Below are 114,576 nucleotides of genomic sequence, written 5' to 3'. Positions count from 1 at the left end.
AATAGACCCATATTCCAAATAAATGCAAAGGTACAGAAAAACCCCATTGCAACTAATAATGTTGGTGTATCAGTTCTTTCAAAAATACCAATTTGGAAAAACGTTACAATAAGCATTGCAACCGTTCCACCCATTAGAAATCCTGCTGGCTTAAGCGCATACGGTACTTGTGGCGAGTCCAGACGAAGATCTATTGCAAACTTTTTTGAGTTAAAAGTTAGTTGAAAGGCAAAAAAACCACCAAACAATATTAAAAAAATGTGACAAATAGTTTGAATATCCATATTAATTCCCCTTAAAGTTAATTGAACGCTTGAGTAATTTCAAGCCTCATAATAAGTATACTTATTTTTTTTATTATTTTAATTACTAATCAATCGAGTGAAAATATGGATATATCTAAAATACAAAACCAGCTTAAAAAATTTGCAATTGAAAGGGATTGGGAGCAGTTTCATACCCCCAAAAATTTATCTATGGCTCTTAGTGTTGAGGCTTCAGAGCTTGTTGAGATTTTTCAATGGCTAAAGCCAGAAGAATCTAATTCTCCTAATCAAAAGCAGATTCAAGAAATTAATAGTGAGGTGGCAGATATTGCGATGTATCTTCTGCGTTTTTGCAGTATCTTAGAAATTGATATTGAAGAAGCAATTAAGAATAAATTAGAGAAAAATGCTGAAAAATATCCAGTTAATTTATCAAAGGGCAATGCTCAGAAATACAATCAACGAGAAGATTAGTTATATTTCAACCTTATAACATTCGTATGGCTTGCCAGTTGAAGGCTGAAGATTAATATAATCATTAGACAGGACAATAATCTCTTCAGATCTTTTATCGTTAAGAGTAAATTGTTCTTCCATATTAAAATACTCATCAAGCCATGGATGGTTCCTATTAACAACTTTAATAGAATCAATCATACTGACTAAGCTTTGATCATTAATTTCCCATACTCCAGTTCCAAGGGCACTATAATTCACTTTAACTGTATTCTCTTCGATTGGAAAGTCAACAATTAGTTGACCAAAACTATTCCAGGTACCATCTTTCTTGTATCTTATAAATTCTAAAGCGGTATACCCAGGCCAAGTATCTTTACAAATCCAGTTACCAAGAATTTCAGTTTCATAAAAACGAGGAGACATTGCTGCTGAAGCAGAGGTGTTTAAAACTAGAGCTGCAAGAATGGTCAGTAAGTATTTCATAATGCGCAGTTTAGATTAGTTTTTGACAAGCCTATGTGAATTATTGATGAATTTTAGAAGAATTTATCATTTTATTTTTATGTTCATCAGCCATCTTTGCAATTTTATTGCTAACAGTTTCTTGAAAAATAAATGGCAAAATAGAGTGAATGAGCGCAATAATTAAAAGCCCTAAAAGTGTAAGACAATATTTCCATGCCCCCCAGAGATGTTGAAAGTAGTTATATCCAAACTCATTGGGGTGTTTAGTAAAAATATTATTCATATAAGTATTATCGAAGTTTATTTAATTTATTAAGTATAAAGAATTGGAGTAACAAGGTTAAATTTTTTAAATATTTGTAATAAAATAAAATTTTTTGAATAAATTACTATTCACATATAGGATAAGAATAATGCCTAAAGTTTTAACAAAAAAACAGATTGAGCAGTATCATGATGAAGGTTTTATATCTCCAATAAGAGTTATTTCTGAAAAAGATGCCTTATCTATTAAAATTCAACTTGAAGAAGTAGAGGCGCAATACCCTGAAGAAATTAATTCAGAGAGTCGCAATAATTTACATCTCTCATTTGCTTTTTTAGATGCGCTCGCCCATAACACAACCATAGTAGACGCAATAGAAGATCTTATTGGCCCTGATATTGCTCTTTGGGCGTCGGTTATGTTTATTAAAGAGCCCTCCTCTAAACAGTATGTTAGTTGGCATCAAGATGCAACTTATATGGGCCTTGATAGCTTTGATTTTCCAACACCATGGATTGCGCTAAGTCCTAGCAACATAGAGACAGGCTGTATGTCGATGATCTCAGGTAGCCATAAATCAGCAATACAAAAACATGAGGATACTTATGCAGATAACAATATTCTAACAAGGGGCCAAGCTATTAAAAATGTGGATCAAAGTAAGACCGTTGATCTAATATTGAAGCCTGGTGAAATGTCGATTCACAATGGAGCTATCATCCATGGATCACAGCCTAATAATAGCAATCAAAGAAGGATTGGTTTTTCACTTCAATCGTATGTACCGCCATCAATAAAGCAGGTAGTTGGAAGGAATATATGGACTCATATTAGAGGACGAAAGAGGCAAGATATGAATAGTATTGAGCTAGATCGCCCAAGATACAATATGGATCCTTTAACAGTCAGTCAGCGAAGAGTTGCTGAAGAAAACTTATCTGAAATACTTTATAAGGGCGCGAAGATTAAGCGTAACTACTAAATATAGTTTTCTAGCCAGCTAAGAATTTTTTTAACTCCACTATTCGTCTGAGACGAGCTCAAAATATCTCCAAGAACGCCATGCTGTGATGAGTCATCAGTATTTGTAAGTATTGGATTGTGAATAGAGACATTATTACCCATTTTAGAAATTATTTTACGAGTTACTTTTGCTGATACGACTTGATCATCATCTGAAAAATAAAATAATACTGGTTGTTTAATCTTAATATGCTTAACTTTATAGGCTGCAACAACTGAGTCCTTTACTGCAAATAATGCTTTTATAGGATAGCTTGTCGTCCAACATCTTGCATGATCTGCATTTCTTGGGACGAAGGAGTATTCTTTTCCAAAAATGAAGGGGATAAACCACTCAGCTCCAGGAATTCTAAGAAGTTGTCCAAAAAAAGATTTTGGTCCAAAATTAGGGGATACATAAATAATTGCTAAAGCATTTTCTGTATATTGAAGATTGGCATGGATTAATGAACAGCCTGTAGAACAACCAATTAAGATAAGGCTATCCCCAATTGCATTACCAATATCAATAGCTTCTTTTGTATCTATCATCCAATTATCAAAGGTAGCCTCAGCTAAGGCTTCACCATCTAGACCATGCCCTCTAAGCCTTGTAAAAAAAATATTCGCATTGAGCTCTTTGCCAAGCATTTCAATAACTGGATCAAGCTCTGCTCTGGTTGCTGAAAAGCCATGAATAAATATAAGACTAATTTTTGTCTTCACTTTATTTTGATTTGCCCAAATAATCTTTTTTTCAGTATCTGGACGGATATTTAGAATCTCATTTTCACTATCTTCGATGAGCTTATCTAAAGAATTAATATTGATCATTTACTTAACTTACTTTTTTAGATGAATGAATTATATCTCGAAATATATAAAAATCTTGCAATTAATTTTGTATACATAAAGATTACTTTAATTAATACATAAAGTATACAAAAAGTGTATACTTCATATTAGTTAGTAAATTAATAAATCTTTAGATGGGTAAATACGTAACAAAAAATCAAAAAGAGGATGAAAAGAGAGTGGTTAGCGTAAGAATTCGTAGACCTATTTTTGAGGCGTTTAAAGGAGCTGCAACTGCTGCAGAACAGTTTGGATATAGCATGACTCTTTCAGGCGTATTTGAAACAGCTATGGAAGATGCAATTTCTGAGTTTAAAGATATTAGTGGTGTTGATTATCAAGATCTCACTTCATCAAAGCTAAGTAAGAAATGGGATAGCAAGTTCAAGGCTTCCTTAAAAAATTCTAAAGGAACGCTCAAAAAGCGCGATAAGTAAATTAACTTTAATAAGGAGTGATAGTCAATGTCAAAAAATAGTGTGATTGATAAATTAAAAGATTTAAGAAAAGATTTAGATAAAGAATCTAAATTTCTTCAAGAGCAAATGGAGCTTCCATTAAATGGAGATGAGATGAAAAATTCTCGGTCAGATAATAATTCTATGCAGCTTAATAAGGGAGTTATGTTCTCTAAATGGGTCAGAAAATTAACAACACAATTTGAGTCAGTTGATCCATTTTATAAATAAATTATAGTTACAAGTTAATTTGTTTCCTTGGCCAGTTCCAACTAATAAGTGTGCTGGCAACCCCAGACATAATTAACAAACCTCCCAGTATCATTGAGGAAGTTAATTTTTCATCAAGCAGAACTATTCCCGCAATAATTGAGGTAATCGGAAGTAGCATTAAAAAAGGCGATACTTTACTTACATCCACACTGCTCAATAAGTGATACCAAACGCTATAACCTAATACAGTCATAATCAATGCTAAGTATAGAATAATTGACCAGTCAATGAAGCTAGCAGTTGTTATTGCAAGCCACTGTCCATCTTCAATTAGTAAAGATGCTACAAACATTTGTGGGGTAGCCATGATTGCAACCCAGGCTAATATGGTAATTCCTGAGAGGCCTTTAAGTCGGCTAATCATTATCTGTGCAACCGCCCATACAGCGGAGCCTGCAATTAATAATATAACGCTGTCAAGGTGACCGTCTAGTCTGGGTTCTCCTGTAATTATCAGGACACCAATAAAAGCAAGCCCCATTCCTAATGCCCTAGTAATACCAAGCTTTTCCTTTAATAGAAATGCCCCCATAATTGCTAAAATTGGACCTTCAAGCTGAACTAGGATTGCTGCAGTAGAGGCATCAATACCCTTGAGACCATTGTAGGTAAGACCATATTGAATCGTTGAGCCAATAAGTGCAACAACAAAAATTTCACGCATGTGACCCCATGGTGGCTTTGTAAACCAAACAAGAATTAAACCTGCAATACCAAAGCGAATTGTCATGATAAGGAGAGCTGGAAACTGCTCCATTCCAATTTTCGCTAGAGTAAACCCTAAGCCCCAAGTAATAGGAACAATAAGAGCTAATAAGATTTGCTTAGAGTTCATTTTGATTTATACAAAAAAAGGAGGTCAATTATGACCTCCTTTTAATAACTAAAAGATTTTATTTTATTTATCTAGATTTCATAAAAAAGCCAATTGCAAAAAGAGCCGTTATCACAGTGCTAATCCAGTCCATAGCTGCCCCAGGAGCTGATTGAGAAATCAGTATTTGATACAATTGAAGGAGTGTAAATAAAACCGCTATAAGAGCTAAAGATTTTGCAGCAGTTTTAAGCTGTCCTTCACTTGTCCAATTTGGTAAGCCAAAAGAAAGAATGGCAATTCCTGTCATTGCAGTTCCAGCAGCTTGGGCTAATGCAATAAGACCAACAGACGGCGCCCATCCATACATTGCAAACATCATGTTTGGCAGAAAAATTAATTGTATACCCCAAAGCAGACCAAAAGCTGCATTAAGCCTAAAAATTAAAGATAAACTCATATTTATTTCCCCTTTATTTAAAAAATAACGCTAAAACTTATTTGTAAAGCTCTGATAACGCTAGATAAAATTCTACCAGAAAGATACGTATGCATTAAAAAGATATAATTCAAATAGGTTTATGTTATTCTTCCAAAGGATATGGTTTTTGTAAGAGTTGGAGTAGGACCAAATTAGTGGAATGAGCAGTTACTTTTTAGCGCTATTTTAAATGCAATTAACTAACAATTGATTTGCCATTACTTGCCTCAGGAGTAAAGTCATAAAAGTCCTGAAATGGGTATGTCTTTTTATTTCTTTGCTTATTAGAAATTGAGCTTAAGTCTTGATTTACAGCGCCATCAGACAAAACCATAAATGAAGGCACTGAAAGATTTTCAAGGTCTGGTGAAAGATACCCAGATTTAACAATGAGTAACTGGAAGCTACGTAGATTTATTTTTAAATCATTAAAATCTTTAAGCTTATGAAATGGCCTTCTCAGTTTGGTTACCACAATTGTTGTTTTATTTACTTTGACTATTGCACATTGATTTTGAAAATAGACGCTATCAGCAGTTAGTATTAATGAAGGTCCACCCCCACCAAATGTCCCGCCAATAGTAAATTCATTGCCTTTTTTTAGTTCATCATAGGCTGATTTTGATGCAATACCTGCAATCAAAGTTTCTTTTGAATTAGCTTCTAAGATTACTTTTAGAATATCAGCCCTATCCCCAACTCCGCCTGCAGTAGGATTATCACCACTATCTGCGATTATTGAAAAATCATCCTGACAAAACTCAAGGGCGCTATGAATATCTTCTGACTTCATGCCATATTTTAGTTTTTTTCGATTGTCCCAGTAGAGATTAGCAATACTTTTACAGATGATAGCGCCAGATTTCTCATTAGTGCAAGTCACAATAGAAGAAGCTGTGGCTCTTTTAGTGTCTGCCCAAACGTAACCAATCATTAGATTACAATCGAGGATATTAGATTCTTGATTGTAAAGGTCAAGACTTTCATAGATTGATTGGCAGGGCTCTACAAGTGTTGAAGACATTTCTCCCGAGACTAAAACAGGTATTGCTGACCAGAGAACATAGGGCCTATAGTTTTCATTAAGAGCCTTACAAAGCATCACTGATGACCGCTGATAAGTTTCTTTAACATCAATATGAGGAGCAGTCTTAAAAGCTGCAAAAGCGTCTATATTACTAATAATTTGATTGGTCATCTGACCATGCAGATCGAAGCTTACTGAAATGATGCATTTTGGCCCAACTTCTTTGCGAACTGACGCAATCCACTCTCCTTCTGGGTCCTCAATACCATCAACATACATTGCACCATGCATTAATAGGAGAACCCCTTCTAGTTCTCCTAGAGAGTGAATATCCTCAATGAATTGATATTTCATTTGAGTAAAGTATTCTCTATCAATTGGGCCGCCAGGAACTGACTTGTTAAAGAATAGTGGATAAGGCTTTATGTCAAATTCACTAAAGGGAAAATCAACAAGGTCAAGCAAAGCTTGACCTTGGATACTTTGAAAGTCGTCTTTCTTTTGATATAGGGGTGAATAACTACTGCACTCTGTGCTAATTCCACCAATGGCAATTTTTTTTAAAGCCATTCAAGATCAAGCTATCTAATTAACTCCAGCCAGTAACTACTTTGACTTCAATGAACTCTTTAAGTCCAAGAGAGCCACCTTCACGCCCAATACCTGAGTGCTTATAGCCGCCAAATGGTGCACCACTTGCAGAGCTTTTTCCGTTAACTTCTACGATCCCAGAAAGTAATTTTTTAGACACTCTTTTTGCTTTTTCTTGATCTTGAGTTTGAACGTAATTGGTAAGGCCATATGGTGTGTCATTTGCAATTTTAATTGCCTCTTCTTCAGTATCAAATGGAATCATGGAGAGGACGGGTCCAAAAATTTCAGTTCTTGCAACCGTCATTTGGTTATTAACATCAGCAAAGATAGTTGGCTTTACAAAATAACCTGTCTCTAATCCTTCAGGCTTGCCAGTTCCTCCAGCGACCAAGGTTGCATTCTCATCAATTCCTGCCTGTATTAACACTTGAATTTTATCAAATTGAAGTTGAGATACAACAGGACCTAGATGCTTTCCAGACTTTGAAGCAATATCAGTATTTGTAGAGATTGCAGTTTCTTTAGCAATCGCAACTGCTTGATCATAAACTGAGCGCTCAACGAGCATTCTAGTAGGAGCATTACAAGATTGACCCGTGTTATTGAAGCAGTGTCTTACGCCTCTCTTAACAGCTTTTTCGTCTGCATCTGCAAAAATAATATTGGCTCCTTTACCTCCAAGCTCTAATCCAACTCTCTTAAAGTCGTCAGCAGCGTTATGAGAAATTAGTGCGCCAGCTCTTGTTGAGCCTGTGAAAGAAACCATATCAACATCAGGGTGAGAGGTCAGCTGACTTCCAACACCAATGCCATCTCCATTAACAAGGTTAAATACTCCAGCAGGACATCCTGCTTCTTCAAGCATTTCAGCAAAAATCATTGAATCTAAAGGAGCAAGCTCTGAAGGCTTTAAAACCATAGTACATCCAGCAGCAATTGCGGGTATAACTTTAAGAGCTACTTGGCTTATTGGCCAGTTCCATGGCGTAATTAGTGCGCAAACACCTTTTGGCTCATAAATTAATTGATTGTCTGAGTCATCAAGTTGTTCTTCAAACTCAAACTTTCTAAGTTGGTTAAGAAAATCTTCAATAGCACTTGTTCCTGAAGGTGCCTGTGACGCTTTAGAAAAGTCAATAGGTGCTCCCATTTCAATCGAAATGACTTCAGCCATGTCATCCATTCTTCTTTCATAGATTGTATAAAGTCTTTCAAGTAGTGCTATTCTGTCTGCTTTTGTTGAGGCAGACCACATTGGTAGTGCTGCTCTTGCAGCTGCAATTGCAGCTTCGGTATCACTTTGAGAGCCGAGAGAAATCACTGCACAAACTGTTTCATCAGAAGGGTTGATGACGTCAAAGTCATTCTTAGTTGATGGCTCAACCCATTGTCCATTGATATAGAATTTTCTTTTATCTAGCATAATGTATCTCCAATTAATATTAGTAGAGGTTATCTTAAGAAATTTTTGATGTCAAGCAAAAATATGTAAGCAATTGTATGTTTAGATGCTTGCTAATTTCTCAACCGATAATTTAATGTTATCCATGCTGGTTGCAAAAGATAGCCTAACGTAACCTGGTGCTCCAAAGGCAGAACCTGGAACTACAGCCAAGCTTAGTTTTTCAAGACAATAAGTTGAAAACTCAACGTCATCTTTAAGACCAATTCTTTCAATTAATCCTTGGACTTTAGGAAAAGAATAGAAGGCTCCACCAGATCTTGGGCACTCAATTCCATCTATAGCATTCAAACTATCAACAAGAAACTCATGGCGACGCTCAAAAGCCTCAACCATCATTGATATGAATGACTGATCGCCTGTAATTGCTTCAAGAGCGGCAGCTTGAGAAATTGAGCTTGGATTAGAGGTTGACTGCCCTTGAATTTTTTTCATGGCTTTAATTACTGTTTCAGGTCCAGCAGCATAACCAATTCTCCACCCAGTCATTGCATAGGCTTTAGATACACCATTAAGAATTACAACCCTATCTTTAAGCTCTGGACACGCCATTGCAATATTTACGAAATTATCATCACCCCACCTTATATGCTCGTATATATCATCGCTTATAGTAAGAACTTGAGGGTATTTTTTCAAAACCTCACCAAGGGCTTTAATTTCTGATTCACTATAAACTGAGCCTGTTGGGTTAGAGGGGCTATTAAGAACAAAAAGTTTGGATTTATCCGTGATGCTAGCTTCTAGTTGATCTGGAGTTATTTTAAAGTCTTGCTCTAAGCCAGCCTCAATAAAGATAGGAGTCGCATCAGCAAGAATAGCCATGTCAGGATATGAAACCCAGTAAGGAGTTGGTATGATTACTTCATCACCTTCGTTAAGGATTGCTTGGCAGAGGTTATAAAAAACTTGTTTACCACCACAAGAAACCATTACTTCATTTAAGGAATAATCTAATCCATTCTCTCTTTTAAATTTTTCACAGACTGCTTTTTTTAGTTCTGCAGTTCCATCAGCTGGGGTATATCTTGTATCTCCAGAGCCAATTGCAGTAATAGCCGCTTTTTGAATATTTACGGGAGTATCAAAGTCTGGCTCACCCGATCCCATTGAAATTATTTGTATTCCTTGTGACTTTAATTTTTTGGCTTTATCGCTGACAGCCATAGTTGCAGAAGGTTTAACTTTTTGTACACGATTTGATAGGATAGTTGACATTTACTGTGCTCTTTAAATGGTTTAAAATTAAGGGTTTTATTTTAATCAAAAACTGCCAATAATGGCTAGAAAATTTCAACTGAAATCAAATTTTTCACCTAAGGGTGATCAGCCAAAAGCTATTCAAACGTTACTAGACGGAATTGAGGCTGGAGAGAAGTATCAAACGCTCGTTGGTGTCACGGGCTCAGGCAAAACATTTACTCTTGCAAATGTTATAGAGAAGAGTCAAAAACCGAGTCTGATTATGGCTCCAAATAAAACTTTAGCTGCTCAGCTTTATAGTGAAATGAAAGAATTCTTTCCTAACAATGCTGTTGAGTACTTTGTGTCTTATTATGATTATTACCAGCCAGAGGCATATGTTCCTGCTTCAGACACATTTATTGAGAAAGATGCATCAATAAATGAACAGATAGAACAGATGAGACTTTCTGCTACCAAATCACTTCTTGAGCGCAAAGACGTAATAATTATTGCAAGTGTTTCCGCTATCTATGGTCTTGGGGATCCTGAAAGCTATATGAAAATGCTACTTCATTTAACTGTTGGGGAGGTTGCAAAGCAAAGAGAAATTCTTGCGACATTATCCAAGATGCAATATTCAAGAAATGACATTACATTAATCCGAGGTCATTTTAGAGTTAAGGGTGAGGTAATTGATATATTTCCAGCAGACTCTGAAGAGCGAGCAATTCGAATAGAGATGTTTGATGATGAGGTGGAAAGCCTTTCATGGTTTGATCCATTAACAGGAGAAAAACTAAAGTCTCTTCAAAGGGTTACTATTTATCCAAAGACACATTACGTTACCCCTAAATCAACCATATTAAATATCCTTGATGATATTAAGGTTGAGCTTGGCTTAAGGAAAAAAGAACTACTCTCTCAAAATAAATTAGTTGAAGATCAAAGACTTTCTCAAAGAGTAGCGCAGGATATGGAGATGATGAGAGAGCTAGGTTATTGCTCAGGCATTGAGAATTATTCCCGCTATTTATCTGGAAGAAAACCTGGAGAACCGCCACCAACCCTGTTTGATTATATGCCCGAAGATTCATTAATTATCTTAGATGAGTCCCACGTTACAGTGAGCCAAATAGGGGCAATGTACAATGGTGATAGGGCTAGAAAAACAACGCTTGTAGACTTTGGTTTTCGCCTGCCATCAGCTCTAGACAATAGACCACTTAGATTTGAAGAATTTTCTGAAAGGCTGAACCAGTGTATTTTGGTTTCAGCAACTCCAGCAAAATTTGAATTAGAGATGTCAACTGTTATTGCTGAGCAAGTTGTCAGGCCAACTGGATTATTAGATCCAGGCATTGTTATTAAGCCCGTTGAAACGCAGGTTGATGATTTACTATCTGAAATTCATAAAAGGGTTGCTGTAAAAGAAAGGGTCTTAGTGACAACACTGACTAAGAAGATGTCAGAGCAGCTCAGTGACTACTTAAATGATCATAATGTAAAAGTAAGGTATCTTCATTCTGATATTGATACTGTTGAAAGGGTAGAAATTATTCGAGACTTACGTCTTGGTGTTTTTGATGTTTTGGTTGGGATAAATCTTTTAAGAGAAGGATTAGATATTCCAGAGGTATCTTTAGTTGCAATTTTAGATGCAGATAAAGAAGGTTTCCTTCGCTCAGAGCGATCTTTAATACAAACGATGGGAAGGGCTGCTCGAAATATTAATGGAAGCGTTATCTTATATGCTGACAGGATTACTAACTCAATACAAAGAGCAATGGATGTTACATCTGCAAGAAGAGACAAGCAGGAGGCCTATAACAAAAAACATGGAATAATACCCATGGGCGTTGTGAAGCCGATTGTTGATATTTTAGATACAGACCTTTCAGCGTCTGATATTGATGATTTAATATCTGAAACTATTCAAGTAAAATTATCTCCTGTTCAGCTCTCCAAAGAACTAAAGCGACTTGAAAAAGAGATGTATAAGTTTGCTGAGGATTTAAAATTTGAGCAGGCAGCAGACACTAGAAATCAAATAAAACGATTAAGAGATGGGCAATTTAAATAATATGACATTAAATATTACTGAGATCTTCTACTCGCTTCAAGGAGAGGCAAGAGAGGTTGGAATTCCAACTGTATTTGTTCGACTTACAGGGTGCCCATTAAGATGTAATTATTGTGATACTGCGTATGCATTCAAAGGCAACAATCCTTTATCAATTGAGCAAATATTAGCTGAGATTTCAAAATATAAATCTCACTATGTATGTGTTACGGGCGGAGAGCCAATGGCGCAAAGTAATTGCCTTGGTTTGTTGGATACTTTGATAGAGAAGGGATACAAGGTGTCAATGGAAACAAGTGGCAGTATTGATATTTCAAGGGTAAATAAAAATGTATCTATTGTGATGGATCTTAAAACCCCTTCATCAACAGAGCAACACCAAAATAGATATGAAAATATTGCGCTTTTAGAAAACAAAGATCAGCTCAAGTTTGTTATCGCTTCAAGGTTAGATTTTGATTGGTGTTGTAGTATTTTAAAAGACCATGAAATTTTATCAGATGTCCTGTTTTCACCCGTTTATGAAAGCTTAAAGCCAGCACAATTAGCAGATTGGATCTTAGAGAAACAACTTAATGTTCGACTTCAGGTGCAACTTCATAAGATACTTTGGGGTGACGAAAAAGGAAAATAGTTAACCTTTAAAATCTCTAGTCTGGAAGTATAAATTAGTAAGCTTCTAAGTAGAGAGGGTTCCTTCAATTCTAGCCTTTGCTTTATCAATTGCGACATGATAGTGAGGGTCTTCAAGGACGTTGACCTCGACTAAATGTTTTGCTGTTTTTAGAAGTAATCTGCACTCTTCACTAAGATGAACTAAATGTAGGGTTTTCCCTGCTTTTTGGTAACGATCAGCAAGCTTATCAATTGCTTCAATTGCAGAGTGATCTATCACTCTTGAGTCCTCAAAATCTATGTAAACATTTTCAGGGTCTTCTTTGGGGCTAAAAATCGCATGAAAAGTATTGATTGATGCAAAAAATATTGCGCCATGGAGTCTGTATGTCTTTTTCCCATCTGACTCAACTTCTTCAACAGACTGTATTTTTCCAGCAGACTCCCAGGCATATGAAAGCGCGGACATAATAACGCCAGTTATGACTGCAAGTGCTAAGTTATCTGTTAATACAGTTATTACTGCAACTGATATTCCAACAATAATATCGGGCATTGGAACCTTGCCAAATAATCGAAATGAGCCCCACTCAAAAGTGCCAATTACGACCATCATCATGACGCCAATTAGAACCGCAACTGGAATCATTTCTATGTATTTAGAAAGATAGAGTATAAAAAATAGTAGTACCACAGATGCAACTATTCCAGAGAGTCTTCCCCTTCCTCCAGACTTAATATTAATCAGACTTTGCCCGACCATTGCGCAGCCACCCATTCCGCCAAAAAGACCTGTAACCGTATTGGCAACGCCTTGTCCAATACATTCACGATTTGGCTGACCTGTAGTTTCTGTTAAATCATCAATTAAGTTAAGTGTTAATAAGCTTTCAATAAGCCCAACTAAAGCCATAATCATTGCGTAAGGAAAAATAATTTTAAGCATCTCAAAATCAATTGGCACATCGGGTAAATGAAATGGAGGAAATACACCACCAATAGGCGCAATATCTCCAACTGTCCTAGTATCAAGCCCTAAAAATAATACAGCCACTGTTCCAATTACAATTGCAACTAGAGTTGATGGTACTGCGCGAGTTAATCTTGGTAAAAAATGAATAATAGCCATTGTTATTGCAACAATTACTAGCATTAACATTAGAGGGGTTCCAGTAATCCACTCGCCGCCAACTTTAAATTGTTTAACCTGCGCTAGAAAAATGACAATTGCTAGGCCATTTACAAAGCCTAAAAAAACTGGGTGAGGAACAAGTCTTATAAATTTACCCATCTTAAATAGACCAAATACAATTTGAATGAGCCCAGTTAACACGACAGCTGCAAATAGGTACTCCACCCCATGAATGGCAACTAAGGTTCCAATGACAACTGCAATAGCACCTGTAGCGCCAGAGATCATTCCGGGCCTTCCACCTATGATTGATGTAATGAGCCCAATAGTAAAGGCGGCATAGAGCCCAACTAGTGGGTTTAATCCTGCCAAAAGGGCAAATGCAACAGCTTCAGGGACCAATGCTAATGCTACTGTCAGTCCTGATAAGATATCGTTTTTTGCGTTACTGGGAACGCGCTTATGAATGAGCTTAAACATTATTTCCTTTTAGGTTGGGTTGTAACTAAGGCTTTTCAGCAGGGACAGGCGGTGTAGTTGATGAGACATCAGCATTTTGAGCGCGATGTCTAAGTGCGTGATCCATTAATGTAATTGCTAGCATTGCTTCTGCAATTGGGGTTGCCCTAATACCGACGCAAGGGTCATGTCTGCCAGTGGTGCTAATTTCTGTTGCTTTACCCTTTTTATCAATACTATCTGCAGTAAGTCTTATGCTGGAAGTTGGCTTGAGGGCAATAGAAACTAGAAGGTCTTGACCAGAGCTGATACCACCAAGTATCCCTCCAGAGTTATTTGATGTAAATCCTTCAGGAGTAATTGGATCTCTATGAAGCGAGCCTTTTTGATTAACAACATCAAATCCAGCACCAATTTCAATACCTTTTACAGCGTTAATGCTCATCATTGCGTGCGCAATATCAGCATCAAGTCTATCAAAAATCGGTTCACCAAGTCCTGTAATCATTTTGCTAGCAACGATGTTGATTCTTGCGCCAATTGAATCACCTGACTTTCTAAGGTTATCCATATAGTCTTCTAGTTCATTTACTTTGCTGGTATCAGGACAAAAGAAAGGATTGTTATGAACCTCCTTCCAGTCAAAATTTTCAAAAGAAATTGGTCCTAGTTGGGCTAAGTACCCACGAATTTCAATACCATATTTTTCTTTTAGATATTTTTTAGCAATGCCGCCAGCTGCTACTCTTATTGCAGTTTCTCTAGCAGAAGAGCGGCCACCACCACGGTAATCTCTAATTCCATATTTCTGTTGATACGTGAAATCTGCATGACCAGGCCTAAAAGAGTTTGCAATTTTTGTGTAGTCTCTTGGTCTTTGATCGGTATTTTCAATCAAAAGGGCAATAGGGGTTCCAGTAGTTACACCCTCAAAAGTTCCAGAAACTATTTTGATGGTATCTGACTCTCTTCTTTGCGTGGTGTGTCTTGAGCTTCCTGGCTTTCTAAGATCTAAGTCACCTTGAAGATCCTCTTCTTTAAGCTTCATACCTGGAGGGCATCCATCTACAATACCTACAAGAGCATCTCCATGACTTTCGCCAGCGGTTGTTAGTGTGAATAGTTTTCCAAATGAATTGCCAGACATTGCCTATTGATGTACGTTACTTAGATGGCGGATATTATACCAGTGACAGCTTATATTTCGAATAAGATTAATTCAGTGGATAGTTAAAGCGCTTCTTGTAAAAAGTATTGGTAACTTTTAAATAGAGTTATTTAAGAAAGTCATCAAAATAGAAGTAATTAATTCCAGGCTTAACATCAGCTTTTAAAACCATAGTCTTAGCAAGAGACTCTGCCTTAACGCTTCTGTATTTACTTGCAGTTCCAATTAAAAAAAGATCCATTATCTTTGCAAGATTTATTGCTATTTTTTCAGCTAGTCTTTTTTCAGAGCGCTCTCCAACTAAAAAACTAGGCCTAAATATATTTACTGTTGAAAAGCCAAGGCTTTGAATGGACTCTTCAAGTTCACCCTTTGTCCTTAGATAGAAATTTTTTGAAGAACTGTTTGCACCTATGGAAGAAATAAGACTCAATGTTTCAGCGCCCGATTCTTTGGCTTTTCTAGCAATACTAAGGCAATAATCTATATCAACTTTTCTAAAATTCTCTTTACTTCCAGCAGTTTTAATTGTTGTTCCAAGACAAATAAATACATTATTACAAGAGGGTAGAGAGCCATTTTTTTCAAAAGCATCAAAATCAATAACCATTTCTGTAATGTTGGGTGGAAGGTTGGGAATTGCTCTTCGAGTTAGAGCAATAGCGCCCTGTTTTTTACTAGACAGAACTTTAATCACATTTCCGCCTATAAGGCCCGTAGAACCAGCAATAATTGAAGTAGTCACTGTCAGAAGTATTTAAACACTAGTTTGAATATATTATGGTAAAGCTATTTCAATGCTGTCCATGTCTTTATCAACATCAATTTTCATTTTGTCAAACTTAGGAGCGCCCATTCCACTAAATTGATAAAAGCCTGCTGGCTCCTTAGGGATAAAGAAAAAGAAATCCAACTTACCATTACCATTTTCATCTTCAAATGAAGCAAGTGCGTATGGACCCGAAGGAACTTCCATACTCCAAGAAACATCACAAGTACCGCTTTTACTTGGCTCATAAATTTTTTCTTGACTATGATTCATGCCCTTCCATCCTGACTCTTCATAAATAAGAACATGGACCGCATTCTTAGTTGAACATCCAGTAACTGTTCCGCTAACAGTATGCATATGACTATCAGCCATAGCCTGGATTGCAAAAAGGGCTAAAAATATAGTAAATAACTTAAAATTTATATTCATGATTGATTGTAAATAAATAAAATAATAGATTAACAGTGTAGGCAACACTGTTGAGATTTTAGTGAATTTTTCATGAGTTTTATATGAAAATTTATATTTAATTAAGATTAAATATTTTGTTATTAGTTTGATTAATAACCATCTTCTTCAAAAAAATCAATCACAGAGTCGAGACCACCATAGTTGATAATTACATCACAATTTTTTTGCAATAAGGGTTTGGCATGGTAGGCAACAGAAATGCCAGAAATTTTCATCATTTCTAAATCATTAGCACCATCACCAATAGCAATGACTTGCGCTCTTTTTAGTTGGTAAAGCGCACATAGCTCATTAATATAATTTGCTTTTTCATTGGCATCAATAACTTTTCCTAAGACTGCTCCAGTGAGGCAGCTATCAATCACCTCTACATTGTTGGCTCTAAAGGTATCCACTCCTAAACTTTTATGAAGGCGATCAGCAAAATAACTCAGGCCACCTGAGATAATAGCTGACTTTACACTTATTGATTTAAAGAAATTGATTAGCTCTTTGGCTCCAGGGCTTAATTTTAAAGAGTTAGTATAAACAGACTCAAATGCTGAAGTGTTGACTCCTTTAAGTATTGATACCCTTTTTTTAAAGGACTCAGTAAAATCCAGATTACCCTGCATTGCTTGTTCAGTAATTAAAGCAACTTCACCGGACATTCCTGACTCTTTAGCAATCTCATCAATCGTCTCAATTGTTATTAAGGTTGAGTCCATATCACTAACCACTAATTTAATATCTGAAAAATTAAACTTCTTATGATGTAAATTTATGTCAACTGTATTTTCAAGTCTTAGTTTTTCAATAGTAAAATTAAAGTTAGTGTGGATTCTAAAGTGATTTTTTCGCTTTTCCAAGTCGCCTTTAAGGCTCCTTGTAAGCTTTTCAGCAATAATTAAATCTTGAGTATGGATTATGAGTGTTTCCATTAATAAATGAATGATTTGTTAAGGATGTTGGCATCAATATTTTACAGGATCTGATTTTTTTTTATTTCATATTTAGTCACTTTGTCTTGAATTCATAATTTAAAAAATGTAACAAATTGACATAAAAGGTAAATTTCAGTTCATTTTGGCTTAGGTATAATCAATCACAATTTATAACCAACGAAGGTTATTTTTGCTAAAACATTGACGTTTGGATGGGCTTATCAAGATTGAGCACAGCTGAGCGTTTTTTTTTATTTTTTTAAAAAAAAGGTTGAAACCATTTAACTATTATGACACAAACATATAATTTTAGTGCTGGGCCAGCAATGCTGCCTACTTTAGTACTTAAACAAATTCAGCAAGAGCTTATTGAGTATGGAAACTCGAAAGCCTCAGTAATGGAAATTTCGCATAGAGGAGTTGACTTTATGGAGGCCGCTCAAAAATCTGAAAAGGATTTGAGAGATCTTTTAAATATTCCAAGTAATTACAAGGTTTTGTTTCTTCAGGGTGGCGCCTCTGCTCAGTTTTCAATGGTTCCAATTAATCTGTTAAGAGGAAAGTCTAAAGCTTGCTATTCAAATACAGGGCACTGGTCAGTAAAAGCAATTGCTGAAGCACAGCGTTATTGTAAAGTTAATGTTTGTACAGATAGCTCAGAGAATAATTTTACTGATATTGATGATTTTAAAAATTGGAATATTGATCAAGATTCTGCTTATCTTCATTACACCCCAAATGAAACAATTGCTGGACTAGAGTTTGATTATATTCCTGAAGTTGATATCCCATTAGTTGCTGATATGTCCTCAACAATTCTTTCTCGAGAAATTGATGTTTCTAAATATGGTGTTATTTATGCAGGCGCTCAAAAAAATATTGGACCTGCTGGCTTAACAATTATTATTGTAAGAGAGGACTTAATTGGTAACGTAGTTAAAGGACAACCAAAACTCTTTGACTATTCAACTCAAGCTAACAATGAGTCTATGTTTAATACTCCAGCTACTTTTCCATGGTATGTCGCTGGGCGCGTTTTTGAATGGCTTAAAGAGCAGGGAGGCTTGAGTGTGATTCAAAAAATAAATCATACGAAAGCAAAAACACTTTATAAGGTAATTGATAACTCTGATTTTTATTCAAATCCAGTTTCAATTAAATATCGCTCTTGGATGAATGTTCCATTTTTATTAGCAGATGACAGTCTAAATGGCTTATTTTTAGAACGCTCAAAAGAAGCAGGATTACTTGCACTCAAGGGTCATCGAAGTGTTGGAGGAATGAGAGCTAGCATTTATAACGCAATGCCTCAAGAGGGCGTTGATGCCTTAGTTAATTTTATGATTGATTTTGAAAAGGATTATGGGTAATGCATAAAGTACAAGTTTTAAATAACATTTCATCTCTAGGTTTAGATAAATTTTCTAGTGATATTTATGATGTTTCAGTAAAAGATAATAACCCAGATGCCATACTTGTGCGAAGCGCCAAGATGCATGAATTAGAAATTGGGGAAAACCTTAAAGCTATTGGCCGCGCTGGAGCAGGAGTGAACAATATCCCACTTGAAAAAATGAGTAACAAAGGAGTGGTAGTATTTAACACTCCAGGCGCAAATGCTAATGCAGTTAAGGAACTTGTTATTTCTTCAATGCTTCTTGCTAGTCGTAATATTTGCCAGGCATGGAACTATGTAAATAATTTACCCCTTGAGAACCTTAAGTTAACCGTAGAGGATGGAAAAAAACAATATTCAGGCTCGGAATTACCAGGCAAAACACTAGGAATTGTTGGTCTTGGTGCTATTGGTGTTGAAATTGCAAATGCAGCTTATACGTTGGGTATGGATGTTATTGGTTTTGACCCATCAATCACTAAGAAGAATGCTTGGAAAATTTCTTCTGAAGTTGAAGATGCGACTACTTTAGAAGAATTATTTTCTAAGAGTGATTTTGTTTCTTTTCACGTTCCCTTAATTGATGAAACTAAAAACTTATTAAATGCAAAACGTATTGCCTTGTTACCTGAGGGCTCAGTAATAATTAACATGTCAAGAGATGGGATTGTTGATGAAGACGCATTAATGAAAGCACTCGACTCTGGCAAAGTTAAGTATTACGTCACTGATTTCCCAGTCAATGACAAAAAAAATCATGAAAGAGTCATTGCACTTCCCCATCTTGGGGCCTCTACATCCGAGGCAGAAGATAATTGCGCAGTTATGATTGTTAAGCAAATCAAAGATTATCTTGAAAATGGAAATATTGTGAATTCTGTTAACTTTCCTGATGCAAGGATGCCTAGAGATGGCAAAGAGCGATTAGCTATTACCCATAGAAATATTCCAAATATGGTTCGTCAAATAACAAAAGCCATAGCTGAGGAAGAGGCCAATATTCTTGATATGATAAATAAGTCTAGAGGAGATTTTGCCTATACACTTATTGATCTTGAAAATGAAATTTCAAATACCGCCATTGAAAATATACAACGAGTTGAGGGAATTTTAACTGTAAGAGCTCTTTAAGTTTGGTGCCCTGGACAAGATTCGAACTTGTGACCCCTCGCTTAGGAGGCGAGCGCTCTATCCAGCTGAGCTACCAAGGCAAGCGGTATATTATTGCCACTTATGAGTAATTATTCAAGTGATTATTTGATTAATAATATAATTAGAGTTTAAGTAGTCAATTTTTACCTTTTTAAGATTGTTCTCTTTAACTAAAACTAATGATGGGAAACCGCTTATTGGCATGGTTTTTGTTGTGTGAATCTGATCAAGAAGAAGGTCATTAACTTCACTTGATTTTAGATCCTCCTCAAATGATTCTTTACTTAACCCTATTTCCTGAGCAATGTTAATTAATGTATCTTCATTTGAGGGGTTTAAGGCATTTAGATAGTAAGCCTTTTGGATTCCTTCAGTCATTAAAACTTCAAAATCAGGGCCCTGTCTTTTTGCAGCAATAACCGCCCTACAGGAGATATATGTTGAGCGCTTCGGCTCATTTAGAGTCCAAAAATCGTAATTAAATTCTGTACCAGGGACAACTTTTTGAATTTTTATCCAATTGTCTTTAACGTATTTTTGAGTTTCTAAAGGCATTGGTAAATCGCTATCAGGAGCAAGTCCACCCAATAGATAGTAAACATTTATATGACTCGGTAATTCTTTTAACACTTTATGCCATATTGGACGAAATGCCCAGCACCAGGAGCACATTGGGTCATGAATATAATATAAATTATTGCTAACTAATTCCAAAAATATTTCCAAAAAAGTATATAATTTACATTATAGGGGTTAAACATTATTGGAGCATACTTATGCAAGCTATCTTAAAAATTTCACTAATTTCTTTATTTATCTTTTCATCTCAATTGACTTTTGCAGGAAGCTTTGTAGATTCTGCTACTGTAACGTCAGTTGAAAAAGTCTATAAAAACTATAGAGTCGATGAGCCTTATCAAGATTGTTATATTCAAGAGACAGTTCAAAGTGGTGATGGGAGTGCAACCAATGAACTTATGGGGGCTGTTATAGGAGGTGCTATTGGTAACAAACTTGGAAAAGGTGATGGTAACGATGCTATGACTCTTTTTGGAGCGCTTATGGGCGCTTCAATTGCTAATGATGCTGAAAAACTTGCTAACACAAGTGGTAAAAAAGTAATTAGGCAAGAAGTTTGTGAAACTAAAACTAGACAAGTCATTGAAAAAAGATTAAGTCATTATTTGGTTACAGTTGACTATGCTGGTCGTGATGTTAGCTTTAAAAGTAACAGAAGACCTTCTAGCGATGTTATAAAAATTGAGGTAACTGTTGACGGTCTTGGTAATTAATTTGCCCTAGCTGAGCTTTAATTCTTAGTGCTTCTATTCGCCTTATATTTACTAATAGCAACTGTAATTTTAATTATAGTTGCTTTTTTCTATGTTTCCTCCATAGCAGCAACCCCCCCTAAAGGAAGGGCTGATGATCTATCTAAGAAGCTATCTTTAAAATCTGGTCGAGTTATAGCCTGTATTGGAGACTCATTAACACATGGAAATATTGGAGAATGCTGGGTTGAAAGCCTTCGTAATAAGTATCCAGAAGATACAGTCCTTAATGAAGGCATTAATGGAGATGTAGTATGGCAAGTAAATAACAGAATTCAGTCAATTATAAATTGTAGTCCTGACATAATCATCCTGATGATTGGATCTAATGATGCAATGGCCTCTTTCAATAAGAAGTCAGGTGAGCGGTACAAGTCGAGTAATAAATTGCCAGAAATTCCAACTTTTGAAAGCTATCAGAAATTATTACCCAAACTTCTTGATAAACTAGATGGGACATCGAAAATTGCCTTATGTACACTTCCACCTATTGGTGAGAATAAAGATTCTGCAATTAATGAACATGTAAGAAAATTTAATGACTTCATAGAGTTAACAGCAAAAAATAAAAACATTAACCTTATTCCAGTCTCAAACCTTTTATGGAATGAATTATCTAAAAGAACTTACCCAGTTAAAAGTGATTATGATCCAAGCTCAATTCCAATTATTAGAAGAATTTATGGTGGAATGATGCATCACTATATTTTTAAAAAGTCATGGGACGAAGTGGCTAAGTCAAAAGGGCAATGGCTTCTATTTGATCACATTCATTTAGGTGAGCGTGCTGCAAAAATCTTATTTAATGCGACTAAAAAATATATTTCTTCAGTCTAGTTATTGCCCTTATCTATATAATAAAGCTAGTCATAAATTTACTGTAATAGCCTTTTTAAATTATTAAAAACTCATGAAAGATATAAGAATTGAAGATCGTTTAATCTTTGCATTAGATGTTCCTGAAGTTTCAGAAGCCAAAAAAATTGTCACAGAGTTAGGTGACAGTGTTAACTTTTATAAAATTGGTATGGAACTTTTAATGACAGGCCAATATTTTGAGTTACTAGATTGGTTAATAGCAAAAGACAAAAAAGTCTTTGTTGATTTAAAATTTTTTGATGTGCCAGAGACAGTTGGTAGGACAATTGCAAGGCTAAGTGATTACGGCGCAACTTTTGCAACTATCCATGGCAATCAAGCTTTAATGGAAAAAGCAGCTGAAAATAAAAAGAATTTGAAAATTCTCGCTGTTACGGCTTTAACTAGCCTTGATAGGGCTGATTTGGATGATCTTGGGTTTGACTGTAATGTGAAAGACTTAGTTATTTCGAGAGCTAAAAGAGCTTTTGAAGCTGGATGTGATGGTATTGTCTCTTCTGGTTTAGAGGTTCCATATATTCGTGAATATGTTGATAATAAACTTATTGCAGTGACTCCAGGTATTCGTCCAGTAGCTAATGATGATGATCAGAAACGAATAGTAGATGTTGCAACTGCGTTTAAAAGCGGTTCTGACTATATAGTAGTGGGTAGGCCAATTAAAAATGCTGAAAACCGATACGAAGCCGCTATAAGAATACAAAAAATTATACGTTCTGTATTCGAAACAGTATAATTCTGTATTTTATAGTCGCGTAACTCAGTTGGTTAGAGTGCCACCATGACATGGTGGAAGTCGTCAGTTCAAATCTGACCGTGACTACCAATTTAAATAAATTTGAATTTTGTATACTTTATAATAAAAACATGAAAAAATTACTACTAATCTCATTACTATCTTTTGGTCTGATTGGCTGCTCTTCAATAGAGCTCGAGCCTGTCTCCTCATCTGCAGATGAAACACAAAGGATTCTTTCTTTAGGTTTGACTCATGAGGAGAATTTAATTGAGGCAGCTAAGCTCAAAAGCTTTCACACAATTTCAGTAGTAACTGGACAATTGAACAAGGTCAGGGATGAGAAAATTCAAGCTGAGGTTGAATTAGCAGAATCGAAAATTTTTGCAGATATGGTAATTGTTTCAGACTACAATTCTAATTTTATAGGACCTAAAATATCTGAATCTATAAAAAAAGGCATTCTTATTGGTGATATTGAGTTGCAAGACTATTATTTAAGTGGACTAAAGGATCAGAATGGTGGTTTTTTAAAACATCAACTTAATTTATCAATTACATATACTTCTGACTCCAGAAGAAATTACTTTTCAGCTAATTTATGTGATGCATGGAATAGCTGTGACTTAGATCAAAGTGATATTATTTTAGGTTCAGAAATTGTCTCAGGATGTACTGCAACAAGTTGTAAATATAAGCAAATAATGACATTAGATTTGCATGATGATTTCTTGAAAAATAATATGGAAAATGGCTTTACAATGCGTTTTAATTCAAAAAAAGCAACCAACAAAGTTACTATTTCATCTGCATACATAAAAGGCTATTTAAAGATTGCCAAGTAATTTTTCTCAGTGCAGTAATTTTATCTCTAACCGCTCAATTTACTCATGATAATGAGACTATATAGATTAATTCTTTTTTAATTTACAAAATTATTACCTCTTTTTAAATTCTTTATTCTTCACATATTAAACACTTTCTATTCATCTACCAAGTGTAGAATTTATTTTTTTTATCAATTAGAATTAAAAGGATGTAATTGTGATTTTAGAAATCTTTTTTGCTGCTGGCTGTTTTTGGGGTGTTGAAAAAAACTTTGAAAATATTGAAGGTGTTGTTGACGTTGTTTCTGGTTACTCTGGTGGAAGCTATGATAATCCAACCTATCAAGATGTTCTTAATAATAGAAGAATTCAAAGCGAAAGTTTTCTTTCTGTTCTTAAAAATATTGGGTTATCTGACGAGGAAAAATCAACCAAAAAGAATGCTTTAATTAATCATACAGAGACAGTTAAAGTTATTTATGACACGGATAGAGTTTCTACTGAAACGCTTCTTAAAAATTTTTGGGAGATTCATGATCCAACCCAACTGAATAGACAAGGTAATGATGTTGGGAATAACTATCGATCTGCAATTTATTGGACTAATGATGATCAAAAAGAAATTGCAAATCGGACAGGCCAACTATACCAAAAGTTATTAACAGCAAAAGGTTATGGTGAAATTATGACTGAGATGGCAGCTTTAGAAAAATTTTGGCCAGCTGAAGATTACCATCAAGATTACTTACTCAGAAATCCGAATGGTTACTGCCCTGATCATTCCACGGGCGTTACTTTTATTGAGCAAGCTCCAAAAGAATCATTGGTTGCAGATATATCACCCTTAGGTGGAAAAGAAATTATTGTTATAGGTCCTGAAGTTGAAGGTACATGCTTATTTTGTCTTGAGTTCGAAAAACTAGTAACGTCAAAATATAAGGGAACTATTCCTTTAAGGTCAGTGCCAGCATCTTCATTGAAGGGTTTTGAGCTAGTTACAGAGACATGGGCTACACCTACTATTTTTCTAATAGAGAATGGAAAAGAGGTATGGGCGCATCAAGGAATAATGTCTTCTGATGATTTTTATAAAGCTTTGGGTGAATTTAAATTAGGTAAAGATTCTGAGGCTTTCAATGTTGCATTTAATGAAGGCACAGATAGAAGGTTCTGCGAACAGTACGAAATTTTTAAGAATACACCTGACGGTATTTTTATAGATAAGCTATCTGGAAGGCCTCTTTTTGATACCGCAGACCGATTTGATTCAAAGTCTGGCTGGTTGTCCTTTACAAGGCCTGTGCGAAACGAGGTTTATGAAGTGATTGATCTTAGTTATGGTATGACTCGGACAGAAATTAGATCTCTAAGTTCTGATATTCATTTGGGTCATGTATTTAATGATGGTCCTGATGGAATGCCAAGATACTGTATTAATGCAACTGTTTTAGAGTTTGTCGCAAGAGGTGATGTTTAGAATCTAAAAAAAACTGTAAAATAATTATAATATTTCAAAAACAATATTATTTAAATCCAAAATGAACAATACAGCTAATTTATTCAATATCTCTCTAACTAAAGTCTTATTACTAATATCTTTTTCTATTTTATTACTTCCTCAAGCAATTGCTGAAGATGGTTTGTATGAAAGAGGGATTGAATTAATAGAGCAAAAAAATTATGAAAAGGCACTTAAAGCATTTGAATTAGGTTCTAAAACAGGCGACTTAAATGCAATGACTGCTCTTGGAATAATGTATATCACTGGTGTAGGTGTTATTCAGGATGACACAAAAGGCTTTAAATATGTCCAAGAGGCTGCAAACAAATCTCATCCAAAAGCGCAATATACTTTGGGGGCTATTTATTATCTTGGTGCCGGGGTAAATATTGACTTTAATAAAGCATTCAGCTGGATTAGTTTGTCTGCGAACCAAGGTTATTCAGATGCTCAGCATAATTTGGCACAAATGTATGAAGCTGGAGAAGGGGTGTCACAGAATTTTGAGCAAGCCTATGAATACTATCTTAAAGCTGCAAGGAATGATAATTTAGACTCTCAAATTAAAGTTACACAGATGTATCAAGAAGGTATTGGAACTGAGAAAAATCTTGAAAAAAGTGCCTATTGGCTTAAAAAAATTGAAGAGTCTAAAGTAGAAAAATAATACACTCAGTTCGCTCACTTAAATACTATGAAAAATAATAATTCTAACAATATTTATGATGTGATAATTATTGGTGCAGGGCCAGCAGGCCTTAGTTTTGCTTGTTCATTAGCAAATCAGGATCAAAAAATACTTGTGGTTGAAAAATCTTCTCATATTTCGATTTCAGACCCTAAGCCAGATGGAAGGGAGACTGCTCTAACTCATAATTCATTAAAGATACTACAAAAACTTGGTGTTTGGAGTCTCATTGATCAGGCCAAAGTCAGCCCACTTAGAGAGGCAAAAGTTTTTGATGGTGATTCAGAGTCATTATTAAATTTTGAAGCAAATAAAACGTCAATTGATGCTCTTGGATATCTTGTTCCAAATAATTTAATCAGGCTTGCTTTATATCAAAAAGCATCAAGCGCTGATAACATAACTATTATTAATGACTTAACAGTTGACTCTCTTAGTACAAGTTCTTCTAATGCTGAGATTACTCTTTCAAATGGTAAAACTATAAATTCAAAGCTTATAGTTGCTGCAGATAGTCGGTTTTCTGAAATACGGAGAAAGATGGGCATATCATCAACGATGAAAGACTTCTCTAAGGTAATGATAATTACAAGAGTCTCTCATGAAAAATCTCATAATCAAACTGCTCTTGAGTGCTTTAATTATGGCCATACCTTAGCGCTTCTCCCCTTAAATGGCAATATATCATCTGTTGTTCTTACGGTCCCAACTGACGAGGCAGATGAAATGTTAAATATGGACGAGACGAAGTTTTGTGCACAGGCTAGTGATGGCTTTAATGGGATTCTAGGTGAAATGAAACAAATTGGTAAAAGGCACTCTTATCCATTAGTTGGTGTTTATGCTCAAAAATTCAGAGCTACTCGTTTTGCTTTAATTGGTGATGCTGCAGTTGGAATGCATCCCGTTACAGCACATGGTTTTAATTTAGGGTTAAGAGGGCAAGACATTCTCTCACTCGCAGTTATTAAAGCCTCTCAAAATGGTAATGATATTGGTTCAGACTCAGTTTTAAAGGAATTTGAAAATAAACAAATACATTTATCTAGATTGATGTACTTTGGTACAAATGGAGTTGTTTCTTTGTTTACTAATGATGATGCCATAGCTAAAAAAGTTAGAAAGTTAGTCTTAAAGTTTGCAGATCGATTTCCTCCAGTCAAATCTCTCATCACAAAGCATCTTACAGAATCAAAAAAAAGTAATTTAATCCCTTTTTGAAGGAAATTATATGACAGGTGATTTAAGTAATCTAAGAAAGGAGTATCTCAAAAGTGGTATCGTAAAAGATGACCTTAAAAGTAATCCAATCGAACAGTTTTCATTATGGTTTGACCAGGCTATTGAAGCTAATATTATCGAGCCTAGTGCAATGAGTCTTGCTACGTCAGATGACTATATAGGAATTAGAACCGTCCTTCTTAAATTTTTTGACGATAAGGGCTTTGTATTTTTCACAAACTACGAGTCTAAAAAATCAAAACAACTTCAAAACAATCCCCAAGCCGCTCTTTTATTTCCCTGGCTTGCCTTAGAAAGGCAAGTCAAAATTATTGGAAGTGTTGAGAAGATTACAAAGTTAGAATCTTTAAAATATTTCTCTTCGAGGCCAAAAGACTCTCAAATTGGTGCATGGGCATCTCAACAATCATCAAAAATATCCTCCAGAGCAATTTTGGTTGATCAGTTTGCAGTAATGAAAAAGAAATTTGCTAATGGGCAGATTCCTCTTCCTGAATTTTGGGGTGGCTATAGAGTAGTTCCTCAAAGTATTGAGTTTTGGCAAGGAAGAGAAAGCAGGCTTCATGATCGCCTCATATATGAGCGTAAAGATAATGGGTGGAATATTAGTCGCCTTTCGCCCTGACTAATTCGATTACTGGTTTAGTCTGTGGGTTTTTCTCTAGCCAAAAAGAAAATGAGAGTGCTGCTTGCTCTACGAGCATTCCAAGTCCATCACTAACTTTTCTAGCAGAGTTTTCATTTGCCCACTTCATGAAGGGGGTTTCTCTGCCATACATTAAGTCGTAGCATAGGGCTCCCTCGACAACACCATTTGGAATATTAGGGATATTCCCATCAATAGATGCACTGGTCGCATTAATAACTATATCAACTGGTTTGGCTTTAATTTGGTCCAACCCAAAGCCACAAACTTTTCCATACTTTAGAAACTTGCTAGCAAGCTTTAAAGATTTTTCTTTGGTACGGTTTGCTAATAATATTTTTTCGGGATTACAATCAAGAATTGGCTTAAGAATTCCTTGTGTTGCACCTCCTGCGCCAATAATTAGAATTTCTTTTCCTTTCAAGGATTGATTTAAATTATTTGTAAAATCATTCACTAATCCATTCCCATCAGTATTTTCACCAATCAAAGTGTTGTCTTTTATTTTTATAGCATTTACCGCCCCAGCAGCCTTTGCATTTGGTGTTAAGCTTTTTGATAGATTGTGTGCCTGAATTTTAAATGGCAGGGTAATGTTAAAACCCTGACCATTAGAATCAATAAATTTCTTTACTGTGTCTTGAAATCCATTAATTGGTGAAAGTATTTTTTCATATGAAATTTCAAGCCCAAACTCCTTAGAGAATTGGCCATGAATCATTGGAGATATGCTGTGATGAACTGGATTACCAATTACTGCATATTTATTCATAAACTTTTAAGAAGCTTTTTCATCAGAATTTTCAGACTTTTTTAAATCAGAATTAAGTGGAGCTTTTTCATCAGAATTTGCAGACTTTTTTAAATCAGACTTAATTGAAGCTTTTTCATCAGAATTTTCAGATTTTTTAATTGATGCTTTTGTAGGGGCCTTTTTGACTGGTTTGCGAGTTGGTTTTTTAGTTGGCTTCGCTACAACATTCTCAGTTGGCTTCGCTACAACATTCTCAGTTGGCTTCGCTACAACATTCTCAGTTGGCTTCGCTACAACATTCTCAGTTGGCTTCGCTACAACATTCTCAGTTGGCTTCGCTACAACATTCTCAGTTGGCTTCGCTATAACATTCTCAGTTGGCTTTTGATTAGAATTTGCAACATTTTTTTGGTTTCTATTTCTATTTTGATTTTTATTTCTATTTTGGTTTGGATTGTTCTGATTAGCCTTAATATTATTAGCTTCATTAGAGCTATTTTTTTGAGATTCACCAGTTCCACTTTTTTGATTTTCTTGTGTATTTTGATTTTGGTTTCTATTTCTATTTTGGTTTCTATTTCTATTTTGGTTTCTGTTTCTATTTTGATTCCTGTTCTGTGGTCTACTAGTTTTCGACTCAGTAGCTGTTTTTTTATCTGAAGAGAATATTTCGGATAATTTACTCATAAATGAGACCTTCTTTTCAGGCATCTTTGTTGATGGGTGATTAGAAGAAACAGCAGGAATATCAGGCTTATCAATATAATTTATTATATTTGGATTTTCTTGGGGTTTAGAAACGCCTTGAAAGCTCTTGTGATGAGAGTTTTTATCACCCTTTTGTTTGTTCATCGTGAAGTGAGGAAAGTGCATGTATTGGTTTGGAAGAAGAGTAATCTTAATATTGTGTTTATCTTCCATTTCAATTATGTTTTGTCTCTTTTCATTTAGCAAATAGGTTATTACTTCAACACTAGATTGAATCGTTATGTCGTCACCATTTTTATTTGAATTTAAGTTGTCTTCTAGCTGACGAATAATCCTTAATGATAGTGAAGGAATAGTTGGATTTGTTCCACTTCCATTACAAATTGAGCAGGTTTTTCCTGTCGATTCAGCAACAGAGTTCATAAGTCTTTGGCGTGATAGCTCTAAAAGACCAAATCTTGATATTGAGCCTATTTGAACACGAGCCCTATCATTTGCTGTAGCTTTTTCCATTAATTTCTCAATAGCTGTTCTATTGGATTCTGAGGTCATATCAATAAAGTCGATTACTACTAGGCCACCAATATCTCTTAATTGAAGTTGTAACGCAATTTCTGATGCAGCGTCTAAGTTTGCTTTATAGGCAGTATCCTCAATACTTGTTCCCTTTGTTGCTCTAGCAGAGTTGATGTCTATTGCTGTTAATGCTTCTGTAGGATCAAATACAATAGTTGCTCCAGATCTCAAGGCGACTTCTCTATTAAAAACGCTCTTAACTTGAGACTCTATACTCATGTGAGCAAAAAGAGAGTGCTCTGAAACATCAAAGAATTTAATCTTGTCTAAGTAATGCGGCATTACAAAGCTAATAAAGTCTCTTGCCTTTTGATAGGTCTCCAAGTCATCAATTATGACACTATCAGTATCTTCTCTTAAAAAGTCACGCAACGCCCTAACAGTTATGTCACTTTCTTGATAGATTAAAAAAGGATCATCTTGCTTTTTAGTTGCAGTTTTAATAGATTTCCAGAGTTGAGTTAGGTGGTCAATTTCCCATTGCAGTTCACTAACACCTCTTCCAGCTCCCTCAGTACGAATTATAAGCCCAGAGTGCTTAGGAACATTAAGACTTGGCAACAAGTTTTTTAAATCTTGACGATCTGAAGCCCCAATTTGTCTTGAGATTCCTGAGCTTTTAGGGTTGTTTGGAGTGAGTATCATATAAGCACCAGCTAAATTAATGTAGGTACTAAGGGCAGCGCCTTTGTTACCGCGCTCCTCTTTTTCAACTTGTATGATGATGTCTTGCCCTTCTTTAAGGACATCGCTAATAGTTAATTTGTCGCCTTTGGGCTTAATGCCATCAGAAAAGAAAGGAGAGATCTCCTTAAAGGGTAAAAAACCATGCTTGTCTTTACCATAGTTAACAAAAGCAGCTTCTAAAGATTGCTCTACTCGAGAAATCTTTGCTTTGTATATGTTGCCCTTAGTTTTTCTATTGAGGCTTGTCTCGATATCAAGACCAGTAAGCTTTTGGTCCTTGACGATTGCAACTCGAATTTCTTCTTTGTGGGTTGCGTTGATTAAAATGTGATTCATTATGAAGTCCTATAATATCTGGACTATTGAGCACGTACAAAGCTTCAATACTTACGTATTGAATGGGAATAAAGGTTTGATTAATAAAATTCATCAATTACTAAATAAGGTTTTGTATGTAGCTTCAATTAGCCCATAAAAAAATTAGTTCGTTACAATAGTTCTATTTTTTAGTTTGAAACAATTGTAAAAAAATTCTTGTTAGTCGAAAAAAAATGATCGACAAACAAATTATACCACATTAAGACTAAGGGGATTTGTTTACTGATTGAGTGTACGACCACCATCGACATTAATTATTTGGCCCGTTAGGTAATTAGAGTTTGCTAAAAAAAGTACTGTATTTGCAATATCTTGAGGTGATCCTTGTCTTTTAAGGGCTATTCTTTCAAGCATAATGCTTTTGTCTGATTCAGAAATTTCTGCTCCTTCTTGTGGCCATAAGATCGAGCCAGGTGACACTCCATTTACCCTTATAGAAGGAGCAAGTTCTTTAGCAAGGGTTAGTGTCAGCATTTTTAGGCCTGCTTTTGAAATGTTGTAGACCGAATGTTTTTTGAGTGGTCGGTCTGCATGAATATCAATGATATTTATTATTGATCCCTCACTAGAGTTGAGCTTTTGATTTAGTCCTTTTGATAGAAAGAAGGGCGCTTTAAGATTAACATCTAATATATTATCCCAATTTTCAGAGTCGCTATCGTCTACTGATAAAGGATAAAAGACAGATGCATTGTTAACTAATAAGTCTATCGATTCTATCGATTCAACAATTGTGTTTATAGAGTCAATATTATTAAGATTGCCCACTACTACCTTGGCTGATTTTTCTTTTAAAAGGTTAAGCTCATCACAAAGTAATTGAGCTTTGTCTTTTGATTGATTGCAATGAATAATTATATTAAAGTCATTTTTGTGAAGTGTTTTTGCTATTTGAGCTCCAATTCGAGCTGCTCCACCAGTAATTAAGGCTGTTTTCATAGGTTTTATTAGTTAATTAAATTGATTAAGTAAAATTTGTTTTTGAGGGAATAAGGTTGATTCACAGTATAAAATAATTTCTAATATGAACCTTCAAGATATTATATCTAAAACCATTAAAGATAATAACAAACCCATTGGTTTTGATGAGTTTATGAATCTTGCCCTATACCATTCTGAGTTTGGCTATTATCGATCCAATAAAACACTATTTGGTCGTCATGGTGACTTTATAACAGCCCCCGAAACTTCTGACTTATTTGGTTATACACTTGCGAGGCAGTGCAAGCAGGTTCTTAATAGTGGTGATATTATAGAGTTTGGTGCTGGAAGTGGAGTGCTTGCCGCTCAAATTCTTTTTGAATTAGGCAGGTTAAGCTCACTTCCTGGTAAATATTATATTATTGAATTAAGTGCTCAGCTTAAAAACAAACAGATGCAGAATATTAAAAAAGTTTTGCCTGAAATCTTTAATCGGGTTGAGTGGCTAACTGAGCTGCCAAAAGATTTTAAAGGCGTTGTTATTGCTAATGAAGTCCTTGATGCTATTCCTGCAAAAAGAATAACTTTCTCTGAAGGCTGTTTTGTAGAATTAGGAGTTGATTTTCAAAATGAGAATTTTCAATGGAAAAAGTTTACTCAACCTTATGTGAGCACTGGAACATCTCTTCCAGATCTTATAGAAGAGGGATATACTACTGAAATAAATGTTCAGTCTATCGCTTGGATTAAGTCGCTTTATGACTTTATTTCTGAGGGAACAGTTCTATTAATTGATTATGGTATGGATAAATCTGAATATTTTCACTCTCAGCGAAATGACGGAACTCTTAAGTGTTTTTTTAATCATGAGTCAAGTGATGATCCTTTTTGTAATATTGGTTATCAAGACATAACAATATCGGTTAATTTTTCAGATATTGCTGAAAGTGCAGTTGATGCTGGTTTTGAAATTTCTGGATATTGCACTCAAGCGATGTTTTTAATTTCTTTAGGTATTGAAAAGTATCTGCTGGATGAAAAGGATAATGAAATTAGAAGCAAACTAGCTCAAGAGGTTAAGCAACTAGTTTTACCGGGGGCAATGGGTGAGGTTTTTAAAGTGATGGCTTTATCTAAAAAACAATCAGTAAAATTAGATGGTTTCAAAGAGCAAGATCTTATCAATAAGCTTTAAAATCAAGATATGGATATTACTCAAACAATTACTCTAGCTTTAATACAAGGGTTTACTGAATTTCTGCCCGTATCTTCATCAGCGCATCTAGTAATACTTCCAAAATTCTTAGATTGGCCAGATCAAGGACTAGCTTTTGATGTTGCTCTTCATTTTGCTACTTTATGTGCAATTATTTTTTACTATCGCTCTTCATTGGTGTCTTTAACTAAGGACTTTTATGACTCAATTGCAACCAGAAAAACGCAAGGAGAGTCAATGCTTGCCTGGGGTATTATTTTAGGAACAATACCAGTTGGCATTGTGGGTTTATTATTTAGAGAGTCGATCGAGTTAAATTTAAGAAGTTACCATGTAGTAGCCTTTGCAACTATGTTCTTTGGACTTCTGTTAGGTTTCTCAGACTGGCTACATCGAAAATTTCAAAAAAGTAGAGAGTATATTCGTGGCTCTGATATTCTAATTGTGGGCTGCTTTCAAGCCCTAGCTTTAATTCCTGGAACGTCTCGCTCAGGCATAACTATTACTGCGGCTTTACTAATTGGTCTTTCAAGAACTCTATCAATAAAGTATGCATTTCTTTTATCTATTCCTGTTATTGCACTTGCAACTTTATTAAAAACTTTTGACTTGATAAAAGACAAAAGTCAAGTCGATTTGAGCCTTCTTTTTATTGGATTTGTAGTTACTTTGATTACTTCGTATTTCACAATTGTCTTTTTTATTCGACTGGTTGAAAGAATTGGTTTTTTACCATTCGTCATTTATAGAATTCTTTTAGGAGCATTATTATTTCTACTTTAACGCCACAGCCTATTTACCGCAAAGATTATGAACCAAGCTCTCACCTCATAAGAACAACAGAGCTTGATTTTGACCTTGGTGATAATGAAACAATTATTTCATCGCGCATTTCTTTTTATAAAAATCCTGATAGTAATAAAAAAATTGATAAACTTTTTTTAAATGGTGAGTCTCTCGAGTTAATATCAATAAAAATTGAAGGCTTAAGTCTTAACTATGAGCAAAAAGATGATGGCTTATTTCTAATAAATCCGCCCGATAACTTTATTTTAGAGGTGAAAGTTCGAATTCATCCTGAAAGCAAAACGGATCTGAATGGCTTGTACCAATCCAGTGGAAATTTCTGCACACAATGTGAGGCTATGGGCTTTAGGCAGATAACATACTATCTTGATAGGCCAGATGTATTGAGCGTATTTACCACTAAGATAACAGCTAACAGAGACCATTATCCAGTACTTCTTAGTAATGGAAACTTGGTCAATGAGAGTACTTCACAAGTTATTTGGCATGATCCAACGCCAAAACCTTGTTATCTGTTTGCTTTAGTTGCAGGTAAATTAGATTTCCTTCAAGATAGCTTTGTAACTTCAGCAGGGAGGATGGTTGACTTAAGGCTATATGTTGAGCCTCATAATATGCATAAAACTTCCTTTGCAATGGAGTCCCTTAAAAAATCATTTAAATGGGAAGAGGAGAGGTTTAACCTTTCTTACGACTTGGATATTTACATGATTGTCGCAGTCGATGATTTTAATATGGGCGCTATGGAGAATAAGGGTCTTAATATTTTTAATTCAGACTGTGTTCTTGCCAATCAAGAAACTTCAACAGATGCTAGTTTTATAAGAATTGAGTCTATTATTGGCCACGAGTATTTTCATAATTGGACTGGAAATAGAGTAACTTGCAGGGACTGGTTTCAGCTAAGTCTAAAAGAAGGACTAACTGTTTTTAGAGATCAAGAGTTTTCTTCTGATCTTCGTTCTAGGGCAATTCAAAGAATTACTGACGTTAATGAGCTTAAAACAAGGCAATTTGCTGAAGACTCTGGGCCAATGGCTCATCCAGTAAGGCCAGAGTCGTATATTGCAATGGATAATTTTTATACTGCAACGGTTTATGAGAAAGGTGCAGAAGTTATTCGAATGATTCATACAATTTTGGGAGAAGAGGGCTTTCAAAAAGGGATGACTCTCTATTTTGATCGTCATGATGGCGCCGCAGTTACGATAGATGATTTTGTTGCAAGTATGGCTGATGCTAATCATTTTAATTTTGATAATTTTATGTCTTGGTATAGTCAGTCAGGAACACCTGAAGTAAGTGTCGATGATGAGTACAACTCCGAGCTAAATATTTATAGTGCTACTTTTACTCAAAAAAATCAAACAACACCTTTTCTAATTCCAAATAAATTTGGATTATTAGCAGATGATGGTAAAGAGATTGAGTCAGGAATGATTTTGATTGATGAGATTGTAAAAACTATTTCATTTGAAAATATTAAGAGTAAGCCAACGCCTTCTTGGTTTAGAGGTTTTTCAGCACCTATTAAGTTTGATTCTAATCTTTCAGTCAGCGAGAAAATTTTTCTTTCATCAAATGATAGTGATCCATTTAATCGTTGGGATAACGCTCAAAGCTTATGGCTTGAATATATCCTCAACCCAGAGCATGTTGAAGAAAAAGAATTGTTTAGTATGGTTAAAAATCTTTTCAATAAGGATTCAGACTTCGCACTCCTTTCTGAAATGATAAGTCTGCCTTCTGAGCAAATCATTCATCAACATGTTGGTCAAATTGACGTACAAGAGGTAAGCCATAAACGTAAAAAATCTAGCCTCTCTATTGCTAATAACTTTAAAGCACTTTTTCTAGAAACATATAAAAAATTAAACTATATAAAAGTCTTTGATTTATCTTCTAAGTCAGTTGGTGAGAGGGCCTTAAAAAACAAATGTTTAAGTTATTTGTCTCAGCTAGGTGAGTATGATTTAGCATATTCACAATATAATAATTCAGGTTGTATGACAGATCAATTTAGCGCTTTTCAGTGTTTATTAGACTCTTCAAATCCTTATCGTGATGAGGTTATTTCTAGATTTTATAAGCAGCATAAGTCGGATGCACAGGTAATGGATAAGTGGTTTAGCGCTCAATGTGCCTCATCTATTGCTTCTGTTGCAGATATTAGAAAACTTATGAAGCATGAATTATTTTCAATGACTAATCCAAATAGAGTCCGATCCGTAATTGGATCTTTTAGCCTAAATAGTATTCAGTTTCATTGTAAAGATGGTTACCAGTTATTAAGTGAAGTAATTATTAAGTTGGACAGTATGAACCCTCAAATTGCAGCAAGATTTGTGGGTATTTTTAATCACTGGAGGCGATTTACAAATAAGTATTCTGCACTTCAAAAGAGTGAGCTGAACTCAATTATAAGCCAAAAAAAGTTGTCAGACGATGTCTATGAAATTGTTCATATTGCACTAAAGGAGGACGGTTAATGTCTTACTTAAAGGCAAAATACTTATCTGAACTTCTTGTTTCAAAGGGCTTAACAATTTCTGTTGCCGAGTCTTGTACTGGAGGCTCATTATCAAGCTCTTTGACTTCAATTTCAGGGGCATCTTCATATTTTAATTGCGGCTTTATTACTTATAGTAATCAATCAAAAATTGATATGCTTGGAGTTAATCCAGAATCTATTGAAATGTATGGCGCCGTAAGTGAAAAAGTTGCTCATGAAATGGTTTCAGGGGCTGGTCAAAGATCACATAGTAATTTAGCTGTCTCAATAACTGGTATTGCTGGCCCTTCTGGGGGCTCTGCATCAAAACCTGTTGGTATGGTTTGTATTGGTTTTTTCTTCGATGGAGACGTAACAACAACTACTCAATTTTTTTCAGGCTCTCGATCAGATATTGTTTCACAGAGTGTTACTTTTGCTTTGGTTGAACTGTCTTCAAAAATCTCATGAACTCTTCTTTAGTTTCTATAGCGCCAATGATGGACTGGACTGATAGACATTGCAGATATTTTTATCGATTGCTAAGTAAAAACACTCAGCTCTACACAGAAATGATAACTGCAAAAGCAATTTTGAATGGCGATAAAAACCGTTTGCTTGACTTTAATGCACAAGAAAATCCCCTGACACTTCAGCTTGGAGGAAGTGACCCCTCAGAAATGGCGAAGTGTGCTCTCATAGCTCAAGAGTGGGGTTATAGCGAAGTTAATATAAATGTTGGATGCCCATCAGATAGAGTCCTTTCAGGTAGTTTTGGTGCTTGCCTAATGAAAGAGCCAGATTTGGTTGCCTCATGCGTTGAGAGTATGATTGATAATTGTGATATTCCTGTGACAGTTAAAAGCCGAATTGGAATTGATGATATGGAGAGTTATGAGCAGCTTTCAGATTTTATAATGCGCATTCATAACAAGGGCTGTCAGCACTTTATAATCCATGCTCGTAAGGCATGGCTTCAAGGTTTAAGTCCAAAAGAAAACCGAACTATACCGCCTTTAAATTACCCTTGGGTTTACCAGTTAAAGAAAGATTTTCCCCAACTAAAAATAACTATAAATGGTGGCATTGAAAATTGCAGAGAAGTTAAAAATCATCTTGATTATGTAGATGGAGTAATGCTTGGCAGGTCTGTCTACCATAATCCATTTTTATTAAGAGAGATAGACATGACAATTTTTGGCAACAAAAAAAACCTCCTTGATCGAGAGCAAATTTTAAAAAAATATATGCTTTATATAAAACAACAAATTAAAATTGGAGTCCCAATTAGGTCAATGACTCGACATATATTGGGCCTTTATCATGGGGAAAGTAATGCTAAGTTGTTTAGAAGATTGTTGAGTGGTAAGACGGTAGATTTAGAGCATTTAAATGATTGGTTACAATTTAAAAAAAATAGCTCAAGTGAGGTTAAAAGTGTTGAATAGTTTGGTAAAATTTTTTTTAATAATAACTCTTTATATAATCCAATATGGCAGGTAATCACTACGTAGCAAGTATCGACATAGGATCAGAGAAGATTGCTTTGTTAGTTGCTGAAAAAGAAGATGATGGTGCTCACCTCAGAATTATTGCGCATAATGTGTGTCCTTCTGATGGAGTAAAAAATGGTACATTGCGTTCCATTGATTCTCTTTCTAGAGTGATAAATAAATTAATTGACCAAACTTTTGAAAGCTTTAATTTAGATTTTGATCGTATACGTGTAAATATTTCTGATACTCACCTAACTTGTACAGATGGTATGGGGAAAGTTTCAATAAATGAAGCTGTTACTTCAAAAGATTTAGATTCAGTGCTTGAGTCCGCCATGGCAATGTCCACCCCTACCAATAAAGAAAAATTACATATTATTAAAAAGAAATTTACAATTAATGAAACTGTGGCGGTTGATAATCCAATAGACATGGAGGCTGAAGTATTAGAGTCTAAAGTGCATATTGTGACCGTTTCTAGTTCTAGTATAAGAAATATCGTGCGTTGCCTCGAGCAGTGTGACATGGAGCTTGATAAAATTATTCTTAATCCTATTGCTAAATCGCAGGCAATACTGACACAAGAAGATAGTGATAATGGAGTTTGTCTGGTGGATATAGGTGCTGGAGTAACGAGTTATTCCGTTTTTCATGAAGAAGGGATAGTTCGAAGTGGGGTAATTGCAATGGGTGGTGATGAAGTTACACAAGAAATTGCTTTTGCATTTGATACTTCATTAGAAGAGGCACAAAGACTTAAAGAAAACTATGGCGCTGCTAAGTCATCTTCACTTAATGAAGAGAAATTTATTGATTTTATGCAGTCAGAAAATAAGGATGAACATCAACTTTCTAGTTTTGAGTTGTCAGAGGTTATAGAAGGGGCTTATCGTGATATTTTTGTTCTGTTAAGAAATGAGCTAAAACATCATAACTTAGAGAATATTATTAAATCTGGCTTTGTTCTTTGTGGTGGCGCTGCAAAAATTAATTCCATTGAAGAACTTGTTCGTGATTTTTTCTCTAAAAGAGTTAAAATGGGAAAAATTCAACGTGCAAGACTCTCTGGCTTAGAGGCAATTCTTACTGATTATAGGTATGAAGGAGCTATAGGACTATTATTACATGAGGGGGACTTAAGTAAGACTGAATATGTTGAGGCTAATAACCGTAATGGTGTTATTGGAAAATTAAAAAAAGCTATTGAATGGAATTTTTGACTTATGGTAAAGCAAAGAACAATTAAAAAAACAGTTAAAGCTCGTGGAGTTGGTATTCATAGTGGGAAGCTCGTTAATCTAACCTTAATTCCAGCTGCCCCAGATCATGGAGTAGTTTTCAAAAGATTAGATGCTGGAGGCAGACAAGTTCATGCTCATAGTGCTTTCGTTAATGAAGTTGTTTTATCAACTGGACTAGAAAGTCAAGGAGTTAAGGTTTCAACTATAGAGCATTTAATGTCAGCACTTTCTGCACTTGGTATAGATAATTTACTAGTTGAATTAGATTCATTTGAAGTTCCAATTATGGATGGATCATCAGCACCATTTATATTTCTAGTGCAATCAGCTGGAATTGAAGAGCAGAATTCTGATAAAAGATTTATCGTGATTAAAGATACTGTCAGAGTTGAAAATGGACAATCATGGGCACAAGTTTCTCCTCATGATGGCTTTAAAGTAACCCTAGAAATTGATTTTGAGCATAAGAAAATAAAAGAAAGTGGCCAGAAGTTAACTATAGATTTTGCTGAACAATCCTACCTTAAAGAAATATCACGAGCAAGAACATTTGGATATGAGCGAGATGTTGAAATGCTTCAAAAGCAAAATCTTGCATTAGGAGCAAGTATTGATAATGCAATAGCTCTCTCCGATGATGATATTTTAAATGAAGATGGTATGCGCTATCATAATGAGTTTGTCAAACATAAAATTCTGGATATTGTTGGGGATCTTTTTTTATTGGGTGGTAACTTCATTGGGCATTATGAAGGTTATAAGACTGGACATATGCTTAATGATCAGTTGCTTTCTGCAATCCTTTCTCAAAAAAATGCGTTTAAAATTGAAACTTTTGAAGAGAATAGTTCACCAATACATTATTACTCAGAAGATTGGCAAAATGATATGTAGATTGTAACTTCTATTGTCACTATTTCTTTGAATAATTAATCCCATTTTTCAGTGCTTTAAAAGCAAAAACTGCTCACAACGAAGTCTTTTTGCTTTTGATTCTTTGGGTATAATCAAAAACTTTTAAATTACAGTTATTAGTAATGAAATTGAACGGTGCTGAAATTCTTATAGATTGTTTGCAGAAAGAAGAGGTGGAGTATGTTTTTGGCTACCCCGGCGGAGCTGTACTTCATATATATGATGCCTTAGAGGCGCAAAACAAAATTAGTCATATATTAGTTAGGCATGAGCAAGGCGCTGCTCATGGAGCTGATGGTTATGCGAGATCTAATGGTAAGCCCGGCGTTGTTCTGGTAACCTCAGGCCCTGGAATTACTAATGCTGTCACAGGTATTGCTACGGCTCATATGGACTCTATACCAATGGTTGTTATTTCTGGTCAAGTCCCTTCACCATTAATTGGTATGGATGCTTTCCAAGAAGTTGACGCAACTGGAATTACACGCTCATGTGTTAAACATAATTTTCTTATTAGAGACATTAGTGAAATTGCTTCTACTGTTAAGAAAGCTTTTCATATTGCCACTACAGGAAGACCTGGCCCTGTTGTAATTGATATTCCTAAAGACATAACAATTGCTAAGATGGAAGTTGAAGAATATCCTGCAACTATTGAGATGCGTTCATATAAGCCAACTGTTAAAGCTAGTGATCGCCAAATCAAAAAAGCCGCAGAAATGCTAGCTAACTCGAATAGGCCTATTCTTTACGCTGGTGGTGGGTGCATTATTGGAAATGCCTCTAAAGAACTTCGTGAATTTACGCGTATGGTTGGATTCCCAATTACTCAAACTCTTATGGGCTTAGGTACTTATCCAATGACTGATAAGCAGTCCCTTGGAATGCTCGGGATGCATGGCACTTATGAGGCTAATATGGCAATGCATGGCTCTGACTGCGTTGTTGCTATTGGCTCTCGATTCGATGACAGAATTACAGGAAATTTAGAAAAATTTTGTCCTACTGCAAAATTTATTCATATTGATATTGATCCATCACAAATTTCAAAGAATGTCGTAGCTGATATTCCAATTGTTGGGCAAACGAAGCAAGTTCTTCAGGCTCTAATTGACCAGATGAAAGATAAAAAACTTGAGGATATTTCTAATTGGTGGTCTCAGATTGAAGAATGGAGAAAGGTTGACTCCTTAGCTTATAAAAAATCTCCTGGAGTTATTAAACCTCAGACAGTAATTGAAATGCTCTATGAGGTTACCAAAGGAAAGGCAATCGTTACTTCAGATGTTGGACAACATCAGATGTGGGCTGCACAATATTATTTATTTGATGAGCCTAGGCAGTGGATTAACTCGGGTGGTTTAGGAACAATGGGTTTTGGGCTTCCAGCTGCTATGGGAGCTAAACTTGCAATGCCTGATAAAGACGTAGCATGCGTTACAGGTGATGGAAGTATTCAGATGATGCTTCAAGAGCTTTCAACAATGCTTCAATATTCGACGCCAGTAAAAATAATTAACCTTAATAATGGCTATCTCGGAATGGTGAGACAGTGGCAAGAGTTTTTTTATGAAAAGCGTTATGCAATGTCTTATATGGACGCTTTACCTGACTTTGTAAAGCTTGCAGAAAGTTATGGCCATATGGGAATAAGGGTTGAAAAAGAAGAAGATTTGAAACCTGCACTTATTGAGGCATTTAATCAAAAAGAACGAACAGTTTTTCTTGATATTGTGACTGACCCATCTGAGAATGTATTCCCAATGATTCCTGCTGGTGGAGGGCATAGTGATATGTTGCTTGCAGGAAGAGATGAAATGGTTTCAAAAGATGAAACTGACTTTAACGCGGTATAGTTTATGAGACATATTATTTCAGTGATACTAGAAAATGAGGCTGGAGCGCTTTCAAGAGTTGCTGGTCTTTTTACTCAGCGAGGCTTTAATATTGAGTCTCTTACTGTGGCAATAACAAATGACCCAAGTTTATCTAGAATGACCATTGTTTCTTCAGGAAGTGATAGAGTTTTAGAACAAATTGTTAAACAACTTAATAAATTAATCGAAGTCGTTAAGGTTAGCGATTTAACTAGTCAAGATCATGTGGAACGAGAATTACTATTGGCTAAGATTTCTTCAAGCTCAAAAGAGGGGGCTAATATAAAAGAATTGGTAGAAATTTTTGGCTGTAAAGTTGTTGATGTTTCAGATAAAGTCTACACCATAGAGGTTTCAGGAAAGACAAAGAAAATTAATGCATTTTTGGATGCTTTTGATCCTTCAAGCATTATTGAAATTTCAAGGACTGGGGTCACCGGGATTTCCAGAGGAAAAAATTAATTTAAATTTAAGGACAAAAAATGAATAGATATTACGATAAAGATGCAGACCTTTCAATCATTCAAGGCAAAAAAGTTGCAGTTATTGGCTATGGGTCTCAAGGTCATGCTCAAGCAAATAATCTAAAGGATTCTGGCGTAGAAGTTGTTGTTGGTCTTAGAGAAGGCTCATCTTCGGCTACTAAAGCTAAAGAGGCGGGATTAGGCGTTATGACTGTTGAAAAGGCGAGTGCTTGGGCAGATGTTATTATGTTATTGGCTCCGGATGAGTTTCAAGCTAGTATTTATTCAAAAAATATTGAGCCTAATTTGAGACAGGGAGTTGCTTTAGCTTTTTCACACGGCCTTAATATTCATTTTGATATGATCGTCCCAAGACAAGACTTAGATGTAATTATGATTGCTCCAAAAGCACCTGGACATACTGTTCGCTCTGAGTTTGTTAAAGGCGGAGGCATACCAGATCTAATAGCAATTGAGCAGGATGCAACAGGTAATGCTAAGCAAATTGCTCTTTCATATGCTTCAGCAATTGGTGGTGGAAGAACTGGAATACTCGAAACGAGTTTTAGAGAAGAAACTGAAACAGATTTATTTGGTGAACAAGTCGTTTTATGTGGAGGAACTACTGCTCTTGTCCAAGCTGGATTCGAGACACTTGTAGAAGCTGGATATGAGCCAGAAATGGCATATTTTGAGTGCCTTCATGAATTAAAGCTTATTGTTGATCTATTGTATGAGGGCGGCATTGCAAATATGCGCTACTCAATTTCAAATACTGCTGAATATGGTGATGTTACTAGAGGACCAAGAATAGTAACTGATGAAACTAAAGCTGAAATGAAGAAAATCTTAAGTGAAATACAAAGTGGTGATTTTGCTAAAGAGTTTATTAAAAATGTTGGTGATTTACCTGGTCGACGAGATGTTCAGCGCAAACACCAAATTGAAACTGTTGGTGAGAGCTTGCGCTCAATGATGCCATGGATTGCAAAAAATAAATTAGTAGATCAGACTAAAAACTAATTAATTTTTGATATTGTCAGCTTTATTTTAATTAGCAATGACAGAAAAAAAACCAAGAAATAGAGGAATCTACATATTGCCAAGCGTGTTAACAACGTTTGGCATGTTTGCTGGATTTTATTCTATTATTGCATCTATTAATGGTGACTTTACATTGGCGGCAATTTCAATAATGGTTGCCATGTTATGGGACACGTTAGATGGGCGAGTAGCTCGGTTAACAAATACTCAAAGTGCTTTTGGCGCGGAGTATGATTCTTTAGCTGACCTAGTTTCATTTGGCTTAGCTCCAGCTCTTCTGGTTTATTTATGGGGTTTTTCTGGTTTAGGAAGATTTGGCTGGCTTGCAGCCTTTGTTTATTTAGCTTGTGCTGCTTTACGTCTCGCTAGGTTTAATACGCAAGTAGGCTCTGCCGATAAGCGCTATTTTCAAGGGCTGCCTTCACCAGCTGCTGCGGGCGTAATAGCTACAATGATATGGCTTAAAATTTGGGTATTTGCCTTCTTTGATTCTGACGTAATTTCAATAGGTTACATAGGGTACTATCTTGGTGCTGTAATAACAATTATTTGCGGCCTTCTTATGGTTAGTAATATTCGGTATTACAGTTTTAAAGAATTGGATTCAAAGAAAGCTTCATTTCGTTTTCTTTTGGCTCTTGTTCTCAGTTTAATTGTGCTCCTTTATAAGCCTAATATTGTTTTATTTACAGGATTTTTTCTATACTTGCTCTCAGGCCCATTTATTACTATTATTGGCATTAATAAAAGGCGCATTGAGAAAAAAAAGATTAAGACAACTTAAGTTGCTTTATAATCTCCACTTATGATTAAGGACTTTAATTCAATCACTTTACTTTCACTAAGCAAGCTCTTTGCTTTGTTGCGATTATTGCCGTAAGGCAATAATAATCATAATAGACGAAAGTCTATCACTAAAATTTAAGATAAAATTCGTAAAATAAAAAGGAGCAATTAATGTCCGAAAAACTAATAATATTTGATACAACACTTAGAGATGGAGAGCAATCACCTGGTGCATCTATGACTAAGGATGAAAAAGTTCGTATCGCTAAAAGTTTAGAAAAAATGAGAGTTGATGTTATTGAAGCTGGTTTTGCAATTGCATCTCAAGGTGACTTTGAAGCTGTTCAAGCAGTTGCCAAAGCCGTTAAAGATTCAACAGTGTGTTCATTAGCAAGAGCTCTTGATAAAGACATTGATCGAGCAGGAGAGTCAATTAAAGGTGCAAATTCTGCTCGAATTCATACTTTTATAGCAACTTCTGATATTCATATGAAGATGAAGCTAAGAATGACACCTGATGAAGTTGTCACTCAAGCAATTCGCTCTGTTAAAAGAGCAACAAAGTTTACTGATAATATTGAGTTTAGCCCGGAAGATGCTGGTCGTTCAGATATTGATTTTCTCTGCCGAATAATTGAGTTATCTATTAATGCTGGAGCAACAACAATTAATATTCCAGATACAGTTGGATACAATATACCTCATCAATTTGGTGAAACAATGAGAGAGTTAATTGAGAGAATTCCAAATTCTGATAAGGCAATTTTTTCTGCACACTGTCATAATGATTTAGGTCTTGCAGTTTCTAACTCACTTTCAGCGGTTTTAAATGGCGCAAGACAAATTGAATGCACTATTAATGGGCTTGGAGAAAGAGCTGGGAATACCTCTTTAGAAGAAGTTGTAATGGCTGTTCGAACTCGGCAGGATGTATTTGGGATAGATACAAATATTGATGCTACTGGTATTCTTGCTGCCTCTAGATTAGTATCTTCCATTACTGGATTTGTTGTTCAACCAAACAAAGCTATTGTTGGAGCTAATGCTTTTGCGCATGAAGCTGGAATTCATCAAGATGGAGTCCTTAAGCATAGAGAAACCTATGAAATCATGAGGGCAGAGGATGTTGGGTGGAATCAGAATTCATTAGTTCTTGGTAAACATTCTGGCAGGAATGCTTTTAAAGCTAGACTTACAGAATTAGGTATTGATTTTGATTCCGATGAGGAGCTAAATGATGCTTTTTCTAGATTTAAAACTTTAGCTGATAAAAAGCATGATATTTTTGATGAAGATCTTCAGGCTTTGGTTTCAGATGCCCAAACTGAGTCATCTGAAGCAATTCACTTAGTTTCACTCAAAGTATCTGCTGAATCTGGGAAAGAGAATACTGCAGATGTAACGCTTTTAATAAATGGTAATGAGCAAAGCGCTTCAGCCAAAACATCTGGTGCAGTTGATGCTACGTTTAACGCAATACTTTCGTTAGTTGATATTGATCCAAAGCTTCAATTGTATTCTGTAACAAATGTAACTCAAGGAACTGACTCTCTTGGAGAGGTCAATGTTCGCTTGGAGTATGAAGGAAAAATTGTAAATGGACAGGGGGTTGATACTGATATTATTACTTCATCCGCTAAAGCATATGTCAATGCCCTTAATAAAGTAATGACAAATGTTGAGAGAGCTCATCCGCAGATTTGACTATGCAGTTAAGAAATAAATATCTTGAAGCTTTAGGAATTCCAGATTTTCTCTATTCAAAAATTGAGTTAAACAAATCTCCTGAGGAACCTATAAAGCTTTTAATTATTGAAGTAGGAGATCAAGACTCATTTTGTTTAAAAGGTGAAAGTCAAAACCTGTTAATAAAAATGCTTGAATCTATCGGTTTTAGTATTAAGAATGCTCAGCTTGTGTCACTTGAAAAAAATCTTATTGATGAGTATATAAAAAATAATCCATCAGAGGTTGTAATGGTAATGGGCTCTTCTAATGAGTCAAATAAATCAGCCCTTTTTTTAATGCATCACCCAAGAGATATTTTAAAGAATCCAACTCTTAAGCGTGAATCTTGGGAAATTTTAAAAAAGGTTAAACAATGTCTCAAATAGACTATTCGCTTAACTCATATAAGAGACCCAAGTTAGAGACTCCTAATGGTGAAAAAAGATTATTAATGCACTCATGCTGCGCCCCTTGTGCTGGAGAAATTATGGAGGCTTTGGCCGCATCAGAAATTGAGACAACAATTTTTTTCTATAATCCAAATATTCATCCTTTTGAGGAGTATGAGCTTAGAAAAGAAGAAAATATTCGCTTTGCAAAAAAACTTGGGATGCCAATTATTGATGCAGATTATGATCGTGATGAGTGGTTTTCGAGAACAAAAGGCCAAGAGAACGAGCCAGAAAGAGGAGAGAGGTGTTCTACTTGTTTTGATATGAGGTTTCAAAAAACAGCTAAATATGCCTCTGAAAATAATTTTGATATTATTTCTTCGACACTTGGAATTTCTCGCTGGAAAGACATGAAGCAAATTAATGACTCAGGTGCCAGATCTTCTGAGCCACACGATGTTCCCTATTGGGATTTTAATTGGCGCAAACAAGGAGGATCTTCGAGGATGCTTGAGTTATCCAAAAAAGAAAACTTCTATCAGCAGGAGTATTGTGGATGCGTTTATTCCCTCAGAGATACTAATAATTGGAGAATCTCAAAGGGTAGAGAAAGGATTGAAAGAGGTGTTAAGTTTTATCAAGAAGCTAAATTAAAACTATCTCAACTAGATTAGTCTTTAATCAGATACAGTAATAGTGATTTCTGAACATGTAGTCGATTTTCAGCTTCACTCCATACAACACTCTGTTCTCCATCAATCACCTCTGCACTTACCTCTTTGCCTCTATAGGCTGGAAGGCAGTGCATAAATATTGCATCATCTTTAGCCAGACTCATCAATTTTTGATTAACTTGAAAGCCCTTAAACGCTGCTTCTCTCTGTTTTATTTCTAATTCTTGTCCCATACTAGTCCAAACATCAGTAACAACAATGTCGGCACCTCTGCAAGCATCATTAGGATTTGTAAAATAACTGATATTTGTTTTATATTTTTCAATAAAATTATCAGATGGCCCATAACCAAATGGAGTTGCAATCGAAAGGTCAAAGTCAAATATTGCTGCAGCTTGCATATATGTTTGACAAACATTGCAGCCGTCTCCAATCCATGCTATTTTTTTACCTTTGATTGCGCCTCTATGTTCTTGATAAGTCATCAAGTCAGCAAGTATTTGGCAAGGATGAGATTCGTCTGAAAGAGCGTTTATAACTGGCTTACTAGAATGCATTGAAAACTCAACTATATCTTCATGTGAAGACATTCTTAGCATTATTGCATCAACCATAGAACTAATAACTATAGCGCTGTCAGTAATTGGCTCACCTCTTCCTAGTTGTATATCTTTTTCAGAGAGAAAAAGTGACTGACCACCAAGCTGAGTCATTCCTGCTTCAAATGAAACTCTAGTTCGGGTAGAGGATTTATCAAAAATCATGGCTAAAGTTTTGTTTTTAAGGGTTTCATTTATAAGTCCAGACTTGTGCTCTTTTTTAAGTGAGATAGCTCGATCTATAATTTCTTGTAAATCATTTTGAGAGAATTGGTCAAAGTCGATGAAATTATTTGGCATAGTTATTCCTAAATAGTAATTAGTTTTATAATCTTTTTAATCAAGATATCAATTTCTTTTTTAGATATTATTAGCGGCGGCAACATTCTAATAGAATTACCAGTGATGTTTATTAATAGCTTGTCTTCTAAAGCCTTTTGAGTAAGCTTGCTACAATCAATAATATTTTCATCAAGTCCAATACCAATCATCAGTCCTTTGATCCTTAGCTCCCTTACCACACTAGAACTCATTATTTTCGACTTAAATTCTGACTCAAAATATTGACTCATTTTCATTACGTTATCAAGAATTAAGTCATTCTCAAAGACATCAAGAACACTTGAAGCTACGCCCGTTACTAGTGGGTTACCTCCAAAGGTTGAGCCATGAGTTCCTGGAGTTAACATCTCAGCGGCTTTACCTTTGGCTAGGCAAGCTCCAATTGGAACGCCGTTACCTAGGCCTTTAGCAAGGCAGAGAATATCAGGAGTAATTTTGTTGTGCTGATGAGCAAAAAGCCTTCCTGTTCTTCCCATTCCTGCCTGAACTTCATCAAGAATATAGAGCCATTCATTTTGTTCGCAAAGTATTTGGACTCTATTTAAGTAATCTGATTGAGGAATTATAACTCCAGCCTCTCCTTGCACAGGTTCAAGCATGACAGCAACCACATCTTTATTTTTACTGTATTTATTAATAGCATCAATGTCATCAAAGTCAACATGAACAAACTCACTCATTAGTGGAGCAAAACCCTCTTGAACTTTGCTTTGACCTGTTGCAGAAAGAGTTGCCATTGTTCTACCATGAAAACCTTTATTTGCAGTTAAAACAATTGGATTATGAATATTTTTAGAGCGTGCATACAGCCTAGCAATTTTAATGGCAGCTTCATTCGCTTCAGCTCCAGAGTTTGAGAAGAATGCTTTGTCCATATTAGCTAGGTTACATAGACGTGTTGCTAGCTTTTCTTGGTTTGCAATACGGTAAACATTTGAAGTATGGAGTAGTTCTTTTGACTGATCAACTATACTCTTTGTAATTGCTGGATGAGAGTGACCAAGATTCACTACGCCAATACCTGAAAGTGCATCAAGGTACTCAATTCCAGATGTATCAGTTAACCAACAGCCCCGACCTTTTACAAAGGTAACCTCGAGTGGGTAGTAGTTAGACATTAAGTTTGACATAAAAATTCCAGTTAATAAATGAAAAAAGCCCCATAATGGGGCTTTTAAATCTAAGTTAATTGCCAGATTAAGGCAAATTAGCCACCATTAATAAATATACTTGAAGACAAAATCTTCGTGAAACGTAACGTCTTAAATGGTTTGATTCAGGTGACATTTTGGTTTTAAATACAAAATAAAGGATTAATTATATACTAATTTTTGTACTCATGTTTTCTGTAATTTACGCAATATAAATGATAAAAAAGTTAAATATTGTGATGGATTTATGACACAATATAATTGCAAGAAACATAATTTTATTTCATTAATCTAAGGAGTAAAAATGCAACTAAACCTTTCTGGTCATCACCTTGATATTACATCTTCTATCAGGCAACATACAAGTGATAAGCTCACAAAAATAAAGCACCACTTTGGCAATATCATGAATGTTAACATGATTTTAGAAGTGCAAAAAGATCTTCAAAAAGCCGAAGCAACGATTCATGTTAGTGGCGCTGATTTATTTGCAAAAGCTGAGAGCAATGATATGTATGCTTCCATTGACCAACTAATCAACAAGCTTGATTCCCAAATAATTAAGCATAAAGAAAAATTACATAACCACAGAGCTTAGCTTATATAAATTATAATACGATGTAATAACTGCATAACAAGTTAAGCTTGTTATGCAGTCTAAACCATTGGATTATAAATATGTCTGAAGTTGAACTTACTAATTTCGAAGTAAGCCTTCAAAATTTAATGATTTCACTAGAAGCATCAAATCATGATGAGGCAAAACATCAAATCAAAGAACTTCATCCTGGAGAAATAGCAAGGCTTTTAGAAGCCATTCAACCAAAAGATCGGGCAGTTATTTGGCCTGGGATTGAAGTTTCAATCCAAGGTGAAGTTTTAAAAGAGGTTAATGAAGATGTCCAGTCTCAGTTAATTGGAGAAATGTCGGTAGATGATCTTGTTAAGGCTACTGAAAAATTAGATACTGACGACTTGGCTGATATTGTCCCAAACCTACCAGAATCAGCCGTTCATAGCCTTTTATTAACTCTTGATTTTAAACATCGAGAGCGCCTTAACAAAATTCTGAGCTACCCTGAAGACTCTGCTGGTGGATTAATGAATACTGACTTTATAACTGTCAGACCTGATGTCACAATAAGAGCTGTAATAAGATATTTAAGGCTATTAAAAGAGATGCCAGTTGACACAGATCAAATTTTTATTGTTGATAGAGACTTTAATTATTTAGGCTCCTTACTTATTACCACCTTGCTAACTAAAGAGCCACAGCAAATGGTCTCTTCATTGATCAATAGTGAGGCTTCAAAATCAATTAATGCTGATACTGATGAGTCTGAAGTAGCCTTACTATTTGAGCAAAGAAATTTGATTTCAGCTCCCGTAATTGACGAAAATAATCAACTAGTTGGAAGAATTACAATTGATGATGTGGTTGATGTAATTCGAGACCAGGCTGAACATTCTGTAATGTCCATGGTGGGTTTGGATGAGGATGAGGACGTATTTGCTCCAATTTTTCAAAGCTCAAAGAGGCGAAGTGTTTGGCTAGGAGTTAATCTAATTACGGCATTTATTGCGGTCTACTTTATTGGTCTTTTTGAAGCCACCTTGCAGCAAAAAATTGCTTTAGCAATATTAATGCCAGTAGTGGCTAGTATGGGCGGTATTGCAGGTACTCAAACGCTAATAATAGTTACTCGAGGAATTGCAACGGGAAGGGTGACCTCAGCTAACATAAAAACCTTAATAAACAAAGAAGTAGCAGTAAGTGGCCTCAATGGCATAATTTGGTCTGTCGTTATTGGGCTAATTACTTACTACTGGTTTTCTGACTTACTGCTGAGCTTAGTTATAGCGCTTGCAATAATTACCAATTTACTTGTTGCTGCTTTTTCTGGTGCATTTTTACCTTTGGCTCTTACTAAGTTAAAGATAGATCCTGCTTTGGCTGGAGGAGTTATTCTCACAACTATTACTGATGTCATTGGGTTTGTAGCCTTCCTTGGGTTGGCAGCTTTATTTATTTGATTTTTGCACTCAAATGAAACTCTTGTATACGAATGAAAATCGAATAATGGTGATGAATGTTAAAAACGTTTTAATTAATAACGGTTATGAGGTCGTTCTTAATAATGAGTTTGCATCGAGTGCATCTGGTGGTTTAGCCCCCTTTGATACTTGGCCGGAGGTCTGGCTTTTAAAAGATAGTGAACTAGAAGAGGCTAAAAAAGTTATTGAGTCAATTGACACTGAAATATGTTTAATTACTTGGAAGTGTGGAGATTGTAATGAGATCAATGATCAAACTTTTGATTTTTGCTGGAAGTGTGGCAGAGATAACTTCCAATAAACTATTCTTATGAAAAAACTTATCTTACTTTCATTAATTGTAATAATTGTTGGTTTTTTTTCTAAGGATATCTATTTAGTTATAAAACTAATTATTTACTTTACTTTTTTCTGGTCCATTGTTAGATTTGGAAGGTTTTTATCTATAGACTTTAATGATGGTAGAGATAACGATTATTTTGGGGAGTAATATTAAAGTTTGAAGTTAATTACCTTCTTCTTCAGTTAACCTTAAGACAGTATAATAAAAATACATCCCAATTTATTCTTTGTATATGAAAAAAATATTACTAATTTTAATGACTGGACTTATAAGTCCGGCTAATGCCGATTTAGCTTTAGATTTTTCATCAAGTTACTTTTGTGATGAATCTCCTAACGTCGAAGTTAGAGATAACCTTTTATATGTTAAAGGGCAGGAAAAGCCATATTCTGGAGAAAATTTATGTATTTATTTGAATAATAAATATCATAGTTTTGGTAAGATTGAGAAAGGAGTTAGACAAGGTGAGTGGAATAAATGGTATGACAATGGACAGAATAAATGGCTAAGAAATTTTAAAGATAATAAATTAGATGGTTATTGGGCTAAGTGGCATAAAAATGGTCAGATTTTTTGGACTGGTAATTATAAAAATGGTAAGAAGGTTGGTAAGTTTACCGAGTGGGATCAGAATGGTCAGATTGATGAGATAAGATCTTTCAAGGATGACCTAAATGATGGTAAATGGATTAAATGGCACAATAATGGGTTGGTTGCTTATGAGCATTACTACAAAGAAGATGTCGCAGTTGGAAAGTGGACTGAATGGAATGTGGGTAGAAATATTACTTCGGAGAGTACCTTTGAAAATGGCGAGTTGTTTACTAAAAGAGAGTTATTGTATTATGATAATGATCAAATTAAACATGAGAAAAATTTTAAAGATAATAAATTAGATGGTTATTGGGCTAAGTGGCATAAAAATGGTCAGATTTTTTGGACTGGTAATTATAAAAATGGTAAGAAGGTTGGTAAGTTTACCGAGTGGGATCAGAATGGTCAGATTGATGAGATAAGATCTTTCAAGGATGACCTAAATGATGGTAAATGGATTAAATGGCACAATAATGGGTTGGTTGCTTATGAGCATTACTACAAAGAAGATGTCGCAGTTGGAAAGTGGACTGAATGGAATGTGGGTAGAAATATTACTTCGGAGAGTACCTTTGAAAATGGCGAGTTGTTTACTAAAAGAGAGTTATTGTATTATGATAATGATCAAATTTATCATGAGAAAAATTTTAAAGATAATAAATTAGATGGTTATTGGGCTAAGTGGCATAAAAATGGTCAGATTTTTTGGACTGGTAATTATAAAAATGGTAAGAAGGTTGGTAAGTTTACCGAGTGGGATCAGAATGGTCAGATTGATGAGATAAGATCTTTCAAGGATGACCTAAATGATGGTAAATGGATTAAATGGCACAATAATGGGTTGGTTGCTTATGAGCATTACTACAAAGAAGATGTCGCAGTTGGAAAGTGGACTGAATGGAATGTGGGTAGAAATATTACTTCGGAGAGTACCTTTGAAAATGGCGAGTTGTTTACTAAAAGAGAGTTATTGTATTATGATAATGATCAAATTTATCATGAGAAAAATTTTAAAGATAATAAATTAGATGGTTATTGGGCTAAGTGGCATAAAAATGGTCAGATTTTTTGGACTGGTAATTATAAAAATGGTAAGAAGGTTGGTAAGTTTACCGAGTGGGATCAGAATGGTAAGATTGATGAGATAAGATCTTTCAAGGATGACCTATATGATGGTAAATGGATTAAATGGCACAATAATGGGTTGGTTGCTTATGAGCATTACTACAAAGAAGATGTCGCAGTTGGAAAGTGGACTGAATGGAATGTGAGTGGGATTAAAACTCAAAATTTAATTTTCAAAAATGGTGAATTGGATACATCTATTTCTTTTTTCAATGATGGTCAAAAAGAATCAAGCTCTGCGTATTCACCAAGGCTAAAGATTAACATTTCTTTAATGGGTGTAGATTCAATCTTTGCAGTAAATTTTGAAGATAACAAATTAAATGGTAAATATACTTCTTGGTATAAAGACAATATTAAGAAGATTGAAAAATATTATAAAAAAGGTAAATTAGACGGTGTTTACAACTCCTGGTATAAAAATTCTAAAAAAGAATCTAACTATTTTTATAAACAGGGTTTGGCTCATGGTCTATGGACTGAATGGAATATGAGTGAAAAAATTATTTCAGAGACTACCTTTGAAGATGGAGAGTTGCTTAGTAATAGTGAGAATTCTTATTATGATAATGGACAAATTTTCTATTCTGCTGACTATAAAAATAGTAAATTAGATGGAAATTTAATTTTTTGGAAAAAGAATGGTCTCAAAGATGAGCATAGAAAGTACAAAGATGGTATTTTAATTTATGAAACTTTATTTAAATATGGCCTTATAACTGGACACACATCTAAAAGAACTTATAAAGATGGAAAAAAGAATGGATACTGGGTTAAATGGAATAAAAAAGGCGAGGTGATGAGTGCGAAAACATATAAAGATGGAAAATGTATTAAGGGTGATTGCTAGGTTTAATATAACTTCAAATTAATTCTTTCTTAATTGAATTATTAATATTTTTTACTCATTTAAAGTTTTCTTGTCATTTTTATATGATCAATGCCGGCCTCTTCATACTTGTCACCAGTGCAACTAAAATTAAGATCAATATAAAACCCTCGAGCATGCCACTGAGAGGAAAGCCACAATGTTTTTAATTGATTTTCCTTGGCCCACTCAATGAGCATTTTCATAATTAATTTACCAACACCCTTGCCTCGAAATTTTTTTAAAACCGCTACCCTTCCTATATGCCCATCAGACAAAATTCTTCCTGTTCCTATTGCTTTGTCACCTAATAATATGAGTATGTGAGTAGCCTCATCATCAAGCCCATCTATTTCAAGCTCTTCAGGGACGTTTTGCTCATCAACAAAAACTTTAAATCTGACTTCGCATATTTTTTTAAGATTAGATTTATAGCTAGTTGTAATTGCAGAAATATTTTTCATAATTACCTATAAGTGAACAAAAAAAAGATTAACCGCCAGAGCAATATATATTAAAGCTGCAATAAGGTTAAGATTTTTATTTATAGTTTTTGATTTTTTTAAAGTTCCTTCAAGAAAGCTGGATAAATAGGCAATTGATGTGAAAACAAAAAATGCACTAAAAATGAATAGTAATCCAAGTAGAAATATCTGGGACGAAATATTATTATTGGAATTTACAAACTGAGGTAAAAAGACCAAAAAAAAGATTGCTACCTTTGGGTTGGTTAGGTTCATAACAACGCCAGTAAAATAGTATGATTTATTTGTAATATCCTGGGGAGCTTTACCTAGGTTTAACTCTTTATTTTGAATCGATAGCCATGCAAGATACACAAGGTAGAAAGCACCAACAATTTTCAGTCCATTGAAGGCAATTGCACTTGTTTGAAAAATAACACTTACACCAATCGCAACTAAGATTGTGTGTCCTATGAGCCCTGTGCAAAGACCAAGTGTAGTATAGAGTCCAATCCTCCATCCCCTTAAAGCTGAATTACTCATAACAAATAGATTGTCAGGCCCAGGAACTAGGCTTAGAACTACAGATGCAGTAATAAAAGTTATTATTGTTTCAATACTCAATACTTCTAACATTTATAAACCTTTGGCGTAGTTATTTGCTAAACACTTCTGTTAAATTTTTGTAGGCTTTGAGTTCGATAGAGTTACCTGAATAGTCCTCAAAAAACATTGTTGCCTGCTCACCAGGTCGGCCTAAAAACCTCACATTAGGAGTAATAATAAATTTAACAGATTTTGATTGCAGTTTATGGGCTAAATCATAAAAGGTATCCCAATCTAGTACACAACCAAAGTGAGGCATAGGAACTGAAACACCTTCCACGCTTGAGCTAGAATTACTACTTTTTATTACCTCACCAACATGAAGCGAGAGTTGGTTTCCAAAAAAATTGAAATCTACCCAGGTTTCTGAGCTTCTTCCCTCAAGACACCCTAAAAGACTCCCATAGAATCTTCTTGTAGACTCTAGATCAGTCACTGTATATGCTAAATGAAAGACACTCATAAAAATCTAGTTAAGACGTACCCATTATTAAACCAATAAGAATTAATGTGGAACCAGTAACTCTATTTTGCCATAATATTTTTTTTGGGTCCGACAGAAATGATTTTGATATTTCAGCAAGCATGACGTAGCCAATCATTACAATTAAATCAACACTAATTAATGTTGCAGTTAAAATTAAACAAGTAGAAATTTTAAGGGCAGTTAAATCGACAAAAAGTGGTATTAATGCAAGAAAAAAAACGGTGCCTTTGATGTTTGTTATGTTCACAAAAAAACCCTTTAGAAGAGAACTCAAAGGGTTAAAAGCTTTCTCTAGGTAGGCTTTAGAAGTAGATATCTGTTTAATTTTTTTAAGCCATTGCATAATTCCTAGCGCAATTAAGTAAAGCATTCCCAGTATTTTAATTATTGAAAAAATACTTGGAAACTGATCAATTAATACTCCTAGTCCTAGCAGGAGAAATATAATTTGACTCATTAATCCAAGTTGCAGGCCAATTACTGAAATTATAGATCTCTTCAAGCCATATTGCGTGCCCTGACTTATTGAAAAAATTGCTCCAGGGCCAGGGGATATACTAATAAAAAGTGCAGATGCTAATAGCCCAAGCCAGACAGTTAATTCCATAAGTTCATTTAGTTAAAGGGAATTGGTGAAACCTTCCCTAGTCTTTTGCCCCAAGGCGTTTCTACTTCTACTTCTGAGTCTATATCATTGAAGCCTTTGTCAAGAGTGGCCATAGCCATATTAATTTTTAGTCTTGGTGAATATGCAGCGCTAGTAACCTTTCCACATATTTTGTTGCCACTTTTAACTTGCCATGGGCTAGCACAGCCACCAATAAATGCATCACCCTCAATAACAAGGCCAACTAGTTTTTTAGTAATGCCTTCAGAGCGTATTTTATGGAGTGCATTTCTACTTAAGTAATCAGCCTCCTTATCGAGTTGACAAAAATTAGCTAAAGGAAGTTCTAGGGGGTTGCTATTTATATCCATGTCATTACCCCATGAAAAAAGACCCGACTCAACTCTTTCAATATTATTTGGTGTTCCAGGTTTGATGTCATACTTTTTTCCAGCATTAGCAATAATGTCCCAAAGTTTTTGACCTTTAGAGCCATCACGAAGATAGAGCTCAAATCCACCTTGCTTACTCCAGCCTGAACGCTGAACAATTAAAGGAATACCTTCTAATTCGCATTCTCTAAAAAAGAAGTACTTAAGGTCTTTAACCCAGTCATCAAAGAGATCAAGCATTAATGGTAGGTTATTAGGGCCTTGAATTGCTAAAGGAGATACATCTGGCTCACTAATCTGAACATCCCAGCCAAGTCCACAGGCAAGTCCACGAGTCCATAGTAAAACATCACTATCAGCAATCGAAAGCCAAAAATGATTTTCAGCCAATCTTAATATTATTGGATCATTTATAATTCCACCATTTTCATCAGTAATAAGGGCATATTTTCCTTGACCAATTTGGAGTTTTGATAGATCTCTAGAAGTAATATATTCAACAAACTTATACGCATCACCACCAATTATTTCAACTTGCCTCTCAGCAGCAACATCCCACATCGTGACGTTATTGATTAAATTCCAGTAGTCAGCCTCTGCACCTTCATAAGAAGTGGGCATAATCATATGATTGTATAACGTAAAAGTTTTAGCTCCTGCTTTAAGGGTAGCATCGTAATATGGGGATTTTCTTAAACGGTCTGAAAGGGTAAAGTTGACATGTCCATCCATTGGGGTTACTCCAAATTTTAAATATTATTACTCTTTAAAAGAATGTTGTCTTGCAAAGATAAAAAAGTGTATTTTATACCTTATTTTTTAAATTTTTCAACTATAAAGAGTCTGTAGAAATACCATTTGATTTAAGCCATTCAGCAAACTTTGTCTTTATTTCATTTAGCGATTTATTGTTATTAGCTTCAAAACGTAAAACTAAGCAAGGAGTTGTATTAGAAGCCCTGACAAGCCCCCAAGAATTTTCGTAGTCGACTCTAACACCATCAATAGTAATAATAGTGGCATTGGGAAAATTAATATCTGCTGATAATTTATTCATTGCTTCAAACTGTTGGCCATGCTTCTCAAAATTAATATTAATTTCAGGGGTACTTAGGTTTTCTGGCATTTCATCAAAAATTTCAAAACATGACTTATTGCTCTTAGAGATAATTTCTAATAGCCTTGCTCCAGTATAAAGAGCATCATCAAAGCCATACCAGCGTTCCTTAAAGAATATATGTCCTGACATTTCTCCTGCTAACTCAGCTTTAGTTTCCTTAAGTTTTTGTTTAATAAAGCTGTGACCAGTTCTAGACATAATTGGTTCACCCCCATTTTCAGAAATAAATTTAGGTAGAAGTGAAGAGCACTTCACATCAAAAATAATTTTTGCACCTTTATTTCTACTTAATACATCCTTAGAGTAAAGCATCATTTGCTGATCAGCCCAAATGATTTGACCTTTGTTATCAACCAATCCTAGCCTATCTCCATCTCCATCAAAAGCAAGGCCTAAGTCAGAATTAGTATCTTTAACTTCTTGGATTAAATCTTGTAAATTTTCGGGTTTAGAGGGATCTGGGTGGTGGTTTGGAAACCTGCCATCAACTAAACAAAAGAGTTTGGTTACTTTAACGCCTAATGCTTCAAACAATTGGGGAGCAATGTTACCTGCTACGCCATTGCCACAATCAATTACAATTTTGAGATCTTTCTCAATTTTGATATCTGACTTAATCGTGTCGATATAGTTTTGATCGATATTTATAGAAGTTGAGGTTCCAGAACCAGAAGAAAAATTGTTCTCATTAATTCTTTTAAGTAGGTCTTGAATTCTTTCAGCTGAAAGAGTTTCGCCTGCGACCATAATTTTTAATCCATTATATTCTGCAGGGTTGTGCGACCCAGTAATCATAACGCCTGATGTTGCTCCTTTGGTGTAAGTTGCAAAATAAACAACTGGAGATGGGACCATACCTATATTCACCACGTGACAGCCACTCTCAAGAAGGCCTGAAATCAATGCATCTGATAATTCTGGTCCCGTTAAGCGTCCATCTCTTCCTACAACAACACCTCTTTCACCTTTTTCAATAGATTCGCTACCAACAGCCTTGCCTATCAATTTGACAATTTCTGGTGTTAGTTCAGTTTCAACAATACCTCTTATATCGTAGGCTTTGAAGATTGAAGTTGGAATATTCATTAAAATATTTGTAAAGATTAAAGTTGCAGTCATTTTAACAAATTTTTATTTTAGAAATCGATAGAAGACTTCTAAGGGAACAAAATAAAAAGATTTATTGATAATGCTAGCTAATCGCTTTTTTTCTCAATATCTATAAAGACTTTTCTTTAAGCTTAAACTGCACTTTATTAAGGTGATTTTGAGTTAACTTTTTAGGGATAATATCCACAAAAGTTGAATTTCAAACCTTTTCTGTTGAATTAAATTAAATCAAATTTTATGTCTCAAAAAGATATTGATCCGCAAGAAACTATTGAATGGCTAGAAGCTTTTAGATCTGTTGCCAGGGTTGAAGGGCAAGATAGAGCTAAGTATATCCTGCAAAAATTAATGGATATGGCCCATGAAGATGGGATGAATTTACCGCAAGGTGTTAATACAGCTTATTTAAATTCAATTCCAGTAGAAAAAGAAACTGAACTTGTTGTTAAGCATGATATTGAGCATCGAATTAAATCGATCATACGATGGAATGCAATGATCATGGTCGTTAAAGCAAATCAAGTCTCTTCTGAGCTTGGTGGCCATATTGCATCATTTGCATCTAGCGCCACACTGTATGAAGTTGGTTTCAATCATTTCTATAGAGGTGGGAATTTAGACCAGGGAGCAGACCTAATATTTTTCCAAGGCCATATTGCACCTGGTATATATTCAAGAGCCTTTCTAGAAGGTAGAATTACTGAAAAGCAAATGCTTAACTTTAGGCAGGAAGCTAATCAAGAAGGATTATCATCCTATCCTCATCCATGGTTAATGCCAAATTTTTGGCAGTTTCCAACAGTATCTATGGGACTAGGGCCAATAATGGCGATATTTCAAGCGCGTTTTATGAAATACCTTCAGCATCGAGAAATTATTAAAACGGATAAAAGAACCGTTTGGGCCTATATAGGAGATGGTGAAACAGATGAGCCTGAGTCTCTTGGTGCCATATCTTTAGCAGGTAGAGAAAAGCTGGATAATCTTATTTTTGTTATTAATTGTAATCTTCAGCGTTTAGATGGACCTGTCCGAGGCAATGGTAAGATCATTCAAGAGCTTGAAGGAATGTTTCGAGGCGCTGGCTGGAATGTAATTAAAGTTATTTGGGGTAGGGGTTGGGATAAATTAATCGCCAATGATACTTCGGGCCTTTTGAGGCAAAGAATGGAAGAAGTTGTAGATGGGGAATATCAGGCCTATAAAGCAAAAGATGGCGCTTATGTTCGTAAGCATTTTTTTGGAAAGTATCCTGAAACTCTTAAACTTGTTGAGGATATGTCTGATGATGAAATTTTTGGGCTTACTCGAGGTGGTCACGATCCAAATAAGGTTTTTCAAGCTTATAAATCAGCTAAAGAGCATAAGGGCCAGCCTACAGTTATTTTGGCAAAAACAGTCAAAGGATACGGAATGGGAGAGGCTGGTGAAGGACAAAACACTACCCACAGCCAGAAGAAATTAGGTGTTGATGCACTAGTTCGTGTTGCTCAGAGATTTGATATCCCTGTTACTAAAAAAGATGCAGAAGAGCTCAATTTTTATAAGCCTGCTGAAGATAGTGAGGAACTAAAATATCTTAGAGAGAGGCGTGAAGCTTTGGGCGGATATCTACCCCTTAGAAGTTTTGAGCTGGAGACCTTTAAAATACCAAAATTAAACGTTTTTGATCCTCTACTAAAATCTACTGATGAAAAGGAAATATCAAGCACAATGGCATTTGTGCGCTTCCTATCACTATTAATACGAGATAAAGAGATTGGTCCAAGAGTTGTTCCCATTGTTCCTGATGAGGCGAGAACTTTTGGAATGGAGGGTCTTTTTAGGCAAATGGGCATTTATTCTTCCTCTGGTCAGCTCTATGAGCCAGAAGACTCTGATAAGGTTATGTGGTATAAAGAAGATATTAAAGGCCAGGTGCTTCAAGAAGGCATCAATGAAGCTGGAGCAATTTCTGACTGGATTGCTGCTGCAACATCTTATGCTTCTCATAATGTCACAATGATTCCTTTTTATATTTATTATTCAAAGTTTGGCTTTCAAAGGGTTGGTGATCTTGCTTGGGCTGCTGGAGATATGCAAGCCAAGGGTTTTTTGATGGGTGGTACTGCTGGAAGAACGACGCTTGCTGGTGAAGGTCTTCAGCATCAAGATGGGGATTCATTGATTGTTGCCAATACTATTCCAAATTGTGTTTCCTACGATCCAACTTATGCGTATGAATTAGCAGTTATTCTGCGTGAAGGCATGCGCCGAATGTATGAGAATATGGAAAGTGTTTTTTATTACATAACACTTATGAATGAGAACTATATTCATCCTGCTATTCCTAAAGGTGCTGAAGAAGGAATTATTAAGGGAATGTATCCATTAAAAGTAGTAGGAAAATCCAAAATTGAAGTTCAATTATTAGGAAGTGGCGCTATTCTTAGAGAAGTTGAAAAAGCAGCTGATATGCTCTCAAAAGACTGGGGTGTTATGTCGCATGTTTGGAGTGTTACTAGTTTTAATGAGATTACAAGAGAGGCTCAAAAAATTGATCGTGAAAATTTATTTAGTACAAGTAAAAATAAGAAGGTTCCATACATAACTCAGTGCTTAAGCAAATCTTCTGGCCCAGTAATTGCTGCTACAGACTATATGAGAAATTATGCAGAGCAGGTTCGTAAGCATATACCTCTTCATTATGAGGTATTAGGTACAGATGGATTTGGTAGGTCAGATTCTCGTAAAGAGCTTAGATATTTTTTTGAGGTGAATGCAAATTATATTGTTTTTGTAACATTAAAGGCGCTTGTTGATGATGGCTTGCTGGATTCAAAAATAATTAAAAGTGCTATTAAAAAACTTAATATTGATGTTAATAAGTCAAACCCAATGTATACATAAAAAACGATGAATACCAAAGAGTATCTCGAGCAACTTAGGTCAGGAGTTAAGATGAATTTTTCTGATTTTACTAATCTCATTGATCAAGAATATGAGTTTCTAAATGTCGCTTTTACAAATAGTGATCTTGTTAACTCCAAAGAAGAAAATCAAAGCTCTGCAAAGGTTTTCTGTTTTGCCTTGATGCACTCTCTTTCTGAATCAGATACGTTAAAATGTTTTGGTGAACATTATCAATCTGTTATTGATGAGCCAGAAAATCATAATTCCCATTTAAACATTCGCAGATTTGTTAGTAATGGCTGGAAGGGGGTTTTAATCAATCAAAGTGCACTTAAGCCTAAGAAGGAATTAGAGTGATGATATGACTGAGAGTGCTAAATATAATAATGGTATTTATACTGTCTTTCTTAGCGCCTTCTTAGTACTCTTTCAGATTGGATTATATTTTGTTTATATTCCTTGGAACGCTGAAAGGCTTCAAATAACTGAGGCGGAAATTGGTATTGGCCTTCTGGTTTTTGGTATTGCAAATTTAATAGGTAACCAAACATCAGGGAGATTAATTGTTCCAAAAATTGGAACTAAAAATGCCATTATGATTGGTTTACTTGGTATTTCGTACCTTCCATTACTATTAATACTATCACCAAATTACTTCTGGTTTTTATTGGCTTTTGTACCATTTGGTTTTTTTGTAGGTTTTTTTAGTCCTTCTGCACAGTCACAAATATCAATGATTGAAGAAAAGACTTCTAGAGTCATTACGCCTTTATACCACGCAGCATTTAGCTTTGGCTCATTAGTGGGAGCTATTACTGCATTCTTTACAATCAAGTACATTGAAAGTGTAAGTTTAATTTTTTCTATATCTGGATCAATGCTTGTTTTAGGAGCATTAATAGTATTTAAGTTTGGCCTCTCAAAAACATTTGAAGATTTAAAGAAAACTCCAAGATTTAAATTTCCAAAAAAATCAATACTAATTTTTGGCTTTTTAATGATGATGAATTATGCAACCATGGGCATAATTCTTGATTGGTCTGCTTTATGGTTAACAAAAGATTTATTAGTACCTCTTTTCTTAGGAGGAGCCGTTATAGTGACCTTTAATGTTGGTGAGATTTCTGCAAGACTAATCGCCTCAAAAATGATTAATAAATATAGCGAAAAATTAGTTGGTGGTTATTTTAGTATTATTGCAGGCATAATACTTTTCCTATCAATATTGACGTCAAATTTTTATGTAATTATTTTCGGAATGATACTATTCGGTTTTGGAACAGCTAACTTTATAGCAATTATTCTTAGGCAAGCTATCAGGCTGACAGATGAGCCTATATCTTTAACTGTTGCTAATCTTATAACTATGGGATTTGCTGGCTTTATTTTTGGACCAGCATTGGTTGGTTATTTAGCTGAATATATTGGATTGACCTTTAATATGTATCTCTTAAGCTTAGTATGGGGGCTTAATGGTTTAGCCCTTATAATTATGATGAGGCGAAATCAGGCCATTGTTTAGTAGCTAGAAAACTCATTGCTTTCATATTCTCCCTTAATAAGCTCTAAAATTCTCTCTTTTAAGGCAATTTAATCTAAGTTAATAATGTGGTGGCTTATCATCAGTCACTTCAGATTGTTCAGGCTGTGATTCAGATTGATTAATTATCTTTTCATTAGTTTCTTTAATTTGATTAGTGAGTTTTTCAATTTTTTCACCTTGACGGAAAATAACCATATTAAGTTCATCGAGCATATTTTGAAGATATGATATTTTTTCTTCTAGTTCTACGAGTTTATTATCTGACATAATTTATTATATTCAATAAAAAAGCCACCTTTCGGTGGCTTTATTTAATTACTTATCAATTAAAGCCTTTCTCGAAAGTTTAATTCTTCCTCGATCTATCCCAAGAACTTTAACTTCAATTTCTTGACCTTCCTTAAGGTGATCCTCAACTTTTTCGACTCTTTCATGTGCAATTTCAGATACATGAAGAAGCCCATCCTGATTTGGCATGATTGTAACAAAAGCACCAAATTCGACTATTTTTGCTACCTTACCCATATACACTTTGTTTAATTCAGGAACTGCAGTGACATCTTTAACCATCTGAACTGCCTTTTCAAAGCTTTCAGTATCATTTGCAAAAACATTAACATTTCCTTCATCATCAACATCAACGCTAGCACCTGATTGGGCAACTATGCCTCTAATAGTCTCGCCACCTTTACCAATTACATCACGAATCTTATCAGTAGGGATTTTGATAACTTTAGTTTTAGGAGCATTTTTTGATGCAGCATTAGGCTCAGAAATAACATGGTTCATTTGTCCAAGAATATTAAGTCTTGCCTCTTTGGCTTGCTTAAGTGCAATTGACATAATATCTTCAGTGATGCCATCAATTTTGATATCCATTTGAAGTGCATTTATTCCTTTTGCTGTTCCAGCAACTTTAAAGTCCATATCACCAAGGTGATCTTCATCACCAAGAATGTCAGTCAAGACTGTAAAACGATCTTCATCCTTAACAAGACCCATAGCAATTCCAGCAACTGGCGCTTTAATTGGAACACCTGCATCCATAAGTGAAAGTGAAGAGCCACAGACACTTGCCATTGAACTAGAACCATTAGATTCAGTTATTTCTGAAACAATGCGGATAGTGTATGGAAATTCTTCAATACTTGGAAGGCAGGCTGCAATTCCTCTGCGTGCCAATCGACCATGACCAATTTCACGACGTTTAACGCCCATTACACGACCTGTCTCACCAACACAGTAAGGAGGGAAGTTGTAATGAAGCATGAAGTGATCTTCAATACGATCATTAGATTCAAGCTTTTCAATAAGTTGTCCATCTCTTTTTGATCCAAGAGTTGTAACAACAAGGGCTTGAGTTTCACCACGCGTAAACAGTGCTGAACCATGAGTATTTTCTAATACACCTGTTTCAATTGCTAGCTCGCGAACCGTTGAACTATCTCTTCCATCGATCCTTGGCTCACCTTTTAAAATACGCTCTCTAACAGTTGATTTTTCAATTTTTTTAATATAGTTTTTAACGTCATCAGAGCTTGGTGAATCATCAGCATCACTAATAAATTCTTCAAGGGCAGCGTCTTTAATCTCACCCATTTTTTCATAACGCTCCATCTTGTCAACAGTTTGATAAGCCTCAGAAATTTTACTTTCGAATTTAGATTTAATAGAAGACATTAGAGATTCATCCTCAGCTGGTGCTTCCCATTCGCGAGGAGAAGCTCCTACCTCTTTTGCAAATTCAGCAACACTATCAATAACTACTTGAAATTGCTCATGTGCAAACATAACAGCTGCAAGCATTACGTCCTCTGAAAGTTCACTTGCCTCAGATTCAACCATTAATACAGCATCTTTGGTTCCAGCAACAACCATATCAAGTTCTGAAGTTTTAAGTTCAGAGTATGTTGGGTTAATAATGTAGCTTCCATCTTTGTAACCAACGCGAGCTGCACCAATGGGCCCTTTAAAAGGAACCCCAGCAATTGCCAATGCTGCAGAAGTGCCAAGCATTGCTAAAATATCAGGATCTACATTTTTATTTGCAGAAATAACTTGAATCATAACTTGAACTTCATTCATGTAGCCATTTGGAAATAATGGACGAATAGGGCGGTCGATTAAGCGAGAAGTTAATGTTTCTTTTTCACTTGGACGCCCTTCTCTTTTAAGAAAGCCACCGGGGATTTTTCCTGCCGCATAAGTCTTTTCAATATAATCTACTGATAATGGAAAAAAAGATTGGCCTGGTTTGGCTTCTTTTGCTCCCACAACACTAACTAGTACTTGTGTATCATCCATGCTAGCTAAAACAGCTCCATGAGATTGTCGTGCGATTCTTCCTGTTTCAAATGTGATTTGACTATTGCCAAACGTAAAACTTTTTTGAACTATATTCATGTCCATTGCGTTACTCCAATAAAATAAAAAATGTTTTATGGTTTAACGTAATAAGCTTTATTTAAAACATACCCAAAAGGTACGCTTGAGATAAAACTTACCAAAATCCATAAAACAGTTGAATTATCCCCTAATTTTTTTTCTCAAATGTACTAAATTTGCCTGTTCTCATTGAGTATTAATGCTATGGAAGCTTTTAATAATGAAAACTAAATTTAAAATTTTTGATTAGTTTTATGTAGATTTTTTGATGAAAGATAATGATACTAATCGCTCTGCTAGAACCCTATTTTTATTGCTTAATTGAAGTTTTCTTGTATTGGAAAAACTAACGACTAAGTCTTCATCTATATCGCTACAATTAAAGACTTCACCATTAATGAATACTCTCAATTCTTGATTGATAAATCGGTATGCTATTCTGCATATTGGATGTAGCTGATACAAACCTAGCTCTTCTATCTCTTCTTGAGCATGGTAAGCTCTGATTTCATTAAATTTTCTTTCATCTTCAGGATCAAGCTTGGTTACAAAGCACCCAAAGAAGTCTTCAGGTAGCATATTAATTTTTAAAAATTTTCTCGATTGCTCAATTACTGATTGAGTAATTTCAGCTGGATTCATATTCACTTCCCATTCTGGGTCTTTAAGATAGGCATCAATCTTATTTTTAGGCAATTCAAGTGAACTCAGCATTTCATTATTTAAGTATGATCTGTAGCCAATCGAGAGCGTTATACATTCATCATCAAGACTTACACCATGATGAGCCACTTTAGGAGGTATGTAGACGATGTCTCCAGGTTCAGCCTCCCAAGTTGTTTCTTTAATAAAATTTTTCATTATTCGAAGTGGGGTATCTTTTAAGTAATTTTCAAGATTGCAATCAGTTGTACTCGTTGTCCATTGCCGCCTACCAAGCCCTTGAAGTAAAAATACATCATAATGATCGTAATGAGGTCCAACGCTTCCACCTAATGTTGCAAAAGATATCATTACGTCATCAAAGCGCCACCTTGGAATAAAATCAAACTCACCAATAATCTGATGAACTTCACTTATGTATCTGTCTACACCTTGAACTAAAAGAGTCCACTTGTTATTTGGAAGTTGCTTAAAGATTTTTTCATCAAACGGCCCTTCTTCTACGTCCCATTTATTCATTGAAATTGATCCAGTCACAATTCTAGATTCAAATTCTTCTTCACAAGAAAGGCCTGCAATTTCATCAGGAGATAGAGGGCTTATATAGTTTGGAAGGGCGTTTTTAATTAGAAGTGGTTTTTTTTGCCAATACTCTTCTAGAAACTGTTTTTTAGAAATTTGGCCGAAATGAATCATTATGTTCCTTTTAAATTATTGATTAATTATCTATTAACATAAAGCTTAAATACAACAAATTATCTTTATTGGTTGTATATATAATTATTTTTATAATGAAAATTAAATACTTAGTTTGTGATGATAAATAAAAATAAATTATCAGCTATTATCAATATGGATAAGCATCCAATTAATAGCTCTGATTATAGGACTGAGTGTAAAAGAAAATTAGATAATGAAGGGCTGCTTGTTCTTACAGATTTTCTTTTAAAGGATACAATTAAAAGAATTCTTAAAGAGGCCAATAAACAGGAAGATTTGGCTTATTACTGTGTCAACAAACATAATGTTTATTTAGAGCCTTCAGATCCTAGTTTTCAAGACAGTCATCCAAGAAACAAAACCGTGATATCTTCGAAAGGATGTATCACAGATAATCAAGTTCCAAGTGACTCTTATTTGAGGTTTCTTTATAATTCAAAAAGTTTTAAAGAGTTTCTTTGCGAGGTTTTAAGCGAAGAAGCATTGTATAAATATGATGACGAATTATCTTCAATAAATATTCATTATGCTAAAGAAGGACAGGAGTTAGGTTGGCACTTTGATAACTCTTCTTTTGCAATTACATTGTTAATACAAAAGCCTATATCTGGAGGGAGATTTGAGTATATTCGTGATTTTAGAAACTCTTCTAATAATGAAAAGAATTATGATCAAGTTTCGCAATTATTAAATAACAGATGCTCTCCTAAAAAATTAAAAATGGAAAATGGTTCACTCGTTTTATTTCGAGGTAAAAATGCTATTCATCGTGTAACTCCAACAGAGGGTGACTTGACAAGAGTTTTGTCGGTTTTAGCTTACAATTCTGAGCCTGATGTGAGGCTTTCAGAGTCTGCAAGAATGACATTTTTTGGAAAATTATATTAAGTATTATGATTAATAATCAAAAAGGATTGAAGTATTATGATAATTTAGATCTTTCTAAAAGTAAAAATGAAGACGAGCTTTTAGGCGTCTATAAAGATTGGGCTCTTTTATATGATAAGGATAACGATGATTTGTTAGGTACAGTATCACAACCTAATACTGTCCAAATTTTTCATGAGCATATCAAAGATTGTAAACTTAAGATAATAGATGTCGGTTGCGGTACTGGGCTAGTTGGGCTAGAGCTTCAAAACCTTGGTTTTTCAAATTTTGATGGAATTGATATTTCTCAAGAGATGATTGATATTGCTCAAGGCAGGGGGTACAACTCTCTTTTTATCGGTAATTTAAATAAATTACTCCCTATTGATTCTAATAGTTATGATGCAGCTCTTTGTGTTGGAGTCTTTACTCATGGACATGTTGGTCCAGATAGGTTTTCTGAGTTGGTACGAATTGTTAAGTCAGAAGGTATAATTTGTTTTACAATTAATGAAGATGTTTATGAGTCATATGGCTTTGATATTGCCATTAAGCGTTTAGAAACTGAAAATGTTTGGGAAGTTTTAGACATAAAGAAGCATGATTATATGGTTAAAAAAAACGTTAAAGGTATTTACTGTGTTGTTAAAGTAACTTAACTACTATGCGCTTATTTAATTAAAATAGACTCTTTTTAAACATTTCTAGTAATTCAATAATGAAAAAGACATTTGAATTGATTCATCCTAAAATTAAACCAGCTAGACTTATTGAGGCTGCTAGGCGTGACGTTAAAAAATATTTAAAGAGAGAGAATAAAAAATCAATTCCTGATGATTTTGATTGTTGGAATTTTGATTGCAAGTTTGGCCCTTCACAAGAAGAGGCTGAGGTTATTTTATCTTCTGAAATAAGTAAGTGCATCAGTGAGGCAGAAGCAGAGAGCTTGAAATCATTTTATTTAGAGATTCTTGCTAAACCAGGCTACAAGAAAAGTTTTGCTAAGCTTAAGGCTTTAGACGAAGAATAAAAACCTTACTCTATTGATGGTAGTTTGGCGCTTCCTTAGTAATTGAAACATCATGAACATGAGATTCTGTCATTCCAGCTGCAGTAACTTGAACGAATTGAACCTTTGTTCTCATGGCTTCAAGGTTTTTACAACCAGTATAACCCATAGACGATCTTATGCCTCCAACCATCTGATGAATAATAGGCCGTATAGACCCTTTGAAAGGGACTCTTCCTTCTATCCCTTCGGGAACTAGTTTTTCAGCTGCAAGTTCAGCTTGAAAGTATCGATCTGACGAGCCATGAGCTTGACCCATTGCGCCCATTGAGCCCATGCCCCTATAAGCTTTATAAGATCTTCCTTGAAATAGTTCAACCTCTCCAGGTGACTCTTCGGTTCCAGCAAGCATAGAGCCAAGCATAACGCAATGTGCTCCAGCTGCAAAGGCTTTAGCTGCATCACCAGAGAAGCGAACGCCTCCATCAGCAATTACTGTGACATTGGTTCCTTTAAGGGCATCAGCAATATCAGAAATTGCACTAATTTGAGGTACCCCAACGCCTGCAACAATTCTAGTTGTGCATATGCTTCCTGGCCCAATTCCAACTTTAACACTGTCAGCGCCGGCTTTAACAAGATCTAAAGCGGCTTCTGCGGTTGCAATATTTCCAGCAATAATTTCTAAATCAGGAAAGTCTTTTTTTGTTTTGATGACGCGATCAAGTACGCCTTGGGAATGACCATGTGCAGTGTCAATAACTATAACATCGACGCCAGCCTTTACCAGAGCGCTAATACGATCTCCTGTTCCTTTTCCAACACCAACTGCAGCTGCAACAATAAGTCTCTCTAAATCATCCTTTGCGGCTTTAGGAAAGTCACTGGTTTTCTTAATGTCACTAACGGTAATCATTCCACCAAGTTTAAATTTTTCATCAGTAACTAAAACCCTTTCAATACGGTGCTTTTGCAGAAGTTTGCGAACAGTTTCCATTGAAGCACCTTCTTTAACTGTAATTAGTGATTCTTGAGGAGTCATTACATTTTCAACTATCTCATCAAGGCGCGTTTCAAATAAAACATCACGACTGGTAATAAGGCCAACTAAGATGTTATTTGAGACAACTGGTAATGCTGAAATACCGTGCTGAGCTTGAAGAGCAAACACATCCTTAATGCTAGCAGATGGATCAACACTAATTGGATCTCTAATGATTCCAGATTCGAAACGTTTTACTTTTCTTACTTCTCTAGCTTGCGCTTCAATAGACATATTTTTATGAATCACTCCCATGCCGCCTTCTTGAGCAATTGCAATAGCAAGCTTACCTTCAGTAACTGTATCCATTGCAGCAGAGATGATAGGTGTATTTAACGTTATTTGATTGGTAAGCTTTGATGTTAAGTCAACTTCTTTTGGAAGCACTTCAGAGTGAGCAGGGACTAGTAATATGTCATCAAAGGTGAGTGCTTTTTTTAATTCTTTCATTTAGTTCTCCTAATTTTTTAGTACCGTCTTCTATTAAGAAGCCCAGGGATGATAAAACCAATTACCATTCCAAAGAAAAGTACTATTGCACCAACTATGAACCAATTTCTAGAGCTAGTACCTTTTTGAATTTGAATATTATTTTCTGATAATTGGAGCTCTGCCTTTAGCTGAAGTTTTTCTTGAATATGTTTTTCATTTTCGTGTTCTAGTTTTAAGGCATCTTGATAAATTTTTTCAATATGCTCCTTTTCAGCCTTTGATTTTGAGCTTTGAATGACTAAATCTGTATTTTCTTGCTTTAAGGTTAAAAGTTTGGTCTCTAAGACTTCCTTTTCACTAGTAAGTTTGGATAATAATAGTTTGTTAGCGTTATACGTTCTTGTGAGCTTTTTAAGCTCTTCACGCGCAGGAGGCTCATTTGATATATAAAACGATTTAATCCATCCAATAGTATCATCAAACTGAACTTGAGCCCATCCATCTTCAGTACTTTGTAATAAAGAAAGTTTGGTTCCAGATGGAAGTAGACGAATTATATTTTGTCCAAAGCTTTGATCAGATCTAATAGGGATATCTAGTTGGTCAGTAATGTAGACAAATGATTCTGCACTAACTTTAAAAGTTAGGAGAACGAGAGTCAATATTATTACTTTATATTTATTCATATTTGATTTTATCAGCATTCTATCTTGTTGAAATTCCTAAAAATGTTTTTTCAATGATTTTTCAATGAATTACACTGTATTTCATAGTAAAGAAATTTTTTCAAGTTGCGACTCCATGTCTTTTAATGCCTTTTTAACAGTAGCAAGTTTATCTTGTTCTTTTTTAACAACAGCCTCAGGAGCACCGCTTATAAATTTCTTGTTATTTAGTTTTCCTGAGAATTGAGCTCTAAGTTTTATTAATTTATCAATTTCTTTATTAAGTCTATCTTTTTCAGCATCTTTGTCGATAAGACCAGCTAAAGGAATTAAAATTTTCATTTCTCCAACTAGTGCAATTGCAGACTCAGGCTCTTCTTTATCTGCCACTATTAGTTCAATACTGTCTAATTTAGCTAGGGTAAAGATGATTGATTTATTATTTTCAATATAATCTTTGTCTTTGGAATTAAAGCTCTTGATAAAGCATTGCAAAGGTTTTCCAGGAGAAATATTCATTTCGCCTCTGATTTTTCTAATTCCTAAAATAAATTCTTTCAGCCATTCGATCTCAGATTCCGCTTCATTATTAAAAAGAGCCTTCTCAGGCTCAGGAAAGGCCTGAGAAATAAGCTTTTCATCAGAGCTACTATGAAGCTTTTGAGATTGTTCAAAAATTTCTTCTGTGATAAAAGGGATAATTGGGTGCAGTAAGACTAAAGTTTCTGAGAGAACTTTCAAAAGAGTCGCTTCACAGCCTTGTTTTGTCTTATTATTTTCTAGCAGTGGTTTTGAGAGCTCTAAGTACCAATCACAATAATCATGCCAAACAAATTCATATAGAGTTTGACTCATCAAATCTAATCGATAATCAGCCAAATGTTTTTCAACTTCAATTTTTGTGTGCTGAAGCCTAGAAAGTATCCATTTATCTTGGTTCGATAACACAGCATTAACATTAATTGATTTAGATTCAAGGTTTATCAGGACAAAGCGTGAAGCATTCCAAAGTTTATTACAAAAATTTCGATAGCCTTCAACCCTTTTTAGATCAAATTTAATATCTCGACCAAATGATGCTAGAGCAGCAAAGGTAAAACGTATTGCATCAGTTCCAAAAGCAGGAATCCCATCAGGAAACTCTTTTTTAGTTTGTTTTTGAATTTTTTCAGCTAATTTTGGTTGCATCATTCCTTGAGTTCTTTTCTCAAGAAGATCGTTAAGTGAGATGCCATCAATCAAGTCAATAGGATCTAATACATTGCCCTTAGATTTACTCATTTTTTGGCCATTGCCGTCCTTAATAAGACCGGTAATATAAATATCTTTAAAGGGTACATCTTTAGCAAATTTTAGCCCAAACATAATCATTCGAGCTACCCAGAAAAATATAATATCAAAGCCAGTAACAAGAACGCTAGTTGGATAGAAGCGAGATAATTCTGGGGTTTTTTCTGGCCATCCTAGAGTAGAAAAAGGCCATAATGCAGAGGAGAACCAAGTATCTAAAACATCTTCATCTTGCTCTAAACTAACTCCAAAACCAGCCTGAGCCTGAGCTTCTTCTAGGTTATTTGCTACATAGAATTTACCTTCTTTGTCATACCACGCTGGTATTCGATGTCCCCACCAAATTTGACGGGAAATACACCAATCTTCGATATTGTCCATCCAATTGAAATAAGTCTTATTCCAGTTTTCAGGAACAAATCGAATGTCACCGTTTTTTACAGCATCTATAGCAGGCCCTGCTAAAGGCTTAACTTTTACAAACCATTGGTCTGTCATGTAGGGCTCAATAATGCTATTAGTTCTGTCACCCCTTGGCACCATAAGAGTGTGCGGATCAATCTTTTCAATTAAATTTTGATTTTCAAGGTCTTTAACAACCTCTTTGCGTGCATCAAAACGGTCAAGCCCTTGATATTTATCAGGAGCGTTAATGTTTATGCTGGCATCATCGGTTAATATATTGATAATTTCAAGGCTATGTCTTTGTCCAATTTCATAGTCATTAAAATCATGGGCAGGAGTAATTTTTACGCACCCTGTTCCAAATTCCATATCCACATAGTCGTCTGCAATAATTGGGATTTTTCTGTCAGAAAGAGGAAGGCTTATAAATTTTCCAATAAGATGCTGGTATCGAGTATCTTCGGGATGAATTGCAACAGCTGTGTCTCCAAGCACGGTTTCTGGTCTTGTTGTAGCAACAACCAATGCTTCATCAGATTCTGCAACTTGATATCTGATATGCCATAAAAAGCCTTGCTCCTCAGTACTGATGACTTCCAAGTCAGATACTGCAGTTAAAAGAACAGGATCCCAGTTAACTAGTCTTTTCCCTCGGTAGATTAAGCCTTCATTATAAAGGTCAATAAACACTTTTTGAACTGCCTTAGATAGAGGTTCGTCCATTGTAAAACGTTCTCGCTCCCAGTCAACTGAAGCACCTAAACGCCTCATTTGGGAAGTTATAGTGCCGCCAGATTTAGACTTCCAATCCCAGATTTTTTCTGTAAATTTCTCACGACCTAAGTCATGCCTGGAAATATTCTCAAGTCCAAGCTGTCTTTCGACTACCATTTGAGTTGCAATGCCCGCATGATCTGTGCCAGGCTGCCACAAGGTTTGTTTACCTTTGCTTCGATTATATCGAGTGTATACATCCATAATTGTGTGCTGAAAAGCATGGCCCATATGAAGGCTACCAGTTACATTTGGAGGGGGGAGGACGATGCTGTATGAATCTTTACTAGCTGAATTTGCTTTTGAAGAGAAGAGGTCGCCTTGTTCCCATAAATCGCGATATTTTTGTTCGATTAGCTCTGGGTTGTATGTTTTTTCCATGAAGGCGATGTGTCAGATATAACTTACATATTATACAATAATTACTCGAGTCAAGATAAGGCTTTAAGGGCTAGTTAATCGTAATCTTTCCGGCCTGAAAGAGCATGTGCAATTGTATTAATATCTGTGTATTCAAGCTCACCTCCAAGTGGTATTCCATGAGCAATTCTAGTTGTCTTTACTTGATATTTTTTAGCTAAATTATGAATATAATGAGCAGTTACTTCGCCTTCAATTGTCGCATTAGTTGCTAAAATTATTTCACTAACATCACTTTTACTAAGAAGTTCCTCTAATTCATTTAAACCTAGTTCAGCTGCGCCAATGCCATCGATTGGAGAAAGATAGCCACTAAGCACAAAATACTTCCCAGTATAGACACCACTCTGCTCGATAACATGAATATCTGATGGGGTTTCAACAACACATAGCTGAGAATTATCTCGTGAAATATTAGAGCAGATTTCACAAATATTTTTTTCAGTCAAAGTTCGGCATTTTTCACAGTTTTTAACATTTTCCATTGCGTCTGTTAGGGCTTTAGCTATTTCTAAACCTCCTGGCCTATCTCTTTCTAAAAGATGGTATATAAATCTTTGAGCAGTCTTTGATCCAACACCTGGTAATTTACTGAAGGCTTTGTTAAGTTTTTCAATCATAGTTATTATTCAGTAGAAAGCTAGAAGGGAAGATTTAAACCACCAGTCACATTTTTCATTTTATCTTTAGATGCGCTATTGACTTTTGAAGATGCATCATTAAAGGCGATCATAATTAAGTCTTCAAGTATTTCTTTATCTGTTAATAGCGAATTATCTATATTAATGCTAGTAATTTTATATTCTCCATTTAATATAATTTTAATGGAGCCAGATGCTGAAATGCCCTCACAAGTCATTAATTTAATTTCTTCTTGTACACTCTCCATATCTTCTTGCATTTGCTTTGCTTTTTGCATCATTCCTGCCATTCCACCTTTAAACATTATCAGACTCCTTTATGGATTTAATAGACTTTATATCTACTTGAGAATTAAATACCTCTTGAAGCTCTTTAAGTCCATCATCATTTAAAAATTGACTTTCTGTTTGTTTGCGTTTTTCTTCACTTTTAACAGATTCTTTTTGAGATAAGGAGTCTCCATTAGTTGAACCTAGATTAATAACCAGTGTTATTCCAGGATAGGCTACATTTAAAGTTTTTTCAATTGAGCTTTGTGTATTTTGCGTAAGTAAATTAACAAAGCCATCACTTAAGGTGAGTGAAAGGCATTGATTTTCATGAGAATTAAATACTGTATTTTTAACAAGCATTTTTGCAGCACCAGCGAAGCCTAACTCATTAATTATTTTTTCCCAGTCAGCTTGAGATTTTACGTTTAGATGGTTTTCTATTGTTTGAATACTTTCTTCCCACACTTTAATTGGTGACTTGTCTTTAGTCAGCAGTCTGCCTTGAGTTTTTTCTTTAGGATGGTCTTTATTAACGGCTTTAGTACTTTGAGCTGATTTTAGAGTTTTTTTTTCAGCCTCAGTATCAGGATGAAATGCAATCATTCTTAATAAAGTCATCTCAAGTCCAATTTGTTCACTTGGAGAGTGGCGCATATCTTTTTGGCCATTAATTGCAATCTGATAATAAAGCTGCAAATCTTGTGCTGAAATAATACTTGCAAGTTCATTTATTTCTGAAGAGACTTGTTTCGCATCATCAACTATTTGAGTTGTTGCAATTTTATGAAACAGCGAGGTTAAATCATTAAGAGTATTAGTTAGATTTTCTCCTTTATGTGCAAGCTCTTTGATAAATAATAAGATCTCTTGAGCATCTCTATTGATAACTAATGAGGCAAGCTGAACAATTTCATTATGACTAACGAGTCCAAGCATTGCTTTGAGATCATCCTCTTTAACAGTCCCATTTCCATAAGATATTGATTGATCTAAAAGGCTAAGAGCATCTCGCATTGATCCATTTCCAAAATCAGCAATCTTAGATAGTGCTTCGTCTTCAAATTTAAAATTTTCTGCACCCATGATAAATTTAAGATGATTAAAAATTTCATCATGAGAAAGCTTATTCAAGTTAAATTGAAGGCAGCGAGATAGAATGGTAATTGGTAATTTTTTTGGATCAGTGGTGGCCAATAAAAATTTAATATGTTTTGGTGGCTCTTCTAAGGTTTTTAAAAGCGCATTAAAGCTGCTTTTAGAAAGCATGTGAACCTCATCAATGAGGTAAATTTTATATAGGTTTTTAGTGGGGGTGTATTGAGCATTTTCAAGAATTTCTCTCATATTATCAACGCCAGTATGAGAGGCAGCATCAAGTTCAATGAGGTCTACAGATTGTCCTTTATCAATTTCTATACAAGTTTCACATTTCCCACATGGTTTAGAGCTTACACCATTTTCACAGTTGACTGATTTCGCAAAAATTCTTGCAATAGTGGTTTTACCAACCCCACGAGTACCAGTAAATAAAAATCCATGGTGAAGATTATTGTTGTCAAGGGCGTTTACAAGTGTTCTTACAGTATGCGTTTGACCGACAAGCTCTTTAAAGTTATGAGGCCTGTATTTTCTTGCTAAAACTTCGTAGTGTTCGCTCATTACTTTTTATTTTATTATATTTAAAGTGGCGCCGAGAATAGAGTCCAACACATAAAAGAATTATTACCGTTGCTCCCTTCCAGGCCTGGCGGGGTTCATAACTATTTATTGTCGGCATACCCTCGACACCATTTTTGATTTTACTTGAATTGGTTATTCTAATTATTTAATATTCGATTTTTAGAATAATTTAGTTGATTTTTGAGAGATTTATGATTAGCTTATTTTTAGGCTGTTTTTAAGAACTGATATTGGTCATAAATTAATGACCATATTGGTCCAGAAAGACCAGTATTAATAATATTATTATCAATTGAGGTGATGGGGAGAATCTCTCTTGTTGAGCTAGTAATCCATACTTCATCAGCTTCCATTAATTGCTCTTTACTAAATATAATTTCGTTTACTTTAAAATCAAGTTTTTTAGCAAAGGCAATAGTAATATCTCGAGTAATGCCTGGAAGAATGTTTCGTCCTTTTGGGTGCGTATAAATACAGTTATCTTTTACAATAAAGACATTAGAGCTAGAGGCCTCTGTAACAATATCATCTCGCAGTAGAATTGCCTCTTCAGCATTATTTTCTTTAGCCTCTTGAGCGTAAAGAGTGTTTGCCAAAAGAGATGTTGCCTTAGTATTACTTTTTAACCACCTTATATCTTCTCTTGTGATAGCTGATTTACCTTTTAAAAGAGAATTTTTTTCTCTAGGTCCAATCAAACTTGATTGAATGTATATAGTTGGATTTAATTCATCATAGGTATGCTTTCTGTTCTCATCACAGCCTCTTGATATTTGTAAATAAATTGCTTGATTAACATTTTTAATATTAAAGGATATTATTTTTTCTATTAAATTTACCCAGTCATTTTTACTATGCGGGTTTTTTATATTTATGGCATCAAGTCCCTCTTGAAGTCTCAAAAGATGTGCTTCTAAACCAATGATTTTTTTATTATAGACTGGAAATACCTCGTAAACTCCATCTCCAAAGAGAAAGCCTCTATCCATTACTGATATAAATGCTTTTTCTTTTGGAATAAAATTTCCATTTAAATATACCATTTTCTTAGTGATTTAAAATCTTGGAGAGAAATTCCTGAGCTCGATCACTACGAGGAGAGCCAAAGAAATCTTGTGAGGGAGCATCTTCAATAATTTTTCCACAGTCCATAAAGACTACACGATCAGCAACTTTTCTAGCAAAGCCCATTTCATGAGTGACAACCATCATTGTCATTCCATCTTTTGCTAGTTTAACCATAACATCTAATACTTCATTAATCATCTCTGGATCTAGAGCAGAAGTTGGCTCATCAAAAAGCATTGCCATTGGCTCCATTGCAAGTCCACGAGCAATAGCTACTCGTTGTTGTTGTCCACCTGATAATTGTGATGGATATTTGTGAGCATGATCTGTAAGTCCAACTCGCTCAAGCAAAGTCTTTGTTTTTTGTTCAGCCTCTTCATTAGTTCGACCTAATACTTTTGTTTGGCCTAGTTTTATGTTTTCGGTTACATTCATATGTGGGAAAAGTTCAAAGTTCTGAAATACCATTCCAATTTTAGACCTCATTTGATCTAGGTCTGTTGACTTATCAGTAACATTTGTTCCAGATACTGTAATCTCACCACTATTAACTGGTACTAATCCATTAATAGTTTTAATCAAAGTACTTTTTCCAGAGCCAGAAGGCCCACAAACAACAATTACTTCACCTTTAGAGACATCCAGTGAGCATTCATTCAAAACTTGAATTTTGCCATACCACTTATTGACAGATCTCATCCTAATCATTCTGTGATTCTTTTTATAATTCATTATTTATCCTTTTTTGAAGGTATTTAACACCTATGGATGCAGCAAAACATATTACAAAATACACCAGCGCAACAAAGAGAAACATTTCAACAAGTCTTTGATCTCGGTTTGCTACTATTTCAGCACTAACAAGAAAATCACGTAATCCAACTACATAAACTAATGATGTATCCTGAAATAGAATAATCGCTTGAGTTAAAAGTATTGGTGTCATTGCTCGGAAAGCTTGAGGGAGGATAATATAACGCATACTTTGGAAATAGGTAAGGCCAAGTGCTCGAGCTGCAGCCAGTTGACCAAGTCGAACTGAATTGATGCCTGCTCTTATAATTTCTGAATAATATGCTGCCTCAAAAAGAATAAAAGCTACCAATACTGATGAAAAAGCACCTACTGGCTTTCCAACAATAAGTGGCACGAGGAAAAACAACCAAAAGATAACTAAAATAAGTGGTAAGGATCGAAAGAAGTTTACATATGCTGCAGAAAATTGAGATAAGACTGGTATTTTTGCAATACGCAAAAGTGCTAAAAATGTACCTAAAATAATTCCTCCAATAATAGCAAGGCTAGCTAAAAGGAATGTCATTTTTATGCCTTCCCATAATAAGGAACTATTTGCAGGAATAACTGAAAAGTCAAGTTCAAACATTAAGAGGCTCCTTTTGAAAATGATCCAGGAAGTGCTGTTCGTTTATCTACTTGTTGCATCAATGCCATTACTGTGAAGGTAACAAGAGAATAAATGATAGTTGCAGCAGTAAAAGCTTCAAATCCTTGAAAGGTGTACTCTTCAATTTGACGAGTCATAGCAGTAAGTTCAATTACGCCAATTGTAAGAGCTAAAGAAGAATTTTTAAATATTGTCAGAAACTCACTTGTAAGTGGTGGAAGTATTATCCTATATGCATTAGGCAACAGGACATATCGATAGACTTGTACTTCAGTCATGCCAATTGCTTGAGCAGCTTGGCGTTGGTCTTCACCAACCGCTTTTATTCCAGAGCGAACTTGTTCACAAACTCTAGATGCCGTATAAAGGCCAATTGAAATAATTGCAGTAGTCAAGGCTGGATAGGGCATGTCTCTTTTTACCCATCGTGACCATTCATCTGTTAGAAGCTCAGGAAAAACAAAATACCAAAGAAAAATCTGTACTAATAGAGGTATATTTCGAAAAAATTCAACATAACAGATGGCAATTAATCGTAAGGATTTTTTACTTGAGGTGCGAAATATTCCTAATATAGAGCCCAGAGAAAATGCAATAATCCAGGCCAAAATAGATATTAGAATAGTCCAGCCTAATGCTCCGATCATCCAGCCTAGATATGGATCACGAAATAAAATGCCCCAATCCCAGTTATAGTTCATATTTCTCCTAGATTTCTAATATGACAAGGCGTGTGAAAACACACGCCTTGTTTTTGTTACTTTTTAAAGTTTAATTTAATTAGGTAACGCTTGAACCTCAAATGCAACACGCAATGTTGAAGACATTGGCATATTTATAGCAGTTGGTCCTGGCTCAAACCATTTAGCATAAATTTCATGCATTTCACCTGATCTCATTAATCCAGCCATTGTCGCACGACCAAGACGCTCAAAGGTTGAATCATTTCGCTGCACCATTAATGCATAAGGGTCAAACGATAGGAAGCGACCCGTAACTTGATAGTTTGAAGGGTTATTAGACTTAGAAATTAAACCATATAAAAGTACATCATCTGATCCATAAGCATCAATTCGATCAGTCTTAAGTGCTAGCCACCCTTGACTATGATCCTTAACCGTAACAACTTTAATGTCTAAGCCATCAGCTGCAATTGCTGCCTTGATAGCTTTTTCATTCGTAGTTCCTGCAGACATTCCAATAACCATTCCATTCATATCTTCAAGTTCATTAATACCTGAGCCTATTTTTGAGGCAATTTTTGTGCCGGTTATGAATGTAGTAGGCAAGTATTCAACTTGCTTTTGTCGAGTCAGATTATTAGTTGTAGAACCGCACTCCATGTCAATAGTTCCATTGGCAATTAAAGGTATACGAGTTTGCCCAGTAACTGGAACATAGTTAATTTCTAGACTGCTAACTCCAAGTTGGACCTTAATTGCATCAACAATCTTATGACAAAGGTCAATTGAATAACCTTCTGGTTCATTATTAGATCCGATGTAAGAAAAAGGAATTGAGGTTTCACGATGTCCAATATTGACTACGCCACTATCTTGAATTCTCTTAAGAGTGGGGCTATCCCCAGCATCAGCAAATGCAGGAAGTGAAAAGCTTAGTGCAGAGGCAATTGCCGCAAAAAGTATTATATGTTTTTTCATTTTTAAAACTCCTATTAGTTAATAAAGTACTTTTGTAAAATAATGGTTTAAAAAGCACAATTCTAGTATAGCAACATATTTACTCAGTTTTTTATATAAATGTTTTTAATTAGATAGAGCTTAAGGAAAGAAATTATCAATCAAAAAAATAGTTCTATAGAATTTATTAACTAAAAAATAAAAAGAAAACTTAATTCAAATTTTTCAGAGATTGGTATGCTTCAAAACCCAATTAGTACTCAATAAAGCTATTTATATTATCTAAACATAAGTTTAACCGTGTCAACCATTTTAGTAAATATGCCACCCTCAGTTGCATCTTCCAGAGCTATAAGTGGGAGGGTTGCAATGTCCTCATTGCTAAAGCTTATTACGAGTGTTCCTATTTGATCCCCTTTATTAATTGGCGCAATTAAGTCACTAGAAAGATTAATAGTTTGGGTAGTATATTTGAATTGGTTTCGTGGTAACGTTAAAAAGCTTGTATCAGAAACTCCTACCTTAATATTTGCTTGTTTTGATTTATACACAGGAACTTGATGAGAAATATCATTGACTGACTGTGTTTCAAAAAAACGAAATCCATAGTCTAAAAGTTTTTCTGTTTCAACTGTACGAATTTCTGAGCTTTGTGAACCGAGCACAACCGAGATAAGCCTCATACCGACTCTATTCGCACTTGTGACTAGGCAGTATCCCGCTTTTGTAGTCCAGCCAGTTTTTAATCCATCAACAGTACTATCCCTTGATAAAAGTTTATTTCTGTTAGGCTGAGTGATGTTGTTATATGTAAATTCTTTCTGACTATACCATTTGTAATAATCTGGAAAATTTCTAATCATTGCGCTTGAAAGAATCGCCATATCTTTTGCAGTCGAATATTGATTATCATGTGGAAGCCCTGAGGAATTTTCAAAGTTAGAATTTTTCATTCCAATTTGCTCTGCATAGTCATTCATAAAGAGAACAAATGTGCCTTCTGAGCCAGCTACATGCTCAGCTAAAGCAACGGAAGCATCATTTCCAGACTGAATTATCATTCCTTTAAGCAGGTCTTCAAGTTTGATCATTTTTCCAACTTCAATAAAGCTCCTTGATCCACCAGTTCTCCATGCCTTTTCACTAATTTTTACTTCTTCATCGAGAGTAATAAATCCCTCTTTAAGTCTTTTAAAAATGACATATGAAGTCATCAGTTTTGTAAGGCTTGCAGGGGGCCTCATTTCATTTTCATTATGTGACGCAAGAATTTTGCCAGAATTGTGATCCATTACGACAAAAGCTTCTGCAGCAATTGCAGGAGCATCAGGAATATAAAAACGAGGCTCCTCAGCATTTACGTTGGTTAAAAATAGTATTAAAAAGGCTGATTTAAGGAGCAGAGTAAAAGAATTGATATTCATAAGGTTATTTTTTAATTAATTATTTAAAGTTTTATATTGGAAAATTATTGTTTAAGTTATGTATTTAATTATAACTAGTTACTGTAAATACCTTGGACCTTTATGTTTATGTATTGACATAATAATACCAAAACTTGCCATAAGAGTTATAAGTGATGAGCCTCCATAACTTATTAGAGGAAGGGGGACTCCAACCACAGGAAGGAGGCCTGAAACCATGCCAATATTAACAAAAATATATGTAAAGAGTACAAACGTAAGACTAGCACCCAATAATCTTGAAAAGTTGTCTTCACATCTTAGAGATAAGATAAGGCAGCGATAAATTATGAGTAAGTAAATTGTTATTAACAATAAAACTCCAAGAAACCCAAGCTCTTCTGCTAAAACTGAAAAAATAAAATCAGTAGATTGCTCTGGAACAAAGTCAAGTTGTGATTGAGAGCCCTTTGTAATACCTTTGCCAGTAAAGCCTCCCGAGCCAATGGCAATTTTTGACTGAATAATGTGATAGCCAGAGCCTAATGGATCAGACTCTGGGTTGAATAGAGTTAAAATTCTTCTTTTCTGATAGGTTATTAAAAAATAATTCCATGCTAAAAATAAAGAGCTACTCAACATGCTTGAAAGAAGCAATAGGTTTAACCATTTATTTTTTAATAACATCACTCTTACTCCAGAAAAAAATAAAACATAGACTCCAGATGCACCTATTAATAAAGAGGTTCCAAGATCAGGCTGCCTAGCAATAAGCAGAACAACTAGCCCAATAGCTAGTATTGAAATTAGGACTGGAAGAGGACGAGGAGGTAAAGTTTTTTCACTTAAAATTGCAGCAATTGTCATTGGCACAATAATCTTCATCAATTCTGAAGGTTGAAATCTTACTAGTCCAAGATCAAGCCATCTCTGAGCTCCTCCTCCAGAGCTGCCAAAAAAAAGAACTAATAGTAGTAGAAAAATACCAAGAATCATTAATGTGGGAGATGATCGAAGCATAATAATTGGGGGAATTTGAGCGATTACTAGCATTACTGATGTTGCTAAACCAAGATGAACTAATTGACGATAAACTAGGTTTAAAGAGCCACCAGAGCTACTATAAAGAATTAGTAGTCCAAGAGACGATAGTAAGATGATTAATATTAATAGAGGTGTATCAATTTTAAAAAACTTATAAAACTTTTTTATTGTTTTGTATAAATAAGAAATCATAAAATTAACAAGCCAACTTTCCTTAAGTCTCCAAGAAGTAAATTAAAACTTGAGCATGCAGAAGTGTTATTCATACATTCAACACCTAAGTTAATTTCTGATAATGACATTTGCTGCTTTGGAGATAGAAAAATTGGACTACTTCCAGTGCCAATTATTAAAAGATCAATTGACTCTTTTGATAAAAGTGGAAATAGAAATTCTTTGTTAATTTCGTCTAAGTTTAAAGCTGATAGCTCCTTTGATTCATTTGTAGAGATAAAACAAGGCTTTTTTAACTTTAAATGGGAGAGGGTAATTGTTAAATCATCGTATGAAATAATGGTATTTTGATTAGCATTTTGCTGAGTGAATTCCATTAATATACTTTTCTATTTGAATGTTGGGATATTATAACAGTGTAAAATTAGCTTATCATTTGATTTGATTTGATAGGTTAATAGTATTAATCAATCTATCAAGAAATGAACTATTAGTTCTAATGATATTTAAATCTACAATTCTTAAAAAATAAATGAAATCAAGATTTGCCCCTTCCCCAACTGGTTATTTACATATTGGCGGTGCTAGAACTGCTCTTTTCGCATGGTTATGGGCAAAAAAAAATAACAGTAAATTTGTTCTTAGAATTGAAGACACTGATAAGGAGCGTTCAACCCAGGCTTCTGTAGATGCAATATTAGAGGGGATGGACTGGCTGGGCTTAGATTATGACGAAGGTCCAATTTATCAGAGTGATAGAACTGAACGCTACAATCAAGTTATCTCTGAATTACTGATAAAAGGTATGGCATATTATTGTGATTGCTCTATGGAGCGATTAGAGTTAATGAGAGAAGGTCAAATTGCAAAAAATGAAAAACCTAAATACGATGGATGTTGTCGAAATAAAAGACTAAAAGATGGTGTTATTAGATTTCTTAATCCTGATGATGGCAATGTTAAATTTAGTGATTATGTTAAAGGTGAGATAAGCATTTCTAATTCTGAATTGGATGACTTAATTATTTCAAGGTCAGATGGATCTCCAACCTACAATTTGTCGGTTGTTGTTGATGATCATGATATGGGAATAGATTGTGTTATAAGGGGTGATGATCACATTAATAATACTCCTAAGCAAATTAACCTTTATCAGGCTATGGATTGGCTTATTCCTAAATTTGCTCATGTGCCAATGATCTTGGGCTCAGATGGATCACGCTTATCAAAAAGGCATGGAGCTCTAAATTTATTATCCTATAGGGATGAAGGCTTATTGCCTTATGCTCTTCTTAATTACATTGTAAGGTTGGGCTGGTCTCATGGTGATCAAGAAATCTTTTCAGTTGATGAAATGATTAATCTTTTTGACTTGAGTAGTATTAATAATTCACCAGCTAGCTTTAATCAAGAAAAGCTTGAATGGATTAATCAGTCCCACATTAAAACAATTGAAGTCAATGAGCTTGCCTCTAATCTTAAATGGCACCTTGATCAGCTTAACATTAAAACAGATAATGGACCTAATATTAATGAAGTTATTGATGCTCTAAGAGATCGCTCTAAATCTTTAGTTGATATGGCTCAGAGCTGTAATATGTTTTATAAAGATTTTAAAGAATTTGATGCAGTCCAGGCAAATAAAATTTTTACTAAAGATTCAAAGTTAATATTAGTTGACTTACTGATTAACTTAAATGATGTTATCTCTTGGAAAGCAGAGAGTATCCACTCTGTTATTAAAGACATTTGTGAAGATAGAGATATTGGCTTTGGTAAGGTAGGCCAGCCATTTAGACTTGCTATTAGTGGAGATGGGAAAGCAGGAAGTGTTGACATAAGTGCGCAACTTGTTGGTAAAGTAAGAACCTTACTTCGAATACAAATGGCTTTAGATTATATTGATAATATTACTTCTTCTTGATCTTATTCTTAGGCATATAGCAAAAATATAAATGCTTTCAAATTTCTTTCAAATATTTCTACTTATTTCACCAGTATTTATTCTGATAATTCTAGGCAATATCCTAAGAAGAGTTGGAGTTCCTGATATATCTTTTTGGGACGTTAATGACAAGCTTGTTTATTGGGTTCTAATTCCATCTCTTTTATTTCATCACATATCTCAAATTCACTTATCTTCATCAATGATTTATAGTTATGGGGTAGTTATACTTTCTGGGTTATTTATTGTAACAATAGTGTCAGTTCTAATGGGGAAGTTGCTTGGGTACTCCGCGGAGTCTTGGTCATCAATCTTGCAGGGTGCTGCAAGGCATAACGCTTTTATTGCACTAGCAATAGCAGGAAGCCTTTTTGGTAATGAGGGTTTAGCAATTGGAGCTGTGTTTATGCTTTTATATGTTCCTAGTATCAATATTGTTGTTATCTCTATTATGGTCTCTAACTTAAAACAGCCTGGAAAAGCTGATACTACAAAAGGAATAGCCAATATATTTATAGAATTGATAAAAAATCCGTTTATACTTGCAATGATTGCTGGTTTATTTGTATCAATAATTGAGTCAGATAAACTAATTATTATTCATGAAACTTCTGGTCTTCTTGGTTCTGCAGCTTTGCCAATAATGCTTCTAACTATTGGTGCAAAGATTAAAGTAAGAGATCTTGCTTTAAAAATTACTCCAATCATTATTTCTAATTCTCTCAAATTGATAGGTTTTCCTTTAATCGCTTATTTTGTTGCAACGTTTTTAGGTCTAAGTCAGTTAGAGGTTGTTGTAGCAGTAATCTTTGCATCTGTACCAACTGCCGCATCATCCCACGCATTAGCAAAACAATTTGGCGGAGATGAACAGTTGATGACAAGTATTGTTACAACGCAAGTTGCTTTATCATTTATTACAATTCCAGTAATACTTGCCGTTATAACTTAACTATAACAAACTACTGAATATTTACTATTTTTTCTAGCTAATAATCTTTTTTAAAAAAATAGTTTTTATGTCAGGAAGTGTTATAATAACTACAAATTAGCTCTATTCAATTTTTTACTTTCCAATTTTTTTTAATACATGAACGACAAAATTAAAGTAGTCAGTGACGCTTCTTTTGAGGCTGATGTAGTAAGCTCATCTCACCCAGTTTTAGTAGATTTTTGGGCAGAATGGTGCGGTCCATGCAAGGCTTTGGCCCCTATTCTTGATGAAATTGCTGATGAATATGAAGGACGAATCACAATAGCAAAAGTCAATGTTGATGAAAATACTCAGTTACCACCTAAATATGGCATAAGAGGTATTCCAACGATGCTTCTATTTAAAGATGGTGCGGTACATGCAACAAAGGTTGGTGCTCTTTCTAAGGCAAACTTAAATGCATTTTTGGATTCTAATATTTAATAATATTATTTAACTATATATAAGAAATTCTCTAAATCACTCTGCCTCTATAAATACTAACTTACTCACCCCTCGGCAATATGCCAATTCCCTTTAATTACCTTAAAAAATTTATATGAAACTATCAGAACTTAAAATTAAGACACCTGCCGAGCTTTTAGAGCTAGCTCAATCTCTTGGTATTGAGAATATTTCAAGAGCAAAAAAACAAACTTTAATTTTTGCAATTCTAAAACATAAAGCAGATAACGATGAAGAGGTCCTAGGAGATGGTGTATTAGACATTTTACAAGAGGGTTATGGTTTTCTTAGATCTTCAAATGACTCTTATGTATCAGGGCCTGATGATATTTACGTTTCACCTAATCAAATTAGACGTTTTAATTTATTAACAGGTGATGTTGTTACTGGAAAAATTAGGGCTCCAAAAAAAGGTGAAAAGTATTTTGCTTTAGTTAAAGTGTCTGAAGTAAATGAAGATTCTCCAGAGAGCGTTAGAAACCGTATACCTTTTTCTTCATTAACACCATTACATCCTAATGAAAGGCTAGGTCTAGAGCTGGGCAATGGTGGTACAGAGGATATAACTGCTAGAGTAATAGATTTAGTTGCCCCTATTGGAAAGGGGCAAAGAGGATTGTTAGTTGCACCTCCAAAAGCTGGAAAAACTATGATTTTGCAAAATATTGCATCATCTATTGCTATTAATCATCCTGAGTGTGAATTAATTGTTTTATTAATTGATGAGAGACCAGAAGAAGTTACAGAAATGGAGCGAACTGTTAGAGGAGAAGTTATTTCTTCTACTTTTGATGAGCCTGCGAAAAGACATGTTCAAATTGCTGAAATTGTTATTGAAAAAGCTAAAAGAAGGGCAGAGCAAGGTAAAGATGTTATTATTTTGCTTGATTCTGTAACTCGTTTAGCAAGAGCTTATAATACTGTCGCACCTTCCTCTGGAAAAGTATTGACTGGAGGTGTTGATGCAAATGCATTGCAAAGACCTAAGCGTTTTTTTGGTGCTGCAAGAAATATAGAAAATGGTGGAAGTATAACTATAATTGCAACTGCTTTAGTTGAGACAGGCTCAAAGATGGATGAAGTCATTTATCAAGAGTTTAAAGGTACAGGTAATATGGAGCTTCATCTTGAGAGAAGATTATCTGAAAAACGAATATTTCCAGCAATTAATATTAATGCTTCAGGTACACGACGAGAGGAGCTCATGACGGATGATCAAGAGTTACAAAAAATGTGGATATTAAGAAAAATTCTTCATCCTATGGATACAGTCGAAGCGGCAGAATTTTTAATTGAGAGATTGAGATTCACCAAAACTAATGATGAATTTTTTGATTCGATGAAACAAAAGAAGTAATATCAAATTACCCAGTGAGAGTATTTTATAATTATCAAAATGCTTTTTAAAATCATAAATTATCAAAATAAAATAATTTCAAAGTATTTACTTAGAAATCTAATAGTTTTTTTCTTTGCAATATTTTTCATTATTGGTCTTTTAGTATTTGGAAATCAGTTTGTATTAACTGTGCAGGAAAGTGTCGAGAATGGAATTCCTGTTGTTGAACTATTACCATTAATTACTTACAATATGATAAGAGATATTCCCATAATATTAATTCTGTCACTTTTTCTCTCAATAATTATTTCAATATCACAGCTATATAAAAACTCTGAGGCTCTAGTAATGAACTCAATAGGCCTGGGAGAGAGGGATTTTATTAGTTTTATTCAGCCTATAGTAATATTGTCTTTTATTTTAATTTTCTGCCTAACTATTTTTGCTGTTCCATGGGCAAAACAACAAAAGAGCTTTGCTGAAAGTCAAACAGTTAATGCCTCGGAGTTCTCCTTTATTACTGAAGGAAAGTTTGAAAGTTTTAAAAATGGTGAAATTGTATTTTATGCTGCTGAATCTTCAATTATTGATACAGATGGTGAACAAAATATGGAAGAAGTCTTTATTTATGCAGATGGTAATGGAAATCCAACCATTGTCTTAGCTTCAGAGGCCAAAAAGTATACTGATAGCCGAAGTAAAAGCGTTTATCTTCGTTTAAAAGATGGTATTCGTTATGAGGGCCTGCCTGGTGATAAAAATATTAATATATTAAATTTTGATTTGTATGATTTAGAAATAATATCAGGTGATACCCAAAAATCTATAACAAATTTTTCTGAAATTGAAGAAATGACATCAATAAATTTGTTAAGTCAAAATAGCTTGCTTGCAAATGCAGAAATGCAATGGCGATTTTCTCAACCTATTTCAATTTTACTTCTTTCAGTTTTAGGAGTTTTTTTAGGAAAGTCTTCACCAAGAACTGGAAAAGGAATAAACGTTATAATTGGGATAATTATTTTTATGCTCTACAATAATAGTTTATTGGTTGCCAAAAACTCTATAGAGGTTGGTCAATTAAATCCAATAATTGGAATGTGGGGTATCCACTTATTTTTATTTTTAATTTTAATTATTTTTTATCAGTTTAGAGAGGGAAAAATTACTCATTTTATTGATAAAATATTGTTTTTTAATAATAAAGAGAAAAATCATGTCTAGCTCACCAAGTAAAATATTAGAAGTTTTTGATAATCCTAATAATGATAGGGATTTTGTAATTCGAATTGATTCATCAGAATTTACTTGTCTTTGCCCACTAACTGGCCAGCCAGATTTTGCTGATATTCATATAGAATATATAGCGGATAATTTTTGTGTTGAACTAAAAGCACTAAAAAATTATTTTTGGTCTTACAGAAATGAAGGTGCTTTTCATGAAGCCGTTACTAACAAAATTCTTGATGATTTAGTTGAGGCCATGGACCCACGCTTTATAAGATTAAAGGCTATTTTTAATGTTAGAGGTGGGGTTTATACAAATATCGAATGTGAGCATAGAAAGGACGGCTGGAAACCCAGAGAAGTTGTAAACCTATGACCCCAGTTCGTCAAACTATTAAATTTGACAAAAAGCTACTCGATAAGGATGCTATAAAGGTAGTCCATAATTTAATTAAGGCTGGATATGACGCTTATTTAGTAGGTGGATGCATAAGAGATTTATTGTTAGGCTATGAACCTAAAGACTTCGATATTGCTACAAATGCTACCCCAGAGCAAGTTCATAAAACATTTAAGCGTTCAAGAATTATTGGGAGGCGCTTTAGGTTAGTTCATATAATGTTCTCAGCAAGAAAATTCATTGAAGTTGCTACTTTTCGCGCGGGCAAGGTTAAAACTTCTAATAGTGGTGTGGTTGTTCGAGATAACTTCTATGGCTCTTTGGAAGAAGATGTATTTAGAAGAGATTTTACTGTTAATGGCCTTTATTATGATCTTGTCAACTCTCAGGTTATTGATTATGTAGGTGGCCTAGATGATTTAAAAGCTGCTGAAATTAACATGATAGGTAATCCAAAAGAGCGTTTTGAAGAAGATCCTGTTAGAATGATTCGTGCTGTCCGCTTTAAGGTTAAACTAAGTGCCCAATTTGAACTAGAGCTCTCAAAAAGTATTTCGAGTAATGCGCATTTACTTGCCAATATTCCGCCTGCGAGACTCTATGAAGAGGTAATTAAATTGTTCCATAATGAAAACTCAATTGAAGTTTTTAATGAACTTTTAAATTTTGGATTATTAAAACATTTATTTTCTCAAACTAAAGAAAGTTTATTTATTAATGCTGCTTTAGAAAATACTTCTAAAAGAATTAAGAGTGGTAATTCTGTTACTCCCGCATTTATTTTTGCTGTCTTTCTTTGGAGTGCGTTTAATTTAAGAGTTGTTGTGACTGATAAAAAAAATAAGCCTCGATTAGAAATAATGATTAATGCTGCAGAGTTTGTTATTAAAAATCAAACTCAGCAAGTTATGATGCCTCGATGGTTGTCAACCCGAGTTAAAGATATTTGGTTGATGCAATATCAACTTGAAAATTGTAATCCAAAAAAAGAAAGAGATTTAATTAGTAATCAACGTTTTCGTATGGCCTATGACTTTCTAGTGTTACGTTCACAAAGTATTGATTTAGAATTAAAAAATAAGGCGGAATATTGGACAGCTCTTCAAAATTAAAGTCAGTTCTTATTACTGGATGCTCAAGTGGAATAGGTCTTTGCCTTGCTCATGGACTTCGCTCTGAAGGTTACCGTGTTTTTGCGACTGCTAGAAATAGTGAAGACGTAGATAAACTCAAAATTTTAGGTTTTGAGTCTTTGTTGCTTGATTTGTCCTCCTCAGACTCAATAAACATTGCCATTTCAGAACTTTATCGGAAGACTGATAATTTATATGCTTTAATTAATAATGGTGCTTATGGTCAGGTTGGAGCTCTAGAGGATATTTCACGAGATGCTCTAGAAAAACAATTTCAAGCGAATGTTTTTGGCTGGCATGAGTTGACTAATTTAGTATTACCTAAAATGAGAAAAGAAAATCTAGGACGGGTTATTTATATAAGTTCTATCTTAGGATTTGTTGCCATGCCATTTAGAGGTCCATATACTGCATCAAAGTTTGCAATTGAAGGGTTAGTCAACACCTTAAGGCTAGAGCTAAGTGATACAAATATTAAATTTTCTTTAATTCAGCCTGGCCCAATTGACTCAAAATTTAGAGCTAATGCTTATTTAGCTTTTAAGGAAAATTTAGATGCTACAAAGAGTAAATATAAAGAACAATATAGCACAATGATTCAAAGGCTTGAATCAGACAAGAATGTCCAATTTACTCTTCCACCAGAGGCTATATTGAAGTGTGCACTTCATGCCCTAAAATCAAGCTCACCAAAAATTCATTATCGCGTCACCTTTCCAACCAAATTATTTGCTTTTTTAGGTAGAATATTACCAAGCTCATGGATGGATAAAATTTTAAATAATTCATGAAATTAAGGTACTTAAAATGACAAATAAATTTAATTTTAATAAAGGCTTATTGCAGCTCGAAGAAATTATTAATAAAATGGAGTCTGGTGAACTTAGCTTAGAGGACTCACTTAAATACTTTGAAGAAGGCATTAAAATCCATAGGCAATGCCATACTGCGCTGACTAACGCTGAGCATCGAATAAGTGTTTTAAGCGATACTGATAACTATACTGAAGAGAAAACCTTTGGAGATTCTTGAGGTTTATCGGGAGCGAGTTAACTCACATCTAGAAAATTATTTGAGCTCTATTTCGCCAGATAATTCTTATCAGAGTGAGCTCAATCATATTATGAAGTATAGTGTTTTGGCTGGTGGAAAACGTTTTAGACCGATTCTTACATATACTGTTGCCAATTTGTTTGGTATTGATGTGAAAAAAGTTGATTCTAGCGCCTGTGCTATTGAGTTAATTCATATCTACTCTCTTATTCACGACGATCTTCCTTCAATGGATGATGATGATATTAGGCATAACCAACCATCCAGTCATAAAGTATATGGAGAGGCCCAAGCAATTCTTGCGGGAGATGCTTTGCAAGCTTTAGCCTTTGAGATAATTGCTAGTGATCACTTAACTAGCCCTGATATAAAAGTAAAGTTGTTAAGTTTGTTATCACTTTCAGCTTTCAAAATGGCAGAGGGTCAGTCAATCGATTTATCCATTGTTTCTAAAGAAGTTGATATAGATTTGTTAAATAATTTGCACAAAAAGAAAACAGGTGCGCTTTTAAATTGTTCTGTAATGTTTGGAGCTATTTTGAATCCCTATATCAGTAAAAAAGACTTATCTATATTAGACTCTTTTTCTAATCATATAGGGCTTGCTTACCAGGTTCAAGATGATGTATTGGATGTAACTACCTCAGATGAGGTATTAGGTAAGAGACAAAATTCAGATTCAGAAAAAAATAAACCTTCATATCCATCTATTTTAGGATTAGATGGGTCAGTTAAAAAGTATGAAAGCCTTTATCAGGAGGCTCTTGATGAAATAGTATTTCTTAGTGTTGATGAAAAGCCTTTAAAGAACCTAACAGTTAAGTTAATGAAGCGCTCTTTTTAGTATTCAACAAGAACACTACCCCAGCTAAATCCACCACCAATTCCTTCAAAAAGTAACATATCTCCCTTTTTGATTCTTCCATCACGAACTCCTACATCAAGAGCCAAAGGAATAGAAGCAGCTGAAGTGTTTCCATGGGTATCTAGAGTTTGAATTACTTTACTCATAGGCAGATTAATTCTCTTTGCAACTGCTTTAATAATACGAATATTAGCTTGATGTGGAACCATCCAAGTAATTTCATCTGATGTCATATTACAATCTTTAAGTGTTTCTTCTGCTAAATCTGAAAGCCTATTAACTGCAATCTTAAAAACTTCATTGCCTAACATTTCAATCGTACCTAAATCATTAATTCCATTGTTGTTAACATGGAGTGAAGATAAGAAACTTCCATCACTATAGAGCTTAGAGTGCTTTATACCAGTAGCATTATCAGAGCTAATTAAAACTGCACCAGCACCATCAGCAAAAAGGATTGCAGTAGAGCGATCATTCCAGTCAACAATTTTTGACATTGTTTCACTACCAACAACTAGTATATTTTTAAAACTACCATTTTCAATATACTGCTGAGCGGTTGAAAGGGCAAAGACAAAGCCTGCGCAAACTGCTTGAAGATCAAATGCTGGACATGAGGCACCAAGGCGGTCTTGAAGCATTGTGGCTGTTGCAGGAAAAATTTTATCAGGTGTAGTTGTAGCAAGAATAATAAGATCAATCTTTGAAGGGCTGATTTCAGCCATCTCAAGGGCATTTTTACTTGCTTCAAGAGCAAGGTCACACGTACTTTCGTCCGTAACTATTCGCCTCTCTTTAATTCCAGTTCGAGCAGTTATCCATTCATCAGTTGTATCAAGAGTTTTTTCAAGATCAAGATTAGTAACAATCTTACTTGGTAAGTAACTTCCAGTACCGATAATTCTTGCAAATCTTTTCATTATTTAATGTTTTTTCTTTGAAATTGAATTTTAACTTTTGACATTCCACCTTCCTTTACTATTATTTTACCACCATCCAAGTGACCTTCCATTGCCTGCAATTATCATAAGGCAAGTTAGAACGTGAAGTGTGATCCAAAATGTACGAAGTAATAGGGCTTTTTTTACATCTGTTTGCTTGATTGGGGGGAACTCTGGCTTATCTTCATCTGAAATACCTACTGGCATTCCGACTGTTCTAGCCCATACTTTAAGCCAACGTCTTTGGCCACTCATAACTTAATAAAAAATTCTATATTACCTGAACAAGTAACATATAAATTAAGTTTAGTTTTTATTTTGAAGATTTGCATTTATAGTAACTTTTAGTTGAAAGTGATTCAAATACTAATTTATTAGTGGATAACTACTTATGTTCTTCTAATTCACGAGTCAATTGAACTGAAATCTTGTCAGTAATTTTAGCATGTGCCTCTAGATATGCCTCTTTAATTGCCTGAAAGAAAGAATCAACATCTGCTTTTCCATGACTTTTAACTACAACACCTTTTAAACCAAGTAAGCTTGCACCATTGTATTTTCCAGGATCAACTCTAGATTTAAAATCTCTCATTACTGAACTTGATATTAAAGCTGCAATCTTTGTAAAAATATTCTTGTTAAAAGATTTTTTGATGAAGTGTGAAAACATATGAGCAACCCCCTCACTGGCTTTCAGCGCAATATTTCCCTCAAAACCATCACAAACAATAACATCTACACTTCCCTTATAAATATCATCACCCTCTACAAAGCCAATATAGTTCAGAGATGAGTTTTTTAATAATTCTGCAGTTTCTTGAATTTTCCAGTGCCCCTTTAATTCTTCAGAGCCAACATTAAGTAATCCAACAGTAGGATTCTCGATTTCTTCAGTATTTTGAACAGCAATAGAGCCCATAATTGCAAATTGCAATAATGTTTCGGGCTTTGAGTCAATATTAGCGCCTAAATCAAGGATATGAGTAGGTCGGCCTGTTAGAGTAGGGACAGCAGACATAATTGCTGGTCTATCTACTCCTTCAATGGTTTTAAGGACAAACTTTGCTATTGATAAAAGCGCTCCTGTATTTCCAGCACTTACGCAAGCATGAGCATTTCCATCTTTAACAAGATTAATGGCAATTCTCATTGAGGAGTCTTTTTTATGCCTTAGAGCTGAAGAAGGAGAATCATCCATGTTGATGACTTGAGATGCGTGCTTTATTTCTATCCTTTCTAAAATTTTTGGATGAATCGAGGTGTTATTAATTTCTATTTGTATAGCTTTCTCGTCACCTACAAAAGCAACAGCAAGATCGCTAAAAGTTTTTAAAGCGATGATACCAGCATTAATGGTGACAGGAATTCCAAAGTCACCACCTGAGGCATCGATTGATACCTTTATTGACATATTCTAGCTTTAAGTTTCTACTTCTTCGATATCATCAGCAGCTGACTTTATAACTTGCTTACCACGATAGTATCCATCTGCAGTAATATGATGTCTTAGGTGAGTTTCACCAGTTTCTTGGTCTTCAGATAATGCAGGGTTTTTTAACGCATTATGTGAGCGACGCATGCCTCTTTTTGATGGTGTTTTTCTACTTTTTTGTACTGCCATTTTTTACTCCTTGCCGAAATCGGTCATTTTAATATTTTTTAGAATATCGAAGGGATTTTTACCAATCTCTTCAACTATCTCTTCTTTGTTTATCTTTAAACTACAATCAAAATCATGAGAAGGGGCCATTGGAATAGATAACAGAATCTCATCTGAAATTAAGTCAATTGAATCTAAATCCTCTTCTTCTCCAATAATATAAACTTCAAAACTAGAGTCTAGTCCTTCAGCCTGATCTTCATATCTTACAAATGCTAAATTAAAATTTACTTTTAACTCAAAGGGGAATGCCTCTAAACAGCGCTGGCAATCTAAAATAATATTTGTATTAATTATCCCCTTTATGCATGGTGTTTTATCATTTTCTAAGTAGAATGATAAATTAACCTTTATCTTGTCTTCAGTATTTCTAGCTATCTCAGAAATTCTAGGCATAGCGCCAATTTTGTAGTCACCATGCAAGCTAGCCTCTTTTCTAGCAAACTTAAATAATTTAATTGTTTTAGGAAGCTGATTAATTGTTTCCATTATCTGATTTCTAAAGCGTGCATATTTTACCCGAAACTTCTGATAGTGTTAACTACTTTCTCTTTGTCTTTTACTTTCAAATAGAGCTATTCCGGTTGCAACCGAAACGTTAAGACTTTCTATATTTCCTGACATTGGAATCGTAACAAGCTGATCACATGTTTTTTTAATTAATTGTCTGATTCCTTTCTCTTCAGTACCCATAACAATAGCTATTGAATCAGATAAATTTACATCATAGATTTTTGATGATGAATCACCATCAAGACCAATAACCCATATGTTTTTTTCTTGGATTGATTTAATTGTTCTTGAAAGATTTGTGACGTGAAAAATCTGAAGACTATTTATAGCGCCAGATGAAGTTTTGTGAACTAAGGCGTTGATTGGGGCAGAACCATCTTTATTGATAATAACATGACTAACTCCTGCAGCATTAGCACTTCTAAGACATGCTCCTAGATTCCTGGGGTCTTGTATGGAATCTAATATTAGAATTAGAGGTTTTGTAGATAAATTCTCAATAGAGCTTAAAAGAGAATCTTCTGTTAAAAGAGGGGGTAGGATAACTTCAGAAATTACACCCTGATGAACCTCTCCTTTTGCAATACGATCAAGATCATTTTTATCTAACCCTGAGAATGGTATTTTTAAATCAGACAGTGTTTTATTTAAATCATTGACCCTAATATCTTTCCTACCAGTTTGAATAAAAACCTTTAAGACAGATTCAGGATTAGTATTTAAAAGACTTTCAATGCTATGAAAGCCAAATATATATATGGATTTAGACATATGAAATAGTATAGTTATTATAGAGCGTCATGATATATTTTTATATAAGCGTCTTCTCGAAGATTTTTAACCCAGTCATAGTAAAATTTTTCAGCTTTGAGATAAATTAGTTTTTCTTTACATTTTTTTAGGTTACTACTAACAAACCGCTCCTCTAATTTAATTCCAATTGCTAAGCCAAAATCAGTCAAATATATTTCTGAAACTTCATTATCTTTAAGTGAGTCGAGCATCTTTACAGTCGAGTTATTAACCTCAATCCAGTCTGTTATGCCTCCATTAAAATAGCTTGAGTGTTGAGAATGAAGCTTTGCAAGGCCTGTGAAAGATGCTCCTTTGCTAATATGCTTAGAAAGTTTATTTAAAAATGCTTTAATAGCAATATCTTTATCATTTAGCGTTTGAGCTTCAATTTCAGAAATAATGATTTGCGCAATTTTGATTTGTTTAATGTTATTAGAGGGCTCTTTAGAACAAATATTGATAGCTTCATTTTCAGAAATAGTAATATCTTTTGTAATGTGTCTTTGTAGATTAAGTATTGAAATTTTTTCTGCAACTTCAATTTCTAAAGACGAGAATTCAGGATAAGAACGAAGTTGCTCAATTGAAATACCATTTGTCGATGCAATCTCTAGTATTGTTGAGCTTATATCAGTTCTAGATACAATTATACTTAACTCAGCCGCTTTTTTAAGTTGGAGAATATTGTCTATTTGTTTGTATAATATTTCAATTTTTTCTTCTTTAGAGTTGGCTTTTATTATCTTATTTTCAATCGACTTTAAAGAAATTATTTCATTATTTACTACAGCAATAATTGTATTTTCTGCAAATAAAAGCCCAGAAAAAGATATAAGAAGAAGACTTAAAGCTCTTTGCATTACCTAAGTTTAGCTTCATATCCTACAATATTACTTTCAATCTTTCCTTTTAAAGGAGTTGATGTTGAGCCAAGTCCTTTAAGTACAAGCTCCATTCCAGTGCTATAGTTATGACTTCTATTCCCTTGATTTTTGTCCTCTTGGAAGTGAGCTACTCTAAATGCCCAGCAGCAATTTTCATAAGCAAGTCCAGTCGTGTATGATTTAATAACTCCTGCAGCAGTTGCTTTAGTAATTTCTCTATCTAATCCACCAAAGAAATGGACAGATTTAGATAAAGGGTAGGCAGCAAAAAACTTTCCAGTTCTTGTTACATTGTCATCACTATATTTAATAGTGGCAAATTTTCTTGAAGAGGGTTTATAGCTAACGCTGTTTTCTCGTTTAATAATCTTAGAAGTATCAGGATTAAATTGAGTAGAAGTAGTAATAACAAAATTATTAATGGCTAAATCAATTGAGGCAGCAATATCTGAATAAGATTTTCTAGTTTCAAAATTAGTATTGGCTATATCACTGACAACCTCATCATCAGTATAAAAACTCTGAGCAATTCTCATATTTAAAAGATCTTTATCTTTAGCTAGTGCATTTATATCTCTATTAGAAGACTGAAGGCTTACAGTAATATCATTTGCATTAGTTATCCTGTCAAGGCCGGTATATCTTTCTCCAGATGTAAGATCTGCGAAAGTGATAATATCATCATACTTATCCGTACTATCAAATATTGGAATGTTTCCTTGAACTTTTTTTGCCCTATAATTATATGAAATTACTGGAGATATGGTATGGATTGATCTAATACCAAACAAATTTCTTTCATTACTAAAACCAAAATCTATATCAACTCCAGACCCTAAGATAATTCGATTTATATTAGGACTTTTATTTAATGAATAATTTGTTATTGCTGCACTTATTCTTGGCGTAACTATTGGATATTTTAGATTGAGTTTCCTAGAGATTCCAAGATCAATGTGCGTTCTAATTCCAGAATCCTTGCTAGCTGTCTTATGCGCAAAATTTGTACTAACAAGCTTAGTTTTTACTGCTATTTTTGCATCATCAGGCTTGAAAGTTTTAGAAATAGAGCCTTCTAAAGTCCTGGTGTAAACAGGAACACCAGCATTAACAACTTGTTCATCTTCAGTTAAAACAGCAGCTGAAAGCGCCTTTTCTTCGTCGTTATATGATAATTTAATATTAGATTTAAGAGTTTTAATATTAGTATTTGTACGATCAATTTCTTCAAAATATTTTTTATCAGAAACTCGATAATATTGAGCACTCAGATGAGTCTTTTTTGATATGTCTAATTCATGATTAAACTTAACAAGCCATCTCTTTAAACTGGTGACTTTATCTTCAGGTAAATATTTTCCTTCTAACTCAAAAAGTGAGATATCACCATCTGGAGTCAATTTAGATGCTAAAAATTGTCGATATTTTCCCTCATAAACAAACCTCCTACTAGACATATAAGTTAAGGCTACTAGTAGGTCACGATCTGGTGCAATATTAAAATAGTAAGGGATTCTTAAACTATATGAATTTTTTGTTTTTCCATACTCATCTTTAGTTGCAGCTGAGTCAGTGTAAGTAGTGTAGTTTGGGGTTAAAAATCCTGATCCGCGGCCTGAAAGAACCCAGCTATATTTTGGTAAATAAAAAATTGGAACTCCTTGAAATTTAACTATTGCATTGTCAGCAATTCCTCTATTTTTGAGTAAATTAAGTTCTATTTTATCAGCATCAATCATCCAATCATTTTTGTTAACTGGGCAAAGACTATATGTCGTGTTAGTTAATAAAACTTTATTTGACGTTTTTGAGATAATTTCTGCATATCCATTTGCCCCACCCATTCCAGCACCAAAATCTTGGTATTTTGCTTTTGTGGCTGTTGCTATTAGATTTTCATTTTCATCTCTAGTTGCAGACAACAAGTCGCCAGTTATTAAAAATGCTTCGTCTTGAAACCTTACATTTCCAGTAGCTAATATAGAGTTGTCTAATGAAGATACTTCAACATCATCAGCAGCAAGAAAAAGGGCATTAGAGGTCACTTCGACATTACCATTTAGAAGATACTTTTCATTTAGTATTTCACTTTCATCTGCTTCAATATCAAGACTTCCAGTATCTGAAGAGAAATCCTCAATAGGAAAAAGAGTTTGATAATCTGGGCAGTTAGCACATATTGCAGAATCAGGCAAGCAGCTTAACTTAACACCTTCAGCATAAACTGAAAAATGGCTTAAAATTAAAACAAGAAAAATTAAGTATTTTTTCATGAAGTGAAAGAGTTAATTAAAAAAATACATTTTATCATTATATGTAATTATAAACTCAGCCAGATTTTCAAACTTTAACAAATTCAATTTTAACTTTAGTTATTATTTATTGGGTAAAATAACCTCTGATTTTGAATTAAATTATATTTTTTCTTTATCAAATTAAATTACCAAAGTACTTGTTTTTTTGTACTTTGACCATATCTTTATTTTAACTTTTATTTATAAGGAAATTACGTGAGTAAAAAACAAAATGGAGCCACAATGGCTTGGAATGATAATAATAATCAAACTCCTCCAGAGCTTGATGAGGTTATTAAGGATTTTAAAAATAAATTTAACTCTACATTTGGTGGTAAATCATCAGGGAGCTCTGGTGCGTCTAAGGCTGCAAAAGGAAGTTTTAAATACATATTTATTCTAGCGTTTGTTGTATGGATGGCAACTGGTATTTATATCATTGATCCAGCTGAAAGAGGCGTTGTTTTGCGTTTTGGCGCTTTTCAAACTTCAACTACCCAGGGTCCTCACTGGCATATTCCTTACCCTGTTGAGTCAGTTTATAAAGTTAATGTTGAGCAAGTTCGCTCTGCAGAAATTGGTTTTAGAAACGCTCAAAATTCATATAGTAGTGGAGTAAGTTCAGAGTCATTAATGCTTACTCGTGATGAGAACATGGTTGATGTTAAGCTTGCAGTTCAATATAAAATTGCAAACGCTCAAGATTACTTATTTAATGTTTCGAATCCAGAGCTGACTTTAAGTCATGTCGTTCAAAGTATTATTAGGCAAGTTGTTGGTGATAATACAATGGACTTCGTTTTAACTACTGGTCGTGATCAGGTTGCGCAAGAGGTTAAAACAGCTTCTCAGGCACTCATTAATGATTATGGACTTGGTATACAGATTACAGCTGTAACTATGCAGGATGCTCAGCCACCAGTTCAACTTAAAGCTGCCTTTGATGATGTTGTAAAGGCGAGGGAAGATGAGCAGAGATATATTAATGAAGCTCGGGCTTATGCAAATGATATTGTCCCTAAGGCTCGTGGTGCAAGTCAGAGGCTTCTCGCAGAGGCTGAAGCCTATAAATCAGAAGTGGTTTCTAAGTCAGAGGGTGAGGCTTATCGTTTTAGTCAGATCTTAACCGAGTATACAAAGGCTCCTGGTGTTACTAGGGAGAGGCTATATAGAGAGACTCTAGAGGATGTTCTAAGTAATACGAACAAAGTTATTGTAGATTCAAACTCTAATTCTCTTATGTATCTGCCAATTGATCAGTTAATTAACTCTAATAGGGTTTCAAGATCAGGTTCAAATACAAGTACAAGTACTTATAATCAAACCCCATCGGGTCAAAGTGATGAAAGTGTATTACGCTCAAGGGAGAACAGATAATGAATAGAATTATTATAGTAGTAGCTGTATTGTTAGCAATCTTAATAAGCTCAAGTTTGTATACTGTTAATGAAACGCAAGTAGCAATTAAACTAAGGCTGGGAGAAATTGTTTCAGTTGAAAATAAACCAGGTCTAAAGTTTAAAACTCCTTTTGTAAATAACGTTGTTACATTTGATCAGCGCATTCAGACATTAGATGCTCAAGCAGAATCATTTTTGACTGTTGAAAAGAAAAATTTAACGGTTGACTCTTATGTTAAGTGGCGAATTGTTGATACAGAAAAGTTTTATATATCAACGGGTGGTGCGATGTCATCGGCAAACTTAAGGCTTGCTCAAAATAATCAGGATGCTCTTAGAAGTGAATTTTCTAAGCGAACTATTATTGAAGTTGTTTCCTCTCAGCGTGATGCAATTATGGCAAGTGTGAAAAGCAAGCTTAAGGCAATTGCTGAAGATGAGTTTGGTATTGAGGTTATAGACGTTCGTATTAAACGAATTGAGCTTGCTCAGGAAGTTAGAAATTCAGTCTATAGTCGAATGGAGACAGAAAGAAAAAGTATTGCCAATAAATTCCGCTCAGAAGGTGCTGAAGAAGCTGAAAAAATCCAGGCTTTTGCAGATAAAGAAAGAACAATTATCCTGGCAAATGCCTATAGAGATTCTGAAAAGATTCGAGGAAATGGAGATGCAATCTCAGCAAGTAATTATGCGGAAGCTTACAGTCAAGATGTTGATTTTTATTCTTTTTATCGCTCTTTGGAGTCATATAAAAAGTCTTTTAATCAGCAAGGCGATATCTTAATACTTAGTCCTGATTCAGAGTTTTTCCGCTACTTTAACCCTTCAAACTAAACAAGGGTTGTGAGTAATTGGCAATTACCTGAGGGCATAGATGAGCTCACTGGTGATCAGGCAATCACTTTCGAACAAAGTAGAAGGGGTTTATTAGATCTATATCAAAGTTGGGGGTACGAAGTTGTTGTGCCTCCAATGATAGAGTTTGCAGAGACGTTAGTATTAAACTCCAAGTCAATTGATGAGAAGACGTTTAAATTTCTTGATTCGATTTCTGGAAAAATGCTGGGTGTTCACTCTGACATAACTCCTCAAATAGCAAGGATAGACTCTAAGCGTGTTAAATCTGAGCGTGTAGACCGGTATTGCTATATAAATGCAATATTACAAACTAAGGCTGATGACTTTTATGCTTCTAGGTCTCCAATTCAAGCTGGAGCAGAGCTTTATGGGTTTAAAGGAATAGATGCTGACATAGAAATCATTACCCTAATGATTGAGTCATTGACGCTTTTGGGACTTGATGGGGTAACTCTTAGTCTAGGAAATACTTCAATATTTAACGCCCTTTGTGACTCTGCAAATCTTAATCTTAAAGATTCAACAAAACTAAGAGATATTTTTAGGCGAAAGTCAATCCCAGATTTAAATAACTTTCTTAAAAATAATCAAATTCAAGATGGCGATAAGTTTAAAGCATTAATTTCTTTGGATGGATCTGAAGCTGTTCTAGATAATGCAAATTCAGTATTTAAAGGCATTCCATCGGCTTTAAGTGCGATTGATGACCTTAGAAAGCTCCATGGTTTTTTTAAAGACCGTAATATTAAGTTAATGTTTGACCTTGGTGAAGTTAAGGCTTATGAATATCATGATGGAGTTGTATTTGCAGCATATCATGATAGCTTCTCTAAGGCTTTAGCCCAAGGAGGAAGATACAGCGGCTTAACAAAATCTTTTGGCTCTTCAAGAGATGCAACAGGATTTTCTTTTGATCTTAAGTTTCTAGTTCAGCAGCAATTAAAAACAGTAAAAAAACAAAAAACATTGGTTGCGCCAAACTCTAATGATTCACAATTATCACTCTTAATTAATGAGCTTCGATCAAAGGGACATAATATTAAAGTAGATTTGACAGGATCAGATGATGTTGATTTTGTAAATAAAAATAATGAATGGAAGCTAAAGGAATAATATGGGTAAGAATGTAGTAATCATTGGGACTCAATGGGGTGATGAGGGTAAAGGAAAAATAGTTGATCTTATTACAGATAAAGTAAGCTCTGTTGTTCGTTTCCAGGGAGGCCATAATGCTGGCCATACTTTAGTTATAGATGGTAAGAAGACTGTATTGCATCTAATCCCTTCTGGAATTCTTAGAAGCAGTGTTAATTGTTTTATAGGTCATGGGGTTGTTCTTTCAATGACTGCGCTTTTAAAAGAAATGAATGAGCTCGAAGAGTCAGGGGTTGAAGTTAAATCTCGACTAAAGATAAGCCCAGGATGCCCATTAATTCTCCCATACCATATTGAGCTTGACAATGCGCGTGAGACTCGCAGAGGAAAAGCAGCAATTGGAACGACTGGAAATGGAATTGGACCGGCTTATGAAGACAAAGTTGCCAGAAGAGGACTAAGAGTTGGTGACCTTTTGGACGAAGAGTTTTTTGCAGAAAATCTTAAAGAGGTAGTTGATTATCACAACTTTAGTTTGCAAAATTACTATAAGCAGCCAGCAGTAGATTATAAAAAAACTTTAGAGCAAGCGTTAAGTCAAGCTAAGATCGTTAAATCAATGATAATCGACGTTGCTGACGAACTGCATAAACAAATGGCAAATGATGAAAATATCCTATTTGAGGGGGCTCAAGGAGCACTTCTAGATATTGATCAAGGAACCTATCCATTTGTAACCTCTTCCAACACTACTTCTGGAGGAGCTGTAACTGGTTCTGGTGTTGGTGTGCGTGATATTGATTATGTTTTAGGCATTGTAAAAGCCTATACCACTCGAGTTGGAGGTGGTCCATTCCCAACCGAGCTTGATTATGATGTGAATACCGATGAGGGCGACCCAATTGGAAGAGAGCTTTGTTCTAGAGGGCATGAATTTGGCGCCACTACCGGTCGTCAAAGGCGATGTGGCTGGCTTGATTTAGTTATCTTAAATCGATCCTTTAAACTAAATGCTGTAAGCGGAATATGCCTGACAAAGCTAGACGTTATGGATGAATTAGATTTAATAAAAATATGTATTGCTTATGAGATTGATGGTCAAACAACCACTATCCCTCCATTTTCAGCTGAAGGCTATAGTGCGGCAACTCCTGTATACATAGAGATGCCAGGATGGAAGTGCTCTACAATTGGAACTCATTCGTTTGATGACTTGCCTCAAGAGGCGAAAAACTATATACGAAAAATAGAAGAGCTAAGCCAGATTCCAGTTCATATCTTGTCAACAGGTCCTGATAGGGAGGAAACTCTAATTCTAAAGAATCCTTTTGATTAGTTCTAAACGTTTCTAAGCTTACTTTATACTAAGCACATTATGTCAGACCCTCACTATGATCGTGAAGCGGAAAAATATGAGAGCCCGATTCCATCTCGCGAGCATATTTTAAGTTTTATTCAGCAAAAACCCAAAACCAAGAGCCAGCTTTTTGAGCTTCTTTCATTAGAAGATGAACAAAAAAAGGCTTTTGAAAGGCGTTTAAGGGCAATGGTTCGAGACAAACAACTCAGCTGTAATAAGAATGGAGTGTATCGACCATACTCTAATAGAGGCCTAATAACTGGAACTGTCATTGCCAATCCTAAGGGATTTGGCTTCGTTGCTTTAGATAAGGGTGGAAAAGATCTTAGACTTTCAAATCAACAAATGAAGTTGGTTTTTCATGGTGATAAGATTAAAGTTAGGCTTCTTAATCAGAGACTAGATGCTGAAGTTATTGAAGTCATCGAAACAGCTAAAAATCTTGTTGGAAGGCTCCATCTTGATGATGGTGATTACTATGTTGTTGTCGATGATAGACGAATTAAGCATAACATTGATATTGTGGAGCTGATGGAGGGCTGCTCTGATAATCAAGTAGTAGTTGTTGAAATACTCTCTTCCCCAACACTAGATAGCAACGCTACTGGAAAAATTACCTCAATCCTTGGAAATTATTTAGACGAAGGCGTCGAAGTAGATTCTGCGATCTATCGTCATCAAATTCCCTCTGTCTTTGGACAAATAGCCCTTGAAGAGGCATCTAAACTTCCAACTAAAGTACTCCCAAAAGATAAGAAAGACAGGGCGGATATAACAAGGTTAGAGCTCATAACAATTGATGGAGACGACTCCAGAGATTTTGATGATGCTGTTTATGCCAAACCATCCAAAAATGGCTGGAAACTAATTGTTGCGATTGCTGATGTCTCTTACTACGTTAAGGAAGAGTCTGAGTTAGATATTGAGTCTTTAGAGCGAGGGAATTCAGTTTATTTCCCGCATAGGGTTGTGCCAATGCTTCCTGAAGCTATATCAAATGGCCTTTGCTCGCTTAATCCTAAAGTTGAAAGGCTTTGTATGGTGTGTGAGATGGAAATTGATTCATTGGGAGAGTTCTTAGACTATAAATTTTATCCAGCTGTTATGCTATCTCATGCTCGCCTTACCTATGGGCAGGTCAATGAAATGCTTGAGGATAAAAAGAGTCCTTTAAGAAAAGAGTATAGCAATGTAGTTGAAAATGTAGACTATCTATATAGCCTTTACAAAACGCTTCGAATTTCTAGGCAAAAAAGAGGCGTAATGGACTTTGATCGAATTGAAAGTCAAATATTATTTGATGGTAAAGGCAAGATTAAAGACATTGTTGCTAGAAAAAGAAATGATGCCCATAAGTTAATTGAAGAATGTATGTTGATGGCAAATCAGGCGACTGCAAAATTCCTACAGAAAAAAAATGAAGACTTCTTATTCAGAGTTCATCCTAAGCCTACAGCTGAAAAAGTTGAGGTCACTAAAAAGTTTTTATCTGCGGTTGGTTTGACTTTAGAAGGTGGTCATCAACCAGAATCCAAAGATTTTGCCAAGGTATTAAAAAATGCGCACGGAAGGGATGATGAGAACATTATCAAAACTGTGGTGCTTCGTACAATGAAGCAGGCTACCTATACTCCGAATAATGAGGGCCACTTTGGTTTAGCTTTTGAGGATTACACTCACTTTACCTCTCCAATTCGAAGGTATCCAGACCTTCTAGTTCATCGGGCTATAAAGCGCGCTTTATCAGGTAAAGTTAGAGATCCATCAGCTAGAATGTTAGAGCTAGGGGCCCACCTATCAATGACCGAAAGGCGCGCAGATGATGCATCAAGAGATGTTGAGCAGTGGCTCAAATGTGAATATATGAGTGACAAGGTGGGCGATAACTTTAATGGCGTTATTTCTGGTGTTGCAGGTTTTGGCCTTTTTGTAGAGCTTTCTGACGTATTTGTTGAAGGCTTAATTTCAGTTCGTGACTTAAGGGATGACTACTTTATTTTTGATGATATTCATCATCAATTAAAGGGGGAAAGGAATGGAAAAATTTATCGCTTAGGCGACATGATTAAAGTGAAGATTGCTTCAGTAAACCTTGATGATAGAAAAATTGACTTTATTCCAGTCAATTAAACCTTAGTTATTCAGTTATTGCGCCTCTTGAGGCCGACTGAGCAAGTTTCGCATACTTCGCTAATACACCTTTAGTATATTTTGGAGCTGGCTTTACCCACTTTGAGAGTCTGTCTTCAATGACTGAGTCGTCAACAAGAAGTTCGAGGCGATTATTTTCAGCATCAATCAATATTTCATCGCCATCTTCAATAATTGCAAGAGCTCCTCCAACAAAAGCCTCAGGAGTTATATGACCCACTACAAAGCCATGAGTTCCACCTGAAAACCTTCCATCAGTTATCAGAGCAACTTTTCCGCCCAATCCTTTGCCCATAACTGCTGAGGTAGGCGCTAACATCTCACGCATTCCCGGGCCACCTTTTGGGCCTTCATAACGAATTACAATGACGTCACCTTCTACAATCTTATCTTTTAAAACTGCCTGAAGAGCGTCTTCTTCACAAGCAAAAGTTTTGGCACTTCCTTGAAACTTCAGGCCTTCTTTACCAGTAATTTTAGCAACTGCACCGTCAAGAGCAAGATTGCCTCTTAAAATTCTTAAGTGGGAATCTTTTTTGATTGGATTCTCTAATGACATAATGATTTCTTGACCATCAGCATAAGGCTTAACATCTTTCAAGTTTTCAGCTAAGGTCTTGCCAGTTACTGTTATGCAGTTACCATGAAGCATTCCTGCATCTAATAGCATCTTCATTAAGGGTAGAGTGCCTCCTATCTGTACAAGCTCACTCATCATATATTTGCCTGAAGGCTTAAGATCAGCAAGAACAGGCACATTAGCACCAATTCGGGTGAAATCATCAATTGTTAGGTCAACATTAATGGCATCAGCCATAGCAATTAAATGAAGCACTGCGTTGGTTGAGCCACCAAGGGTGATGATTAAAGTAATTGCATTTTCAAATGCCTCTTTAGTCATAATATCACTTGGTTTAATATCTTTATCTAATAGATTTAATACAGCTTCACCAGCTCTTGATGAGTCACTATTCTTATCAGCTGATATTGCATCTTGAGATGAAGAGTTAGGAAGGCTCATTCCTAGGGCTTCAATAGCTGATGCCATTGTGTTTGCAGTGTACATTCCGCCGCAAGAACCAGGTCCTGGAATCGCAGTTGATTCAATTTGCTCAAGCTCAATATCAGTAATATCATTATTTGCTCTCTTACCGACAGCTTCAAAAACACTAACAACATCGGTATGATTTTTACCAGGCTGAATAGTCCCTCCATAAACAAAGACTGAAGGTCGATTGAGTCTAGCAAGGCCCATAAGGCATCCAGGCATATTTTTATCACAACCACCAATGGCAACAACTCCATCAAATCCTTGGCAAGCAACTACAGTTTCAATCGAATCAGCAATAACCTCTCTAGAGACTAGGGAATACTTCATTCCTTCTGAGCCCATTGAAATACCATCCGAAATTGTGATTGTATTAAATATTACAGCTTTTCCACCCGCAGAATTGACGCCAATTTCAGCTTCGTCAGCTAAATCATTGATATGCATATTGCAGGGAGTAACCATGGACCAGGTTGATGCAATTCCTACTTGAGGTTTTTTGAAATCTTCTTTTTTAAAGCCTACTGGATAGAGCATCGCTCTAGATGCGGCGCGTTCATAACCATCGACTACAGCTGAGGAGTATTTTCTTGAGTTTGACATCTGTTTTAAATTAGCAAAAAATACAAATTTTAGACTAAAATAGTGCGGTTCTATGGGCAATTTAAGGTTAGAAGTTGAGTAAAGCTAAACAAATTATTGAATTAATGCAGCCTTTCGTTGATGAGGGTAGATTGTTAGAAAGAAGTTATGAAAGCATTAATAATGAAATAGAAAACTTTATATCTATTGAAAGTGATGGTGAAATTATTGCTTGTGCAGCCCTAAAGCTTTATGAAAAAGAAAATATGGGTGAAATTTATGGATTAGTAGTTAATAAAGATTTTCACAATACTGAGGCCTCGTCAAATTTAATGGACTTACTAATTCAAAAAGCCTTGAGTCATAATTTATCTTCTATTTTTGCTCTATCAAAGTTTGGAGGTAGGTTCTTTTTTAGGCATGACTTTATTGAGAGTGATATCAGTTCCCTCCCTTTGATTCGACAAAAGAGTTATGATTATCAAAGAAATTCAATTATCTACCTAAGAAATTTTTAAGATTTGACTACTTACTTTTTTTGAGCAACAAATAATTAATGACACTTAAAGATAGAATTCGTGGATATCTTCCAGTTGTAATAGACGTTGAGACTGCCGGCTTTAACGAAAATACAGATGCTTTACTAGAAATCTGTGCAATAATTTTAGGCTTTGATGATAACGGTAACTTCTTTCCCAAAAAGACACTACACTTTCATGTAGAGCCATTCAAGGGGGCTAATATTGAGCCTTCAGCCTTGAAGTTTAATGGAATTGATATCAATAATCCATTTAGACTCGCAGTGCCTGAAAAGGAGGCGCTTAGTGAAATTTTTAAGTGTGTTAGTGATGATTTAGTTATAGAGGGGTGCACCCGGGCAATACTAGTAGGTCACAATGCATTTTTTGATCTTGGGTTTGTGAAAGCTGCTACAAATCGCTCTAAACTTAAGAACCCATTTCATCAATTTTCAACTCTTGATACTGTTAGTTTGTCTGCTCTTTACTGCGGTGAGACTGTTCTTGCAAAAGCAGCTGTGAAGTGCGGAATCGAATGGGATAACGAGCAAGCACATTCAGCGCTTTATGATACTAAAAAGACTTCAGAGCTATTTTGTAAAATTTTTAATTCCCAGCCCTTGCTTTAAGCTTTGATTTCTCTCAAATATTTATAATCCATTGCCCATTTAATAAACTCACCTGTATTAATTTTGTTGCCTCTAAATCTTTCTCTTAAAAGGTGATTTTCTACTCTTTGAAAAAATATTAAACTCAAATAGTTTTCCTTAAGCCCCCCAACTTCATTTAATTCTGTTTTATATAAGTTAGGCTCTAAAGAGCCAGCAAGAGTTGGATTAATTCCAAGTAGAATTAATAGACACTCATTAAAGTTTAAATGATTTTTTTCAGTTAAAAAACTGTGCCATTCAGACCTAGTTTTAAACTGCTTATCAGAAACATTTGGCGATTTAAAGTCTAAAATATTATCTGAAAGAATTTCTTTAACTGACTTTTTATCATTTAAATTAACTTTATATAGATTTTTATTGTTATCAAATAGCAGTAAATCATAAAGTCTCTTCACTTCAACTTTAATGTTTTCAGCAGTTCTTTCATGAAAAATTTTATAGGTAATTTCACTCATATTATCAAGGTGCTAGTTATTCAAAAGTTTTTTCTTGCTCTAAGGTCCAATCTCTAATTTTTTCGGTTATCTCAGATGCTGATAAGTTTAAATCTGAAATGGGCTCTCCAATAACGACAGTTATTACACCAGGCTTCTTAATAAAAGCTCCTTTAGGCCATAGATTTCCAGCATTATGGTAGACAGGAACTATTTTATATCCAGATTTTTTTGCAATAGCAGAGCCACCATTTTGATACTCTCCTAATTGTTTACAAGGTTGGCGAGTTCCCTCCGGAAAGATAACAATGGAGATTCCTTTATTTAATCTATCAGTGCCTTGCTTGATAACTTTTTTAATTGCTTTAAGTTTATCACCTCGATTAATAATAATTGGCTTAAGAAGAGCTAGGCTCCAACCAAATATTGGAAGCCATAAAAGCTCCTTCTTTAAGACCCATGTGTGAGCTGGAAAGATGGTCTGGAAAGCTAGAGTTTCCCAAGTTGACTGGTGATTAGAGATAATTACGCAAGGTGATTTATTTACATTCTCTTGGCCAATAATATTCGTTGTGATATTTAGAGTTATTTTTAGCCACCAGATGCAAAAAATAGCCCACTGTGAGAGAAATTTATGTCGTGTAGAGTAGTTTGCAAAAACCAAAAATAATCCACATAAAGTGATCAAAATTAAACTAATAATTGAGCCAACAAAGTACAATAGTGATCTTAAAAGTAACATAGGATATAGTAGGTCTTAGCGTTATAATTCTATATAAAATTTTACTAACATTGCAAACATTAGGTTTATGTTTTTCTGAAAGTAAAAAAAACTTTTAATTTTTTTTTCATATTAGTAGGATTTTATGGACATTTTGATCGTATTAATTTCTTTATTGTTTGGTGCTTTCATAAGCTATTTTATTCTTAATAAAAAGCTGACTGCTTCAAATCAAAAAAATATTCAACTTGAGACCACGCTTAATGAAAAAGAAAAAAATTATTTGGAAAAATTACAGCTTGTTGAGCAACTTAAGAGTCAAGTTAATAGTGAATTTAAAAATATTGCATCTGAAATACTAAAGACTGACCGTGACAAGCTTAAGGTTGATAACTCTGATCTCCTAAATCCTCTTCAGACCCAGCTTAAAAGTTTTAGAGAAAGAATTGAAACTATAACTAAAGAGCAGGTTGAAGAAAGAACGTCTCTCAAAGAGCAAATTAAGTCATTACATGAAGCAAACATTGAAACGCGTCAATCTGCTCAAAACCTAACAAATGCATTGACCTATGATAATAAACAGCAAGGTGATTGGGGCGAAGAAATTTTAAACTCTCTCTTGTTAAGCTATGGATTTCGAGAGGGTGTTGAGTTTGACCTTCAAAAACAATATAAAAATGAAATGGGTGAAAGGTTTAAGCCTGATGTGATTCTCCATTTGCCTGAAGGAAAGGATGTTGTTATTGATTCAAAAGTTTCCCTTAAGGATTATGCGGATTATATTGCAGATCAAGCTAATGAGGCCGCCTTAAAAAAACACATTGCTTCAATTGAGAGCCAAATTAAGAATATTAGCATTAAAGAGTATGAAAATCTTGAGGGAGTTAAAAGTCTTGATTTTATATTTGTTTTTATTCCTATAGAAGGAGCTTTATTATTGGCTCTTCAGTACAGACCTAACTTGTTTGATGACGCATTAAAGAAAAATATTATGCTTGTCTCACCTTCAATGCTTAGTATGAGCCTGAAGACAGTGAATTTTATGTGGCAAACAGATAAACAAAACAAAAACGCAGATGAGATTGCCAGGCAGGCAGGAAAAATGTACGATAAGCTTGCTGGATTTTTTAATGACTTGGACAAGATTGAAAATCAATTAGACAAGACTAAGGAAGGCTTTTCCGACGTTCGTAAAAAACTTCAAACTGGTCCAGGTAATCTAATTGGCCGCGCTGAGAAGTTAAAAGCACTCGGAGTTAAATCGAACAAGGAAATTAATGAATGATTGTATCTAGAGATCATATTTTTAAAGACGGTGAGCTTAAAGATAAAGTTATTTTAGTTACAGGTGCTAATAGGGGCTTTGGCCTAGCGATTACTATGGACCTTTCTAAAGCTGGTGCTACTGTTATTATGCTTGGAAGAGACTTAGGCTCCCTTGAGTATGCTTATGACGCTGTTGTGGATTCTGGTTACAATGAACCTATACTTTACCCACTAGATCTTGAAGGGGCTACTCCTGAGAATTATCAAGAGCTCCAAGACAATGTTTTAGAGAAATTTGATAAGCTTGATGGGTTGATTCATAATGCTGCAATACTTGGAGCGCAAATGCCAATCGAGCAGTATGATATCAAGCTTTGGTACTCTACGCTCCAGATTAACCTGAGCGCTCCATTTATGCTAACTCAATTTTTAATACCTGCGCTAGTAAAGTCTGAGGATGCTAGAATTCTTTTCTTGTCTTCTTCTGTTGGAAGGGAGGCTAGAGCTTATTGGGGTGCTTATAGTGTAAGTAAGTTTGGAATAGAAGGCTTTGCTAAGACCCTCTCTGAGGAGCTTGAAAAAACTAACATTAGTGTTAATACTGTTGACCCTGGGAAACTAAGAACTGAAATGAGAAGAACAGCCTACCCAGCAGAGGACTCGTCAACTGTTCCAATGCCAGAGGAGAAGAGCGCTGCAATCGTTTATTTACTATCTAACTTGAGTCCAAAAATGAATGGTGAGCAATTAACGATAGCTGATTAGAGTTATCGCTGTAGGTCTTCGGTTAGGTGGGGGTGAATTTTTTTTAGAAGCTCTTTATAGACCTCTGCATTTCCCGCAACTATATTTCCAGTTTCCATGTATTGGTCTCTTCCAGAGAAATCTCCAATAAAACCGCCTGCCTCTTTAACCATAAGGGAACCTGCAGCTATATCCCATGAGTTAAGACCAATTTCCCAAAACCCATCCAGCCTTCCAGCTGCAAGATAAGCTAAATCTAGAGCAGCGGCTCCAGCTCTGCGAATTCCAGAAACATGAGGATGAATTGCTTTAAAAGTCTCAAGATAACAGTCTAAGTGTTGAGGCTGCTTAAATGGGAAGCCAGTTCCAATAAGAGTATCTTTAAGCCCAAGAGACATAGTAACCCGCATTCTCTCATCATTTAAATAAGCACCTTCGCCTTTAGATGAAGTAAAGAGTTCCTCTTTAAATGGATCATAAATGACCGCATGCGTTGTAACTCCTTTTTCTAAAAGGGCAATTGACACTGCATATTGCGGAAAGCCATGTAAAAAGTTAGTCGTTCCATCTAATGGATCTATTATCCAAAGAAAATTATCATCACCAAGAGTTTTTCCGCTCTCTTCAGCCAAAATAGAATGTTTTGGGAAGGCTTTTTTAATCTCGTTTATAATGGCTTTTTCAGCCGTTTTATCAACCTCAGAAACGAAGTCATTAAGTGACTTATTTTCTATAGTTAGTAAATCGACCTGGTTATGGTACCTTAAGATAACATCACCAGCTGCTCTGGCAGCTCTAACTGCAATATTAACGGTAGGATGCATGGTAAATGAGCCAAATAAATAAAGAATCGAATTATACCTTGACGAGTTTTAATAAAGTGAGGATTGTTATGGTGAATACCACTGAGCCAGGTAATATTGGCGCGGCGGCTAGAGCTATGAAAAATATGCTTTTAACTCAGTTATATCTAGTAACACCCTCTAATTATCCCTCCGCTGTTGCAACCGCAAGAGCAAGTGGAGCAGATGACGTTCTTTCAAATGCAAAAGTATGCAGTACTTTAGAGGAAGCTTTGATTGGAGTGCATCTTGTTATTGGTGCTAGTGCGCGCCAAAGAAATATTAAATGGAGGCAGCTAGATGTCATTGAAGCGTGTAGTGAAATTCAATCAACAGTTGCTTCAAATGAGCAAGAAGTTGCAGTTGTTTTTGGCACTGAAAATTCTGGCCTTACAAATGAAGAACTAGATTTATGTTCTATCTTAATGACAATTCCTGGGAACCCCAAGTACTTTTCATTAAATGTTGCATCTGCGATTCAAGTTTTTGCTTATCAGAACTACGTCAGCACTGTAGAAGGTAAGTTTGATAATTCAGGTGGTGAAATTGTCAGCTTTGATGAATTAAATAGCTTTTATAATCATCTGGAGCAGGCGCTCGAGCACATTGATTACTTTGATACAAAAAAACCAAAAGTTCTCTTGATGAGGCGGCTTCGAAGGCTTTTTGGTAGAAGTAGTCTTGAAAAAGAAGAGATGGCAATATTAAGAGGTATTCTTAATAAAATTAATCCTTATAAGTCTTGATTTATAGCAAAAAAAAAGCCCGAAAAATCGGGCTTTTTTTTGACTTAGATTATTCTATCAACCTAACATTAGTTTGTTCATTCTTTTTACAAACTCAGCAGGCTCTTTTATTTGTCCGCCTTCACTAAGAACAGCTTGATCAAATAATACTTTCACTAGATCTTCATCAACTTTTGTTTTAAGTTTAATGACAAGTGGATGATCAGGATTTATCTCAAGAATAGGCTTGGTATCAGGAATGTCCTGACCTAAAGACTTCATGATTCGCTCCATGTTTCCGCCTAACTCATTTTCATCGGCAACTAGGCATGAAGGCGACTCACTTAGTCGACTTGAAACCTTAACCTCTTTGGCCTGATTGCTGAGGATTTCTTGAGCTTTAGTAATAACACTTTCAAAATCTTTCACTGTTTTTTCTTTCTTTTTCTTGTCTTCTTTTGAATCAAGATCTTCAAGGTCACCTTTTGCAATTGATTTAAGTGATAGCTCTTCAAAGTCTCCAAAGTTAGCGACTAACCACTCATCAACTCTATCTGATAGTAATAGAACCTCAATATCTTTTTGTTTAAAAAT

General features: G+C 34.9%; 117 protein-coding genes, 2 tRNA genes and 1 other RNA gene (2 of these 120 running past the window's edge). 62 read left to right on the top strand and 58 right to left on the bottom strand.

Annotation, left to right across the window (positions count from 1 at the left end):
* Window positions 1–284: the 5' portion of a hypothetical protein gene (locus ABXT51_RS05800; protein ID WP_416651091.1), read on the bottom strand. The gene continues 103 nt to the left of window position 1, outside the view; only the first 284 of its 387 coding nucleotides appear in the window; it begins with the start codon at window positions 282–284; its stop codon lies off the left edge, out of view.
* A gap of 105 nt (window positions 285–389) precedes the next feature.
* Between ABXT51_RS05800 and ABXT51_RS05795 the strand changes: the two genes are divergently transcribed.
* Window positions 390–740, top strand: a complete 351-nt coding sequence (locus ABXT51_RS05795; RefSeq protein ID WP_416677277.1) for a nucleotide pyrophosphohydrolase — start codon at window positions 390–392, stop codon at window positions 738–740.
* On the opposite strand, the gene ABXT51_RS05790 is transcribed toward ABXT51_RS05795, so the two are convergent.
* Complete coding sequence (locus tag ABXT51_RS05790; protein ID WP_416651087.1) at window positions 741–1,208, bottom strand: hypothetical protein; 468 nt, start codon at window positions 1,206–1,208, stop codon at window positions 741–743.
* Between the two features lie 40 nt (window positions 1,209–1,248).
* Window positions 1,249–1,473, bottom strand: coding sequence for a DUF6356 family protein (locus ABXT51_RS05785; protein ID WP_416694407.1), 225 nt, complete (start codon window positions 1,471–1,473; stop codon window positions 1,249–1,251).
* A 130-nt stretch (window positions 1,474–1,603) separates the two neighbouring features.
* Between ABXT51_RS05785 and ABXT51_RS05780 the strand changes: the two genes are divergently transcribed.
* Window positions 1,604–2,437: a phytanoyl-CoA dioxygenase family protein gene (locus ABXT51_RS05780; protein WP_416694405.1), complete on the top strand. Its 834-nt coding sequence runs from the start codon at window positions 1,604–1,606 to the stop codon at window positions 2,435–2,437.
* Here the strand turns inward: ABXT51_RS05780 and ABXT51_RS05775 are convergent.
* Window positions 2,434–3,291 carry an alpha/beta hydrolase gene (locus ABXT51_RS05775; protein WP_416694403.1) on the bottom strand — a complete coding sequence of 286 codons (858 nt, stop codon included), beginning with the start codon at window positions 3,289–3,291 and terminating at the stop codon, window positions 2,434–2,436. The two genes, ABXT51_RS05780 and ABXT51_RS05775, sit on opposite strands and share 4 nt — an antisense overlap.
* A 155-nt stretch (window positions 3,292–3,446) precedes the next feature.
* Between ABXT51_RS05775 and ABXT51_RS05770 the strand changes: the two genes are divergently transcribed.
* Window positions 3,447–3,749, top strand: a complete 303-nt coding sequence (locus ABXT51_RS05770; RefSeq protein ID WP_416694401.1) for a hypothetical protein — start codon at window positions 3,447–3,449, stop codon at window positions 3,747–3,749.
* 27 nt (window positions 3,750–3,776) lie between these two features.
* Window positions 3,777–4,001, top strand: coding sequence for a hypothetical protein (locus tag ABXT51_RS05765; protein WP_416694399.1), 225 nt, complete (start codon window positions 3,777–3,779; stop codon window positions 3,999–4,001).
* 7 nt (window positions 4,002–4,008) lie between these two features.
* On the opposite strand, the gene ABXT51_RS05760 is transcribed toward ABXT51_RS05765, so the two are convergent.
* The 5 genes from ABXT51_RS05760 to ABXT51_RS05740 all read right to left on the bottom strand — a co-directional run bounded on the left by ABXT51_RS05760 (window position 4,009) and on the right by ABXT51_RS05740 (window position 9,639).
* Window positions 4,009–4,878, bottom strand: a complete 870-nt coding sequence (locus ABXT51_RS05760; RefSeq protein ID WP_416694397.1) for a DMT family transporter — start codon at window positions 4,876–4,878, stop codon at window positions 4,009–4,011.
* Between the two features lie 67 nt (window positions 4,879–4,945).
* A complete protein-coding gene (locus tag ABXT51_RS05755; RefSeq protein WP_416694395.1) occupies window positions 4,946–5,317 on the bottom strand; it encodes a hypothetical protein in 372 nt (123 codons plus the stop codon).
* Window positions 5,318–5,534: 217 nt separating this feature from the next.
* Window positions 5,535–6,935 (bottom strand): M81 family metallopeptidase, encoded by a 1,401-nt coding sequence (locus tag ABXT51_RS05750; RefSeq protein ID WP_416694393.1) that lies wholly within the window; start codon window positions 6,933–6,935, stop codon window positions 5,535–5,537.
* Window positions 6,936–6,954: 19 nt separating this feature from the next.
* Window positions 6,955–8,382, bottom strand: a complete 1,428-nt coding sequence (locus tag ABXT51_RS05745) for an aldehyde dehydrogenase family protein (RefSeq protein WP_416694391.1) — start codon at window positions 8,380–8,382, stop codon at window positions 6,955–6,957.
* Between the two features lie 81 nt (window positions 8,383–8,463).
* Entirely contained in the window at window positions 8,464–9,639 is a 1,176-nt protein-coding gene (locus ABXT51_RS05740; RefSeq protein ID WP_416694389.1) for a pyridoxal phosphate-dependent aminotransferase, read from the bottom strand.
* 61 nt (window positions 9,640–9,700) lie between these two features.
* Between ABXT51_RS05740 and uvrB the strand changes: the two genes are divergently transcribed.
* Together uvrB and queE are read left to right on the top strand one after the other, a co-directional pair.
* Window positions 9,701–11,686 (top strand): excinuclease ABC subunit UvrB, encoded by a 1,986-nt coding sequence (gene uvrB / locus ABXT51_RS05735; RefSeq protein WP_416651065.1) that lies wholly within the window; start codon window positions 9,701–9,703, stop codon window positions 11,684–11,686.
* Entirely contained in the window at window positions 11,670–12,320 is a 651-nt protein-coding gene (gene queE, locus ABXT51_RS05730) for a 7-carboxy-7-deazaguanine synthase QueE (protein ID WP_416694387.1), read from the top strand. The genes uvrB and queE overlap by 17 nt, the downstream gene beginning before the upstream one ends.
* Before the next feature lie 45 nt (window positions 12,321–12,365).
* On the opposite strand, the gene ABXT51_RS05725 is transcribed toward queE, so the two are convergent.
* The 5 genes from ABXT51_RS05725 to serB form a co-directional block, all read right to left on the bottom strand.
* Window positions 12,366–13,913: a SulP family inorganic anion transporter gene (locus tag ABXT51_RS05725; RefSeq protein ID WP_416694385.1), complete on the bottom strand. Its 1,548-nt coding sequence runs from the start codon at window positions 13,911–13,913 to the stop codon at window positions 12,366–12,368.
* A 25-nt stretch (window positions 13,914–13,938) separates the two neighbouring features.
* Window positions 13,939–15,039: a chorismate synthase gene (aroC, locus tag ABXT51_RS05720; RefSeq protein ID WP_416694383.1), complete on the bottom strand. Its 1,101-nt coding sequence runs from the start codon at window positions 15,037–15,039 to the stop codon at window positions 13,939–13,941.
* A gap of 127 nt (window positions 15,040–15,166) precedes the next feature.
* Entirely contained in the window at window positions 15,167–15,805 is a 639-nt protein-coding gene (locus tag ABXT51_RS05715; RefSeq protein WP_416694381.1) for a hypothetical protein, read from the bottom strand.
* Between the two features lie 33 nt (window positions 15,806–15,838).
* Window positions 15,839–16,261 carry a DUF2141 domain-containing protein gene (locus tag ABXT51_RS05710; RefSeq protein WP_416694379.1) on the bottom strand — a complete coding sequence of 141 codons (423 nt, stop codon included), beginning with the start codon at window positions 16,259–16,261 and terminating at the stop codon, window positions 15,839–15,841.
* 131 nt (window positions 16,262–16,392) lie between these two features.
* A complete protein-coding gene (gene serB / locus ABXT51_RS05705) occupies window positions 16,393–17,223 on the bottom strand; it encodes a phosphoserine phosphatase SerB (RefSeq protein ID WP_416694377.1) in 831 nt (276 codons plus the stop codon).
* 293 nt (window positions 17,224–17,516) lie between these two features.
* On the opposite strand from serB, the gene serC reads away from it, so the two are divergent.
* Together serC and ABXT51_RS05695 are read left to right on the top strand one after the other, a co-directional pair.
* Window positions 17,517–18,596: a 3-phosphoserine/phosphohydroxythreonine transaminase gene (serC, locus tag ABXT51_RS05700; RefSeq protein ID WP_416694375.1), complete on the top strand. Its 1,080-nt coding sequence runs from the start codon at window positions 17,517–17,519 to the stop codon at window positions 18,594–18,596.
* A complete protein-coding gene (locus ABXT51_RS05695) occupies window positions 18,596–19,753 on the top strand; it encodes a phosphoglycerate dehydrogenase (protein ID WP_416694373.1) in 1,158 nt (385 codons plus the stop codon). The genes serC and ABXT51_RS05695 overlap by 1 nt, the downstream gene beginning before the upstream one ends.
* Before the next feature lie 3 nt (window positions 19,754–19,756).
* Here ABXT51_RS05695 and ABXT51_RS05690 read toward each other — a convergent pair.
* Window positions 19,757–19,833: transfer RNA gene (locus tag ABXT51_RS05690), tRNA-Arg, on the bottom strand.
* A gap of 34 nt (window positions 19,834–19,867) precedes the next feature.
* Window positions 19,868–20,488 carry a DsbA family protein gene (locus ABXT51_RS05685; protein ID WP_416694371.1) on the bottom strand — a complete coding sequence of 207 codons (621 nt, stop codon included), beginning with the start codon at window positions 20,486–20,488 and terminating at the stop codon, window positions 19,868–19,870.
* A gap of 62 nt (window positions 20,489–20,550) precedes the next feature.
* On the opposite strand from ABXT51_RS05685, the gene ABXT51_RS05680 reads away from it, so the two are divergent.
* The 9 genes from ABXT51_RS05680 to pdxH all read left to right on the top strand — a co-directional run bounded on the left by ABXT51_RS05680 (window position 20,551) and on the right by pdxH (window position 27,603).
* A complete protein-coding gene (locus ABXT51_RS05680) occupies window positions 20,551–21,066 on the top strand; it encodes a glycine zipper 2TM domain-containing protein (RefSeq protein WP_416694369.1) in 516 nt (171 codons plus the stop codon).
* Between the two features lie 27 nt (window positions 21,067–21,093).
* On the top strand, window positions 21,094–21,942 hold the full coding sequence (locus tag ABXT51_RS05675) for an SGNH/GDSL hydrolase family protein (protein WP_416694367.1): 849 nt from the start codon (window positions 21,094–21,096) through the stop codon (window positions 21,940–21,942).
* A gap of 73 nt (window positions 21,943–22,015) precedes the next feature.
* Window positions 22,016–22,720, top strand: a complete 705-nt coding sequence (gene pyrF / locus ABXT51_RS05670) for an orotidine-5'-phosphate decarboxylase (protein ID WP_416694365.1) — start codon at window positions 22,016–22,018, stop codon at window positions 22,718–22,720.
* Between the two features lie 13 nt (window positions 22,721–22,733).
* Window positions 22,734–22,810 (top strand) — tRNA-Val (locus ABXT51_RS05665).
* 41 nt (window positions 22,811–22,851) lie between these two features.
* Window positions 22,852–23,565 carry a hypothetical protein gene (locus ABXT51_RS05660; RefSeq protein WP_416694363.1) on the top strand — a complete coding sequence of 238 codons (714 nt, stop codon included), beginning with the start codon at window positions 22,852–22,854 and terminating at the stop codon, window positions 23,563–23,565.
* Window positions 23,566–23,764: 199 nt separating this feature from the next.
* Entirely contained in the window at window positions 23,765–25,024 is a 1,260-nt protein-coding gene (gene msrA, locus ABXT51_RS05655) for a peptide-methionine (S)-S-oxide reductase MsrA (protein WP_416694361.1), read from the top strand.
* Window positions 25,025–25,085: 61 nt separating this feature from the next.
* Window positions 25,086–25,715: a tetratricopeptide repeat protein gene (locus tag ABXT51_RS05650; protein ID WP_416694359.1), complete on the top strand. Its 630-nt coding sequence runs from the start codon at window positions 25,086–25,088 to the stop codon at window positions 25,713–25,715.
* Between the two features lie 27 nt (window positions 25,716–25,742).
* Window positions 25,743–26,957, top strand: coding sequence for a 5-demethoxyubiquinol-8 5-hydroxylase UbiM (ubiM, locus tag ABXT51_RS05645; protein WP_416694357.1), 1,215 nt, complete (start codon window positions 25,743–25,745; stop codon window positions 26,955–26,957).
* A gap of 10 nt (window positions 26,958–26,967) precedes the next feature.
* The gene (gene pdxH / locus ABXT51_RS05640) at window positions 26,968–27,603 is read left to right on the top strand and encodes a pyridoxamine 5'-phosphate oxidase (protein WP_416694355.1); all 636 of its coding nucleotides are present in this window, start codon (window positions 26,968–26,970) and stop codon (window positions 27,601–27,603) included.
* Here pdxH and aroE read toward each other — a convergent pair.
* The 3 genes from aroE to ABXT51_RS05625 form a co-directional block, all read right to left on the bottom strand.
* A complete protein-coding gene (gene aroE / locus ABXT51_RS05635; RefSeq protein ID WP_416694353.1) occupies window positions 27,584–28,396 on the bottom strand; it encodes a shikimate dehydrogenase in 813 nt (270 codons plus the stop codon). The genes pdxH and aroE overlap by 20 nt on opposite strands.
* A gap of 6 nt (window positions 28,397–28,402) precedes the next feature.
* Window positions 28,403–30,685, bottom strand: a complete 2,283-nt coding sequence (locus ABXT51_RS05630; protein WP_416694351.1) for an Rne/Rng family ribonuclease — start codon at window positions 30,683–30,685, stop codon at window positions 28,403–28,405.
* Window positions 30,686–30,946: 261 nt separating this feature from the next.
* Window positions 30,947–31,666 (bottom strand): pteridine reductase, encoded by a 720-nt coding sequence (locus ABXT51_RS05625; RefSeq protein ID WP_416694349.1) that lies wholly within the window; start codon window positions 31,664–31,666, stop codon window positions 30,947–30,949.
* An 85-nt stretch (window positions 31,667–31,751) separates the two neighbouring features.
* Between ABXT51_RS05625 and ABXT51_RS05620 the strand changes: the two genes are divergently transcribed.
* The 14 genes from ABXT51_RS05620 (at window position 31,752) to ABXT51_RS05555 (ending at window position 46,779) form a co-directional block, all read left to right on the top strand.
* Window positions 31,752–32,843, top strand: coding sequence for a class I SAM-dependent methyltransferase (locus tag ABXT51_RS05620; RefSeq protein WP_416694347.1), 1,092 nt, complete (start codon window positions 31,752–31,754; stop codon window positions 32,841–32,843).
* A 9-nt stretch (window positions 32,844–32,852) separates the two neighbouring features.
* A complete protein-coding gene (locus tag ABXT51_RS05615; RefSeq protein ID WP_416694345.1) occupies window positions 32,853–33,647 on the top strand; it encodes an undecaprenyl-diphosphate phosphatase in 795 nt (264 codons plus the stop codon).
* Window positions 33,635–36,160 (top strand): aminopeptidase N, encoded by a 2,526-nt coding sequence (gene pepN, locus ABXT51_RS05610; protein WP_416696305.1) that lies wholly within the window; start codon window positions 33,635–33,637, stop codon window positions 36,158–36,160. Before ABXT51_RS05615 ends, pepN begins: the two co-directional genes overlap by 13 nt.
* Window positions 36,160–36,633, top strand: a complete 474-nt coding sequence (locus ABXT51_RS05605) for a CinA family protein (protein ID WP_416694343.1) — start codon at window positions 36,160–36,162, stop codon at window positions 36,631–36,633. The genes pepN and ABXT51_RS05605 overlap by 1 nt, the downstream gene beginning before the upstream one ends.
* Window positions 36,630–37,610 carry a tRNA dihydrouridine(20/20a) synthase DusA gene (dusA, locus tag ABXT51_RS05600; RefSeq protein WP_416694341.1) on the top strand — a complete coding sequence of 327 codons (981 nt, stop codon included), beginning with the start codon at window positions 36,630–36,632 and terminating at the stop codon, window positions 37,608–37,610. Before ABXT51_RS05605 ends, dusA begins: the two co-directional genes overlap by 4 nt.
* Window positions 37,611–37,654: 44 nt before the next feature.
* A complete protein-coding gene (gene ftsA / locus ABXT51_RS05595) occupies window positions 37,655–38,878 on the top strand; it encodes a cell division protein FtsA (protein ID WP_416694339.1) in 1,224 nt (407 codons plus the stop codon).
* Window positions 38,879–38,881: 3 nt separating this feature from the next.
* Window positions 38,882–39,793, top strand: coding sequence for a UDP-3-O-acyl-N-acetylglucosamine deacetylase (gene lpxC / locus ABXT51_RS05590; RefSeq protein WP_416694337.1), 912 nt, complete (start codon window positions 38,882–38,884; stop codon window positions 39,791–39,793).
* A 143-nt stretch (window positions 39,794–39,936) separates the two neighbouring features.
* Window positions 39,937–41,670 carry a biosynthetic-type acetolactate synthase large subunit gene (ilvB, locus tag ABXT51_RS05585; RefSeq protein ID WP_416694335.1) on the top strand — a complete coding sequence of 578 codons (1,734 nt, stop codon included), beginning with the start codon at window positions 39,937–39,939 and terminating at the stop codon, window positions 41,668–41,670.
* Between the two features lie 3 nt (window positions 41,671–41,673).
* Complete coding sequence (gene ilvN, locus ABXT51_RS05580; RefSeq protein ID WP_416694333.1) at window positions 41,674–42,153, top strand: acetolactate synthase small subunit; 480 nt, start codon at window positions 41,674–41,676, stop codon at window positions 42,151–42,153.
* A gap of 20 nt (window positions 42,154–42,173) precedes the next feature.
* Entirely contained in the window at window positions 42,174–43,178 is a 1,005-nt protein-coding gene (gene ilvC / locus ABXT51_RS05575; RefSeq protein WP_416694331.1) for a ketol-acid reductoisomerase, read from the top strand.
* Between the two features lie 37 nt (window positions 43,179–43,215).
* Window positions 43,216–43,983, top strand: coding sequence for a CDP-diacylglycerol--serine O-phosphatidyltransferase (gene pssA / locus ABXT51_RS05570; RefSeq protein WP_416694329.1), 768 nt, complete (start codon window positions 43,216–43,218; stop codon window positions 43,981–43,983).
* A gap of 173 nt (window positions 43,984–44,156) precedes the next feature.
* The gene (locus ABXT51_RS05565) at window positions 44,157–45,689 is read left to right on the top strand and encodes a 2-isopropylmalate synthase (RefSeq protein ID WP_416694327.1); all 1,533 of its coding nucleotides are present in this window, start codon (window positions 44,157–44,159) and stop codon (window positions 45,687–45,689) included.
* Window positions 45,690–45,691: 2 nt separating this feature from the next.
* The gene (locus tag ABXT51_RS05560) at window positions 45,692–46,099 is read left to right on the top strand and encodes a hypothetical protein (RefSeq protein WP_416694325.1); all 408 of its coding nucleotides are present in this window, start codon (window positions 45,692–45,694) and stop codon (window positions 46,097–46,099) included.
* On the top strand, window positions 46,087–46,779 hold the full coding sequence (locus ABXT51_RS05555; RefSeq protein ID WP_416694323.1) for an epoxyqueuosine reductase QueH: 693 nt from the start codon (window positions 46,087–46,089) through the stop codon (window positions 46,777–46,779). The genes ABXT51_RS05560 and ABXT51_RS05555 overlap by 13 nt, the downstream gene beginning before the upstream one ends.
* On the opposite strand, the gene argF is transcribed toward ABXT51_RS05555, so the two are convergent.
* Entirely contained in the window at window positions 46,776–47,678 is a 903-nt protein-coding gene (argF, locus tag ABXT51_RS05550; RefSeq protein ID WP_416694321.1) for an ornithine carbamoyltransferase, read from the bottom strand. The genes ABXT51_RS05555 and argF overlap by 4 nt on opposite strands.
* Before the next feature lie 8 nt (window positions 47,679–47,686).
* Window positions 47,687–48,850 (bottom strand): aspartate aminotransferase family protein, encoded by a 1,164-nt coding sequence (locus ABXT51_RS05545; RefSeq protein WP_416694319.1) that lies wholly within the window; start codon window positions 48,848–48,850, stop codon window positions 47,687–47,689.
* Between the two features lie 325 nt (window positions 48,851–49,175).
* On the opposite strand from ABXT51_RS05545, the gene hpf reads away from it, so the two are divergent.
* From hpf to ABXT51_RS05520, 5 genes are all read left to right on the top strand, one after another.
* Window positions 49,176–49,469, top strand: a complete 294-nt coding sequence (hpf, locus tag ABXT51_RS05540) for a ribosome hibernation-promoting factor, HPF/YfiA family (RefSeq protein WP_416694317.1) — start codon at window positions 49,176–49,178, stop codon at window positions 49,467–49,469.
* A gap of 80 nt (window positions 49,470–49,549) precedes the next feature.
* Complete coding sequence (mgtE, locus tag ABXT51_RS05535) at window positions 49,550–50,905, top strand: magnesium transporter (RefSeq protein WP_416694315.1); 1,356 nt, start codon at window positions 49,550–49,552, stop codon at window positions 50,903–50,905.
* Window positions 50,906–50,918: 13 nt separating this feature from the next.
* Window positions 50,919–51,227 (top strand): DUF2007 domain-containing protein, encoded by a 309-nt coding sequence (locus tag ABXT51_RS05530; RefSeq protein ID WP_416694313.1) that lies wholly within the window; start codon window positions 50,919–50,921, stop codon window positions 51,225–51,227.
* Between the two features lie 9 nt (window positions 51,228–51,236).
* The gene (locus tag ABXT51_RS05525; RefSeq protein WP_416694311.1) at window positions 51,237–51,416 is read left to right on the top strand and encodes a hypothetical protein; all 180 of its coding nucleotides are present in this window, start codon (window positions 51,237–51,239) and stop codon (window positions 51,414–51,416) included.
* Between the two features lie 85 nt (window positions 51,417–51,501).
* On the top strand, window positions 51,502–53,838 hold the full coding sequence (locus tag ABXT51_RS05520) for a toxin-antitoxin system YwqK family antitoxin (RefSeq protein ID WP_416694309.1): 2,337 nt from the start codon (window positions 51,502–51,504) through the stop codon (window positions 53,836–53,838).
* Window positions 53,839–53,897: 59 nt separating this feature from the next.
* On the opposite strand, the gene ABXT51_RS05515 is transcribed toward ABXT51_RS05520, so the two are convergent.
* From ABXT51_RS05515 to ABXT51_RS05490, 6 genes are all read right to left on the bottom strand, one after another.
* Entirely contained in the window at window positions 53,898–54,320 is a 423-nt protein-coding gene (locus tag ABXT51_RS05515; protein WP_416694307.1) for a GNAT family N-acetyltransferase, read from the bottom strand.
* 6 nt (window positions 54,321–54,326) lie between these two features.
* The gene (locus tag ABXT51_RS05510) at window positions 54,327–54,956 is read right to left on the bottom strand and encodes a LysE family translocator (protein WP_416694305.1); all 630 of its coding nucleotides are present in this window, start codon (window positions 54,954–54,956) and stop codon (window positions 54,327–54,329) included.
* A gap of 19 nt (window positions 54,957–54,975) precedes the next feature.
* Complete coding sequence (locus tag ABXT51_RS05505; RefSeq protein ID WP_416694303.1) at window positions 54,976–55,389, bottom strand: VOC family protein; 414 nt, start codon at window positions 55,387–55,389, stop codon at window positions 54,976–54,978.
* A 10-nt stretch (window positions 55,390–55,399) separates the two neighbouring features.
* Complete coding sequence (locus ABXT51_RS05500) at window positions 55,400–56,020, bottom strand: LysE family translocator (protein WP_416694301.1); 621 nt, start codon at window positions 56,018–56,020, stop codon at window positions 55,400–55,402.
* An 8-nt stretch (window positions 56,021–56,028) separates the two neighbouring features.
* On the bottom strand, window positions 56,029–57,144 hold the full coding sequence (locus ABXT51_RS05495; RefSeq protein WP_416694299.1) for a dimethylsulfoniopropionate demethylase: 1,116 nt from the start codon (window positions 57,142–57,144) through the stop codon (window positions 56,029–56,031).
* Between the two features lie 100 nt (window positions 57,145–57,244).
* Window positions 57,245–58,618, bottom strand: a complete 1,374-nt coding sequence (locus tag ABXT51_RS05490; protein ID WP_416696304.1) for a phosphomannomutase/phosphoglucomutase — start codon at window positions 58,616–58,618, stop codon at window positions 57,245–57,247.
* 261 nt (window positions 58,619–58,879) lie between these two features.
* Here ABXT51_RS05490 and aceE point away from each other — a divergent pair, with 261 nt between their 5' ends.
* Genes aceE through ABXT51_RS05475 form a run of 3 tightly spaced genes read left to right on the top strand, consistent with a single transcriptional unit; the run spans window position 58,880 to window position 63,056 of the window.
* Complete coding sequence (aceE, locus tag ABXT51_RS05485; RefSeq protein WP_416694297.1) at window positions 58,880–61,531, top strand: pyruvate dehydrogenase (acetyl-transferring), homodimeric type; 2,652 nt, start codon at window positions 58,880–58,882, stop codon at window positions 61,529–61,531.
* Between the two features lie 6 nt (window positions 61,532–61,537).
* Window positions 61,538–61,891 carry a HopJ type III effector protein gene (locus ABXT51_RS05480; RefSeq protein WP_416694295.1) on the top strand — a complete coding sequence of 118 codons (354 nt, stop codon included), beginning with the start codon at window positions 61,538–61,540 and terminating at the stop codon, window positions 61,889–61,891.
* A gap of 4 nt (window positions 61,892–61,895) precedes the next feature.
* Entirely contained in the window at window positions 61,896–63,056 is a 1,161-nt protein-coding gene (locus tag ABXT51_RS05475) for an MFS transporter (RefSeq protein WP_416694293.1), read from the top strand.
* Window positions 63,057–63,134: 78 nt separating this feature from the next.
* Here ABXT51_RS05475 and ABXT51_RS05470 read toward each other — a convergent pair whose 3' ends face one another.
* The 3 genes from ABXT51_RS05470 to ABXT51_RS05460 form a co-directional block, all read right to left on the bottom strand.
* Complete coding sequence (locus ABXT51_RS05470) at window positions 63,135–63,344, bottom strand: SlyX family protein (RefSeq protein ID WP_416650979.1); 210 nt, start codon at window positions 63,342–63,344, stop codon at window positions 63,135–63,137.
* A 48-nt stretch (window positions 63,345–63,392) separates the two neighbouring features.
* Complete coding sequence (gene pnp / locus ABXT51_RS05465; protein WP_416694291.1) at window positions 63,393–65,486, bottom strand: polyribonucleotide nucleotidyltransferase; 2,094 nt, start codon at window positions 65,484–65,486, stop codon at window positions 63,393–63,395.
* A gap of 228 nt (window positions 65,487–65,714) precedes the next feature.
* Complete coding sequence (locus ABXT51_RS05460; RefSeq protein WP_416694289.1) at window positions 65,715–66,821, bottom strand: cupin domain-containing protein; 1,107 nt, start codon at window positions 66,819–66,821, stop codon at window positions 65,715–65,717.
* 156 nt (window positions 66,822–66,977) lie between these two features.
* Between ABXT51_RS05460 and ABXT51_RS05455 the strand changes: the two genes are divergently transcribed.
* The 3 genes from ABXT51_RS05455 to ABXT51_RS05445 are packed head-to-tail and all read left to right on the top strand — an operon-like array spanning window position 66,978 to window position 68,745.
* Complete coding sequence (locus ABXT51_RS05455) at window positions 66,978–67,733, top strand: 2OG-Fe(II) oxygenase (protein WP_416694287.1); 756 nt, start codon at window positions 66,978–66,980, stop codon at window positions 67,731–67,733.
* A 5-nt stretch (window positions 67,734–67,738) separates the two neighbouring features.
* Complete coding sequence (locus tag ABXT51_RS05450) at window positions 67,739–68,374, top strand: class I SAM-dependent DNA methyltransferase (RefSeq protein ID WP_416694285.1); 636 nt, start codon at window positions 67,739–67,741, stop codon at window positions 68,372–68,374.
* A gap of 59 nt (window positions 68,375–68,433) precedes the next feature.
* A complete protein-coding gene (locus tag ABXT51_RS05445; protein WP_416694283.1) occupies window positions 68,434–68,745 on the top strand; it encodes a DUF6172 family protein in 312 nt (103 codons plus the stop codon).
* A gap of 10 nt (window positions 68,746–68,755) precedes the next feature.
* Here ABXT51_RS05445 and guaB read toward each other — a convergent pair whose 3' ends face one another.
* From guaB to ABXT51_RS05370, 15 genes are all read right to left on the bottom strand, one after another.
* A complete protein-coding gene (gene guaB, locus ABXT51_RS05440) occupies window positions 68,756–70,216 on the bottom strand; it encodes an IMP dehydrogenase (protein WP_416694281.1) in 1,461 nt (486 codons plus the stop codon).
* A 17-nt stretch (window positions 70,217–70,233) separates the two neighbouring features.
* Window positions 70,234–70,884: a TIGR04211 family SH3 domain-containing protein gene (locus ABXT51_RS05435; protein ID WP_416694279.1), complete on the bottom strand. Its 651-nt coding sequence runs from the start codon at window positions 70,882–70,884 to the stop codon at window positions 70,234–70,236.
* 81 nt (window positions 70,885–70,965) lie between these two features.
* Window positions 70,966–73,713: a valine--tRNA ligase gene (locus ABXT51_RS05430; protein WP_416694277.1), complete on the bottom strand. Its 2,748-nt coding sequence runs from the start codon at window positions 73,711–73,713 to the stop codon at window positions 70,966–70,968.
* A gap of 74 nt (window positions 73,714–73,787) precedes the next feature.
* Window positions 73,788–74,372 carry a recombination mediator RecR gene (gene recR, locus ABXT51_RS05425; RefSeq protein WP_416694275.1) on the bottom strand — a complete coding sequence of 195 codons (585 nt, stop codon included), beginning with the start codon at window positions 74,370–74,372 and terminating at the stop codon, window positions 73,788–73,790.
* 20 nt (window positions 74,373–74,392) lie between these two features.
* On the bottom strand, window positions 74,393–74,698 hold the full coding sequence (locus tag ABXT51_RS05420) for a YbaB/EbfC family nucleoid-associated protein (protein WP_416694273.1): 306 nt from the start codon (window positions 74,696–74,698) through the stop codon (window positions 74,393–74,395).
* Window positions 74,691–76,325, bottom strand: coding sequence for a DNA polymerase III subunit gamma/tau (dnaX, locus tag ABXT51_RS05415; RefSeq protein WP_416694271.1), 1,635 nt, complete (start codon window positions 76,323–76,325; stop codon window positions 74,691–74,693). The genes ABXT51_RS05420 and dnaX overlap by 8 nt, the downstream gene beginning before the upstream one ends.
* Window positions 76,326–76,354: 29 nt before the next feature.
* Window positions 76,355–76,450, bottom strand: an RNA gene (ffs, locus tag ABXT51_RS05410) — signal recognition particle sRNA small type.
* Between the two features lie 102 nt (window positions 76,451–76,552).
* Window positions 76,553–77,335 carry an aminotransferase class IV gene (locus tag ABXT51_RS05405; protein ID WP_416696303.1) on the bottom strand — a complete coding sequence of 261 codons (783 nt, stop codon included), beginning with the start codon at window positions 77,333–77,335 and terminating at the stop codon, window positions 76,553–76,555.
* 58 nt (window positions 77,336–77,393) lie between these two features.
* Window positions 77,394–78,122, bottom strand: coding sequence for an amino acid ABC transporter ATP-binding protein (locus ABXT51_RS05400; protein ID WP_416696302.1), 729 nt, complete (start codon window positions 78,120–78,122; stop codon window positions 77,394–77,396).
* A 13-nt stretch (window positions 78,123–78,135) separates the two neighbouring features.
* On the bottom strand, window positions 78,136–78,798 hold the full coding sequence (locus ABXT51_RS05395) for an amino acid ABC transporter permease (RefSeq protein WP_416694269.1): 663 nt from the start codon (window positions 78,796–78,798) through the stop codon (window positions 78,136–78,138).
* Window positions 78,798–79,520, bottom strand: a complete 723-nt coding sequence (locus ABXT51_RS05390) for an amino acid ABC transporter permease (protein WP_416694267.1) — start codon at window positions 79,518–79,520, stop codon at window positions 78,798–78,800. The genes ABXT51_RS05395 and ABXT51_RS05390 overlap by 1 nt, the downstream gene beginning before the upstream one ends.
* 75 nt (window positions 79,521–79,595) lie before the next feature.
* Window positions 79,596–80,480, bottom strand: a complete 885-nt coding sequence (locus tag ABXT51_RS05385) for an amino acid ABC transporter substrate-binding protein (protein ID WP_416694265.1) — start codon at window positions 80,478–80,480, stop codon at window positions 79,596–79,598.
* Window positions 80,481–80,737: 257 nt separating this feature from the next.
* The gene (locus ABXT51_RS05380; RefSeq protein ID WP_416694263.1) at window positions 80,738–81,883 is read right to left on the bottom strand and encodes a D-alanyl-D-alanine carboxypeptidase family protein; all 1,146 of its coding nucleotides are present in this window, start codon (window positions 81,881–81,883) and stop codon (window positions 80,738–80,740) included.
* Between the two features lie 78 nt (window positions 81,884–81,961).
* A complete protein-coding gene (gene rodA / locus ABXT51_RS05375; RefSeq protein ID WP_416694261.1) occupies window positions 81,962–83,098 on the bottom strand; it encodes a rod shape-determining protein RodA in 1,137 nt (378 codons plus the stop codon).
* A complete protein-coding gene (locus tag ABXT51_RS05370; protein ID WP_416694259.1) occupies window positions 83,095–83,457 on the bottom strand; it encodes an MTH938/NDUFAF3 family protein in 363 nt (120 codons plus the stop codon). Before ABXT51_RS05370 ends, rodA begins: the two co-directional genes overlap by 4 nt.
* Window positions 83,458–83,612: 155 nt before the next feature.
* On the opposite strand from ABXT51_RS05370, the gene gltX reads away from it, so the two are divergent.
* The 10 genes from gltX to ABXT51_RS05320 all read left to right on the top strand — a co-directional run bounded on the left by gltX (window position 83,613) and on the right by ABXT51_RS05320 (window position 92,459).
* Window positions 83,613–85,004: a glutamate--tRNA ligase gene (gene gltX, locus ABXT51_RS05365; RefSeq protein WP_416694257.1), complete on the top strand. Its 1,392-nt coding sequence runs from the start codon at window positions 83,613–83,615 to the stop codon at window positions 85,002–85,004.
* A 31-nt stretch (window positions 85,005–85,035) separates the two neighbouring features.
* Window positions 85,036–85,977 carry an AEC family transporter gene (locus ABXT51_RS05360; RefSeq protein ID WP_416694255.1) on the top strand — a complete coding sequence of 314 codons (942 nt, stop codon included), beginning with the start codon at window positions 85,036–85,038 and terminating at the stop codon, window positions 85,975–85,977.
* A 138-nt stretch (window positions 85,978–86,115) separates the two neighbouring features.
* On the top strand, window positions 86,116–86,442 hold the full coding sequence (gene trxA, locus ABXT51_RS05355; RefSeq protein WP_416694253.1) for a thioredoxin TrxA: 327 nt from the start codon (window positions 86,116–86,118) through the stop codon (window positions 86,440–86,442).
* A gap of 115 nt (window positions 86,443–86,557) precedes the next feature.
* Window positions 86,558–87,820 carry a transcription termination factor Rho gene (rho, locus tag ABXT51_RS05350; RefSeq protein WP_416694251.1) on the top strand — a complete coding sequence of 421 codons (1,263 nt, stop codon included), beginning with the start codon at window positions 86,558–86,560 and terminating at the stop codon, window positions 87,818–87,820.
* 39 nt (window positions 87,821–87,859) lie between these two features.
* Complete coding sequence (lptF, locus tag ABXT51_RS05345; protein ID WP_416694249.1) at window positions 87,860–89,026, top strand: LPS export ABC transporter permease LptF; 1,167 nt, start codon at window positions 87,860–87,862, stop codon at window positions 89,024–89,026.
* Window positions 89,019–89,405, top strand: a complete 387-nt coding sequence (gene queF / locus ABXT51_RS05340; RefSeq protein ID WP_416694247.1) for a preQ(1) synthase — start codon at window positions 89,019–89,021, stop codon at window positions 89,403–89,405. The genes lptF and queF overlap by 8 nt, the downstream gene beginning before the upstream one ends.
* Entirely contained in the window at window positions 89,402–90,541 is a 1,140-nt protein-coding gene (gene pcnB, locus ABXT51_RS05335; RefSeq protein ID WP_416694245.1) for a polynucleotide adenylyltransferase PcnB, read from the top strand. The genes queF and pcnB overlap by 4 nt, the downstream gene beginning before the upstream one ends.
* Window positions 90,520–91,353: an SDR family NAD(P)-dependent oxidoreductase gene (locus ABXT51_RS05330; RefSeq protein WP_416694243.1), complete on the top strand. Its 834-nt coding sequence runs from the start codon at window positions 90,520–90,522 to the stop codon at window positions 91,351–91,353. The genes pcnB and ABXT51_RS05330 overlap by 22 nt, the downstream gene beginning before the upstream one ends.
* A gap of 16 nt (window positions 91,354–91,369) precedes the next feature.
* Complete coding sequence (locus ABXT51_RS05325) at window positions 91,370–91,594, top strand: exodeoxyribonuclease VII small subunit (protein WP_416694241.1); 225 nt, start codon at window positions 91,370–91,372, stop codon at window positions 91,592–91,594.
* The gene (locus ABXT51_RS05320) at window positions 91,581–92,459 is read left to right on the top strand and encodes a polyprenyl synthetase family protein (protein WP_416694239.1); all 879 of its coding nucleotides are present in this window, start codon (window positions 91,581–91,583) and stop codon (window positions 92,457–92,459) included. The genes ABXT51_RS05325 and ABXT51_RS05320 overlap by 14 nt, the downstream gene beginning before the upstream one ends.
* Here ABXT51_RS05320 and ABXT51_RS05315 read toward each other — a convergent pair.
* The 8 genes from ABXT51_RS05315 to ABXT51_RS05280 all read right to left on the bottom strand — a co-directional run bounded on the left by ABXT51_RS05315 (window position 92,456) and on the right by ABXT51_RS05280 (window position 99,546).
* Window positions 92,456–93,400: a beta-ketoacyl-ACP synthase III gene (locus tag ABXT51_RS05315; RefSeq protein WP_416694237.1), complete on the bottom strand. Its 945-nt coding sequence runs from the start codon at window positions 93,398–93,400 to the stop codon at window positions 92,456–92,458. The genes ABXT51_RS05320 and ABXT51_RS05315 overlap by 4 nt on opposite strands.
* A 66-nt stretch (window positions 93,401–93,466) precedes the next feature.
* Window positions 93,467–93,676 (bottom strand): hypothetical protein, encoded by a 210-nt coding sequence (locus tag ABXT51_RS05310; RefSeq protein ID WP_416694235.1) that lies wholly within the window; start codon window positions 93,674–93,676, stop codon window positions 93,467–93,469.
* A gap of 130 nt (window positions 93,677–93,806) precedes the next feature.
* Window positions 93,807–94,832, bottom strand: coding sequence for a phosphate acyltransferase PlsX (gene plsX, locus ABXT51_RS05305; protein ID WP_416694233.1), 1,026 nt, complete (start codon window positions 94,830–94,832; stop codon window positions 93,807–93,809).
* 9 nt (window positions 94,833–94,841) lie between these two features.
* Window positions 94,842–95,042, bottom strand: a complete 201-nt coding sequence (rpmF, locus tag ABXT51_RS05300) for a 50S ribosomal protein L32 (protein ID WP_416694231.1) — start codon at window positions 95,040–95,042, stop codon at window positions 94,842–94,844.
* Window positions 95,043–95,045: 3 nt separating this feature from the next.
* On the bottom strand, window positions 95,046–95,570 hold the full coding sequence (locus ABXT51_RS05295) for a YceD family protein (RefSeq protein WP_416694229.1): 525 nt from the start codon (window positions 95,568–95,570) through the stop codon (window positions 95,046–95,048).
* 48 nt (window positions 95,571–95,618) lie between these two features.
* The gene (gene rlmB, locus ABXT51_RS05290; protein WP_416694227.1) at window positions 95,619–96,365 is read right to left on the bottom strand and encodes a 23S rRNA (guanosine(2251)-2'-O)-methyltransferase RlmB; all 747 of its coding nucleotides are present in this window, start codon (window positions 96,363–96,365) and stop codon (window positions 95,619–95,621) included.
* 17 nt (window positions 96,366–96,382) lie between these two features.
* On the bottom strand, window positions 96,383–97,249 hold the full coding sequence (locus ABXT51_RS05285) for a peptidylprolyl isomerase (protein ID WP_416694225.1): 867 nt from the start codon (window positions 97,247–97,249) through the stop codon (window positions 96,383–96,385).
* A complete protein-coding gene (locus ABXT51_RS05280; RefSeq protein ID WP_416694223.1) occupies window positions 97,249–99,546 on the bottom strand; it encodes an LPS-assembly protein LptD in 2,298 nt (765 codons plus the stop codon). Before ABXT51_RS05280 ends, ABXT51_RS05285 begins: the two co-directional genes overlap by 1 nt.
* A 264-nt stretch (window positions 99,547–99,810) precedes the next feature.
* On the opposite strand from ABXT51_RS05280, the gene hflK reads away from it, so the two are divergent.
* The 5 genes from hflK to rnr are packed head-to-tail and all read left to right on the top strand — an operon-like array spanning window position 99,811 to window position 106,410.
* Window positions 99,811–100,944, top strand: coding sequence for an FtsH protease activity modulator HflK (hflK, locus tag ABXT51_RS05275; RefSeq protein ID WP_416696301.1), 1,134 nt, complete (start codon window positions 99,811–99,813; stop codon window positions 100,942–100,944).
* Window positions 100,944–101,801: a protease modulator HflC gene (hflC, locus tag ABXT51_RS05270; RefSeq protein ID WP_416694221.1), complete on the top strand. Its 858-nt coding sequence runs from the start codon at window positions 100,944–100,946 to the stop codon at window positions 101,799–101,801. The genes hflK and hflC overlap by 1 nt, the downstream gene beginning before the upstream one ends.
* Window positions 101,802–101,810: 9 nt before the next feature.
* Window positions 101,811–102,938, top strand: a complete 1,128-nt coding sequence (locus ABXT51_RS05265) for an ATP phosphoribosyltransferase regulatory subunit (RefSeq protein WP_416694219.1) — start codon at window positions 101,811–101,813, stop codon at window positions 102,936–102,938.
* A gap of 1 nt (window position 102,939) precedes the next feature.
* Window positions 102,940–104,256, top strand: a complete 1,317-nt coding sequence (locus ABXT51_RS05260; protein WP_416694217.1) for an adenylosuccinate synthase — start codon at window positions 102,940–102,942, stop codon at window positions 104,254–104,256.
* Between the two features lie 39 nt (window positions 104,257–104,295).
* The gene (gene rnr, locus ABXT51_RS05255; RefSeq protein ID WP_416694215.1) at window positions 104,296–106,410 is read left to right on the top strand and encodes a ribonuclease R; all 2,115 of its coding nucleotides are present in this window, start codon (window positions 104,296–104,298) and stop codon (window positions 106,408–106,410) included.
* A gap of 7 nt (window positions 106,411–106,417) precedes the next feature.
* Here the strand turns inward: rnr and ilvD are convergent, their stop codons facing one another.
* Window positions 106,418–108,082, bottom strand: a complete 1,665-nt coding sequence (gene ilvD / locus ABXT51_RS05250) for a dihydroxy-acid dehydratase (protein WP_271557038.1) — start codon at window positions 108,080–108,082, stop codon at window positions 106,418–106,420.
* A 74-nt stretch (window positions 108,083–108,156) separates the two neighbouring features.
* Between ilvD and ABXT51_RS05245 the strand changes: the two genes are divergently transcribed.
* Window positions 108,157–108,579: a GNAT family N-acetyltransferase gene (locus ABXT51_RS05245; RefSeq protein ID WP_416694213.1), complete on the top strand. Its 423-nt coding sequence runs from the start codon at window positions 108,157–108,159 to the stop codon at window positions 108,577–108,579.
* A gap of 38 nt (window positions 108,580–108,617) precedes the next feature.
* A complete protein-coding gene (gene rnt / locus ABXT51_RS05240) occupies window positions 108,618–109,208 on the top strand; it encodes a ribonuclease T (RefSeq protein ID WP_416694211.1) in 591 nt (196 codons plus the stop codon).
* Here rnt and ABXT51_RS05235 read toward each other — a convergent pair.
* Window positions 109,205–109,705 carry a hypothetical protein gene (locus tag ABXT51_RS05235; RefSeq protein WP_416694209.1) on the bottom strand — a complete coding sequence of 167 codons (501 nt, stop codon included), beginning with the start codon at window positions 109,703–109,705 and terminating at the stop codon, window positions 109,205–109,207. The genes rnt and ABXT51_RS05235 overlap by 4 nt on opposite strands.
* Window positions 109,706–109,721: 16 nt before the next feature.
* Entirely contained in the window at window positions 109,722–110,426 is a 705-nt protein-coding gene (locus ABXT51_RS05230) for a lysophospholipid acyltransferase family protein (RefSeq protein WP_416694208.1), read from the bottom strand.
* Between the two features lie 124 nt (window positions 110,427–110,550).
* Here ABXT51_RS05230 and ABXT51_RS05225 point away from each other — a divergent pair, with 124 nt between their 5' ends.
* Both ABXT51_RS05225 and ABXT51_RS05220 read left to right on the top strand, forming a co-directional pair.
* Window positions 110,551–111,690, top strand: coding sequence for a DNA recombination protein RmuC (locus ABXT51_RS05225; protein WP_416694206.1), 1,140 nt, complete (start codon window positions 110,551–110,553; stop codon window positions 111,688–111,690).
* Window positions 111,687–112,436 carry an SDR family NAD(P)-dependent oxidoreductase gene (locus ABXT51_RS05220; protein WP_416694204.1) on the top strand — a complete coding sequence of 250 codons (750 nt, stop codon included), beginning with the start codon at window positions 111,687–111,689 and terminating at the stop codon, window positions 112,434–112,436. Before ABXT51_RS05225 ends, ABXT51_RS05220 begins: the two co-directional genes overlap by 4 nt.
* A 2-nt stretch (window positions 112,437–112,438) precedes the next feature.
* Here ABXT51_RS05220 and ABXT51_RS05215 read toward each other — a convergent pair whose 3' ends face one another.
* Window positions 112,439–113,239 carry an inositol monophosphatase family protein gene (locus tag ABXT51_RS05215; RefSeq protein ID WP_416677134.1) on the bottom strand — a complete coding sequence of 267 codons (801 nt, stop codon included), beginning with the start codon at window positions 113,237–113,239 and terminating at the stop codon, window positions 112,439–112,441.
* A 5-nt stretch (window positions 113,240–113,244) separates the two neighbouring features.
* On the opposite strand from ABXT51_RS05215, the gene ABXT51_RS05210 reads away from it, so the two are divergent.
* On the top strand, window positions 113,245–114,003 hold the full coding sequence (locus tag ABXT51_RS05210; RefSeq protein ID WP_416694202.1) for an RNA methyltransferase: 759 nt from the start codon (window positions 113,245–113,247) through the stop codon (window positions 114,001–114,003).
* A 57-nt stretch (window positions 114,004–114,060) separates the two neighbouring features.
* Here the strand turns inward: ABXT51_RS05210 and htpG are convergent, their stop codons facing one another.
* Window positions 114,061–114,576 carry the end of a molecular chaperone HtpG gene (gene htpG, locus ABXT51_RS05205; RefSeq protein ID WP_416694200.1) on the bottom strand. It continues 1,341 nt past the right edge of the window, so the window shows 516 of its 1,857 coding nt (coding positions 1,342–1,857); its start codon lies off the right edge, out of view — the gene reads right to left on this strand; the stop codon is at window positions 114,061–114,063.

The organism is Candidatus Pseudothioglobus sp. Uisw_050_01, from assembly GCF_048085775.1.
Classification (GTDB): Bacteria; Pseudomonadota; Gammaproteobacteria; order PS1; family Pseudothioglobaceae; genus Pseudothioglobus.
This window is presented reverse-complemented; position numbering and strand designations above follow the sequence as displayed.

What these genes read in the sequence shown, in the direction of transcription:
- ABXT51_RS05795 (WP_416677277.1), top strand. Translation starts at nt 390, where the DNA reads ATGGATATATCTAAAATACAAAACCAGCTTAAAAAATTTGCAATTGAA.
- ABXT51_RS05790 (WP_416651087.1), bottom strand. Translation starts at nt 1,208, where the DNA reads ATGAAATACTTACTGACCATTCTTGCAGCTCTAGTTTTAAACACCTCT.
- ABXT51_RS05785 (WP_416694407.1), bottom strand. Translation starts at nt 1,473, where the DNA reads ATGAATAATATTTTTACTAAACACCCCAATGAGTTTGGATATAACTAC.
- ABXT51_RS05780 (WP_416694405.1), top strand. Translation starts at nt 1,604, where the DNA reads ATGCCTAAAGTTTTAACAAAAAAACAGATTGAGCAGTATCATGATGAA.
- ABXT51_RS05775 (WP_416694403.1), bottom strand. Translation starts at nt 3,291, where the DNA reads ATGATCAATATTAATTCTTTAGATAAGCTCATCGAAGATAGTGAAAAT.
- ABXT51_RS05770 (WP_416694401.1), top strand. Translation starts at nt 3,447, where the DNA reads ATGGGTAAATACGTAACAAAAAATCAAAAAGAGGATGAAAAGAGAGTG.
- ABXT51_RS05765 (WP_416694399.1), top strand. Translation starts at nt 3,777, where the DNA reads ATGTCAAAAAATAGTGTGATTGATAAATTAAAAGATTTAAGAAAAGAT.
- ABXT51_RS05760 (WP_416694397.1), bottom strand. Translation starts at nt 4,878, where the DNA reads ATGAACTCTAAGCAAATCTTATTAGCTCTTATTGTTCCTATTACTTGG.
- ABXT51_RS05755 (WP_416694395.1), bottom strand. Translation starts at nt 5,317, where the DNA reads ATGAGTTTATCTTTAATTTTTAGGCTTAATGCAGCTTTTGGTCTGCTT.
- ABXT51_RS05750 (WP_416694393.1), bottom strand. Translation starts at nt 6,935, where the DNA reads ATGGCTTTAAAAAAAATTGCCATTGGTGGAATTAGCACAGAGTGCAGT.
- ABXT51_RS05745 (WP_416694391.1), bottom strand. Translation starts at nt 8,382, where the DNA reads ATGCTAGATAAAAGAAAATTCTATATCAATGGACAATGGGTTGAGCCA.
- ABXT51_RS05740 (WP_416694389.1), bottom strand. Translation starts at nt 9,639, where the DNA reads ATGTCAACTATCCTATCAAATCGTGTACAAAAAGTTAAACCTTCTGCA.
- uvrB (WP_416651065.1), top strand. Translation starts at nt 9,701, where the DNA reads ATGGCTAGAAAATTTCAACTGAAATCAAATTTTTCACCTAAGGGTGAT.
- queE (WP_416694387.1), top strand. Translation starts at nt 11,670, where the DNA reads ATGGGCAATTTAAATAATATGACATTAAATATTACTGAGATCTTCTAC.
- ABXT51_RS05725 (WP_416694385.1), bottom strand. Translation starts at nt 13,913, where the DNA reads ATGTTTAAGCTCATTCATAAGCGCGTTCCCAGTAACGCAAAAAACGAT.
- aroC (WP_416694383.1), bottom strand. Translation starts at nt 15,039, where the DNA reads ATGTCTGGCAATTCATTTGGAAAACTATTCACACTAACAACCGCTGGC.
- ABXT51_RS05710 (WP_416694379.1), bottom strand. Translation starts at nt 16,261, where the DNA reads ATGAATATAAATTTTAAGTTATTTACTATATTTTTAGCCCTTTTTGCA.
- serB (WP_416694377.1), bottom strand. Translation starts at nt 17,223, where the DNA reads ATGGAAACACTCATAATCCATACTCAAGATTTAATTATTGCTGAAAAG.
- serC (WP_416694375.1), top strand. Translation starts at nt 17,517, where the DNA reads ATGACACAAACATATAATTTTAGTGCTGGGCCAGCAATGCTGCCTACT.
- ABXT51_RS05695 (WP_416694373.1), top strand. Translation starts at nt 18,596, where the DNA reads ATGCATAAAGTACAAGTTTTAAATAACATTTCATCTCTAGGTTTAGAT.
- ABXT51_RS05680 (WP_416694369.1), top strand. Translation starts at nt 20,551, where the DNA reads ATGCAAGCTATCTTAAAAATTTCACTAATTTCTTTATTTATCTTTTCA.
- pyrF (WP_416694365.1), top strand. Translation starts at nt 22,016, where the DNA reads ATGAAAGATATAAGAATTGAAGATCGTTTAATCTTTGCATTAGATGTT.
- ABXT51_RS05660 (WP_416694363.1), top strand. Translation starts at nt 22,852, where the DNA reads ATGAAAAAATTACTACTAATCTCATTACTATCTTTTGGTCTGATTGGC.
- ABXT51_RS05650 (WP_416694359.1), top strand. Translation starts at nt 25,086, where the DNA reads ATGAACAATACAGCTAATTTATTCAATATCTCTCTAACTAAAGTCTTA.
- ubiM (WP_416694357.1), top strand. Translation starts at nt 25,743, where the DNA reads ATGAAAAATAATAATTCTAACAATATTTATGATGTGATAATTATTGGT.
- pdxH (WP_416694355.1), top strand. Translation starts at nt 26,968, where the DNA reads ATGACAGGTGATTTAAGTAATCTAAGAAAGGAGTATCTCAAAAGTGGT.
- aroE (WP_416694353.1), bottom strand. Translation starts at nt 28,396, where the DNA reads ATGAATAAATATGCAGTAATTGGTAATCCAGTTCATCACAGCATATCT.
- ABXT51_RS05630 (WP_416694351.1), bottom strand. Translation starts at nt 30,685, where the DNA reads ATGAATCACATTTTAATCAACGCAACCCACAAAGAAGAAATTCGAGTT.
- ABXT51_RS05625 (WP_416694349.1), bottom strand. Translation starts at nt 31,666, where the DNA reads ATGAAAACAGCCTTAATTACTGGTGGAGCAGCTCGAATTGGAGCTCAA.
- ABXT51_RS05620 (WP_416694347.1), top strand. Translation starts at nt 31,752, where the DNA reads ATGAACCTTCAAGATATTATATCTAAAACCATTAAAGATAATAACAAA.
- ABXT51_RS05615 (WP_416694345.1), top strand. Translation starts at nt 32,853, where the DNA reads ATGGATATTACTCAAACAATTACTCTAGCTTTAATACAAGGGTTTACT.
- ABXT51_RS05605 (WP_416694343.1), top strand. Translation starts at nt 36,160, where the DNA reads ATGTCTTACTTAAAGGCAAAATACTTATCTGAACTTCTTGTTTCAAAG.
- dusA (WP_416694341.1), top strand. Translation starts at nt 36,630, where the DNA reads ATGAACTCTTCTTTAGTTTCTATAGCGCCAATGATGGACTGGACTGAT.
- ftsA (WP_416694339.1), top strand. Translation starts at nt 37,655, where the DNA reads ATGGCAGGTAATCACTACGTAGCAAGTATCGACATAGGATCAGAGAAG.
- lpxC (WP_416694337.1), top strand. Translation starts at nt 38,882, where the DNA reads ATGGTAAAGCAAAGAACAATTAAAAAAACAGTTAAAGCTCGTGGAGTT.
- ilvB (WP_416694335.1), top strand. Translation starts at nt 39,937, where the DNA reads ATGAAATTGAACGGTGCTGAAATTCTTATAGATTGTTTGCAGAAAGAA.
- ilvN (WP_416694333.1), top strand. Translation starts at nt 41,674, where the DNA reads ATGAGACATATTATTTCAGTGATACTAGAAAATGAGGCTGGAGCGCTT.
- ilvC (WP_416694331.1), top strand. Translation starts at nt 42,174, where the DNA reads ATGAATAGATATTACGATAAAGATGCAGACCTTTCAATCATTCAAGGC.
- pssA (WP_416694329.1), top strand. Translation starts at nt 43,216, where the DNA reads ATGACAGAAAAAAAACCAAGAAATAGAGGAATCTACATATTGCCAAGC.
- ABXT51_RS05565 (WP_416694327.1), top strand. Translation starts at nt 44,157, where the DNA reads ATGTCCGAAAAACTAATAATATTTGATACAACACTTAGAGATGGAGAG.
- ABXT51_RS05560 (WP_416694325.1), top strand. Translation starts at nt 45,692, where the DNA reads ATGCAGTTAAGAAATAAATATCTTGAAGCTTTAGGAATTCCAGATTTT.
- ABXT51_RS05555 (WP_416694323.1), top strand. Translation starts at nt 46,087, where the DNA reads ATGTCTCAAATAGACTATTCGCTTAACTCATATAAGAGACCCAAGTTA.
- argF (WP_416694321.1), bottom strand. Translation starts at nt 47,678, where the DNA reads ATGCCAAATAATTTCATCGACTTTGACCAATTCTCTCAAAATGATTTA.
- ABXT51_RS05545 (WP_416694319.1), bottom strand. Translation starts at nt 48,850, where the DNA reads ATGTCAAACTTAATGTCTAACTACTACCCACTCGAGGTTACCTTTGTA.
- hpf (WP_416694317.1), top strand. Translation starts at nt 49,176, where the DNA reads ATGCAACTAAACCTTTCTGGTCATCACCTTGATATTACATCTTCTATC.
- mgtE (WP_416694315.1), top strand. Translation starts at nt 49,550, where the DNA reads ATGTCTGAAGTTGAACTTACTAATTTCGAAGTAAGCCTTCAAAATTTA.
- ABXT51_RS05530 (WP_416694313.1), top strand. Translation starts at nt 50,919, where the DNA reads ATGAAACTCTTGTATACGAATGAAAATCGAATAATGGTGATGAATGTT.
- ABXT51_RS05525 (WP_416694311.1), top strand. Translation starts at nt 51,237, where the DNA reads ATGAAAAAACTTATCTTACTTTCATTAATTGTAATAATTGTTGGTTTT.
- ABXT51_RS05520 (WP_416694309.1), top strand. Translation starts at nt 51,502, where the DNA reads ATGAAAAAAATATTACTAATTTTAATGACTGGACTTATAAGTCCGGCT.
- ABXT51_RS05515 (WP_416694307.1), bottom strand. Translation starts at nt 54,320, where the DNA reads ATGAAAAATATTTCTGCAATTACAACTAGCTATAAATCTAATCTTAAA.
- ABXT51_RS05510 (WP_416694305.1), bottom strand. Translation starts at nt 54,956, where the DNA reads ATGTTAGAAGTATTGAGTATTGAAACAATAATAACTTTTATTACTGCA.
- ABXT51_RS05505 (WP_416694303.1), bottom strand. Translation starts at nt 55,389, where the DNA reads ATGAGTGTCTTTCATTTAGCATATACAGTGACTGATCTAGAGTCTACA.
- ABXT51_RS05500 (WP_416694301.1), bottom strand. Translation starts at nt 56,020, where the DNA reads ATGGAATTAACTGTCTGGCTTGGGCTATTAGCATCTGCACTTTTTATT.
- ABXT51_RS05495 (WP_416694299.1), bottom strand. Translation starts at nt 57,144, where the DNA reads ATGGATGGACATGTCAACTTTACCCTTTCAGACCGTTTAAGAAAATCC.
- ABXT51_RS05490 (WP_416696304.1), bottom strand. Translation starts at nt 58,618, where the DNA reads ATGAATATTCCAACTTCAATCTTCAAAGCCTACGATATAAGAGGTATT.
- aceE (WP_416694297.1), top strand. Translation starts at nt 58,880, where the DNA reads ATGTCTCAAAAAGATATTGATCCGCAAGAAACTATTGAATGGCTAGAA.
- ABXT51_RS05480 (WP_416694295.1), top strand. Translation starts at nt 61,538, where the DNA reads ATGAATACCAAAGAGTATCTCGAGCAACTTAGGTCAGGAGTTAAGATG.
- ABXT51_RS05475 (WP_416694293.1), top strand. Translation starts at nt 61,896, where the DNA reads ATGACTGAGAGTGCTAAATATAATAATGGTATTTATACTGTCTTTCTT.
- ABXT51_RS05470 (WP_416650979.1), bottom strand. Translation starts at nt 63,344, where the DNA reads ATGTCAGATAATAAACTCGTAGAACTAGAAGAAAAAATATCATATCTT.
- pnp (WP_416694291.1), bottom strand. Translation starts at nt 65,486, where the DNA reads ATGGACATGAATATAGTTCAAAAAAGTTTTACGTTTGGCAATAGTCAA.
- ABXT51_RS05460 (WP_416694289.1), bottom strand. Translation starts at nt 66,821, where the DNA reads ATGATTCATTTCGGCCAAATTTCTAAAAAACAGTTTCTAGAAGAGTAT.
- ABXT51_RS05455 (WP_416694287.1), top strand. Translation starts at nt 66,978, where the DNA reads ATGGATAAGCATCCAATTAATAGCTCTGATTATAGGACTGAGTGTAAA.
- ABXT51_RS05450 (WP_416694285.1), top strand. Translation starts at nt 67,739, where the DNA reads ATGATTAATAATCAAAAAGGATTGAAGTATTATGATAATTTAGATCTT.
- ABXT51_RS05445 (WP_416694283.1), top strand. Translation starts at nt 68,434, where the DNA reads ATGAAAAAGACATTTGAATTGATTCATCCTAAAATTAAACCAGCTAGA.
- guaB (WP_416694281.1), bottom strand. Translation starts at nt 70,216, where the DNA reads ATGAAAGAATTAAAAAAAGCACTCACCTTTGATGACATATTACTAGTC.
- ABXT51_RS05435 (WP_416694279.1), bottom strand. Translation starts at nt 70,884, where the DNA reads ATGAATAAATATAAAGTAATAATATTGACTCTCGTTCTCCTAACTTTT.
- ABXT51_RS05430 (WP_416694277.1), bottom strand. Translation starts at nt 73,713, where the DNA reads ATGGAAAAAACATACAACCCAGAGCTAATCGAACAAAAATATCGCGAT.
- recR (WP_416694275.1), bottom strand. Translation starts at nt 74,372, where the DNA reads ATGATTGAAAAACTTAACAAAGCCTTCAGTAAATTACCAGGTGTTGGA.
- ABXT51_RS05420 (WP_416694273.1), bottom strand. Translation starts at nt 74,698, where the DNA reads ATGTTTAAAGGTGGAATGGCAGGAATGATGCAAAAAGCAAAGCAAATG.
- dnaX (WP_416694271.1), bottom strand. Translation starts at nt 76,325, where the DNA reads ATGAGCGAACACTACGAAGTTTTAGCAAGAAAATACAGGCCTCATAAC.
- ABXT51_RS05405 (WP_416696303.1), bottom strand. Translation starts at nt 77,335, where the DNA reads ATGGATAGAGGCTTTCTCTTTGGAGATGGAGTTTACGAGGTATTTCCA.
- ABXT51_RS05400 (WP_416696302.1), bottom strand. Translation starts at nt 78,122, where the DNA reads ATGATTAGGATGAGATCTGTCAATAAGTGGTATGGCAAAATTCAAGTT.
- ABXT51_RS05395 (WP_416694269.1), bottom strand. Translation starts at nt 78,798, where the DNA reads ATGTTTGAACTTGACTTTTCAGTTATTCCTGCAAATAGTTCCTTATTA.
- ABXT51_RS05390 (WP_416694267.1), bottom strand. Translation starts at nt 79,520, where the DNA reads ATGAACTATAACTGGGATTGGGGCATTTTATTTCGTGATCCATATCTA.
- ABXT51_RS05385 (WP_416694265.1), bottom strand. Translation starts at nt 80,480, where the DNA reads ATGAAAAAACATATAATACTTTTTGCGGCAATTGCCTCTGCACTAAGC.
- ABXT51_RS05380 (WP_416694263.1), bottom strand. Translation starts at nt 81,883, where the DNA reads ATGAATATCAATTCTTTTACTCTGCTCCTTAAATCAGCCTTTTTAATA.
- rodA (WP_416694261.1), bottom strand. Translation starts at nt 83,098, where the DNA reads ATGATTTCTTATTTATACAAAACAATAAAAAAGTTTTATAAGTTTTTT.
- ABXT51_RS05370 (WP_416694259.1), bottom strand. Translation starts at nt 83,457, where the DNA reads ATGGAATTCACTCAGCAAAATGCTAATCAAAATACCATTATTTCATAC.
- gltX (WP_416694257.1), top strand. Translation starts at nt 83,613, where the DNA reads ATGAAATCAAGATTTGCCCCTTCCCCAACTGGTTATTTACATATTGGC.
- ABXT51_RS05360 (WP_416694255.1), top strand. Translation starts at nt 85,036, where the DNA reads ATGCTTTCAAATTTCTTTCAAATATTTCTACTTATTTCACCAGTATTT.
- trxA (WP_416694253.1), top strand. Translation starts at nt 86,116, where the DNA reads ATGAACGACAAAATTAAAGTAGTCAGTGACGCTTCTTTTGAGGCTGAT.
- rho (WP_416694251.1), top strand. Translation starts at nt 86,558, where the DNA reads ATGAAACTATCAGAACTTAAAATTAAGACACCTGCCGAGCTTTTAGAG.
- lptF (WP_416694249.1), top strand. Translation starts at nt 87,860, where the DNA reads ATGCTTTTTAAAATCATAAATTATCAAAATAAAATAATTTCAAAGTAT.
- queF (WP_416694247.1), top strand. Translation starts at nt 89,019, where the DNA reads ATGTCTAGCTCACCAAGTAAAATATTAGAAGTTTTTGATAATCCTAAT.
- pcnB (WP_416694245.1), top strand. Translation starts at nt 89,402, where the DNA reads ATGACCCCAGTTCGTCAAACTATTAAATTTGACAAAAAGCTACTCGAT.
- ABXT51_RS05325 (WP_416694241.1), top strand. Translation starts at nt 91,370, where the DNA reads ATGACAAATAAATTTAATTTTAATAAAGGCTTATTGCAGCTCGAAGAA.
- ABXT51_RS05315 (WP_416694237.1), bottom strand. Translation starts at nt 93,400, where the DNA reads ATGAAAAGATTTGCAAGAATTATCGGTACTGGAAGTTACTTACCAAGT.
- ABXT51_RS05310 (WP_416694235.1), bottom strand. Translation starts at nt 93,676, where the DNA reads ATGAGTGGCCAAAGACGTTGGCTTAAAGTATGGGCTAGAACAGTCGGA.
- plsX (WP_416694233.1), bottom strand. Translation starts at nt 94,832, where the DNA reads ATGTCAATAAAGGTATCAATCGATGCCTCAGGTGGTGACTTTGGAATT.
- rpmF (WP_416694231.1), bottom strand. Translation starts at nt 95,042, where the DNA reads ATGGCAGTACAAAAAAGTAGAAAAACACCATCAAAAAGAGGCATGCGT.
- ABXT51_RS05295 (WP_416694229.1), bottom strand. Translation starts at nt 95,570, where the DNA reads ATGGAAACAATTAATCAGCTTCCTAAAACAATTAAATTATTTAAGTTT.
- rlmB (WP_416694227.1), bottom strand. Translation starts at nt 96,365, where the DNA reads ATGTCTAAATCCATATATATATTTGGCTTTCATAGCATTGAAAGTCTT.
- ABXT51_RS05285 (WP_416694225.1), bottom strand. Translation starts at nt 97,249, where the DNA reads ATGCAAAGAGCTTTAAGTCTTCTTCTTATATCTTTTTCTGGGCTTTTA.
- ABXT51_RS05280 (WP_416694223.1), bottom strand. Translation starts at nt 99,546, where the DNA reads ATGAAAAAATACTTAATTTTTCTTGTTTTAATTTTAAGCCATTTTTCA.
- hflK (WP_416696301.1), top strand. Translation starts at nt 99,811, where the DNA reads ATGGCTTGGAATGATAATAATAATCAAACTCCTCCAGAGCTTGATGAG.
- hflC (WP_416694221.1), top strand. Translation starts at nt 100,944, where the DNA reads ATGAATAGAATTATTATAGTAGTAGCTGTATTGTTAGCAATCTTAATA.
- ABXT51_RS05260 (WP_416694217.1), top strand. Translation starts at nt 102,940, where the DNA reads ATGGGTAAGAATGTAGTAATCATTGGGACTCAATGGGGTGATGAGGGT.
- rnr (WP_416694215.1), top strand. Translation starts at nt 104,296, where the DNA reads ATGTCAGACCCTCACTATGATCGTGAAGCGGAAAAATATGAGAGCCCG.
- ilvD (WP_271557038.1), bottom strand. Translation starts at nt 108,082, where the DNA reads ATGTCAAACTCAAGAAAATACTCCTCAGCTGTAGTCGATGGTTATGAA.
- rnt (WP_416694211.1), top strand. Translation starts at nt 108,618, where the DNA reads ATGACACTTAAAGATAGAATTCGTGGATATCTTCCAGTTGTAATAGAC.
- ABXT51_RS05235 (WP_416694209.1), bottom strand. Translation starts at nt 109,705, where the DNA reads ATGAGTGAAATTACCTATAAAATTTTTCATGAAAGAACTGCTGAAAAC.
- ABXT51_RS05230 (WP_416694208.1), bottom strand. Translation starts at nt 110,426, where the DNA reads ATGTTACTTTTAAGATCACTATTGTACTTTGTTGGCTCAATTATTAGT.
- ABXT51_RS05225 (WP_416694206.1), top strand. Translation starts at nt 110,551, where the DNA reads ATGGACATTTTGATCGTATTAATTTCTTTATTGTTTGGTGCTTTCATA.
- ABXT51_RS05220 (WP_416694204.1), top strand. Translation starts at nt 111,687, where the DNA reads ATGATTGTATCTAGAGATCATATTTTTAAAGACGGTGAGCTTAAAGAT.
- ABXT51_RS05215 (WP_416677134.1), bottom strand. Translation starts at nt 113,239, where the DNA reads ATGCATCCTACCGTTAATATTGCAGTTAGAGCTGCCAGAGCAGCTGGT.
- ABXT51_RS05210 (WP_416694202.1), top strand. Translation starts at nt 113,245, where the DNA reads ATGAGCCAAATAAATAAAGAATCGAATTATACCTTGACGAGTTTTAAT.